A 101,037-nucleotide genomic window follows, 5' to 3' on the forward strand; every position below is an offset into this window, starting at 1 on the left:
CGCAGCGACGCCACGGTAATTCGAGACGACCTCTCACTATTCGAGCATAGCGGCGCTCGTCCTCACCAACACCCTACTTGGTAGGGCCCTGCTGACTGGGGCATTAAGGTTGTCCGTGTCAATACATGTAGTGTAGAGCCTGCCACGAACAATCAACAAGCGCAGTAACTGAAAGTTGTCATATTCTCGGAATTATCTCCCCCTACCCCTCACTGGTACACCTCGATACCACCGTGTGCTGCGCCGATCTTCTCGCTGCACTACCCCACACGGAGATGCCTACTTCTCTGATGGAGATGGAGTAATGGGAATTCACCTCACAGGTATTACTACTTCGGCGGTTGCCGCTGACCGAGTAGCATGATTTGACTCGAAGTCGTTGCAACCGTGTGGTTTTGAGGGTACGAGAGTGGTGGGATTCAGTAAGGCGTGCGAAGATACGCTTGGGAACACTTCGGCTTTAACCACTCCGAAACTGCCCGAAAGCCAGTCCTGTGGCTGATACGGCACTAGTCGTTATCCAGCTCAAAACGCCAGCCACGCCCAACCGCCGAAGTAGTAGTATTCAACCACGATCAATTTTCTTGGAGTGCTAGTGATCCCTGTGAGTTTTCGTGCTCCGTAAATCAGCATATTCATGTATCGTAACCTATCATTGCCATCATGCAGAGACGATATGTTTTGCTTGGACTCGTAACAGGGAGCTTCCTCTTTTCGGGGTGTAACAGTGGCGATAATGGAGAGGAAGCAAATACTACCACACAATCACTCAACGGTGCTGGAACACCTCTCACGCCAGGTGACTCTCCAACCTCATCGCTGGCCACGTCGATGGCTGAAACTACACGGGAAACAGCCACTCAACCAACTACTGTGTCTTCCCCGCTACCGTCAACAGACGTCCCATCGTCGACTGTCTCTTCGACAGTTTCGACGTCGACATCTCCATCTACACCCACGGTAGGGTTGGGTACAACCACTGGATCGATAGATATCAACCTCTCGCAACTTGAGACCTACACCAACGATGCCTACTCGTATACCATCAGATATCCCAAAGAGTGGGAAATTGACGACGCTGATCCGAGAGAAATTCAATTTACGCCTCCCTCTCCATCGTCGTCTGTATCGCGTTTGTCTTCTTCCTTGGGAGTCTACATCGAAGATGAAAACGTCCCATCGTCCACCTCACTTGACCGGCTCACCACGAATGGACTACGTGACATTCGACAGTATAATCGTGACCAAAACATACGTACGGAAGTCCTGAAACGGGGGCGTGTGATGCTACCCAATGAGCATCCCGGCGTACTGTTCGAGATCCGAACCACCCCATCCGGCGCTAAGAGAAGCAGTCGTACGAGAGCCGTCACAACTCTCGTATCCAGTACGTTCCTCGGAGTGAGATTTTCCATTCCAGAAGCGACCTACACGAGCACTCTCGACCAACAGATGAACGATATATTAACATCATTGACCGTCAATGACGACATTACACCCGCCGATAAATGATCCAACACAGGTAACTAGATATACTAGTTGCCCATATTGCGGCGCATGACACCAACACACCGAACGACCGCCACGGATACCACGAACGCCAGACGGTTCGAGCACGGGCAGGAAAGCAGTACGATCCCCCGAGGGAGAGACGCCTCGTGAATCGACGACGCGTGCTCCATGGACTTGCCGCTGGCTTCCCGCTCTTTGCGGGGTGTAGCGCACTGAGCGGGCAGAATAACACGACTCAATCCAACAATACGACCACGGCGACGACAGCTACTACGACAGCAGGGACGACCGCAACCAAACAGTCCTCGGTTGAAACGGACACAACCGAACAGTCTTCGACTGAGACTGAAACGGACACAACAGAGACGGACACAACCGAGACAGACGCGACCGAAACCAACCAGGGTGGGTCCACTCCCTCGACGGATATTCCCTACGCAGCGATGATTCCCGTCCCCTCAAACCCGTCGGGTTTTCAATTTGATTTCTATCAGATCGACGCGATCCGTGAGCGCAAGCGCGCATCCGCCGACTTCCTCCCCGAATCGTCTATAAAAACCGCGACCTATTCGGGCGGGGGCGGTTTCGAGATTCCGTATTCGGAGATTGATACGCTGCTGTTGGCCGACTGGGACGTCGTAGTTGGCCCATTCGACAATGAGTCGATCATCACGACGCTCACACAGGAAAGCGCCGCCGAGCTCAGAGAGACATACAAGGGGTACGATATTTATGTCGAATCCGACGACGCTGGCGCGAACGCCTTCTCGGGCGATACGCTCATTAGCGGGCTCTTCCCCGACCCATCGCTCTCGGGAATCAAAGCCACCATCGATGTGATAAGTGGTGATGGCGAACGGTTCTACGACGCCAACGACGACTTCCGGACGCTCGCCGACGCGCTCGGTGCTGGAGTAGTGGTCGGCGGACGGCTCACGCCCGACGCCAACAGCGAAAACCTGCGTAATGACGTTGGCATCGGAACTGTCATCGACACCGAGGACGGCACGCCCGTCTTCTCGATTACGGTCGTGTTCGAGAACGCCGCCGCAGCTGATACCGATGCGGTACGCCAGCTGTTTGTCGATGACCCCGAGTTCCGAGCGTACTTCGACCCCGAAACCGTCACCGTCGAGCAAACCGGGCGAGTCGTCACGCTCACAGGTGAGTTCCCCGCCGAACAAACACCGGCGACACCAGCCACCATGACAACGCCAGCCCCCGCAACGACACAGACGACGCCAGGAGCCACGACACCGCCAGCGACCACGGCAACGACCGCGACGTCCGGAGACGAACTCGTGATGTCCCCGCTCGTGACGTACGAGAACCCCGTATACGGATATCAGATCGACCATCCCGAGGGGTGGACCGTCAACGACAACATGCCCCAGCAGATCGAAATCGGCAATTCCGACAGAGATGGCCTCCGAATCACCGTCATCGAAGGACAGTACGCCTCGTTCACACTCGAAGAGGTCGTCGACGAATCGCTCGCCAACACGCGACAGGCGGCGACCACGCTCGAAGTCGCAGACCGACGGAAGACGACGCTCGACAGCGGTCAATCCGCGGTCATCCTCGACATGACGTACGACCTGCCGACCGACACGGCAAGAAGCATCCGAAGCTACCTCCTGCTTGCGAAACAGGACGACACGTACTATCAAGTCGAGTTCGTCGCCGACGCTCCTGACTGGACATCCGCCGTCGAACGCGACGCTCAGGAACTCATCGAATCATTCGGCATCATGGCCAGCTCGTCCACAGCCGCTAGAATGCTCGCGGTCGGCGGCAGACGATAGTCACTGCACGGCGCGAGTCGTGGATGTTGTCCCAGACTCGAACAGACAATCCGAGACGAGTATATTCCAGACGATATAACAGTGGACTTTATTGAAGGATGATCGTCTAAATCATCAAATCCCTACGCAGTCGTCCATTTTCAATAGAAAAGGGTTTATTTCACCAGAAGTCCAAAGACATCACATGTCTGACGAAGAGGACGACCAAATAGATTCGAATAAGATGGCTCTAGGGATTGCGTTCGGCCCTCTAATGGGAGTCGTTCTTGGGATTGTACTGAATGATATCGGGATAGGTATTGCGATTGGGATGGGTCTCGGTACCATTTTCGGTGTAGTGTGGGGCCTAACGTAGTGTGCTGCCACGCGCGAACGTGAACAGCTGAGCTGTATTCGGAGGTATATGAGTCGGCTGATTCAAGCAGAACGAGTTGCAATCAACGCTCTGAAAGCTATTCTATGACACACTCACCTAGTGGATGAATAAATTCGTCACGTCGTAAGTGTTTGTTCGGCTTTTCCGTGGAGCTCGCTGACCGAGACGGTAGATGGAGCGTAGGTCTGGACGGTTTCAACGAGGCGTTCGATATCGAGTGGCTGCCCGTCAAGTCCTGTCCGAAGTCCGCTGGGAATGTCGGCTGAAGTCGACGGATCAGTCACGAGTGATGAGAGACCATCCGGTAGCGGAGCATCTGGGGTGAGGCGAAGTCCGACTTCAGGTCCGTCAATTTCGTACGCGGATGGTTCCGGTTGGATAACAACCACCTGTTCGATGGAAGACCAAGGCACGTTCACCGATCTAACCGCTACTCCCTCAGATCGAATAGCGATCAGCGTGTCGGGACGTACTCTTCGGAACAGTCCGTAGACCATCCCTCCCACCACGAGGAGGACAAACGGATCAGCGATAACTCCACCAATATTCATTTCGAACCCAAAGAGAGCGTTCTCACTCCCAATGAACCCAAAGGTGAATATCAAAAGGAGAAAACCCGCAGAGGGAACGATTGTGACCACGGATTTTCGGACCACGTCGGTCAGCTGAAGCACCTCGGTGACGACATATGGTTTCGGATTCATGAGAGAAGTGCTTTCGTGCTATTGTCCTCCAACCAGTATGAATTCCTTCGACAATAGTGTGACATTTCCAAGCTGTGGCCAATATCACAGACAACTCGATAATGGTTGGCAGGGGTGCCTCAGAAGAGACTGAGTGCATACTGCACCACGAGTCCGACAACGGTGAAAATCGCTCCCAGCACGATGAACAACCCATAGAGAAACAACCCGGTCGAACTACCTGCGATTTCGGCCGAAGTCGGATCGGCGGGATCGTACTGAACGGTCACCCGCTCGCCTTCATCAGCAGGGGCTGGAGAGCGACCTGAGCGAGCTTCAGTTTTCACTTGACGATCATCTTGGGTGGTGAACTCCAAGACAGGATAGTACACGACGTTGGGGTCACCGCCAGTTCGGGAGCCGCTCGACCGTGCGCGTAGATCGGTGACGACGCCCTCCGTCTGTTTCGCCCGTCGTCGGAACGACAGCGTCCCCCGGAGTCCTTGTCCACCGACCAGTAGAAAGATTATGCCGATCACCGCGAAGAACACCCCGAAATACTCGGAAAATACCTCAACTTGCAACATGTTCATGGGCACTACTCGTAATACTACAATAGTTCTTTCTGTGCCAGACTATACCCTCTCCCGATCCCTGATCCAGATTGCGGTGATCACTGGCCAGAACCAGCGGCTCGGGGTCCACTCCGAAACATCACGGACGTACATCAGGTCAAAGTACGTCACAACCGGCAACAACATCCACGCGAGGAGAGCAATCCCTCCAACGTCGACGGCTTCAGGCAGGAGCCAGATGACCATCCAAAGACCAATTCCAGCAGCGATCCCCCAGACCCACCGTGAAGAGCGAGCGTTCTGTGTCGAGACAGTCGGAGTCTGGTTAGCGAGGACGTATCGGCTATCAATGGCTTCAAGCGGCACCTCATTACCGTAGAGATCAGCGAAGCGAGACGGATGAACGTCAAGGCTTGCGAGCAACTGGACGAGTGGTGCCTCGTCAGTAAACCTGTCTGGCCACTCAATGTACGCCGTCGTTTGATGGTCACCACCAAGTGACACGGTGAGCTCGAGTGCCTCGCGCGCTTCGATCTCAACTGGGTATGATGAAGGGACTGATGGTCGAGAAATCCGCTCAGCGTCAATTACTACCCCAGTCGTTGTTGCGTCGCTGAGGACCGTCTCCACACCGTCGATGGTTAAGAGCGCTGCCTCCAAGTTGAGAAACTCCTCGGCTTGGCGATCGTACCGCTCGGGTGAGACCTCCGAGAGGTCTGCGTCGACCTCCTCAGTAGATTCACCAGGCCGATCACCACTCATGGTCTGTCTCTTCAACGAACTGTATTAGCTCTGTCGTCACTCTCTTCCGCTGGTGAGGAGAGAACTGTGCATGACGAATCTACCTACCCAAGTTTAACTCTGAAGGGCACCACGGTTGGTCCGTTTCGGTCTCGAGTGACGCTTCACTCTCACCCGTGTTTTCGTCGACGGGTTCGTCCGCGGTGTCGAGACTTTCCAGTGCCGCAATCGTGCCCTCACGATAGGCACTGATCGCTCCACCAACGGGACCGACAACAGTATCAGGGATGGAGATCGGCATTCAATTTGCTGTGGGGGTGTGAGTAGTGGCTGATGATGACGGGACGAGAACGACCAAGCCCCACCAACGCTGACAAACTGGTCTGCGGCCTTCACCGACGACGTTATCGATTACTCCCGGTTCATCACGTTCGTGCTCTCGCAGTCGGGGCATTGTGTCATCGTTCCCAGCGGTGGCGAGTCAACTGAGTTCCACTCATCACTGCCGGGAGCAGCTTCGAATCCACAATTCAGGCAGCGTGATGGCAGCGTTACCGAACTACTCCGTCCCACAGTAGACCCCCAGTTTCGGCAGTGTCCCCAATGCTTCAGTCTCCGATTCCGGATCGTTATCGATCTGAATAGTGATACGTGCCATAGTAGCAAGCATCACACCTGTCCTCGTAAAGCTTCCCCCGACAGGTTATCTCGGATAGGTGGCCATCAGTGGCCCGATTAATATTGAAGAACATCCGTCTTTAGCTAACTCCAGCGGTTGGTTGAGCGGCGGTAGCGAACCGTTCCTGTAGGACTGGACGCTGTTGATGGATCTTCTGGGCGTCGGCTGCCATCCGTTCCAACAGCGGTGGTGGCGAATAGCCGAGGTAGTCGCTGAGCCGTTTGAGGATCCGCTGGGCGTGCGACCGGAAGGTCGCCGCCCAGCGTTCCGGTGGGAACACTGCCTCCTCATCGGCCTGTTCGATCACCAGTTCCAGCAATTCCCGGCTCACCAACAGCGTCAGCATCGCCGCATACAGCAGAATCTCCACTACCGCAGGGTTGGTCGTGTCGAACTCATCGAGTTCGTACAGCGTCTTCAGTTCCCGAAACAGCAACTCCACCGCCCATCTGCAGCGGTACAGCGTCGCTATATCCGCCGGCAGCAACCACTTTCTCGGGAGGTTCGTGATGTAGAAGTGGTAGTCGTCGGCGTCCTCGTTGCGGACGCCGACGACGCGGAAGCGCTTCGTATCCCACGACCGCGTGCCCGCGTATGGCCCGCGTCTGAACTCCACTTCGACCTCGACGTCGACGTACTTTCGCTGGAGGTTCTCCGCGATATCGAAGACCTCCTCGCCTTCCAGCGGAATGGCGCGTCCGCGCCATTCGCGCAGTTCTTCGACGATCTCTGGCTTGGTGTTCCGCTTGAGACGACTCACGAAGTAGCCACCGTTTTCGTCGATCCGGGCGAAGCGACGGAACTTGAAGTACGCCAGATCGAGGATTAGCAACCGTCCCTCTAGCCACGAACCGGTCTCGAACTCGGTGCTGTCGTGGGGACGTTCGCCAGTGATGGAGAGTTTCTCGATAGTTCGGTCGGTGACGTTGTGGAGCAGGTGGAGCTTCGCTCCAGCCTGCTCCTCGCGTCGTCCCTGGTACTGTTCTCTCAGGAACCGATGCAACCGCAGAACGGTTGCGTCGGCGATCATTACGTCTCTGAATTGGTCAAACTCGTCACAGACAGTGTGAGGGACAGCGACCTCGTCGAGCGCGAACTCGACGAGGTCGCGGAGGTACGCGGCGAATAGCGGTGTCAATCGCTGATAGAACCCGCCGGGAGAGAGCGTCTTATCGGCAGTAGCGTTGTAAGCGCGGCGAAACGCAGCGAGTGTTCGGCTCTCGCCTGCGGCGAAGCCGAACACGAGCGCCCAGACCATCGCAGGTATCTGGAACTTGCTGTCGCGTTCGACCACGCCGACTGCCTCGGCGTGGTCTTCGAGAGCTATCGATGGAAAGAGCGTAGTGAGTCGCTGTTCAATCCGACGTGAGGAGGGTTCCGAAGGCATGGACACCTGACCCTCCTCATTCCACTCACGAACCAACTTCGATAGCAGCCGCAGTCATGCGATTCTTCGCTTAGCTAAAGACGGATGTATTGAAGAAATGTACTGATGAAACCGCTGAGAGACAGCGCCAATATGATACTGTCACGACTCGGCACTGGGTTCAGTGACAATCTTGTCGCAATACTCTTCGGATCCTTGAATACCCGTTCCACCGAACACAATGAGCATGGAGGTTTCGAGCATTGGAATCGATAGGTCCGTCTCGGCCGTCTTTCCGCCCGAACAGTTGCGAGACGCCCTCACGGACGCCGTTGAGGTGGCAGTCATCGACGCTGGCAACGACCCTCTCGAACCGTACGACGCCGTCGTTACGATGGCCTATCACGAGAGCTACCTTGAGGGAGTCCACTGGATTCACTCAATTCAGGCGGGTGTGGATCGCTTCCCCGTTGACGAGTTACGCAAGCACGGGGTGACCCTTACAAACAGCAGTGGCATCCATGGTCCGGCGGTCGGCGAGACCGTCATAGGATACATGCTTTCGTTCGCACGTCGATTGCTGCCAGCTGTGAAATCGCAAACCCATCGGGAGTGGTCGCCACCCGCATGGGACGACGCATATACGCTGGCAAACGAACGTTGTTGCATCGTCGGGTTAGGGACGCTTGGGAGAGGAATCGTCGAGCGAACTTCCGCGCTTGGACTCAACGTCGTCGGCGTCCGTCGCTCCGGTGAACCTCTTGATGAGGTCCGAACAGTCTATCCCCCAGACGACCTCCATACAGCGATCCGGGACTCGAAGTTTGTCGTGCTCGCGGTTCCGCTCGTCGACGAAACTCACCATTTGATGTCCACCAAAGAGTTCGCCGCGATGCGAGACGACGCGATTTTGATTAACGTCGCTCGTGGACCTGTGGTTGACCAAGAAGCACTCGGTGACGCTCTCGAAGCGGAGGCGCTCGGTGGGGCTGCCCTCGACGTTTTCGAGGCGGAACCGCTACCTGAGGAATCCCCACTCTGGGAGTTCGAGGAAGTTCTCATCACCCCACACTGCGCGGGGTTCACCGAGGACTACTATCGAAACGTCGCTGGCCTCGTCCGAGAGAATCTCGTCAACATCGACACTGGTGAGGAATTCGTCAATCGGATCGTTTAGTCGTGTAGCTTTTGATTCCGCAAATCGAGCGACTTGAGCAGAGGTACACGACAGATCTCGACTACAGCTGTTCAGCGATGTGTTTGTTGAAGAACATTCGGTGACATCGTTTCTGATCGATGTTTTCGAACCAGACAAAGACGAGGTGTATATCGTCACGAAGCCGGCCTGTGAGTTCAGCGACTGCCTCTTGGACATCCGTGACCTTGGCGAGATGTGATTGATACTGATCTTCGAATCCAACCTCGTCCTAGACAGCAGTATGTGCTCTAGCAGAGGACTGGAGTGACCGAACACGGACAAAAGGCTTACGCTTGTGCAGCCACCACGCACAAGCGGGAGATCCGTGATAGTTGGGAATGCTCACCCCACTCGACTCTCCCTGACGGACCACGATAGCGAGCGTGCCGGCGTCGCCGGCGGGTACTAGCCTCGAATGGCCACCGAGGTATACCCCTGTGGAGTAGACTAACCCGCCACCGAAACGCATCATTCCGACACGCTCGCCCTGACAGTCCGCCAATCTACCCAACCAGACGTCGGCTGATGGGTTTGAAAATAAAAACGGGAATTTCCCCTGTCCTGTGCGAGTCCTCCTCTCCCATCAATTTCGAACCTACTGGACGCTCTCGTCTGTATTTTCGAGCCGCATGCCGTCAAGCTGCTCGCTGATACCGCTGGTTTTGGTGTCGAGTTCCTCAACGAATCCGCTTGTTTGGTCGGTTGTCGTCGCTCCTTGACTGGTGGGTTCGATCAGACTCTCTTCTTCGAGCACCCGCAACGAATAGCGCACCTTGTGATGCTCGTAGCCGGTTTCATTCGATATCTTCACGATCCCGATCGGTTCGNCTTCTTCGAGCACCCGCAACGAATAGCGCACCTTGTGATGCTCGTAGCCGGTTTCATTCGATATCTTCACGATCCCGATCGGTTCGCTTGTGATGACTATTCGTAGTATCCGAAGATGGCGGACCAGCATGTCTACCTCTTTTTCCATCCGATCAATCATAATGTGTGCTACCATACAACGATGCAAGTTAAGTGTTATTGCCGAACTGACCCCCTATCCACTCACCGGGATCTGTCCCAGTGGAGTTCGAGACTCACTGAACTGTCGGCCGTAGACGCCGTGTCTTCATCGGAAGCAACGACACGGTGTGGTGAAGGTAACAGGACATCGTTCCCGTTCGATATCAGTCTCATCTCATCACCTTCAGAAAGAGTTCTCTCGACACTATGGACTGCCTCGACAATACCCTGGGAATCTGCTGTGTTACTCCTGCTGCTTTCACTGTTGTTCTGTGCTGGTCGGGTCACTGGCTCAATATCGACATCCGCGCTCCGATTCGAGAGAACGGCGTTGACAGCGACACCAACCAGGATGATCAAGCCACTGAAATAGAGCCATGTCAACAGTACAAGAACACCAGCGATCGCACTACTCCCCGGTGATTTGAACTGCGTATACAGCCGGAATACCGACTCGAACGCGGTCAGTCCCACAGCAGTCACGAACACACCAGGCAGGATTTCTCCCAGTGTCACGTCGGTATCCGGGAAAATGTAGTACATCGGTACGAACGTGATCGCTAACCCGATAATGAGGACTACCGGCCGGATGATCGTCGCAATCACTCCCGGATCGNGTACATCGGTACGAACGTGATCGCTAACCCGATAATGAGGACTACCGGCCGGATGATCGTCGCAATCACTCCCGGATCGACGCTCGACAGAATCGAATTGATCGCCCACCCTGCCACCAACGCCAGTCCGAACGTCAGAAACACCACCACCCCATCGGTAAGCTGATCGGTGAAGGTATTCGCCGATCCCGTCTCGTAAATATCCGAAAACGCGGTATCGAGCCCGCGGAAGATTCGGAGTGTTCCCCAGAGCAGCACTCCCAGTCCAAGGATCGACAGTCCCGTGGATGTCCCGGCAGATTCGAGTTGGCCAATGAGAACCCCACCAGTACTCGGTGTGAGAACGCGTTCGGCAAACGAGACGAACGCCGCTTCGAGACTCCGATCGCCGACAGTCGAGATGATCGTCAGCACCAACACCAACAACGGAAGCATCGACACAAACGCGTGATACGCGATACTGCCCGCCATGAACGTCACCTTCTCTGTGCGGAGTTCATGAACGATCGCTCGAACGATGCTGATGGGACGGTCGAATCGATTCTCATCGATCCGTTCAGTGAGGGGCTTCATGAGTGGTGGATCTGGCTTGAGGAGCAGCCACGATAGGATGGTTAATTACGAAACTGTGTTCATTGCGTCCGATATTCTTCACGTTGTCTGATCGGATCCGAGCTATCCTCGAAAGGGTTCCGGAGAACCCTTTGCCGAAGGTGGTGATGTCAGTCGTCGGTCGATCCTGGCGACTCGAAGCCGTCGTCCGGCCCAGAGTTCGATTCGGTGTCCTCGTTGAGATCGGATGCGCTACTGCGCGCACTCCCAACCCAGTCGTCGATATTCTCGGCGACGTAGTCCTGCCCACCAAGTGCGAGCATCCCACCGACACCGATAGCGAGCGCCAGTCCGAGTGCGCCGAAGAACGCCGTGATGACCGTGTTGAACAGGCTCGTCAGTACGGACGTGTCGAACCCAGCTGTGTCGAGTGCGAACACGATCACGATGTAGTAGACGAACAGCTGGACAGCCAGACCGGCAATGTCGGCTGCTCGGCTCGTGTCAGCGTTCGCAACTATGTCGCCGAGCAGGTCGGCCACGTAGATCCCGACAATAAGGACGGCGAGAGCGCCGAGGATCAGTGGGATCTGGCCGATGAATTCGGTCAATGGTTCCGACAACGCCGGGAAATCAAGCGCATCGACCGCCGCGACCAACGCGAAGTAGTAAATAAGGAACTCGACGAGTTTCCCGGCGGCGTTACCGATACCACCGACCGCATCCGTGGCGTCAGCGAGCGGCGTGTCTCGGACGTAGGTGTCGAGCCCGAACCCCGAAACCACGCTAGCGATGAGGTCACCCACGAACCGACCGATAGCGAACCCGACGACGAGGATGACGCCGGCGACGATGATCTGCACCGCACCGTTGGCGATGTTCGTCAGGAACCCACCTGGAATCGCGATTCCAGCGTAGTCGAGCGCCATGAGTAGCGCAAAGAAGTAAATGAGGTACTCGACGATCTTCCCAACAGCGGTGCCGATGCCGCCGACTGAATCAGTGACGTCAGCGAGTGGGGTGTCACGGACGTAACTATCGAGGCCCAATCCGGCGACAATGTTCCCAACGAGACCCCCGACGAATCGGCCAATGGCGACTCCGACAATGAGGATCGCAATAGCAACGATGACCTGGACCAGCCCGCCACCGACGCCAGTCAGGAACCCACCGGGAACCGCGATTCCGAGGTAACTGACCGTGGCGAGGACTGCGAGCAGGTAGATGACGTACTTGACGAATTTTCCGAGCGCCTGTGCGATGCTCCGATCCGCATCACCCTCGCGTTCGAGGGGTGTCCCCTCGGTGTACTGGGCGGGACCAATCCCTTGGACGAGGCGCTTAACGATCCCACCGAAGATTCGGCCGACGATCCACCCGAGCAGCAGGATGACGATCGCGCCAACCACCAACGGGACCGCTTCGAGGAACCCGTTGACCAATGGCTGGAGCGAGTCCGGGACTGTCTGGAGAACGACACCATCGCCGAGTATGTGTGGACTTGTCATTNAACCCGTTGACCAATGGCTGGAGCGAGTCCGGGACTGTCTGGAGAACGACACCATCGCCGAGTATGTGTGGACTTGTCATTGCTATCACTAATGTCACGCACTCGCTGCCGCCCAGTTCATGCGAGACGGCAGCGATTCACAGAGTCGGCCCATAAATGTTTTTCATGGTAGAATACATTGGTTCAATACTATTCAGTGGCTAAGTGTTTGCATATTCTGCCACGTACCCGTTGTATTCTCTCGACGTGGGCCGTTATCGCTGACAAAACAGGGTAGGTAAAGTCCTGTGAGTGATAGAGGTACTCATCAAACTCTTTCCCATCGAGATGTAGGTTGTCCATCGGTGGACGTTCGTTGAGGAACGCTTGGCGTTGATTGGCAAGCATATCGCAGTCGTGTTCTAGCGTGTAGAGTCGGTCACGAGCGGCTCTGAGTTCCCTAGCGGACCACCCTTCAAGAGGTGAATTAGCAAGTTCGGAGACAGCAGCGTCGATCTCGCACAGTTGTTCGGCAGTTTCCGCGAGCGAGGTGGCTTCTCGATCGAGCCACATCGAGAACGCTTTGCGNCAGCGTCGATCTCGCACAGTTGTTCGGCAGTTTCCGCGAGCGAGGTGGCTTCTCGATCGAGCCACATCGAGAACGCTTTGCGCTCGCGAGACGCCTGCTTTGCAGCATCAAGGATCGTCGTCTGGAGGTCCGAGGAAATGTAGGTGTTCTGCCTGAGGACGTGGGCAATGGCTGGCCCGAACTCTGCCGCCATGGTTTCGTAGATCGAGGCGTCGTTGTACTCGTCGTCGTAGTGAGTAGTATCCAGTAGCGTCTCCTGAAAGGCGTTCTCGATCCGCTCGACCATCGCTCCGCCGGGTTCCGTATTGAGATGTACAGAGATTGAGTTCTGTGGTTGCCCCCAGGCCTCGTTCTGGGAGCGACTGCATTCGATATTGGCAACGTGGGTATGAAACCGCTGGAATGCGCGCTCTTCGACCTGTGTTCGGGCCTGTTCTTGCTCAACACGCTCACGTGCGGCGCTGATGGGCTCGGTCGCTTGTGAAGTCATGATGTATCTGTGTGCAGAACGTGTAAATTATAGGAACATGCTCGTCCGACAGTATCCGATCTCTGAATGGCGTCACCCGATTTCCAAGCGGTGTTACGGTAGACACTGCTGGGGGATCGGTCGTCAGTGTCGCGGTGATCGCGCATCACGAACGTCAGCCCCCTCGCGGACTTTTCCTGGACAGTTCGGACAGACGCGTACTGATTCCATTCCAGTAGGTGCGAACACCCGGACATACTGGTCGGTGACGAACGCCTCGCAGTTCTGGCATTCAGGCATGTGATGATTGGTCGTCGTGGAGTGTAACTTGCACAAACTGGTCGTTGCCACAATTTTGGCACTGGGTCGCACTCATCGGAGCCAGGCTTCCATCGCTGGTGGTTCTGGCAGGATACAAGCTGTTGCACTGTTCACAACAGAGAAGCCTGCTATCGCTNTCGGAGCCAGGCTTCCATCGCTGGTGGTTCTGGCAGGATACAAGCTGTTGCACTGTTCACAACAGAGAAGCCTGCTATCGCTTCTTTTCGCTTTTCTATCTGATTCATCATCCATTCCGTCGTCCGTACGATAGTACTCCTCACCATTGGTCTTTTCGGCCAGTTGGTTCCGTCTTTGAGGAGTTCGCTTTCGGCAAGTGGTTCAAAGATTTCGTACATCGACCTCCTCAATCTCTATTCTTCCGAGATATTGTATAGAAATCGCAACGTTGATTATTTCCTCGTCAATCTACTCGGGCGGATCCTATGATACCACTCCAGCAGGGGTTTTCACTCGACCCACAGTCGTTGCTGAATCAGTACGGACCGGCACTCATCAACGCCGCCGTGACGATCGTGCTGTTCCTCGTTTCGTTCGTCATCATCTACTACGTCGGCAAGGCCATCGTGGTCCGGATGTTGAACGCCGCGCTCAATAGCCGCGATGTCGACGAGACGATTGCAGGACTCGTTGTGAGTACTGTGGTCGCGATCACGGCTGTGCTTGCGATCGTGATCGCAGCCACCATCGCGGGTGCTGGCGTCGTGCTCGCGGCGTTCGCGACGCTCGCCGGTGCGCTCGCGCTCGCGGTCGGCTTCGCTGCACAGGACCTCATCTCGAACTTCGTCGCGGGAATATTCATTATCCAAGACGAGCCATTCAAGGTCGGCGACTGGATCGAATGGGACGGCAACGTTGGTGTCGTCCGGGAGATTCAACTCCGGGTCACGAAACTCGATACCTTCGACAACGAAGAGGTCACCGTCCCGAATAGCGATCTCGCCAGTGCCGTTGTGACTAATCCGACGGGCAACGATCAGCTCAGAGTCGGCGTGGACTTCGGCATCGAGTACGACGACGATATCGAGGCGGCTCGCACGGCAATTCTCGACGAGGCACGGAAGCTCGATGGTGCGCTTTCCGAACCCGAACCAGCCGCGCCGGTCACGAGTCTCGGCGATTCCGCGGTCGTGCTCTCGGGACGTGTCTGGATCAACCCCAACGAAACCGGCTACGCACCCACCGCCGCGGCGTTCACCGAGGCAGTCAAGAAACGCTTCGACGCCGAGGGCATCGGTATGCCGTACCCCTATACTGAGATTACCGGGAGCGTCGATGTCGAGAATCCCGGCGAGGCCGGATACACGTCAACGGACGACTAACCACAGTAGTTCCATCGATTCGGATTCGAATTCTCGCATTTTTGCGGGCGATCATACTGATTCGAGTTGTTCAGGCGCTCGGATGAAGCAGTGAGAACCGATACTTCGAGTGTCACACCGGAATCGGCACCAGCGAGATCACCTACGACTCTCGTTCATCGTGTCAGAAGCGTCTGTCTCTGGGATCGAATGGAATGATGAAATTGCTTCGAGCGGTAACTCTTGGATGAACTGCTCGGATTCGTCGATCTGTTCGAGCGTATCGAGGAATGTGAGATATTCCATTGTGACGAACGCACCGAGAGTAGTGATGCGATACCCCTCGCTGGTTCGTTCGGCCCAGCGTCTTTCGAGAAACTCGTCTAATGTTGGTCGAAGTACAGCCTGCGAGAGTGAAAGTGCTTCGGCGATATCGTCGAGTGTGGATGGTTCGTCGCGCAGGTGTTCAAGCAACCAGAGTGGTTCGGGATCTTCCGCAAGGAACTGGATCACGTCGCGTCGGTCTGCCTTCGTTGACATGGAACGAGCCCCCATTGTGGATCGTGTTGTCAACGTCACTAAAGGGTTTCTGGGGGTGTGGATTGGTCGATGTAGGGTGTGATATCGATGCCAACTGTTTGGAGGTTAGATCGGTTTGTAATGCATATCTCCCTTATGAAATCTACGCTGCAGACATAGATTCAGAACACGCTGTGCATGAGCAAACTACCTGCCTGTCTTCAGATGGAGTGGTCTAGGAAGTCGCGATGAGCGCGAAATCGTCCTCATGGTACAGGTTTCGCGCTCAGTAACACCATTTTTGAGAGAGATATAGTCGTATCGGCCGAATTCTTCGTTGGCGAGCTCCCACCACACAGTGCTGATGACCGTTGTGATTGAGTTGTATCCGACCAGAAGCACGAGCAGAATTCCGACGTCAGTCTACCGACAGTGGTCCTACGCTGAAGCTTCAGCGGTCGGCGTAGCGGTAGTTTCGTTGCCGCCCGACGGAGTTTCAGACGTACCGCGAACTAGCTGGATATATTCGGTCGCAGAGATTTCTTCGTTATTATACTGCTCTGCCCACGAGCTTTCGACATGGAACGTGCTGATGGGTTCGCCAGCAGACGAAACGACCGTCACGTTCATGCCCTCAGTGTTCCATCCTCCGGACATAAGTCCGGCATATCCACCAGAAATCATCCCCATCTCTTGAAGAGCAGCGGATTCATCCGTTGCATTAGTGACGTATTCAAGAGTAACAGTATCACCTTCCATTCCGATCGAGTTCACAGTGTAATTTGACTGGGTGACAAGTAGCTCCAGCCGGTCAAGGAAAAATTGGTCGTCGTTCGGCCCTGACGGAGTAGCATTTAGGTCGAGGTCACCCGGAGCGGTTTCGTTCGGACTGGCATTCCCGGTCGTCGTTGCGTTCGTACTGGTATTCCCGACAACAGTCTCGGTTACTGTAGCAGTCGGTGTCGGGGTTGCGGTGGGAGTTTCAGTCGCGGTGGGAGTTGCGGTTGCAGTGGCGGTTTCGGTCATGCCACTCTCAGTTGTTGTCTCTTCTCCGCTCTCTGCAGCCGTCGTTTCTGCGTCGGCTGCGGCAGTCGTCTCGTTTTCGCCTGCGACTGTCCCATTGGTTCCATTATCGCCACTGCCGCCACCGCCGCCGCAGCCCGCGAACAAGAGCATCACGACGACGAGGCCGACCATGGCCACACGTTTCGGTGAGTGATTTCCTCTGTCGAATAGTTTCGGTATCATGGAATCTCGACCGCCAAGACGCTTCAGGGTGTTATTAAACCCAACCATCCACCTCGAATTATCTCCGAAAAATGGGAAATCCACCGCATCGTTCAACATTCGGAAGAAGAGTTCGTTACAGAACGAATTGAACAACAAATGATCCTCTCATGCTCTCGTGCTCCAACGCTAATCCGGGGCCGCTGAAAGGTTACAGAGGTGGAATGGCTGAAGACACGAAGCGCTACGCTTGATTCTCAGGCGGTGTTGAGGTCGACAAGCTCCGATTCCCACTCACGACGGGTTTCGAGTTCACGACGACCGCGCTGGGAGAGCTCATAGGAGTTGGTGCGTTTGTCGATCGTCCCCTTCTCGATCAACCCCATCTCACGGAGGGAATCCAGATTCGGGTAGAGTCGCCCGTGATTGATCTCGCCGGAGTAGCCTTTCTCGATTTCGTCTTTGATCGCAAGGCCGTGGGGCGGTGACTCCTCATCAAAGCTACCGATCACGTAGAGCAAATCACGCTGGAACCCGGTCAAGTCATCCATCATAACGTGGTGATACATCATGAAGCATGAATAATAAAGCTACTGGCTATTGAGTCGGTGGGTTCACTGTCGGCGTGGATATTCGAAAATCCAGCGATGTTACAGGTCGCGGGCCTGAACGGTCTTGCGGTCGTTCTCCTCAGCTCGGCGGCTCGCGTCTTCGAGTAGATCTTCGACCTCTGCATCGAGTGCGTCGTAGAAGTCCGCTGCGACGTTCGAGTCATCGAGCGCTTCCTTCACTGCTGCTTTGACGATCAGATCTGCCATCACTGGGAGAAGTCCAGTCGATCACTTATAACTACCGGCTTCAGGAGCCGTCTTCGAAGGGATTTCGGCTTCAAGAGCGATCGAGGAACGGTGGTAGTTCCTTCCCAATTCACTTCATCTGGACGGCCGCAGTTGTCGCCCTGTTGGCGCTCAGCCACAGTCTCGATTCTCGTCGCCGCGACACGACGATTCGCAGGCGTCGCACAGCAGCATTTGCTGATCATCCTGTCGGGCGGCCTGCTCGCGGTCTTTCAGCCGATTGTGGCCCCACTCGCCGTAGCTCTTCTCCGGACCGTCGTCGGTAGCTGTGTGCGCGCCCACCATTGCCTCGAGACAGAGGATTCGGCGATAGACCCGTGGGTAGAACAGGCGAATCATCCGCAGCTCGCCCCGAGTGGCGAAGGCCCCGCATAGACACTCTCCGGAGATTTCCAGCCGCTCTTTGACCGGATTCATCGGAAGATCAAGCGCGGTTCGGTAGCGTCGAACATCGAGACCGGTGAAATCCACGAGCGGCGAGACCGTAGTGTAGCCAAGATACTCCGAGATGCCTTCCTCGTCGACGTGCTCCATCCGCCGGTCGGATTCGCCACGCCGAACGCCCGAGACGAGCGTGATCGGCTCGGAGCGTTCGTTGAGGAATCGTCGCAGTGGTTTCTCTTTTAAATTCCAGTACATGTATTTGTGCGCCCCAGGACCCGGCAATCCGTACTTGCGGATGAGTGCCGGGTACTCTTCGTGCGGCCGGCGGTACTCGTGTACCTGGCCGGGCTCATCACACGGGACACCAACCTCGTAGTAGTCGAGACCGAGTGTCTCCGCGCGCTCCTTGATGAACGCGCGTGTCTGGGGAACCCCGATGCCGGTGTTGACGTGGACGATCCCGGAGAGATCGACTCGCGACGACCGGTGGGCGACCGCCATCGCTGAGAGCGAGTCGTGACCGCCAGAGACCAGTGCCAGTACCTCGCCGTCGGTCGGCGTTCGAGCGAGGACACGCCGGGCGCTGCGTGAAGCTGTCGTATCGACGGCGTCGGGAATGGCTGTGCTCATTTCACTACTCTGGTGTGGGAGAAACCAGCCGACGCTTCCGTTGGCTGGTACTGCCTTATGTAACACTCGCTGATCGTTAAAAGACAGTGTGTTACATAAGGCGATCATAGACCGCACCACATCCACTAATCGCTCAAACACCATTCTCAGTCGGATCGGTACTGGATGGGGAACAGCAGCCGAACCTACCGGAGCGCGTGACTGCCGGCATACCCCTGTCGCACCGCCTCGTGGCGCGTCGACGCCAGCTTCTCTTCCAGATACGGTTTGAGCGGTGTGAGTTCGCGGAGTCGCTTGTCGGACCACTTCTCGCGCAGCTGAGCGAGCGCGTGGTCGATGCCCTCCTGGCCGTACATGTTGCGCTCACTGGCCCCTTGAACCGGGATGTGCTCGTCGACGAACCGCCGTGCTGCTTCCCAGTCGTCGAGATCCAGCACGCGGACGGGAAGGTCGTCAAGGCCCGCCCGGCGGGCGGCTTCCATGCGCTTGTGGCCGCCAACAGTTTCGTACTCACCGTCCGATAGCGGTCGTACCGCGGGGAAGGTAAGCAAGTGTCCTCGCTCGCGAGTCTGCTTGACGAAGGTTTTGTGATCGGGGTCGTCGTACTCGCGGGCGTTATACGGCGACGGTCGGATGGCGTCGACGCGGATCTCGCGGATCGGTCCGCCCGCTTCGATGCGTTCGATGGTCTCGGGTTCGCTGATCGTGACCGGGCCGACCTCTTCGGCGTCGTCGCGCTCGACATCGTACAGTAGGACCGCGTGCTGATCGTAGTGAAACATCCGACACCAGCCCTCGTAGGTGAAATCGGCGGTATGTACACGAACGCGGGTGCCGCGGTAGTCCTGGTCGAGCTGGTAGTAGAAGGGATCCTTCGCCATCGGTATCGTCTCCAACGATCTGTCCGAAGTATCTTGCTACTCAGAGCCACTCGTCGAGCGTCTGGTCGTTCTCCGGATCGACCAGCTCCATCGCCCGAACGATCTCGTCGTAGCCCTCGTCGTTCGAATGGCGTTCGAGGATTGCTGCAACCGCTGCAAGAAGCTCGTGCTCCTCGAACGGCTGGTACACTTCCAAGACCGTCTCACTGCCGATCGCCAGCTTTCGGTCGGGTGGATCGGCGACCGGATGGCGCTCGATTCCGCTGTCGGTTTCGACGTACTCGTACTTCAGAGCGGGCATGAGAATGGCTTTCTCGTCAGGCGTGCCGGCGTCTTTGCTGAACCCGTGTGCCTCGACCACGTCGTGATCGTCGGTGTGGTCGTGGCCGATGTCTTCGTAGCGTCTCCACGAAAGGGACAGTCCGCCCTGCGTGAAGTCGCTGAACACCCAATCCGCGGGAGCGGGATACGTTCTCCCGTAGGCCGTCTCGGTCGGATAATGCTCTTCCCAGTCCCCTCGGTGCGGAATCCCGTCTGTCGAGGTCATGCTTCCTGGTCCTCCTCAAACCACTGCCTAAGCTCGTCTCGCGTCCGAAAGACGAACTCCTTGAACTCCGCTGTCGGACTCGGCGCGTCGGGCCACTCGTCGCGACGGGCCGTAACGCAGATGTGGGGTTCCGAGAGCGGGATTGCCTCGCCGGTCGCCGGACAGATCTGCGTCTCGCCCTCGCGTCCCGGCTGGGTCCGGCGGTGGACGGTGCTGAACTCCCAGTCTGACTCAGAGTGAAAGGCGGGAAGCGTTGGCCACGGTTCGCCGGGCGGTGCGTACTCGCGGACGATTGCTTCAACCGATCCGGGCTTTGGCGGTGACGGTCCGTTCTGCGAGGGCATTGTTCAGTTCTCTCCCTTTGGTGGGTGGGACTGACGAGCTGCCAACGTCAACTCGGTGATCTCGTGGATAGTGTTCATGCTTGTCTGTTCCTCCACAACGAAATAAAGGACACGCCGAGAGAGGCTAAGGATGGAATTTGTGCGGTAGCGGTGGCGCGTGCGTGACTGCGCCGAGACGCAGTCCGCGCGCGAGGGACGGCCAAGTCGGCGCACGGAGGTGCGCCGCGCCGGCCGTCGGCTGGGGAGGACGCGCCGAAGGCGCGGGTGGTCGAAGACCAAAAAAAGAGAGTAGTGGAAGAGCCTGACCGTCACTTGGTCACCGCGACCACGCCGTTCAGCTGCTCGATTTCGGTTTCCGAAGTGAGCTTCACCGAGTACCGTCCTTCATACTCGTCAGTCACGACGTTTTCGAGCCTGTACGTTTCACCCTCTTCGAGCTCGGGCAGATCTGAAGTGACCCAGGAGACGAATTTGATCGACCCCGACCGGCTTGAGAGCAGCCCGGCTTGGGCGATGCTGTCGGTGGAGGGCTCCCACAGCTGGTCGACTTCGGCCTTGACGTCGATCCAGTTGTCGGCCGAATCGATCGTCCCCAGCGCCACGGCAGTATCGCCGTCAGCAGCGAGGTGATCGCGCTCGGCAGCCGGGCCGGAGATCTCCGTGATCTCGGTTTCCGAATTGAGTTTGACCGTGTAGTTGCCGTCGAACTCACCAGTGACGACGCTTTCCAGCGCGTACGACTGGCCCTCTTTGAGCTCATCGAGGTCCGACGACGCCCACGTGACGAATCGGATGTAGCCCGACGAATCGCCAAGCAGACCGCCCTGGCCGATTGCGTCCACCGAACTGTAGTCCCACAGTTCGAGGACTTCGACTTCCATATCGAGCCACCGGCCAGTGCTGTTGATCGCCGCACACCCAGTCGGGTAGTCGACACCGCTACCGCCGCTACCGCTGCTACCGCCGATTTCCGCGTTGTTCTGAGTCTGTGCCTCGCCGGCCATCTGCTTGGATTCCGTGGACATTGTTCGAGTCTCCGATTGGGCCGATGATCGTTTCTCTCGACCCTGCACCCCTTCTGAGGGAAATAAAATGCTGAGGCGGTCGCGATTCTTGGTTCGGAGGTTGCAGTTCGTGGCTTGTGGCTTGCAGTTCGGTGCCGCTTGTCCGTGCTGTGTGGTCGGTCACGTTCGGGACAGATGCAAACGCCGCAGTTAGGGCCTTATGTAACGGATGGGGACCCACCTTCCCCTGTCTCGTTACATAAGGTAACACGATACCGCCGAACCGCCCCCGATGCTCTGCCACACCGCCGCTTCCGCAGGTTCCGCCACCAACCGCACCGTTGCTTCTCGCACCGCGCTCTGCTACCGCGACCACCGTACCGAGACAGCCTCAATCTCGACTTCGAGGTAGCTGCACTGCGGTTCGAGACGGCTCCGGTGGACTTCAGTCTCGATCTCGATATCAGTGAGTCGGCCGTGCTCTTCCCAGAGCGCGTTCAGTCCACGCTCGATCCCGGTTCGTAGCCGTGCTTGGGTTTCTTCCTCGCTTAGGTAGCTCGGGATGTTTTCGGCGAAGCGATCGTTCCACTCAACCTGTTCACCGGTTTCAGATCGAGTGGGCAAGTCACAGTCGCTTTCAGACATTGGCAGTCCTCCTGGTAGTTTCTGGTTGGCTCGCGTTGGTCGCGTCACCGAACTGATCGGGACCCGCGGCCGCAATCCGGCCGACGTCGTCGACACGACTCGGGGCGTGGCGCTCGGCGAGTCGTTCGGCGTGGCCACAGTGGCGCTCGAAACCTTCGAAATTGCCGTTGGCAGCGTGTTCGCGCGCTTGCTCGAGATTCGCAGTGATGGTTCGATGAACGAGCGTTGCGTGGACCTGCTTGAGCGTCCGGAACGGGTGCCGGAGGCAATTTACCTGCATCTCACCCCCTCTGGGGGCAGACAAACTGCTGGCGGTCACACGCAGAATCTGCCTTCATCAAACGCTGAAAAGGCTGATAAGCGCCTTTTTGACGAAGCGTTCGCCCTTCTCAGTGAGTTCACCACTCGCTTTGCCCGTCTGGATTGCTCCCGGTGGGATCGTGTAGAGTGCCCATGGCATCAAATACGTTGTATTGGTGAACGAAACACCCGAGAGGTAGTCGTCTTCGAGTTCAGGGGAATAGTGATCGTAGTTCTTCGCACCAGTACCCAGACACATGACGGTACACTCGACGGAGCTGAACGGGCGCTTTTCGTGCGAGAGGATGATGACTGGGCGTTCGTCGTGCGCGTCAGTCGGATCGATCGCCCACGCGACCGTCCCTGCAGAGAACTTGGTCATTCCTCAAGCTCGTCTTCCAGTTCTGTGAGTTCACGCTCAATCTCCGCGTCGTCTATCCGTTCCGGAGGAGCACCCTCTGTGTCAGAAGCTGGTGGCTGACCCTTGTCAGTCGGTTGAGTGAACATCCGATCTAACTGGTCAAGACTAGCGACGTAGCGCCGGAGCCTCTCTCGCTGTTCAAGCGCGTGGTAATAGCTATCTTCGGTTTTCCCGATATAACCCGCTTCATGAAGCCGCTTGAGAGTGGTCGTCGCGGTCCCGTGAGGGACATCAAGGTGTTCCCTGAGTTCAGAGGGTTTGTACCCGTACTCGGGGTTGTTGTAGAGAAACGCCACGATGTCTGATTTCGTGGTTCCCGGCGTCAGGTCGATCTTGGGATCNTACTCGGGGTTGTTGTAGAGAAACGCCACGATGTCTGATTTCGTGGTTCCCGGCGTCAGGTCGATCTTGGGATCGTGCGTGTCGAGGTGAACGGGCATGGCTTGTGACTGATTGTAGTTGATTGTAGCTATAAGTAGTTTCGGCTCGTTGCGATTAGACGGACCACTTCCAACAACTGTACCGATTGCTTGCTAGATCACGGCCATCGGCCAGAACGGGCCTCCAGCAGCCGTTCGACATCCTCCAATCGATGGGGAGCGTGCCAGCGAGCGAGCTGCCCCGCGTACTCGCAATGGCGCTCGAACCTTTCTCGATCGCCATTCGCAACGTCTTCGCGTGCTTGCTCGAGATGGGCGGTGATCACCGCATCCGTCGCCGTTTCACGGATGATCCGAAGCGACTGAAGCGGCTGTCGCAAGCACCTCGTGTTTGCCTTGGTGAGCTGTGCCGAGACGATGTCGGCCGCTGCAACAGCGCGTTGTACCCAGTTCATCGGTCTTCTCACCCCTCCAGAGCAAACAAACTGCGGGTGGATATCACAGACACGAACTCAGAAACCGAACTCAGGATCCGTTCGCGAACGTATCGATTTTCTCATCGAGTGATTCCACCTGGAAGTCGAAGTGCGAATATTGCTGCGGACGTGGCTGGAAGCACCAATATTTCGCCTTCGATTGAAGCTCGAAAAGCGTGTTGCTCATGATGTGCTCTTTTTCCGTCCAGGTGTGCTCGAAGCCGACAACGACCCCGCGCCGTGTCCCGTCTTCCAGTGCATGTCTGGCAGTCTCGCTATGGTTGTCTCGAAAGAGACGGTGTACGGCATATATCATGTTCATGTTGTTCCGATTTGCACAGAGACTGCGGACGGATTCGTTTCGTGAACATCAACACCGGACAATATTCGTACACCCTCCGACGCTACACCAGCTCTCGCTATCCGACCCTACCAAGTCTGGTGTTGTTGAGAGGGAAGACAAGGCCGTTACAGCTAGTTAGCTGATACGTGTTGCGGCCGGGAACGATACTANCGACCCTACCAAGTCTGGTGTTGTTGAGAGGGAAGACAAGGCCGTTACAGCTAGTTAGCTGATACGTGTTGCGGCCGGGAACGATACTATTGACCGATCCAATAGATGAGTAAAGTGGTTTGTATTCATTTCTATTATTTTCGTGGGGGTATATTCACGTCACGATAGCGCAGCCGCTCCGCATGGAGCGGCTCGCGTACCTCTTCCTATCGATTAGCCTGCCTCAAGATCACGGCTCCACAGATACCGCTTCTTTGTCTCGGTGAGGAGCGGGATCACTGCCTCCATCTCGATGTCTGGAAAGAGCTCGCGCATTCGCGCGAGCGATGCCTCCCGCGAGATGTAGCCGTGTTTGACAGTCCGCACGGTCATTTGGGTCTTGAGGAACGACTGGACGCCCTCATGCGTCCGAAATCGACGCTTTACCTGCGTCGATTTCGTGTGGCTGAAGTAGCGCTCGGCGTTGTTCGATGTGCTCGGGACCCACTCATCCCGGAGATGGACCACGAACTTCTCGACGTTCTCCATCACCTCCTCGACGTACGTCCGGACCGCTGGCGGCAGGTGCTCGATTTTATCGAGCACTGCCTCAAGCCGCTGGAGAGCCGCTGTATACGACGAAGCAGCGAACACGCTCTTGAACTCGCTCCAGACAATCGCGGCGTGAAGCTTCTCCGCGTTGGAGTACCGAACGCTCTGGAACACCTTCTCTCGGAGCTTCTTCTCGCCGTTCTTCAGGAAATGGTAGTGACACCGGTGGTGGAACGCGCCGAGATCGTCTTCCACGATCTCGGCATAATCCGAGCGTCCATCCGTGGTCACGACGAAGATGGGTTTGTCTTCGAGAGCAGTGGTGAGGAATTCACGAACGGTGGCCTTTGCGCACCCGTCGACGACTTGCTCGGCGACGGGTGCTCCCATGAGGTCATCGTAGAGCAACAACCGGTATGCGCGCTTCCCATCGATGCGGAGATACTGCTCGTCATACGTGTAGATGCCCGAATACGTGGGGAGATCGTTGCGGACGATCTCCCCCGTATCTTCGGTGATCCAGTTACGAATTTGCTCGTCGGATGGTCGAACACCGAAATGAACGGTACAGATGTCCTGAAGCCGTTCCAGAGACGCGTTGGTGAACGCGTTCACAACGCGTACCAGCCGTCTGACCTCGTCGGGGTACTGGTGTTCGTCCTCGATGTAGGCCAAACTTGGCGAGAACGTCCCTCCACAGATACGACATCGATACCGTTGCACTCGCACGGGCACGTGCCCGTGCGGGTGCCTGCCGTAGGTTCCGTGCTTGTTCGCACGCTCTGACCCGCACTCACAGACCAGCGTCGGGTCCTCGACGAGTGAAGGTTCATAACCCGTGGTCTCGAACGATCCAGTTGGTGTGGTGGGACTGAGTGACACTACAGTCACTACCGCACCAACCTTCTAAGGGCATGACGTGTTGCGTCGCTGCGGCGCAGCGACGCCACGGTAATTCGAGACGACCTCTCACTATTCGAGCATAGCGGCGCTCGTCCTCACCAACACCCTACTTGGTAGGGCCCNGGCGCAGCGACGCCACGGTAATTCGAGACGACCTCTCACTATTCGAGCATAGCGGCGCTCGTCCTCACCAACACCCTACTTGGTAGGGCCCGCTATCCCAGTTACTCATATAGCTCTCGCCGTGGAGATCGTGGTGTCGACATCCATCTCGAGTCCCTCTCCACTCGCGAAAAGCAACGTTTCCCCAATCCCATCGTATCCGAGGAGACACACACCTCGCACCGAGTGAGTTCTTGTTTTCACTCCTCTTACCGGAACCCGTATATAATAGATAGAACGCTGATCGTAAATAGACGCCTAAATCCAATCAGAACCCGTTCTACAGTGCAAGTATTTCCTGATCAGAAATCCTTATAAATACAATTTTGAACTCATTCATCCCACTCAAATCCACTAGCTCACTCGTTGTGAGGTGTGTGTGTAGGTGAGTAAATAGTATATAAATAGTAAAGAAGACGGCTCTTAGAATCTCTCGCCGAGACATATTGGGACTCACTCGGTTCGGGGTCGGTATGCTTAAGTTATTGGTCGCGTCGCAAGACCGTTTAGACTTCACCTCCAGTGACTGTGACCGAAACAGTACAGCGTATCTTCTTGTGAGTTGATCGTTGGAGGAGATCATCGAAGAACTGGCGGTAGTAACCTGGATTCGCGTACTTCACGAGGCGCAGCTGAAGCAGCGCCTCTAACCCGTCTTCCGTCCACCGCATCCAGTCACGTTTGCACCGTTTGGCGACTTCACCCATTGCCCGTTCGACAGGGTTCGAGGTCCACGGCACCTCGAACCCGTCGAGTGCATCCTCGGCGAACGTCACCATCGATGGCAACCCACTCCGGAGATAATCTGCTGCTTTCGGCGAGGATAGCTGCTCTAACTGCCATGCCGTCTTTTCTATTCGCTCTTCCGTTCGGCCGATCCGCTCGCGGATCGCCGAACGTTCCTCTTCTGGACGATGCTTCTCGACGGAGTTCTTGAGATGGAACAGCTCACCTGCAACTTCCGAAGTGACCTCCCTGCGGTCATCCAATGAGAGTGCGCCGTCGTCCCAGAGCTTGTAGCTGAGTGTTCGTGGAACGTGAGACAGATCGAGTTGGTGTTTGCGTGTTCCGTCGGTAAAGGCTGTGACGAGACGATTTTCAGCATCACTGACGACTCTCGCGTCGTCAGTGATCGCATCCATTGCCTCCAATGAGGCTGCTGTCTCATCCCACACAGCGTTGACCGAGACATCCAGCAACGACCGCGAGTTCTCGGCGGTGTCTTCTGCGAGGGTAACCTGCACGTCGTGGTAGTCGCGGTCGTCGTCCTGACTGTAGCACTTCGTGCCGTCAGGGACGACAGTGTCGGCTTCTGTGCCGGGAAGACGGTCGGCAACGAACTCAGAGAGTTCGTCGCCGTATTCTTCGACGCGGCGCTGGATGGTGTCCGGCGACGGCATCTTGTCGAAGCCGTCGCCGTGAGAAGCAGCGTCGCGGTAGGAGAGCGTGGTGGCGAGATCGACGCTGTGAGCGGAGATATCCTGTTGATAGCGTTTCTTTCCATCGAAGTCGACGAGGTCTTCGATAGGGCGGAAGTGGGAGGGGTTCTCGTCGTCAGTAGCGGTGTCTTCGACGTAGTCGAGAGTGAATTGGTGCTCGCCGGCGGTGGTAACCGCCGAGCGAGTGGAGGTAGCGGAGCGTTGGAATCGCTTGGTACCGTTGCCGTATGCGTGTTTATCGCCGCAGTACGCCTCAACGAGATGCTCGTTGAGGCTTTGGATGAGTGTCTCAAGGAGGGCGGATTCGATACTCTGCTGGGTGAGTATTTCGGCAACAGCAGCGAGTGGATACTGTTCGGTCAGATCAATGGACAGTACCAAGTGAACGGTGAGTGTGATTTGGATCGGGGACTCTCTCATCTCAACACCAGAGTAGTCCCCTTCCTTTCAGGTATCAGCTACGGCTTCTTGCCGACGGGTATCGTCCCGATTCTAAAGGATTCTGCGACGCGACCCATCGATTTCACGCACGTTCCCTACCACGTCTGGCCGTGGGTGGACAAGGACGAAAAGATCCCGAAGCCGGACTATCCGCCGATGGTCAGCGGGTATTACGATGATGGTGAGGTGAAATACGGCTACACGTTCGCGACGATCACGATCGTCGGGAACGATGTCCCGATCATCTTGGGGATCGAGCCGGTCAAGGAACATTCGGAGTGGGAACCAGCCGACGCACCGTCCGATTCGAAAGCCGAGGTGGTCGCTCGACTGCTGGGCAGCGCCCAGCAGTACGTCGCTCTCGACGAGGTACTGCTGGATCGAGGGTTCTACAGCAGCGACGTCTACGCCGAGGTCCATGACCGAGACCTGATCTATACGACGCCAGTACCAAAGTACGAGGACGACTATGACGTGATCAAGGAAATCCAGAGCAAGGAAGGCGTTGATGCAGCCGTCAAGCACGATGTTCCGCTAGCGATCGACGGCGATGTCCACCACACCGCCGAGCTATTGTACGTTCCCGCGACCGATGAGGACGCCGACGGCAACTATGCGGTCTTCGTGACCAACCGTGATCACGTCGATCCCGACGAGATCACTCACGTCACGAATAGTTACAGCCGACGATGGGACATAGAAAATCAGTACAAATCGCTGAAAGCGTTCCTGCCGAAGACTTCCTCGAAGGACTACCGCACGCGGCTGTTCAGTTTCACGTTCGCGGCGCTACTGTATAATCTCTGGCGTCTCACCGACTACCTGGTGAAGGTTGGGATGGATCGAGCGATCCGATCGCCGCCAGTCGTGACCGCCAGGACATTCGTCCGGGCGGTCGGTCATTCTCTCCGTCAAGGCGGCTGAGGGCACGATCACCCGGTCCGGTTCGCCTGCGACAAGCCGCGGGACTCGGATTCTGGGCCGAATTCCTCGTAGTATCTTCAGAGAGCTAGGTAATTCTCGACGAGCGAGAAGTAGCTGCACCAATCTCGCTCCAGAACCTCTCGGGTTTCATCTAATTCCTACGAAATTCGTTTGTAACGGTGCTATATCCCAGAAACGTGGTATGTTGCTCATTTTCGCTAAGCCGGGGAGCTACAACCGAGAACTCGAAGCTATAATCTAATTACGACACTCTTTACCATGAAATCAATACAGCGGCCGAATCGTCGTCGGGATATTTATATAGACTGACTATTTTCGGCGCGTCGGAGAGAAAATACGGGGACGAAAATCAGTGCTGCCGCTCTTCAGGTACGCGAACTCGAACGACCTCAAGCGGTGTTAGTCGACGGTTCGGAGGAACTCACCCAGCGCCCGCACGAACGTCTTGGCCGTTATCTCCGGCGGCGAGCGAATCTCAACGCCCTTCCCCCGCTTAATCAGATAGTCGGTCAGCCGCCATAACACGTAGAACAGTGTCGCCAGCACGAAGTTGCATAGCCGGACGCGGTAGTCCGTCGAGGACGTCCGCGGCAAGAACTTCTTGATCGACTTGTACTGGTTTTCGATGTCCCAGCGCCGACTGTAGCGGTTGCAGACCGCCTCGATCTCGTCAGGTTCGACATGATCACGATTCGTGACGAACACCGCGTACTTCCCGTCGGCATCATCGCTTGAGCTGGGCACGTAGAGGAACTCGGCGGTGTGGTGGACCTCGCCGTCGCGGCCGAAGGGAACGTCGTGCTTGACTCCTGCATCCGCCTCGGGATGAGATTCGATGTCCTTGATCACCTCGTAATCGTCTTCGTACTTGGGCACTGGCGAGAGGTACGTCAGGCCACGGTCGGCGACCGCCGCGTACACGCCGTTGCTGTAGAAGCCCCGATCGAACATCACCTCGTCAATATCCACGAACTGGAGCGCTTTGTCCAGCAGGCGTTCGACCAGCTCAGCTTTCGAATACGAGGGCGCGTCGTCCTCTTCCCAGTTCGAGTTCTCCTTGACTGGTTCGATCGCCAGCGGAATCGGAACGAGATCGCCGACAAGCGTGATCGTTGCGTACTTGTACCCGCGCTTGTATTCGCCGCTCTTCTTGTAGCCGCTGACCATCCGCGGGTAGTTCGGCTTCGGGATGCCAGCGGCCTTGTCCTTCCAGGGAAAGACGGTGAACTTCTCGGGAGTGGTGTCGATGGCCGCCGTGACCTTGCGGTCGTCGAAAGGATCGTCGCCCCGAATCGTGTTGATGACGTTCTCGACGGAGCTGTCGAATGCCGTCATGAGTTCGTCGCGGATCCGCTCGATGTCTGGCATCCGATCATCGTCGCGGATTTCGTCGATCGTGAGCTGGGCGTCCTCGCCGTCGGGTGTGCCGAACAGCTTGAGTACGCGGAGGATGGTCGAGCCGTGGGCGGTCTGGTCGTCATCGGTGATGTAGGCATGTTCGCCCTCCTCGTGGGCGCTCGCCTCATGCGCGCAGATCCGCGCGACCATATCGAGGATCTGCTCGTCGTCGTACTCTCGGTTGAGCGTCCGCCCGCTCTCGAACTCGGGGAAGGCATGTTTCCGCGCGAGTTTGAACGTCTTCTTCGCCTTCCGACGGGTGTACTCCTTTTCGTCCTCGTCTTCCTCATCGTCCTCGTCTTCGGGCGGTTCGGTCGGGACGAGTGCTTCGGCGATGACGTCGTTCTCGACGGCGGTGTGGCGGAGTCCGATGCCCGCTGCCTCGATGATCTCGCGGGTGTCTTCCCCGAATTTGCCCCAGACGTCCGAAAGCGCCTGCTGTGTCGGAGCGCATTCGAGACCGAAACGATGCACCAAAATCGGACGGGCCTCCATGCGATTGGCGAGTTGGTTCTGTGAGAGTCCATGAACGTGCTGGTAGAGAAACGCCCGCGTGATCGGCTCGGTTTCGTGCGTGACCTTGTGCCGTTCTCGGGTATCGACTAAGTAGTCGGTCGGAATCGAGAGATGCTTCATGAGATCCCAGAGGTGCTCGACGTGCTCGCAGAGCTTCTCACCGTGGACGACGAGCGCTTGGGCCGCAGCCGGGTTCTCGGTCATCTGTGGATCTCGTATGTTGTTCGTAAGATGCAGAATACCGTTCCAGTAGTACGTTCGATTCGAACAAGAGTTCGTATTCCTTCGTCACACATAAACCTTCGCAAACAGATGTTCGATTCAAACAATGGCCGAGAACGAACCCACTCACGAAATCAGCGCCGAGGTTGCTGATCTCCTACAACGGAAGGGGACTCTCGAAATCATCGTCCGGATCGGCGAAGAAGACTTCTTGCGCCACACAGACCTCCGTAGGGAACTGCTGATGAGTTCCAGCACGATTCAAAAGCGACTCAAAGCCGGTCGGGAACACGGTCTCTGGGACCAGCGACTCGAAGAATGGGGCGACGTTACCGCCAAGGTCTACGCGCTCACTTCGTTGGGTGATTCGCTCTACGCACGCGCAAAAGAGCGTGAACTCGTCGAGTTGTATCAGTCCCGGCGGGAAATAGTCCGGACGATTCAAAATCGGGAACGCAGAGTCGTGCTGGAGTCATCACCGGCTGATGCGGACTGGATATCGGACATTACGATGGAAGAGCACGATATCCAGCACGTCCAGAAATTCCTTGAGCAATTCACAGATAGCGAGTCGACATAAAATATAGGAAACCACTAGGATGTGGCGAAGACAAGAATAATTGCTCAGATGTGGATGGCAATAACCCAAACTCCCCGATTCTATCCAAGATCATACTGATTATTGATAACAGCAATTGTTTGTCATGGAGGTTCCAGCCAACGGCAAGTTAAGTCCACGGAGCACCTCTTGGCTGGTATGTCCAGAGCCAGCCGGAAAATCGACCGCAATCCTGAGAAACCCCCACGGGGAGCGGGTGGTGCAGGGGCTCCGGATGGGTTTACCGTCCCCGAGCGTTTCGTCGCCCGCGTTGCGAATATCGATTTAGACTCAGCTGAGAGCAACGATCGTTCGAGGCGCGGCTCCTCTGTCCCGCGGGATCCAGAGAAACCAGCCCCCGAAGAAAGCGGTGTATGGAACAAACGCGGGTTCAGGATTGTTGATCGGATCGTCAACTGGATCGTCACCGGCGATCCAGATATGCCGTAGCGTCCGTTTCTGAGTCCGTCATCACAGAGCGGTGAATCACCTCGGCGCGTCGTTCTCGGAGTACGCTCAGTAGCCCTGTCGCTACGGGTCGCTGCTGCTCCAGAATCGGCTTCTACGACGTGATCTCCTCGATGAGTTCAAAGCCGTCAACGACCTCGATCTGGCCGTCGAATCCGGCATCTTCGACAGCAGCAACGCTTCCCTCTCCGGCGTGGGTGTCGGTCGTGACGAGGTAGATATACGCCGCCTCATCGGCGTCGAGAAGCTGGACGGCAACACCGGCGAGCGCTGTATCGGCTTTTTCGATGGTATCCTCGTTACGGTTCGAGGCCCGCGCGATGTAGCCGCGAACGTCGTCCATGACCGTCGCGACTGTGGGATTCGCGTAGTCGAGGGGATCAGCGACCCGGACCCAGCCAGCATCGATGGCAGTGTTGATCGGTGTTTCGTCGGGTGTACTTCGCTCGGGAGCCCCACCCAGCTCATCGTAGACGCGGTGGGGGATAACGAACGTCCTGTCGTGCCGTTGTGCGAAGCGGGCCAGTGCGGTGTACTTATCGTTCTGCTGGCGTCCACACGCGATGAACAGGCCGGTATCGGCGATCCACGCCGGATTCCCGGCGTTGGCCGTGTCGAGTTCCGTCATCCGAGGATGAGTTCTCGTTTACCCGTCCTCGCGGGGTGGGTTGTCTCGCGCGTTCCGGATCCGATCGAAGTATGGATCGTGCTCTTGCATGTCGAGGACGACCTCTCGGAGAGCGTGCAGGACAGCGATCCCGAACGCCGGCTGGAGACCGAGTTCGCGAGCAGCAACCCGTTCGGACATTGTGCCCTCTGTATATGGAATCGCGTAGGTGAGTGCGGCGGCGAGCTTGCCGATGCCATGCTTTTCGACGAGGAGGCTGAGATCCGGGTCTCGGGGGGCCCGGCCGATCGCGTCGATGAGTGTCGGGGTGATAGTGTACTCATCCTCGTCAAGAATCGTCGTGAGCACGACAGACAGCGCGGTGTAGGTATGGGTTTTCTGTGTCTCATCGCGGGTGAGCACGCCCAGTTCAACGAGCGACGCGGCGTCGGAGTAGGCCGTCGTTCGCGGAATGCCGAGGTCCGCGACGATCTCATCGATAGTCACGTCGTCGCTCCGAAGAACGTGGGTATAGAGACGGGCGAGGCGCGGCTCGTCGAGAAGATCTGCGACCGCGATGAACCCGTCGACGGCGCGTTCGGGATCGCCTTTGGCTGTCGACATACAATACATGATTCGTGTATTGAGTAATAACCCTTGGGGTGAGAGCTTCGGAGCACACCAGAAGGACCTCAGGGAGGTGTCGAATCCTTAGTAGTCACCGAAGTGCCGCCGATTCCCGGCGTCTATGTCGATTCCATGGACGACTTCCCGGCAGGTCCGCTGATGAACAAAGCCCTGACGGTGAATACGGGTCAAACACACGTTCAGCGCTACCTCGACCCGCTGTTGGAGCGTATCGAGGCTGGCGATATCGACCCGTCATTCGTCGTCACCCACGAGGAGCCACTGCAGAAGGGACCCGAGATGTACGAGACCTTCCGCGACAAGGACGACGACTGCATCAAGGTTGTGCTGACACCTTGATGAAGGGAAAACGACGATTCGATACACGAAAACCCGGTCAGTCAAGCGGCGTAGCGAACCACCGATTCGGCGCTCCTCAAAGAACGAATTCCGGCGTTGCAAAATCAGGCGTTCGTTTTATTGAGAACGTATGCGTCGGTAGGGATGAGGACAAATAATGGCAGACTCACTCGAAGGCAAGAGCGTCGCGATCTTTCTCGCACCGATGGGCACAGAAGAGGTCGAATTCACCGACCCAAAAGAAGCCGTCGAGGACGCCGGGGCGAGCGTCGATGTGGTCGGAGCCGAGACCGGCGACGTCGAAACCGTCAACGGCGACATTAATCCCGGTGGCTCATACGAGGTCGAGAGGACGTTTTCCGAGGTCTCCGTCGAGGACTACGACGGTCTCGTGGTTCCGGGCGGTTGTGTGGGCGCGGACCAGCTCCGGGCCGACGACGACGCGGTGGGGTTCGTCCACGACTTTTTCGAGACCGAGAAACCGTTGTGTGTCATCTGTCACGGTCCGTGGACGTTGGTCGAGGCCGACGTGGTGGATGGCCGGACGCTGACCTCCTTTCACAGCCTCGAAACCGACATCCGCAACGCGGGCGGCGAGTGGGTCGATGAGGAAGTCGTCGTGGACGAGGGGCTGGTGACCAGCCGCAACCCCGACGACCTCGATGCCTTCTGTGACAAAGTGGTCGAGGAAATCGAAGAAGGCCCACACGAGGACCGCGAGACCGAAGACGTCTGAATCGGCGCGAAGTGCGCCGACCGACGAATTCTTCGGCACGTTCGGCTGGGTCTGGAACGCTTGCCTAAGTTAACACTGCTGCTCAGTGTGGCAGTAATCGCAGGTTGCAGCTTGCTGGCTGATTCTAAAGGTCAAAGGCAGTCCCGGTGAGTACACCGTCCGCATTTGGTGATGATCGGGTTTCTGTGCGCTATCACGCATCGGTGCGAGTACGAAGCTATCGACCCGCCGACGCAGACCGGAGGTTCAATACTATCCCGACCCCACGGCGAATATGGGAGCACCCGACCGCGAACCGGAGGTGAGCGACGAGGCGATCCTGACGGTGTTCGTTCGGCGCGACGAATCCGACCTACACGCCCGTGAGGTGGCCGAGGACCTGCCGATGGAGCGCGACGACCTGAACGACCGCCTCGACGACCTCTACGAGCGCAGCCTCCTCGACAGCGAGGACGTGCCGGGCGGGACGGTGTGGTCCATCGCGCCCGGCGTCGAAGACGACCTCTCGCCCTCTGACGAAGCAACCGAAACGAGTGTCGAGGCGCAGGCCGCAAGCGACACCGACCTCGAAACGTCGTCGCGCCGGACGGATGCCCGGTCCACTGGTGTGGGGATGGGAGAGGACGAATCGGTCGGGGACAGCGAGGAATCGCCCACGGACCTGATCGCAGCAATCGACTTGCCGGGCACGCCCGACCAACAGGAAGACCGGCGCGAGGCACTCCGGGCGGCGTATCGCTACCTTCGAGAGGGTGCCACCGCCCAGAAGGAGGACATCACGACGGAGGTGTTTCCCGACCACCCCGCTGGCTACGAAACCCCGGACGACGGCTGGTGGCAACAGGTCGTCCATCCGGGCTTGGTTGCGCTGCCGGACGTAGAACAACAGGACGACGAATGGCGATTCGTCGGCGACGAGGAAGACGAAGAGCGCATCTGATAACAAGTCGTGATTCCTGAAACGAAAATCCCAGCAGAATCGCTGACGGAGAGGATCGTGGATCGGGTACCTCGACCGTTTTTACCCGCTGCCACCGAACCCACCACGTATGCGAGCCGTTCGGTATCACGAGCACGGCGGGCCGGATGTACTGCAAGTGGACGAAATCGACCGTCCGACCCCCGAGGAAAGCGAGGTTCTCGTGGAGGTTCGGGCCGCGAGCGTCAACGCGGTCGATGCGAGGTTTCGGTCGGGAAGCTACGGCGACGTGTCGCTCCCGGCGATTCCCGGCGGCGACGCGGCGGGGATCGTCGCGGCGGTGGGCGAAGGGGTCGAGGAGTTCGCAACCGGCGACCGGGTCTTCGCCGGCGGAATGGGACACGATGAAGGTGGGACGTTCGCCGAGTACGCCACGATTCCGGCGGTGAAGGTGGCCCACCTCCCCGAGAGCGTCTCGTTCGAGGTCGGCGGCGCGATTCCGAACGTGGGTGTGACCGCGTGGATGGCGTTCGTGGAATACGCCGGTCTCGAACCCACCGAATACTGTCTCGTCCACGGCGGGAACGGCGGCGTCGGGCACGCCGCTGTCCAATTAGGGACGGCGATGGGTGGCGACGTGCTCGCAACCGCTGGCTCCGAGGAACTCCGCGAGCGAGTTCGTGACCTCGGCGCGGTTGCGGCCTTTGATTACGACAGCGAGATGCTCGAGGATGACATCCTTGAAGAAACCGACAACGAGGGCGTTGACGTGATTTTGGACCACCGCCTCGATGACTACCTCGGTCTCGATTTGACTGTGGCTGCCCAGAACGGACGCATCGTCACCATCACGGGCGGCATTCCGGCGGTCGAGGACGCGCCGCTCCAATCGAAGCAACCGACCATCAAAGGGATGGCCATCGCCAACACGCCTGATCGCCAGCCCGTCCTCCGCCGCATCGCGCGCCTCGTGGAACGCGGCGACCTGAACCCTGAAATCGCCGAGACCTACGATTTCGAGGAGGCCGGCGAGGCCCACCGCGCCGTCACCGAGGGCGGCTACGTCGGCAAAATCGTCGTCCGTCCGTAATTCAGGGATTTCGTGGTTGGTGAACGATGTCTCCCGTTGTTCGACCGGACTGCTTTCCTTTTCCCAATTGAGAACACGATCTGAAGTTCGATGGTGTGTATGAAGGAAGCATCCCCTGCAAGTTCAGGCCCTATCTTTAGGTGAGACCTACATGTTCTTTGATAACGAGGGCCATGCAATGGGGGACACACGCACGAAACGAAGACGGCAGGGAGTGGAGACTCCGAGGAACGAGAGAAACGGGGGAAGCCAATGAAAGCGCTGACCTGGCACGGCGAAGAGGACGTTCGCGTCGATGACGTTCCCGAACCCGAGATCGAGAACCCGACCGATGCGGTGATCGATATCACGGCGACCGCCATCTGTGGCTCCGACCTCCACCTCTACGACGGCTACATGCCGTCGATGCAAGAGGGCGACGTTCTGGGTCACGAGCCGATGGGCGAGGTGATCGAGGTCGGCGACGAGGTCGAAACCCTCGAAGAGGGCGACCGCGTGGTCGTGCCGTTTACGATTAGTTGTGGTTCGTGTTGGTTCTGTGAGCATGACCTCTACTCGCTGTGCGACAATTCGAACCCGAACGCGGACGTGGCTCGCGAGGCAATGGGCCATTCGCCGGCCGGTCTGTTCGGGTATTCGCACATGCTGGGCGGGTACGCCGGCGGGCAGGCCGAACAGTTGCGGGTGCCCTATGCTGATGTCGGTCCGATCAAAGTCGATTCGGACTTGCCAGACGAGCAGGTGCTCTTTCTCTCCGATATTTTCCCAACGGGCTACATGGGTGCCGAAAACGCTGACATCGAGGAGGGCGACACGGTCGCGGTCTGGGGCTGTGGACCGGTCGGGCAGTTCGCCATCCAGAGTGCGCGGATGCTCGGCGCTGACAGGGTAGTGGCCATCGACCGCGTACCGGAACGGCTGGAGATGGCCGAAGACCACGGCGAGGCCGAAACCATCGATTACGAGGCCGAAGACGTCTACGACCGCCTGATGGAGATGACAGGGGATCGCGGGCCGGACGGGTGTATTGACGCGGTCGGGTCGGAGGCACACGGTCTCAACGGCGTCTCCGAGGGTGCCGACCGGCCCTATGTGCTTCAGGAGGCGATCAAGTGCTGTCGCAAGGGCGGCACGCTCTCGATGCCGGGCGTCTATATCGACACGATGGACGACGTTCCGGTCGGCCCGCTGATGAACAAAGGTCTGACGGTGAAGACGGGCCAAACCCACGTCCAACGCTACCTCGACCCGCTGTTGGAACGCATCGAGGCCGGCGACATCGACCCGTCGTTCGTCGTCACTCACGAGGAGCCACTGGAGAACGGTCCCGACCTCTACGAGACCTTCCGCGACAAGGACGACGACTGCATCAAGGTGGTGTTGACGCCCTGATGGCGCGTCTGGTGTAGCCGGTGGTCAATACCATGCGCGACACGGGAGCGAACGCGCCCATCGACGCCGAATGTGGCGATGGACGAGACGGATACCGTCATATCGATAGACCACCACTGTCACACGATGGTCGCACTCTACCCCATCCTATCGCTCCTCATCGTGTTCGCGCTCTCGGCGCTGATCGTCCGGATCGGGTCGATCGCGTTCAGGATGACCGGGATGTCGTCGGACGTCGCCTCGTTTCAAGCCGCGTCGGCGTACTCGGGCGCGGGATTCACGACCGACGAGGCGGAAGTCATCACGGAATCACTCGGACGCCGGAAGATCGCTCAACGGCTCATCCGCCTCGGAAGCGTCGGCATCATCAGCGGTATCGCCTCGCTCACGCTCTCGTTTACCGGTAGCGGGAACAACAACATCGGGACGATTGCACTCATCGTCGGTGGCGCTGTCGTGGTCTACCTGTTCGCGCGCAGTCGATGGGTCGAGCGAGTCACCACACCCCTCATCGAGCGGACGCTCGCCCGCACGACAGACCTGCGTCTGCGTGATTATACGCAGGTACTCGGGCTACGGAACGGTTATCGCATCGCCGAGATCGACGTCGATGCGGAGGACTGGCTCACCGCGGGGTCGATAGCCGAGTTGGACCTCCCCGCCGAAGGCGTGCTCCCGCTGGCCGTCGAGCGCGCCGACGGCACGTATATCGGCGCGCCGGGACCCGATGTGGAAAAAGAGCCTGGCGATACGCTCGTATTGTTCGGACAGGAAGACCGATTACAGGAACTCTCGGACCGTCACGAGACCGACACCCAAGCGCGAGAGGACGCGGTCGAAGACCACCAAGACCGCCTCGAAGCGCGCGTGATCAATCTGCATGACCGAGGTTCCAGAATCGTCTTGTCCAACGCAAACGAGACTCGTCCCTACCGCTTCCGTCCGTCCGCCACAGGTTGGGGGGAACTGTGTGACTAAGAGGAGTAATCCCCGAACGATGAACAGGTGCGGGCGTGACCTACTACCGGACTGTGAAGACGCCTCCTCAAGCGAGACCTACCGCGAACAGGGGGACTCGGGACTCGATTTTTCACGATCACGAAAACAGTCTATCTCAACTACTGATGCTCTTACTCAATCTGGAGTCGTTCCTAACTATCCTCCAACAGTAGTCATCATGGCGATTCACGAAGCATTTTATCCCCTGAACGATATTGATGTCACCCACGAGACAGGATGGTCATGTAATCGTCACTTAATCGTAGCCTTTCCGGAAACTGCGAAACTCGCTCCGATGGGATTCCTCGTCGCTGAGGATATCAATGGCGAGGTCTTCGGTGACCGGGTCGTCCGCCTCTCTGGCAGCTTCCATGAGCGACCGATACGTATCGATTGCGTCTTCTTCGTACTCGATCACCCCGTCGATGACCGAGAGCACGTCAGCCGTGTCTTCCGGTGGTTGGAGTGCCTCTTGTTCCGGCTCAAATTCGAATGAAGCCGGGGGCTGGGCATCGAGTTCCTTCAGTCGGTTCCCGATTCGCTCAGCGTGAATGAGTTCTTCCTGCTTCGCGTCGGCTCGGAGGCTCTCTTTGACCTCTTCTGCGCTGACCCCGTCGAGGATGGTCGCGTTCGTCAGGTAATTCATCACTGTCTCGATCTCGTCGTTGTAGGCGCTTCGGAGCAGCTCTATCACCTGTTCGTTTGTCATACGCTGTCGCTACTCAATGCAGAATCTTATAGATATGGGGTCCGTGGCCCATCTAAGTCGAGTGTTGATCTGCGGGTGAGCCAATCGTCTTTGAGAAGTGGAAAATCACAGTAATTCGAGCAGCGAGTAGAATTCACTCACAGTGGTCCGTGATCAGTGAGACTCGTCAGGGACCGTTGGCTTCGGTGACCGCCTCGTCTGGGATTCGACCGTGCTTGCCATCAGTCCGGGTGTGACGGGCGCACGCCGGCTTTAAATAGTCGAAACGGGACAGGATACACCATTCACTCCTTGTGCGCTTCTCGTTCGAGTTCGGCCAGCGTTTTCATCCCGCGTTCCCGTGCGGCACGTATCTGCTCTCGGCGGCGGCGACGCACCTTGGCCATCTCGCGGGGTTCTCGTGGTAGTACGTCAGCGCGCGATACACGTCCGCGATGTCGAGGTCATAGCGGTCGGCGACGGTCTTCGCCGACAGGTCGCCCTTCTCGACCCAGCCTGCGACCTGTCGGACGCTGATGCGACGGCCCTCGATGCGCGGTTCGCCGCCCATCACGTCCTCGCCTTTCACGATGCGGGCGGTCTGCTGTGCCATCCCGTCGGTCGTTACGGTCCCGCCGGGATTAAAAACTTCGCGCGGGGAAAGGATCGTCCGAATCGACCGGGGAACTCGACAGCGGGAGGTTCGAGTTCCGGTCCCTCGAATCAGGGAAGCTTCGCTTCCAGAACCTCGACTTCCTCTATCTGGGGCGGTTCCGCGAGGAGTTCGTCCGCGTTTTCCTCCAGCGCACCGGCGATCTCGCCCGAGAGGTGGGCTTCCCGGCCGGATTCGTCCGGGAACGTATCGAAGATGCCGAACGTCGATTCGCCCATCCGGAGCGCGAACCACGTGGTGGTGTCGGGTTCGTCCTCGGCCAGCGGGAGCGCCGAGCGAAGGAACTCCTCGACATCCGACTCTTTTCCGGACTGTGCCTCCATTCGAATGAGCAGCGCCACGTTCGCATCGGTCATGGTGTCGATTTACCTGTGGCGTTCTGAGTTGATAAAGCCACGGGGAGCGAGACCTCTGTGAGGGGTACTGAACCGAGGTGTGTAGACGGCGCAAGCTCAGCCTGCTGTGAGCAAATGGAAGCAGAATGGAGAGATACGTCGTTTCAGGTCCAACAAGCGAAGAAAACCACGGTTTTGGCGACAGCCGTCGCTAGCTGCCGACGGCTGTCGCTGGTGTCATCCAGAGGATATAGTCGAGATAATGATATTTCAGAGGAATTAGTCACCACTCAGTTAGCCCTAACCCGCATGCACGTGATAACGGAACGCTATACGTCCGAGCGCCGGAAGCCGTCCCCCGCCCGCCGCACATAAACTTCATACTGCCACGTATTGTCACCCATATTCGGGGAGAGACATTATGGTACCACCATTTCATCTCGGTCCGGAATCCCGGACTATTCACGTCCGACGAGCGGACCCGACTCCGAATACAGTCGAACCGCGGCAGTTGCTGTCTGGAGTGCGTTCATGAGCGACGAACCCGAGGACTCGCCACCAGTCGTCCGGGACCGGGCTGCGTCCGGCGTCCCGGCAGCGGGCTGGGCACTCGGTGATCGCTTCTCGTGGGACGAAATCCATCAACGGATGCTCGCGTCCGCCGACGAGGAGATCGACAACACGCTCTCGGAACTGTTATTCAGCGGCTTCACAGCCGGCTTCGCGATCGTCTTGACGTTCATCGGCTACACGGTCGGGACCGCGACGTTCCCGAACAATAGATTCCTCGCCGCGGTGCTGTATCCGATCGGGTTCATGTATATTATTCTCGGACGGTACGAACTGTACACCGAGACCACTCTCCCACCGGTCAAGCTAGTGCTAACCCGGTTGGCCAGTCTCCCCTTGCTGTTACGCATGTGGAGCGTCGTCCTGCTGGCGAATGTCATCGGTGCCGCGTTCGGCGCGTTCATCCTCGCAAACACGCACGTACTTACGCCGGCAGAGATGGAGGTCGGAGCCGAATTCCTCCAGCACGGCCTCGAACTGGGCTGGTGGGACCTGTTCTTCAAGGCCCTGTTCGCGGGGTGGCTTGTTGCTGGCGTGGTGTGGCTCCATACGGCTACGCGAGACACAATCTCGCGTGTCGTAATCACTTATCTCGTCTTCTTCACGATTCCCGTTCTTAACCTGTACCACGTCGTGAGTTCGGGCGCTGAAGCACTCTTCGTCGTGTTCCTCAAGACGCCGAGTCCGGGGGTACTCACCCTGATTTATGAGTTCTGGCTTCCGATCTTGCTTGGCAACACGACTGGTGGCGTCGTATTGGTCGCGCTCGCGAGCTACGCGCAAGCCGAGAAACGCCGGTATCCGGAGATTCGGGTTCTGTCGACCCGGGAGATGCTATTTAGTTTGAAAGGCGGTCGCCCGTTCGAAACGCCGAGGCCGGGCATCCAGTTACCGGAAAACGGTGGTGGACCCGAGGAGGAATCCGACACAACTAGGTGACCGTTGTAGTGTGAACAACCTGCAAATCCCCATTAAGTGGGGTGGCGCTGAATATGCGCGCTGTATTCACCTATGGAAACGCTGCTGGCTGACCAATCCACCGCTGACGACAAAATAATTACGCCCCCGGTGCAGTCCCGCGGTCCCGGCCGACCGGCGGGGCGGCACGACTCTGTGGGGCGATCGCTGTCGGGCGATAGCAGTCGCTTCACGACGGCCTCGACCGGCCACTGTGGGCCGCCCGCTCGGCGGCCCGCAGCTCCCTCGTCGCCGCGGTTACACCGCGATCGTCGCTGTCGAGTTGCTCGCTCCGGTGACTCGGGACGCCAGTGCGTGAAGCAGAGATGCACCTATACGGGCTTTCCCGGATGCCGCGCGGAGTGGTCTGCGGAAGTTTTGAACACTTGAGTGAAGAGGAGGATCACCACCGCTTCATTCCAGCGCAGTCTAACGATTCTTATGAGGTTCGTCGGTGTCCTAGGAGGGGTTCAAATGTTTCGCTGATCACTCCGCCCGTGCGGGTGCAGCGCTATCTGTGTCCGATCTGCAGTGGAACTTTCTCACCGAGCCTCTTGTACGTCGAAGACGGCCACAAGTATCCGTCCGAGGTCAAGCGATTAGGACGCGTCGTGAATGCGTTCACCGACGCGTCTCTCGAAAACCTCCAGGACATCTGTACCGTTCACTTTGGTGTCCGTCCGTCCGATCAGCAGCTGTGTAACTGGATCACGGAAAATACGAGGGAGATCGTCGAGAACGATCTCCCGCAGTATTCGGGTGTGTACACCTACGATGAGCAGTATCTCCGCATTGACGGTGAGCGTGCCTATCGATTCGTTCTCTACGACGATCTGATGGATGCGCCGGTCGGCGAATGCGTCGCCGACCGGCTTACCAAGGACGCCGTTCGTGACTTTCTCACGGAACTCCTCGACGACAAGCCCGCCTACGTAATCACCACCGACGGCCGTGCCGAGTACGCCGAGATCGTCGAAGACGACATCGGCGCGTTCCACCATCGGTGTCACTTTCATTTCCTGCGAAATGGTGAGAAGAAGCTCCGGAACGCCGTGTTCCGGAGCATCCGCCGTTCGGACGCGGAGAAACTTCACGCTGCAATCGTCTGGAGCGAATTCAAGAGTGTATTCGCTGCTCCCTCGTATACAGCGGCTCTGCGGCGGTTCGAGGCAGTGCTCGACAAGGTCGAGCATCTGCCGTCAGCGATACGGACATACGTCGAGGAGGTGATGGAGAACTTCGACAAGTTCCTGGTGCATCTCCGGGATGAGTGGGTCCCGAGCACAACCAACAACTGTGAACGCTACTTCGGGCACACGAAACCGACGCTTCATCCGCGTCGGTTTCGTTCGATCGAGGGCGCTCGCTCCTTCCTGAAGACGCAGATGACCGTGCGGACGGTCAAACACGGGTTGGTTTCCAGAGAGACATCGCTCGCGCTGGCGCGCGAGCTCTTTCCCGCCCTTGATTTGGACGAGGTAACGGACCTGTTCACGGAGACGAAGCAGCGCTATCTCTGGAGCCGCGATCTCGAAGCTGGCTGAACACGATTCGGCCGCGCTGGTCGCTCCATTCGGAGCGGCAGCGCTCGCATACATCGAATATCACAGGCCAATCTGGTTGGATCTAAATACCTCCAAGTGATTTATGCTAACTAAGTAGGTAATTACGTCTCAGCCACGCCGACAATATCTCAGATAATTGTTTGAAAGAATCCGGTTTCGGCGTCAATCAACACCAGGTTTGGGAGGGTCGGGTCCGTGAGTTCCTTTCGATTGAGGTCTGGAGCGGGAGCCGCTCCAGCGAAACGGCCGAAATCGACGAGTATGACCCATCTGTAGGCCGATTTCGGTCGCAACTTAGCCGAGAGTTTAAATACCTTCGGTTCCTACATACTGATGTAGCAACTCGTTGTATCGCCGTCGCAACCGACCCATTGAGCATCCGCTCACTCATACGTCATCTTGGAAGGCAACACAACCCGCATCCGTACGCACGAATCGAACGAACAAACCACTGAAGACACGCGCGAAGAAACAGCCGACGAAACCGAACGCGTCTGTCCCGAGTGCGGTGGCCGACTTGTGAACGATACCGAACACGGCGAGACCACCTGCGCTGAGTGTGGTCTCGTTGTCAAGGAGGACGAGATCGACCACGGCCCCGAATGGCGCGCCTTCGACAGCGCCGAGCGTGACAGGAAGAAACGCACTGGCGCACCCACGACGAAGCTGATGCACGACAAGGGGCTGTCGAGCCAGATCGGCTGGCAGGACAAGGACGCCTACGGCAATGCCCTGAGTTCGCGCAAGCGTCAGCAGATGAGTCGCCTCCGCACGTGGGACGAACGCTTTCGGACCCGCAACTCGAAGGAACGCAACCTCAAGCAGGCGCTCGCCGAAATCGAACGCATGGGAAGCGCGCTCGGCGTCCCGAAGGACGTCCGCGAGACCGCGAGCGTCATCTACCGCCGCGCACTTTCGGAGGACCTCTTGCCGGGGCGCTCTATCGAGGGCGTCTCGACCGCCGCGCTTTACGCCGCGATTCGCCAGATGGGGCTTCCCCGGAGTGTCGAGGAAGTCAGCGCGGTGTCGCGCGTCGATGAAATGGAGTTCAAGCGTGCCTACCGTTATATCAATCAAGAGCTCAGCCTCGAAATCGGCCCGCCGGCTCCCGATCAGTACCTGCCGCGGTTTGCGTCTGATCTCGGTGTGAGCGACGAGACCGAAGGCCGTGCTCGTGAACTCATTCAAACGGTGATGGAGGAAGGAGCACACTCCGGTAAGAGTCCCGTCGGTCTCGCTGGTGCTGCGCTGTACGCTGCTGGTATCCTGACGAACAACCGACTGACGCAGGACGAAGTCAGCGAGGTGGTCGGCGTCAGCACCGTCACGATCCGGAATCGATATCAAGAGCTACTCGAAGTCGAAGGGAAGCGTCAGCAGGCCGAGCAGCGAGAATACACCGAGACGGAGGCAGCAGCCTAATGACGGATCGACGCATTGCCTGTCGGGAGTGTCACAGCCTCTACGAGGCGAGCGTGCAAGCCTGTCCCGTCTGTGGCTCGTCGCGCCTCACCGACGACTGGGCGGGCTGTATCATCGTTGCCCACCCGAACCAAAGCGATGTTGCAGGGGCGATGGACGTCACCCAGCCAGGGACGTACGCGCTGAAGGTTCGATAACAGTACCAAAATCGGTGTCTTATGACGCCATGCTTGCCGGATTTGCCATCCCTTCTTTCACACCCCATTTGATGAGGAGGACGTTGACTGGGTAGGCTGCGATCAACCCCATCGAAAGCGAAAACACGAGCGCACTCCAGAAGAGAGTATCCCCCATTGTGGCTTCGCCCGCCAACCAGAGATCAGTACTGATTGCAACGACCTCCATCACGGCGATGCTGGCCGTCTCCGAGTAAAAGGCGTCAGCCATCGCCTCTCGGAATCCGACACCCTCCTGGAGCAACGGACCGACGGTCATCGCGTAACCGGCCACGTACGCGAGCGCGAACGTTGACAGTGCGGTGGGAACGTTTCCGAGGGTCAGCAGGCCTACGGCGATGACGACACCAGTTATCTCGCCGGCACCGCATCCGGAATAACAGTGACTCACCGAGCGAAAGCCTCGCCGCCACAGCGAGTCGTGGGTGATCTGTGACCGGCCCGAGTACCAGTACACTCCGATACCGATCGGCCCGGAGTATAGGACTGTGAATCCCCAGACGTACTTCATCAAGCTTCCCAACATGGGGTTGTTCGTTCGAAGGTCCCACACAAGTACGGATAGTGACCCGAGAACCAACACCCCCCATGCGAGGAGAAACGCTGGGTTCGTGAGGATGCGTTCGAGCGCCTGTTCGAGCGTCATAGACTGACTACATCGGCGATTCTTTTGTATGGTCGGACGGGTTTCGCCACCTTGCCGACCATATCAATATCGATTTCACGACAGCTACTCCGACATGGCGTCTTCGAGGGCTGTCCGCAGGATATCGGCATCCCACTGCTGATCGTATCGCTCGCCGTTGATGAAAAACGTCGGTGTCCCATTGACGCCGCTCCGCGCCCCACTGAGGATGTCCTCTTGAACGCGATCGGTGAACGTTCCTTGCTCTAGTTCCTGCGTGAAGTAGTCAACATCAAGTCCTAACTGCTCGGCGTATCCCCGCAAGTCATCGGTTTCGAGCGCATCTCGGTTTTCATACAACTGAGGTCGGCTAGGTAGATTCGTCATGCAGAGACCGCCGTGAAATTTAAATTGCAGAGGTTGGTTTCTCTATCTATCGTGCGTGAGAACCCCATTCGTCCGGGTTCAGGTACCGAGGCAGCATTTCGGGGAAGGAGAATTCCAGATGTGAAACTAGAAGGAGCTTATGCTAGTCGCGTAAGCAAGCGCTCCCGGATCACGAGCAAACACGGGAGCACCGTCATGCACGCGACGAACGCGTAGACGATGNTTATGCTAGTCGCGTAAGCAAGCGCTCCCGGATCACGAGCAAACACGGGAGCACCGTCATGCACGCGACGAACGCGTAGACGATGCTCAGTCCGGTCACGATGCCGAACCGCTGAAGCGGCGGCGAGAGTGCCAGCGCGAGCACCCCGAAACCGGACGCGGTCGTCACCGCACTGCCAAGCAACGCACCGCCGGTTCCGGTGAGTGCTGTCGACAGTGTGTCCGTGAGCGAGTCGTGACGAGCGCGTTCGTCGACAAACCGTTCGCTGACGTGGATGCTGTAATCCACGCCCAGACCGATCGCCAGACTCGTGATNTCGTCGACAAACCGTTCGCTGACGTGGATGCTGTAATCCACGCCCAGACCGATCGCCAGACTCGTGATGACGACGGTTTCGCTGTTGAACGGGATGTCGAGCACTGCCATCGTCCCAAGCAACCATGCAAGCGCGATGACAACGGGAACGAGCGTCACGACACCCAATCCCGGCGTGCGGTTTCGCCACCAATACAGTCCGACGAGGAGTGCGAGAATGACCCCCAACGTGATGGCGAATCCCTCAACGAGCGTCTCGAACAGCCCGCTCTGGACGGCCGCAGTGATGACCGGTCCACCCGTTGCGATGGCCCGCACCGGCGCGTCCCCCTCGATGGCCGAGGCGACGCCCCGAACGTCGCCCGCGACCGACTGGGCCGAGGCGTTCCCCTGCACGCCAACCGTCAGCCTGGCGGATTGGTACGACCCGTTGTCGGCACGATAGAGTACCGATGACGCTTGGTCGGGAGCAGCCTCGAACAACAGGTCATAGACCGCCGCAGTATCNGACCCGTTGTCGGCACGATAGAGTACCGATGACGCTTGGTCGGGAGCAGCCTCGAACAACAGGTCATAGACCGCCGCAGTATCTCGATCCGGGAGTCCGTCACCATCCGTGTCACGCACTTCGATCGCGTCGGCGACCGTCTCGTTTTGGGCAGCGACACTACGGAGGACGGATGCCGGACTCTCGATGGCGGCTCTTCCATCGGAACCGACGACGATAGTCCCACTGCTGTTCGTGTTCTGGGTCACGTCGTCGGCTGCGGTGAGCAGCGTCGGCGCGGTCACGTTCCCGCGTATCAGTACCTGTCCTTCTGCTCCCTGTCCACGTTGTCGGAAGTTGTCGCTCAGATAGTTGAGATTCTCACTCACGTCGTAGTCGCCGGGGGCGAACGGTCCCGGCAGCGACTCCATCCACGCCGGGGCATCCTGTGGCAGGAAGTCGGCCTGGTTGAACTCCGTGTCAATGTCGGTCGCACCGTACGCGCCTGCGGAGGCGAGCACCAGTGCNAGGAAGTCGGCCTGGTTGAACTCCGTGTCAATGTCGGTCGCACCGTACGCGCCTGCGGAGGCGAGCACCAGTGCGATCACGATGACGACGATAGGCGCTCGCCGTGCGAGCGCAGCAGTCCCCGAGAGAAGACGGCTCAACCCTCCGGAACCGACGCCGACGGCAGGGTTGTGCCGGTCGCGGCCACGGCGGGCGAAAAACCGTTCGAGTTCGAGTTTGATCGCCGGCACGAGCGCCGCGAAGACGACGAAGATGGCGACGATGCCGACACCACTCAGGATGGCGAAATCCTGAATCGATTCCAGCGGACTGGCGTAGTTCGAGAGAAAACCGACCGCCGTCGAGAACGCGGCGGTAGCTAACGCGAGGACGACACCAGCAATCCCGACACGCATCGCAGTTGTGGGATCGCGCCGATCCACTGTCTCGTCGTCGGTATCGAGTGTCCCCTCTTGTGCCTCGCGGTAGCGCATGACGACATGGAGCGAGTAATCGATACTCAGGCCGATGAGCAAGAACGGCACAGCGATCAGGGTCGAATTCGACGGAATCCCGAGCCAGCCCTGTATGCCAGCGTACCAGACCATCACGACGCCGACACCGAAGACGCTCACGAGAACGTCCACGAGGTCGCGGTAGGCAATCGCGAGGACGACGAGGAGGAGGATGATTGCGACCGGCGTGATGATGGTGAAACTATCACCAATGGCTTGCGAGGACTCCTCGTCGATGATACCTTGTCCGAACACGAACGCGTCGGCGAAGCGGTTCTCGACCAGCGAGTCGATGGCCACCTGCGCGTCGTTCACTNTGTCCGAACACGAACGCGTCGGCGAAGCGGTTCTCGACCAGCGAGTCGATGGCCACCTGCGCGTCGTTCACTGCTGGGGTAGTCGTCGCCGGACCGTTCGGGTTCTGCTGGAAGACGAGGGTGGTCCTCGCGTCGGCTTGCGTCGTCCCCGGTTCGTACTCCGTTGGGAGGAACTCGGCTGGGTCGCTGCCCGGAACGGACGCATCCGGGGCGAGGATCCGGCTGAGATACGTCTCGACTTGCTCGTCCGAACTGGATTCGAGTGCGGCGATCTGTTGATCGAGTGTCGGTGCTGACGACTGACCTTGCGCCGCCGATGTATTGTTCCCGCCCGTCACACGGGAGCTGGTGTCGGCACCCGACGCGTTGGCGCGTGCGCTCTGCTCGTGAGCGTACGCGACGTTCGCCACCACATTTTCGATGCCGACCATCCCTGTCCCGTCACGAAGCGTTGTATTGATCGATTCATTTCCGCGGATCTCCTGCTGAAGACGGAGGCTTTTGAGTAGCGACTCGCGGGTGAGAACGTCACCGCTCTCGTCCCTGACGACGACCTGTGCAACAACTGCATCGTCCGTCTCGTACGTCGCCTCGATGCGGTCGAGTGCCGCCTGCTCTGGGGAATCGATACCGGCCTGGCCGATTTCCCCTTCTCCAGTGGTGCCGACGACCGCGCCAGCACCAACGACGGCACTGATGACGAGCAACAGAGCGACTATCAGTTTGCTCCGCGAGGCGAGCACTTCCGCGTATCGAGACGTCAGTTCCCGCTTCATCGGTTACCGTCACCACCTGTTACGGGAGTGGCTGCGGAATCGGATCGGGTGATGGGGATTTCGGACCAGTCCATACGTTCTCTCCGATGGCGACTGATAAGGAGCGATGGAAGGTTCCCAAAACGTGGGACAACTAGCTGTGGTTTCGAAAGCCAACCCAGATAGCGGTCTTGGGTGAGAACGAATCGGATTCTACGTCCGGTAGAGGCCAACGATCATGACGACGAATCCGAGACAGATAATCACACTTTCGAGGAGCATTCCGGCGGTGACTGATGCTCCGCCGATGTGGTGGAACACGCCGACCAGAAACGTTCCGAGAGTGATGACCGCTAATCCCACCGCAAAGTACTGGAGACCAGCAATCCGTGTTCGGTTGTAGGCTCTGTACGCCATCAGAGAGACGATTCCCCCAAGGACGAGAGCAGCAATCTTGACGACGACGAGTAATGCGACGAGTAGCTCCATCACGACTCCTCCTTCATTGCCGACCAGAACGTGGCCAGTCGGTCCTCTGGGTCCGTCTCCGGACGGGTCACTGTCATGGAGAACTCGCCGGTGTCGTCGATACCGATGGAAATCTCCGAGAAATCGCGCTCGTAGAGCGTGACGTTCGGCCCGTCGCGCCGGACTTCCGTATACTCCCGGACGAGTGCCGATTCGCGAAGCAGTTCGAGTTTCCGATACACCGTCGAGCTAGAGAGATCACAGTCATCACGCAGGTCGCTTGCCGATTTCGGCTCGTTTAGCCGAGTAAGAATCTCTCGACAGGTACTGTCGTCGAGCGACTGCAACACTGGCGGGAGAGCAGGTCCGTCGGATTCGTCGAGTTCGTCGGACGACCATCGGGCCATTTCGGTAGGTGAGTCAGTCGAGCCAGTATTCGACGGGATCAGTGATAATCGATTCGACCCGCTGTATTGCTCGCTCATCTCAGGTGCTGTATGCTGTGGTTCTGTTTCGAGAGTCGACGGCACTCATGTCGTATTGTACTCGATTCTTTCGGCGGAGAGGGTATAGGAGTCTCGGTCATTCCCAGATAGCTGGAATAGTCCGATTCCAATCCCTCCGTGCGATTTCTGCTCGTCTACGGATGCCACTCCCAAAATCTGGGACGCCCCCATCGATGTTTATCCTCCAGCTTCGAATACGACACCGATGACGCACGAAGCCATCACCCGAGTCGATCCACGAGACACTGAACGTATGATCGAAGTCGGCGCAGCACCTCGACCGAGCAACGCCATTACGATGGACACACCGCTGAGCACGAGGGTTCACCGATGACGAGTGTCCTCGATATAGCGATGACCATCCACACGATCTTCGCTGCGCTTTGGACGGGTGNGGCGCTGTTATCCCGGCAGCACGCAGCGAGTTGCTGAGTACGGAAGGGCTGACTCTCATCGCACGACGGTTCTGGTATCTCACGGTCGGTTCAGTCCTCCTGTTGTTGTTCAGTGGCGGGCACCTCGCAGGGACACTCTATACTGCCGAAACGCTCCAGTCAACCGGCCGAGGGAATCTCGTACTGGCGATGGTCGGCCTCTGGCTCGTCCTCGCAGTCGTGCTTTTCTTCGGCTTCCGCCGGTTGATCAGCGACCAACCGGAGACGTCAGCGGTCGCAGCAGCAACGAAAGCACGACCGTGGTTTCTCGGAGCGAGTGTCATCTCGATATCACTACTCGTCGTCGCTGGATTCCTCTAATCGACTTAGAGGAAAATCATAATACGTTTCGTCACACCGAATGGAACCCGATGATCTCGTCGGATTCGTTTCAGACGTCACTACCATCGCGCAGGCGCGCTGCGAGCACGCCACGGACTACACCGACATCGAGACCCTGATCTGTCGACTCCCGACTGCCCATCTCACGTTCACGGCACACGATTCGTTAGCACCGTATTCGGGGCCATATTCGATGGCGTTACTGATCCGAGCGTGCCTGCTCAAGGAAATCAACGGTTGGGACGAAACCGCGCTCCACGACCATCTACGAGCGTATCCCTCGCTCCGACAGGCTCTCGGCTTCGAGTCGCTCCCGGATCAATCGACGTTGTGGCGCGCGTGGAACGAACGTTTCAGCGAGGAACTACGCGATGCTGTACAGAAGTGTGCTGATGCGGTTGTGATGGCCGCGCGTGCCTGCGAGGTTCCGCTTCCCAACCGAATCAAGACCGAAGAAACGGATGAGCCAGAGGGTGGCGACACTCCCGAACGTCAACTCGTCGCCGCAAAGACCGATGAGGTGTGGCAGCAGGCCAAGCCGTTCGTGACCGACGCGTTCGCGCTCGACCGCGGGCAGAACTGGGAGATCCACGAGAACGCCTTCTGGGAGCAGCACGCCTACATGGGGATGCGCGAGGACATGTACGCGCGCAGCGGCCCGGCGTCGTTCTCGCTCGATACCACACGCGAACGGATTCCGACGGGATCGACGCATCGTTACCAGATCGGCAAGCTCTCGGTCGCGGAGATCCGCTCGATGCTGCGGAACACCACGCGGATGCTGATCGCCCGCGCTCGCCAGAACGGCGAACTCGATGGGCCGGTCTTTGCGGCCATCGACGTGACCAAGGGGTTCCCGTTCACCGGCGACGTCGAGGACCACGACGACGATATCCTCGGGTACAAGGACGGGAGCGACTATTACCAGTGGGCGGTGCTCAAAATCGTCGGGATGGACGTGCCGCTCGTGCTCGACGCCATCCCGCGCGAACGAGGCCAATCGAAAGACGAGATCGTCGAGAAGCTCCTGTCGCAGGCGACCGAGATGGTTGATATCGATCTCGTGATGATGGACCGCGAGTTCGACAGTGATCCGGTGAAAGACACCTGCGAGGAGTACGGCGTCCACTACCTCAACCCGACACGCATCTTCGACCGCAGCGACGAGGCTGACACCATCGCGTGGATGTACCGCAACGGCAAACGCTTCCACGTTACCGAGGAGGAATCCGATGACGACACCCCGACGCACAAGCAAATCTACCTCCCGAAACGGGCGAGTTCCGATGACGATGAAAACGAAGACGACAGCCTCTCAGAAGTGTGGACGGAGATGTGCGGCGAGTGGGAGTTCGAGGACGTGGACGGTGAACCAAGCGAACGCATGTCGTTTTCGCGGCTGCTCGCGGACATCCAGCGCGAAGAAGACATCGAAGAGCGCAAGCAGAAAGCGCAGGACGGAGAGGTGGACACCGCCGAAACCGTCGTCTTCGAGACCAACCACCCCTACGTGACAGCGCGTGATGCCGACGAAGATCAGATGGACGGGAAGGAATTCATCCACATGATCGAGCGCCTGATCCGGTGGTACCGCCACCGTTGGGGCATCGAGAACGGGTTCAAGAAACAGAAGCACTTCATGGTGCGGACCACCTCGACCGAGCGCGACTATCGATTCTTCAACTTCGCGTTCGCGTGCGTCCTCTACAACGTCTGGCGGTTGGTGGACCTGCTCGTGAAGATTGCGATCAACGACGAGAATCGCACGTACACGCCACGAGTGGATGCGAACCAATTCCTGACCGTGGCGAAGCAATATTACGGACTCGATCCACCTGACTGAGACCCGACCATCCCTGTGAGCGCCGGGTCGTGAGCGTCGGCTCTATCGGACGCCCGTTTGTTTCACGCTTTGCGTCCCTGATTCTGAAATTGCGATCTGATTTCGCCCACGATTCATTTGCTACGTCGAGAAACCGGCTGCAACGAATGTCGATTCCGTGCATTCAGCGGCTACCTAGCCGACATCAGGAGCTATCTGAGGTCGGCTAGGTAGATTCGTTATGCATGAGTATCTGCGAAATTTAGATGGTAGCTACCAGTTCTAAGGCAGTCATACATGACCGCTCCGCTTGTTTGATTCTCAAGCTGGTAGAAGTCATCCAGGCAGCCCACTTTACAGAGAGCCTCTCAAAAGCTAATCTGCTGAGTTGTATCCACTACCTATCATGCATGGACGGCTCCCTCTCTAGTTTCTGGTCGTGTTGACCGCTTTGTCCCAGCAAAATCGCCTCAACTTTATGGAGGTGTTCGTGCAGAGTAGATGTGGAAATATTCAATTCATCCGCTAAATCTCCAGCTGATGCTTTTTTCGGGTAGTCGTAGTACCTCTTCTTACGGGCAAGCTGAAACACTTCTAGCTGGCGTTTCGTGAGCTGGTCCACCGGAAGAGCATTCGTAGTGGGTTGGCGACCCTGGTGTTCTATGCTCCGAATGTTGATCTCTGCATCCATCTCCTCGCGGACTTCTTCGAGCTTCTTCTGAATTGTCTCTCGATCGTGATTTGTCGCTAAAGACCAGTGCTCTCGGCCATTTCGGATATCGATCGGTCCTGTACAGACGAATCCCCGAGAAGTGAGAGGCTGACTGATTTGTTTTCTTCCGTCGTGATTAACAAGGAGTTCTCGCGCCGCGTTTCCTGGTTTTCGAATGGCAGTTTGCCGGAAGCCTGGGGCAATCTCTGATACTGAATTAACGTGTTTTGCTGCACTCACCGCTTCAATCCCCTCTGTGATCAGCTCTCGGTTGTCCGCATATATCGTGAAGAGTGTTGCAACATCATTCCCAGTCATATATATCCCGTATCCGAGAAGTCCTACGTCAAACTGGTTCGTGATTTCGATTTCCCAGCAATCGGGATATCGAAGAACAATTGACAAATAGAGTGCGTCGTCGTGTTGTTCAGAGCTGGTCATCGTACTTGCGTGTGGTAGCCAATAGCTACTGTTACCGGATAACTGGTGACATTTTTCTCGCTATCATGTACTATCGCCGCAAGTCTTGTGTGCGCTCTTAGAGGCAACATAACGAACGCAATCGTCTTGCAGAAAGCCAATACAGTCGAGATCCAGATCAGCTGCCAGCGATGAACTGAGCCACGCCATCTCGGAAAGACCAGTCTTCCTCACCATTCTCCGTAATGACTATCAGTACATTTTCCGGCGGTATCCCCGGGTCCTGTTCTAATAATTCAGTTGCGCGGGCGTAGAACGCCTGTTTGTCTTCACGAGCTTGGCCAGCACGCATTGTCAGCTCAATTACAGCTCGGTCACCCTCTCGATCCTGCAACTCAAGATCTTGTGAAGGGAGTTCTCGAACGAGTTGATAACGGTCATCCGGAGGGAAGTCAAGCGTATCGAGAACAGCCTTGTTGACCATATCAGCGACGGCTTTGCGGTACTCGTCGGATTTCCCTGCTACGATTGAAATTGTAACTAATGGCATCTACTACTCACTCTCCGTACCGCTCAATTACCGCTTTTGCGAGCGTGTCTTTGTGGCCCTCGTTCGGTCCTCCAGCTATCGTCAGGAGTTTTGCGTCCCGAAGGTAGCGCTCGACATGGTGTTCAGTCGTGTATCCGAGACCACCGTGGAGTTGAACCGCTTTGTTCGCATTGTCAACTGCAGCCTGCGTCGCGTTGATTTTCGCCATGGCAAACTCACGGGTCACGTCGTGTCCCTGATCAGCGCGGTCAGCTGCTCGAAGTGTGAGTAATCGAGCGGTGTCGACACGTTCCGCCATCTCGCCAATCTCCCATTGGACGCCTTGGAAGTCGCTGATGTGCTGGTCGTACTGTTCTCTAGAACTCGTGTAGGCGGCTGTGTCTTCGAGCGCTGCACGCGCGATGCCGACACCGCGGGCAGGGACGTTCACACCGGTATGAATTTCTCCGCGTGCAACGTAGCCCTCGCCTTCCTCGCCAATGAGCCGATCAGCAGGAACGCGGATATCGTTGAGAGTGATACGCGGAGATTTGACACTGTTCGCTCCCAGAGTCTCCCAGATTTCATCGACCTCGAATTCCTCGGCCGGGACGAGGAACGCGCTGATGTTGTGCGGCGCGTCCTCGTCGGGACCGGTTTTGGCGTACGTAAGGACGTAGTCGGCGTTGAGGAAACCCGACACCCACTGTTTGTGGCCGTTGAGAACCCATTCGTCGTCGTGTTGTGCAGCCGTGGTTTCCATTTCCAGCTTGTTGCTGCCCGCATTCGCTTCACTCTGGCCGAGTACGCCGACTGTTTCGAACGTCGCCATATCGGGGAGGAACGCTTCGCGTTGCTCATCGGTCCCAAATCGTTCGATGACCGTTGCGACACCGAGATGGAGCCCAATGGTACTTGCTACGGGCATGAGTGCGGCTGAGAGTTCCTCGATAGCTAAAGTGAGTTCGACGAGACCTTCTCCTCGTCCTCCGTATTCTTCCGGGAGCGTCAGTCCTGGAAGACGACGGTCGCCGAGTTTATCGAAAATCTCAGCGGGGTATTCCTCCTGCTGGTCCAGTTCTATCGCTTTTGGTTTGATTTCGCTTTTTGCAAACTCCCGAACATCGTCCCGGAGTGAGCGTTGGTCTTCCGTTAGCCCGAATCTCATACGTAACTGTGGTGGTGATACAGGATTAAGTCTGCAACCTGCTATAGCAGGTTTTCTCGATGTTCGTTTTGTGCAACATTTATTGGACGGTATTAATCGCTGAGAGGCTCACACCATTGGGCAAGATACATTCACAACAGACAAATTTCTCATACTGAGAGCGTACAATACGGAACAGACCGTTTCGATATAACCCACCCATGACACAACGCGATAACCAGTCACATGAGAAACGATTCAGAACGCTCGCTGTCGGGTCGACGAAAGATACCTCATCCTCCGAGAAATCTGAACCAAGCGACGTTGTTGCACCGTTGCACCTCTCAAGCACCTTTGAGTGGGCCAGCGAGAACGATGCCAACAAACACGATTACTCACGCGAGAGCAACCCGACACGGGCAGCTCTCGAAGAGCAGTTAGCCCGTCTTGAAGGCGGCGAGCACGGGCTAGCGTTCGCCTCAGGGATGGCTGCTATCTCGACGACGATGCTCTCGCTGGTCCCACCAGGGGGCCACCTCGTCTCGTCAGACTCTCTCTATAGCGGGACCGAGAAACTGCTCACGGAGTTCGTCGCTGGTCACCTCGGCGTCGACGTTGAGTTTGTCGACGCCCGCGAGCCCGAAAATGTCGCCACGGCAGTCGATTCAAACACCGACTTAATCTGGGCAGAGACACCGACGAACCCACTGATGCGTCTATGCGACGTTCGCTCGATAGCTGATATCACCCACGATTATGGCGTCCCGGTCGGGGTCGATAGCACCTTCGCAAGCCCATACTTCCAATCCCCACTCGAACTGGGTGCCGACATTGCCGTCCACAGCACCACCAAGTACCTTAACGGCCACTCCGACTCAATCGGCGGTGCTGTCGTCACCGACGACGACGAGATCTTCGAGAACCTGGCGTTTGCCCAGCGGATCGGGCTCGGAAACATGCTTTCGCCGTTCGACTGCTACCTCGTCGCGAGAGGCATCAAGACGCTGCCGGCACGGATGGAGCACCATCAGGAGAACGCGATGGCGATTGCTCATCTCCTCGAGGCCCACGATCGGGTCGCCAGCGTCTACTATCCAGGCCTGGAGAGTCACCCACAACACAATCTCGCGGCCGAACAGATGTCGGGATACAGCGGGATGCTTTCCTTCGAATTCGACGGCACGCTTGTTGAACTCGAGGCGTTCATCGATGGTCTCGAGCTGTTTACCCCAGGGGCTAGTCTCGGTGGCGTCGAGAGCCTCGTCGAGGTGCCGTCGCTGATGATCCCCGACGAGGTCAGCCACGGGTCGGCCACCGCGGAGATTCCCGAAACTCTGGTCCGGATATCGGTCGGCATCGAAGATGTCGACGACCTATGCGAAGACCTCCGGACGGCGCTGCCGTAGGCGCGCGTTCCCTTTTTCTCCCGACCGTCCCAATCGGCAAGCAAGTCAACTGTCCACCGGTCGCAGCAGCCGCAAGCGAGAATACGAACTATTTCCAATCGAAAGAATCGGGTTATTCGAGGGGTTCGACGGCATCTCCGGGGCGAATCATTCCATCTTCGAGAATGTCTGCTCGGAGACCTCCTCGATGAGTGAGTGCCTGCAATACGCCATCGTGAGTGATGCGTTGAAGGTGGCTACATGGTTCACACAGCCGATCTCCTCGGCAGATGGCGTCACCGACCTGGAATCGTTGTCCAACGAGATGGTTGAGTGCGACATCACGAGTTTCGATGTTCCGTCGGTGTTCGCCCGGTGCGAGTTCGATTTCCGCTTCACGTTCGATTGCTGTAACAGCCTCCTGTTCGATCAACGTGAGATCGTACCCATCGTGGCGTTGCTCGTCCGACTCCCACTTGACGAAGGTCCCGGTTTCGATTTCGCGGAAATATCTGTCACCTCGAAGACCACTTTTAGCGACGGCCTCAACGTCACTGCGTTCGGTCATTTCGACTTCGGGTTCAGGAGCCGTGAAGATTCGTTCGACAGTTCCAATACCATTCATACTCACAGGGTGTTAGTCATCTACCAAATGGCTTGCGCATGTGTGAGGCAGCGTCTCAGTCAGGCAGCTTGTTGGGCAGTATTTCAACTGTACTGACCAGTCAGACGGATTCTTGAGCGTGTCGTGGTCAGCATCTCGTGTGACTACGGCTCGTGAGGTTCGACAGACTGTCTATCGACGAATCGCACGTCGGTCGCACGCCGAAGGGACAGACAACAATCTCAGTGAATTGGTCGCGGCTGTCACCACCATCGCGCAATCGCAGTGCGAACGCGCTACGGATTACGCAGATATCGAGATGTTGGTCTCTCGGCTCCCGATTGAGCATCTCACGTTCGCCGCGCACGATTCGTCCGTGCCGTACTCGGGACCGTACCCGATGGCGCTACTGGTGCGGGCGTTCATCATTGAGGAGATCAACGGCTTGGACGAAACCGCCCTCCACGACCACCTACGAGCAAATCCGTCACTTCGTCGTGGACTCGGGTTCGAGACGCTCCCAAACCAATCGACGTTCTGGCGGGCATGGAATCACCGCTTCAGCGAGGCTCTACGCGACGCCGTACAGGAGTGTGCTGAGGCGATTGTGAAAGCCACATGCGCCTGCGATATCTCCTTACCCGAGCGAGTCAGCACCAGCGAGGCGAGCGAACCAGACTCCGCTGACTGTCCAAAACGCCAACTGCTCGCACAGAAGACCGACGAGGTGTGGCAACAGGCCAAACCGTTCGTCACCGATGCGTTCGCGCTTAGTCGTGGCCAGAACTGGCAGATTCACGAGAACGCCTTCTGGGAGCAACACGCCTACATGGGAATGCGTGAGGACATGTATGCCCGTAGCGGTCCAGCCTCGTTCTCACTCGATACCACGCGCGAGCGCATCCCGACGGGTTCGACCCACCGGTATCAGATCGGCAAGCTCTCGGTTGCGGATATCCGTTCGATGCTTCGCACTACGACGCGAATGCTCATCGCTCGTGCCTGCCAGCACGATGAACTCACCGGAAAACTCTGGGCAGCCATCGACGTGACCAAGGGCTTCCCGTTCACCGGCGACGCAGACGAACACGAGGACGATATTCTGGGGTACAAGAATGGAGGCCAGTATTACCAGTGGGCAGTGCTCAAAATCGTCGGGAAAGACGTTCCGTTGGTGCTCGACGCCATCCCGCGCGTACGCGGGCAGTCGAAAGATGAGATCGTCGAGAAACTCCTGACGCAAGCGACCGATATGGTGAATCTCGATCTCGTGATGATGGACCGCGAGTTCGACAGCGAGTCGGTCAAAGACACTTGCGAGGAGTACGGCGTCCACTACCTCAACCCGACGCGCATCTTCACCACCAGCGACGAGGCCGACACCATCAAGTGGATGTACCGCAACGGTGAACGGTTTCACGTCACCGAAGAGAAAGCCAACGGCACACCGACACGCAAGCAGGTCTACCTCCCGAAACAGTCGCGCTCGGACGATGAGGACGAAGACAACGATCTCTCGGAGATATGGCAAGAGATGTGCGGCGAGTGGGAGTTCGACGACGTGGAGGGTGAACCAAGCGAAGGAATGTCGTTCTCACGGTTGCTCGCGGACATCCAACGCGAAGAGGAAGTCGAAGAGCGTAAGCAGAAAGCAGAGAACGGCGACGTTGACACTGCCGGTACCGTCGTCTTCGAGACGAACCACCCCTACGTGACCGCCGGTGACGCCGACGATCAGCAGATGGACGCGAGAGCGTTCGTCCACATGATTGAGCGGCTGATCCGGTGGTATCGCCATCGTTGGGGCATCGAGAACGGGTTCAAGAAGCAGAAACACTTCATGGTGCGAACCACCTCGACCGAACGCGACTACCGCTTTTTCAATTTCGTGTTCGCGTGCGTGCTCTACAACGTCTGGCGGCTGGTCGATCTACTGGTGAAACTCGCCATTGACGGTGAGAACCGCACGTACGCACCGCGAGTGGACGCGAATCAGTTCCTGACCGTCGCCAAGCAGTGCTATGGGCTCGACCCGCCTGACTGAGGCTCGGTCATCCCCTGTGACGCTCGTTCGTGAGCGACAGCTCTATTGGGCGGTTATTTGTTTCGTGCTTTGATGCGATGATTCTGAAATTGCGATCCGACTCCATCCACAGCTCATTTCACACACCAAGAAAACAGCTGGAACGAACGCCCAGTCTGTGCATTCAGCGGCCACCTAGCCGACTTCAGATAGTACCTGAGGTCGGCTAGGTAGCCGCTCAATGCACAGTATGGCTGTTCGTTACAGCCATGATCTGGACGTATCGAAGAACTCACCGGCGGTGTTGAGTCGTCATCTCGGAATCAGACTTGCGGAGTGGGAAATAAACAAATCCCCGACAGCGCTGCCGCTCACGACCCGGCGGCCACGCACGGATGTTCGGGTCTCAGTCAGGCGGATCAAGCCCGTAGCACTGCTTGGCCACGGTCAGGAATTGGTTCGCATCGACGCGCGGTGAGTACGACCGGTTCTCGCCGTCGATGGCGAGTTTCACCAGTAGGTCCACCAGCCGCCAGACGTTATACAGCACGCATGCAAACACGAAGTTGAAGAATCGATAGTCGCGTTCGGTCGAGGTGGTTCGCACCATGAAGTGCTTCTGCTTCTTAAAGCCGTTCTCAATACCCCAACGGCGGCGATACCATCGAATGAGTCGCTCGATCATGTGGATGAACGCCCTCCCGTCCATCTGCTGTTCGTCGGCGTTACTGGCGGTTACGTAGGGGTGATTCGTCTCGAATACCACGGTTTCGCCGGTGTCCACCTCTCCCTCCTGTGCTTTCTGCTTCCGCTCTTCGACTTCCTCTTCGCGCTGGATGTCCGCGAGCAACCGCGAGAACGACATCCCCTCGCTCGGTTCGCCCTCCACGTCGTCGAACTCCCACTCACCGCACATCTCCGTCCATACTGCTGAGAGGTCGTCGCCTTCATCCTCGTCGTCCGAGTTCGATTGCTTCGGGAGGTAGACCTGTTTGCGCGTGGGCGTCCCATCGTCGGCTTTCTCCTCCGTGACATGGAACCGTTCGCCGTTACGGTACATCCACGCGATGGTGTCTGCTTCGTCGCTATTGGCGAAGATGCGCGTGGGATTCAGATAGTGAACGTCGTACTCCTCGCAAGTGTCCTTGACCGGATCGCTATCGAACTCCCGATCCATCATCACGAGGTCGACATCGACCATCTCGGTCGCCTCTGACAGGAGCTTCTCAACGATCTCGTCCTTCGACTGTCCGCGCACGCGCGGGATGGCATCGAGAACCAGCGGAACATCCATCCCGACGATCTTGAGTACGGCCCACTGGTAATACTCGTTGCCGTCCTTGTAGCCGAGGATATCGTCCTCGTGGTCCTCCACTTCGCCGGTGAACGGGAACCCCTTGGTTACGTCGATGGCCGCAAAGACCGGCCCATCGAGTTCACCGTTCTGGCGGGCGCGAGCGATCAACATTCGTGTGGTGTCTCGCAGCATCTCCCGAATCTCCGTGACGGAGAGCTTCCCGATCTGGTAGCGGTGGGTCGAGCCTGTCGGGATGCGCTCCCGTGTCGTATCAAGCGAGAATGAGGCGGGGCCGCTTCGAGCGTACATGTCCTCGCGCATCCCCATGTAGGCGTGTTGCTCGAAGAAGGCGTTCTCGTGGATCTGCCAGTTCGGCCCGCGATCAAGCGCGAAGGCGTCGGTCACGAACGGTTTGGCTTGCTGCCACACCTCGTCGGTCTTCTGGGCTACGAGCTGGTGTTTCGAAGGCTTGTTGGTCTTGGTTTCGGCCGTTTCGCTGGTGTTGACTCGTTCGGGGAAGGAAACTTCGTTGGCACGCGCGGCCGTGACGATGCTGTCGGCGCACTTCTGTACGGCGTCACGCAGGTCCTCGCTGAAACGCTCGTTCCACGCGCGCCAGAACGTCGATTGATTTGGGAGGCTCTCGAACCCGAGATCTCGGCACAGCGAGGGATTCGCTCGTAGATGGTCGTGGAGCGCAGTCTCATCCCAGCCGTTGATCTTCTCGATGATGAACGCCCGCACCAGTAACGCCATCGGATACGGTCCCGAATACGGTGCGTGGTCGTCGTGTGACGCAAACGTCAGGCGATCAATCGGGAGCCGACAGACCAACGTCTCGATGTCGGCATAACCCTCGCAATGCTCGCACTGTGACTGGGCGATGGTCGTGACATCCGCAACGAATCCGTCGAGGGCTTCGCCTCCCCTGTCGAGTTTGCTCTGGAAAAAGTGTGCTTGTTCGTGACGATCGGTGGCATCGGCGACGAGAGCCGCTGCAACCATCTCCGTAGTATCGTTCAGCGGTTTTGCGGCGGGTGGTTTCGCGTCGATACGTGCGTCCGTGTCGGGTACGTCCGCGTCCGACTCTGATTTTGGTGACATACCTATGGCATGTTTCTCACCGGCACCACGGGTTACCCGACAAATGGACGCTGGGCAGTGTCGCCCAGTCGATTACGTCCTGTGGTTCGGTGAGTGCTGTGCCATAGGTTGTGTCGGGTATCCGATCGTACCGTAAGCGAGACTATAACCGGTCCGGTTCGTTCCGCGTACTGAGCGAGGGGAGTTCCTTCTCGCCGGCGTCGACCTTTGCGCGTTCGAGCCGCCACTGCCCATTGTCGAATGGTACGTCGTAGTTCGCCTCAGCTCGTGCGAGGATGCTTCGAATCTTCGAGTCGGGTATCTCGAAGAACGCGGCAGTGGCCTTCTTCTCGCGGCCCTTGCGAACCTCGCGGATGAAGTTCTGGACACGAACGTACTCGGCGGGCACTTGTTGGAGGAAACCGTCCTCGACGGTGTAGCCGAACGGAGGCCGACCGACACGCTTGCCGTCCGCGATGGCGGCGTCGATTCCCTCCTGGACGCGCGAGCGAATCATCTTGCGCTCGGCGTCGGCGAACACCATCATCATGTTGAGCATCATCTCGGCCATCCAGTCGTCCTCGCCGACCGTACCGATGGGCTGGTTCACGAGGTCGATGTCGACGTCTTTCTCACGGAGATCATCGACGAATCCGGCGAGATCTGCGAATGATCGCCCGAGTCGATCGAGTTCGTGGGCGACCACCACGTCGTACTCGGCGACGTGCTCGCGGAGACGTTGGTACTCTTGCCGTGAGACAGAGGCTCCGCTCTCTCCAAGATCGCAAAACCACTCGATTTGGTTGCCCTCCTCGCTGTACTTCTGGCGGATCGCACGCATCTGGCGATTCTCGTTCTGGTCGTCAGTCGAGACGCGGACGTAGGCGGCGATTTGCATGGTGAATTCGGACACCCTAACGACACCGCCGAACAGTATATAAAGAACGGGGGTTTTCTGGTCGACCTCGAAAACTGGTGTTTTTCTGGGCACTCAAGATCGTTTTCCAGTTCTCCCTCAGATTTATCGACAAATGATTCCACGACCACTCCCAGATACCGACACATCTGAGGCCACGAGAGTGATGAGTGAAGATGGGCCAGATTCGCCGCGGTGGGTACCGTGGTGTACTTCAATAGGCCCTAAATATCGGCACAAAAGTATCAGAGTATAACCAAAGAGTATTTTATGCTAACAAGTGGAGGGGTTGATGATGTCTGATAGCGATAAACTGAAGCGGTCAGAGGTCGTAAAGTTCCCCCAGAAACGACGAGGTGCACTTCGCAGTATCGCTATTGGAGTTGCTTCCACATTAGGAATCAGCGGAACTGCATCTGCGACAGATACGCAGAAGGTGAACCCAGAAGATACTGTACAGGAGTCCCTTAGCGTGGATGTAGAATCCGCACGAAATGCCTTGAGTGAAGCCAGTACTTCTAGGTTATTCGAACAACTAGCCGAAGACGGATTGATCTCAGAGCAATCAATTGAGGCAATACCATTTGATGAAATGGTAGACGATTCGCAGCTGGGAGAGATTGAGCATTTATTGGTTAATGGAAAATTCGAGCAGTATAATTATCATATCTCAGTAGATGGCGCTCGACTCGAGATCATGCTTCCACTGTCCGATATGGTTCCTGCTGCATTTTTTCATCAGAAAGATGCGCCCGAGATTGTCTACTCCCCCAGCAATGACTATCGAGGAGGCGAACTACAAGCCGAATCTTCCACAGCATCTATAGATTCCGAAGTTTCCACGGAGGCCAATCCTTGTGATCCCCCGCTTTTCCGAGGCTGTACAGGTTGCGTCGCTTGCTGCGGCCTCACCAATTGGTCCAGGGGTGAGGCTAAGCAACCTTGTCCAAATTGTTGGTTGACGAAATGCCACTGGGTTAAATCGTACTGCTGCTAAACAATTCGCATGGCTTCTACTGAGGCAAGCGTTGTTAACAAGCTTCGTCAGCCAGAATACACTGGAGAAAATAGATGTTATCCATGCACATATCTTAATGTATTCATATCTGTGATCCTATCCTCATTTATAGGTCTATTTGTTTCCCCACCCACTGGAGGTATTGCTCTTGTTCTTTCACTCGTTGTGATTTATCTGAGAGGTTATATCATTCCAGGTACACCAACAATCACGCAGCAATATTTTCCCGATCGGGTGTTACAATGGTTCGGAAAGGCACAATCTGCAGACAAGGATGTTGCGAAAGTGTCTAACGAAGTCATAGATAGCGATCTCATAGAATATAGTGAGAAATTAGAGGATCTCAAGCTTGTGGATGAAGTCAAGAACCGTTGGCATACCGAAATTCGCAAGGCAGATCAGGAAGTGGTTGAGCACCGGTTAAAATCTCTGACAAAATCTGATGAAGTGGAACTAAGAGAGGCTGATGGAGTCGCCTATGTAATGGCAGACAACGAAATGGTTCTTCAACGTCGCTCACGACCTGCGATTGTTGCAGATATCGCAATCCTGCCGATATTATCTGTGAAACTTCCTTCATGGGAAAGGTATTCCCTAAACGAAAAGTCTGATGCTATGAGGGTTGTACGTATGTTCATGGACGATTGTCCTGCCTGTGGTTCTGATCTTACACTCGATCAGACGGCAGTTGAAAGTTGCTGTACAAGCAAAGAGGTGTATACGCTCTCTTGTCCAGAATGCAAGACACAAATGTCAGAGATGCCAGTTGCAGATTGATTTATGCATCTAACAAATTGTAACACAGTCTTTGACAGAATAAAAATGGCGGGGAAAAGCTAGAAAACATGTACGAAGCAACAAACGTTCATCTTGGCGACTACACCGACGAGAGCAATAATAAGAAAATCACTTGCACCGACGAAGAAATTCGCCATATTGACGCCGAACGTAAGGAGCCAACCATTGAAACCATCCCTGTTGATGAGATTGCAGAAATCAGGCGAGATACCGACAAGTCTCAGGCAGGTTTCAAACGCATTGGCTATGCGTTCGCAGGGTTTGGACTCATATTCACGTTCATGTCTGTTCCGTTCCTGCTAGCAGGCGTATTCAACCCTATTGCTGGCGGATCGTACCTTTCAGCCGTCCTCTGCTGGTTCGGGTTTTGGATGTTCTACAGAATGGAGCGAGGGATTCTTGATGTCCTCGAAATCCGAGTCGAAAACGATTGGTATCATTTCTTCACAAAGAAAGAAGGCACAACTTTCGACGAGATTCTGTCTCGTCTCCCCCACGATGTCGTGAATAGATCCACTGGTCCTGATTAACCCCCCTAGAGTCGGGGCAGGTGAATTTCTCAGACCCAGAGTATTCGAAATCAACCTCACTGTCTCAAATATCCCAGATGGCTATGCCTGATTTCAGACTGGAATCAGGCAGGTAGATTTCTCATATATGCCGAATCCAAAATCAACCCCACAAACTAAATTTCGGACGTGATTATGCATGAGAGATGTACCTAGCCGACTTCAGATAGTACTGATGTCGGCTAGGTAGCCGATCAATGCACGGATCGGGCGTTCGTTTCGTCTATTTTCTCAGCGTGATAAACAGTCGCTGATCAATCTCGGGTCGACATCTCGGAATCACCCGATCAGGCTGTGAAATGAACGCCCCCTGAACAGTGCCGCTGCTCACGAGTCGGGCGAACACGGAAGAGTATCGGCGTCAGTCAGGCGGATCGAGACCGTAGAACTGCTTGGCGACGGTCAGGAACTGGTTCGCATCAACCTGCGGTGCATACGACCGGTTTTCGCCGTCGATGGCGAGTTTTACCAACAGATCGACGAGCCGCCAGACGTTGTAGAGGACGCACGCGAACACGAAGTTGAAGAACCGATAGTCGCGCTTGGTCGAGGTGGTCCGCACCATGAAATGCTTCTGCTTCTTGAAGCCATTCTCGATACCCCAACGACGGCGATACCACCGAATCAGCCGCTCGATCATGTGGATGAACGCTCTTCCGTCCATCTGCTGATCACCGGCGTCACGCGCTGTCACGTAGGGATGGTTCGTCTCGAACACCACTGTCTCGGATGTATCCACGTCTCCATCCTGCGCTTTCTGCTTGCGGTCTTCGATATCTTCCTCACGCTGAATGTCCGCGAGCAACCGTGAGAACGACATACACTCGCTCGGTTCACCCTCCACGTCCTCGAACTCCCACTCACCGCACATCTCCCTCCACACCTCTGAGAGGCTGTCATCCTCATCATCGTCGTCCGAATTCGACCGCTGCGGAAGGTAAATCTGCTTGCGTGTGGGCGTCCCGTCGTCGGAATCTTCCTCGGTAACGTGGAAACGGTTGCCGTTGCGGTACATCCACGCGATGGTCTCGGCCTCGTCGCTGCGGTCGAAGATGCGCGTCGGGTTCAGGTAGTGAACGTCGTGCTCCTCACAGGTCTTCTTGACGGGCTTGCTGTCGAACTCGCGGTCCATCATCACGAGGTCGATGTCAACCATCTCGGTCGCCTGTGACAGGAGTTTCTCAACGATCTCGTCTTTCGACTGACCGCGCACGCGCGGAATGGCGTCGAGCACGAGCGGCACGTCCATGCCGACGATTTTCAGCACCGCCCACTGGTAGTAGTCGCTACCGTCCCTGTACCCGAGGATGTCGTCCTCGTGGTCCGCTATGTCGCCGGTGAACGGGAAGCCCTTGGTTACATCGACGGCCGCGAAGACCGATCCGTCGAGCTCACCGTTCTGGCGGGCACGGGCGATCAGCATCCGGGTAGTGTTGCGTAGCATCTCCCGAATCTCCGCGACCGAGAGCTTGCCAATCTGGTAGCGGTGGGTCGAACCCGTCGGGATACGCTCGCGGGTGGTATCGAGCGAGAACGACGCCGGGCCGCTCCGGGCATACATATCCTCGCGCATCCCCATGTAGGCGTGCTGCTCCCAGAAAGCGTTCTCGTGGATCTGCCAGTTCGACCCGCGATCGAGCGCGAACGCGTCGGTCACGAACGGCTTGGCCTGCTGCCACACCTCGTCGGTCTTCTCGGCGACGAGCTGGTGTTCGGAAGGTTCGTCGGCGTCTGGTTCATCCGCTTCGCCACTACCGATCCGGTCCGGAAGCGGGACTTCGCAGGCACAGGCAGCCCTCACAATCGCGTCAGCACACTCCTGTACGGCATCGTGCAGGTCCGCGCCGAAGCGTTCGTTCCATCCCCGCCAGAGCGTCGATTGGTCCGGAAGCGTCTCGAATCCCAGATCTTGGCGAAGCGCGGGATTCGCCCGCAGGTGGTCGTGGAGAGCGGTCTCGTCCCAGCCGTTGATCTCCTCGATCATGAACGCCCGCACCAGGACCGCCATCGGGTACGGTCCCGAGTACGGCGCTAACGAATCGTGCGCGGCGAACGTGAGGTGGTCGAGCGGCAGGTCACAGACCAGCGTCTCGATGTCGGCGTAGTCCGTGGCGTGCTCGCAGCGTGCCTGCGCGATGGTAGTGACGTCCGCGACGAACTCGCCGAGATCGTCGCCTGCCCCGTCTGATTCGCTGTCGAAAACCCGCGACTGTTCGGGGTGGCCGTTGGTGGTGTTGGCGAGAATCGGTGGGTCCGTCCTCGTGGCCTCGTTCGGTCGGTCTTCGGCCAGTGACTGCGTGTCGATGCGTGCGTCCATGTCGGGTGAATCCGCGTCCGACGCTGAGTTCGTACCCATGGCATGTTCGTCACCGTCACCACGAGTCACCCGACAGGCGGACGCTGGGCGGTCCCTCTCCTTACGCGCGTCCACTGTGGTGCGGTGAGTGTTGTGCCATAGGTTTCTGTCGGGTACTCTGACCGTCCCGCCATCAGATTATAATCGATTCGGTTCCTCTCCGGCAGCGGACTGGTTCCGAGCGCTCCCCTCCTCCGCTGGCGATCACTCCTCAGGAGGACTCGTCGGTGTGGTCGGACGTGTGCTTTTGCTGTTGAGCGGCGGGAGGGCCTTTTCACCGGCGTCGACCTTCGCAAGTTCGAGCCGCCACTGATCGTTGTCGAACGGGACGTTGTAGTTCCTCTCGGCCCGCGCGAGGATACTCTGGCTCGCGGAATGGGAGATCTTGAAGAACGCGGCAGTGGCGTGTTTCTCGCGGCCCTTGCGCACCGTGCGGATGTAGATCTGGGTGCGGATGTACTCCGAAGCAATCTGCTGGAGCAATTCATCCTCTCCCCATCATATTAACCATTATCTGTCGTTCCTGACATTTTATCGCACAGGTCCCTAAGTGATATGAGCAATCAGTTGTCGGCTGTCCGCTATTAGCTAAATGATACCCTAGTTATAACAACCCCGATTACGTAGGTAAATAGAGATCATGTCACGCGAGCATATCCAATTCCTCTCTGGCTCAGCGAAGCGTATTCAACTCCTTAGCAGTACCTCCGAATTGAGGATATAATTGCACGGGCGAAGTTAATTATTGCCAATCATTTCAACACACATCGGTAGCACCACCCAATTCAGTTTAATCATATCATCTGTCAGAAAATGGGATTGCTGCTCCGGGTATTACTGGTCGTTCACGAAGGTGCGTTTTGGACCGTCCACGACAGTATAGTATTGGCGGTTACATCGGCGACAGAAACACCAACCGGGGAGTTCTCCGACAAGGCATTCTCCGAGTCGGCTCTTACAGTGCCATCAAAAAATCACCCCGTCGTGTGATGGTCACTAAGTGCTAACTCCCTGGATCCACTCGTTCAAGTCATCGATGACGTTCTCAGCGACGTTGCCGCCGAAGTAAAGGCTGAGTGGGGTTGTCGGCGGCGTGACTGACTGGAAGTAGTGATCCACGTTCATGTAGCATTCAGCGCGGCTTCCCTCGGGGAGATCAGCATCCCGCCAGGTCTCGTAGCGGTTCCGGGAGAACGCGGCGAGTTCGGGCTGGGTCTCTTCGTCGGCACTAAACGTCATCAAAGCGAGCATAGGCACATTGAGGCTGCTGGCAGTAGACACAGGGTCGTACTCCCCCAGGCTCCGATGCCAGACACCGGGACGACCCATGATCGTCTCGTCATCGTCGAACTCGCCCTCGGCGATGCGCCGGAGCGTCTCACGGTCCTCCTCCAATTGGGCTGCCTGCTCCTCGTCAAGGTCGCCGTCAATCTCGAATTCGTACCGGATGATATCGGCGTGCTCTGGGTTCAGGTTTGGATTGGGAGAGCCATCCAGATTCACGACACCTGCGACACCACCGTGGCGGTCGGCGATGCGTGGGGCGCACATCCCACCTTGGCTGTGACCGGCGATGAACAGCGCATCTTCGTGAACGTCATCAACGGTGGCAAGTCGATCTACTGCCGCGACCGCGTCATCAGTCACTACTGCGTCCAAGGTGAGCGCATTGTCGGGGACCTCGTTGTTGGCGAGGCGTTTTTCGTAGCGGAGTGAAGCGATACCCTTAGTGGCGAGTCTCCACGCGATATCCTTCAGGATCTTCGAGTTATCCACTGTGCCATCTGGATCATGGACGCCGGCTCCATGAACGAGCACGACACCTGGAACTGGGTTCCTGTCTTCAGGGGCCGTGAGTAGTCCGTTGAGGGTCACATCTTCAGCGTCAATGGTTACCTCGTGCTCGATAAACGCGTCTTCGTCGGCATAGGATGGTGGTTCGTATGCAAGTGTAAATGAGAACTCGGAGATACTGTCACCTTTGAGGCCCAGCGTCGCGGTTTGGGTACCGTTCTCGAAAGCGAACATAACAGTGACCTCGGTGTCGTCGTGAACGGTTAGCTCGTCTACGGCCTTGGCCTCACCGTACTGCCCGTGTAGACCCCACCAATACTGTTCAAGAACGTTCTCTGGGTCCATCCCTTCCTCGGTGAGGAAATCGGGGAACGAATCGATGATGGCCTCATGCCCGTCATCGGCCAGCATGCTGGTTGCGTCGGTAAACCTTCTATCGATGAACCGTGTTGCGAACTCCCGTGCATTCCTCTTTTCCTCACTCAGGTCATCCATCTCCAAATTGGAAATACTGGCAAGAGGATTAAGTGCCTTATGTTCCACCATATGATGTTGACACTATTCACCGGCTGCTGTGGCTTCAATTTGCTTCGAAACTCCCGTTGAAGAGACTTCCTCTCGAATTCGGCCTCATTTGTAAGTACAGCAACTTAACGGATGGCGCACATGATTAATTATTGAAACAAGTTATATGACGCCCTCCTGAGATGGATAAACACGGTCTTTTTCAAATCCGCACCGAATGGTAGCAGATATTGATGAACAGCGACGATAGCGATTTACCCCTCTCCGACGCCGAGCTTGACGTTCTTGGAGAGACCTACGATGATATTCTTGGAGACGATAGTGATCCCCCTACCCTTGACGACTGGAAGGCTATGGACGTGGAAAACTCCTCAGTAGCATGGATGAACCAGTTCCTGAACGGCGGCCCGCTGAAAGACTTCGACCGTTTTGTTCTCACTACCGCCCTCGGGCCTGACGACGAGGAAGACGCATACGCCGACGACCACCACAGCATTAACTTCTCACCAGTTGTCTGGTCGCTTCTCCTCAAGGAGGCGCGAAACCTCCCCAGCGACGAGCAACTGGAGTTCTACTTGAAAAGACAGAAGAATGTCGCCCAGATGGCCGGCTTCGATAGCGTAGACGATGTCCCACGCAACACGACCTTCTGGCGGGCCTACGCCAACACCGACTCCAACGACCCACGTCTCGACGAGGACGCGATGAAAGCCCTCCGGACCGAAGCCCGGAAGTTGGTAAACCATGCCAAGTGGGCTGGCTTCGAACTCCCTGATGGTTCCGAAGAACATCTCTTCGAGTTCGGGAAACAGGACTTCATAGAGTTGGCCGAGGAGATTGCCCACGACCTGCTCGCTAAGACCCTCCCACACATCGCGTTCGGGCGAGACCCATCACGAACCACGTACTCGCTTCCGTCCATCGTGGGTTTTCTCGCACACCTCGCGCTGGAGGGCGCGTACCCCGAGAACGGGTCGGACACATTCAACCATATGGACCTCTACGAAAACGGCGGGACAGGTGCGGACAACTTCTATCACTACGTCCGGAACCGGAACGCTGAGGAGTGGTTCGACCGGTTCCTCCGTGCGAACGCCGAACTCCTCGAAGAGGCGCGTTCGATGGGGCACTTCGAGAACGCCAGCGAGGTCGCCCTCGACACAACCGGCATCCCGTGGTTCGGGGATACATCGAACAACTTCGTGGACGGCACGAAGCCCTCACGCAATTACGCACACTCATTTCACTTCACGACCATCGGCGTCGTCGGCGACGAAGCCAGCCTGAGTCTCGCCGCCCACCACCTGAAGAACCGCACCGACCAGGACCGCATCCTCCGGGCGATTCTCCAGCGCGTGAAGGGCCTTCACTACTTCTCTGACGACCAGCTGGACGTGGACATCGAGCGCGCGTATCTCGACAAGGGCTTCTACGGCGGGATGCACGTCACCGCGCTCCGGGAGACGGACACCGAGTTCCTCATCAAATCTCGGAAAGTCGAGCCCGTGAAGGACGTGATCGACGGTCTCGAAGAGTGGGACGGGGATTGGGGCATCATGCAGGACTATGAGGTCGGCGACCTCAAGCAGGGAACAAACATCTTCATCCAGCCCTCGGAGAAGCGCGCACCGCGCTACGACGAGAACACCGATGAAGAGGACAAGAAGTACGGTCGCTGGGTGGCGTTCGTCACGGACATCGACCCGGTGTCAGCGGACCGGGAGAAGTTGGCGCGGCAGTTCCGGAATCGCTGGGGTGTGGAGACGCAGTACCGGCAGTTCAAGCACAAGTTCTACCCGCCGACGAAGTCCTCAAAGGGGCGCGTCCGAGCGTTCCACTTCAACATGGCCCAACTGTTCTACAACATTTGGGTGGTCGTGAACCTCGAACTCCGCGACCGTTACGGCGTGCTGGAGCGCCGCCCGGTCACCAGTGACGATGTCCTCCACGCGATCCGTGACGAGGCCATCGAACTGGACGACGTACCAGAATAGTTATACAGGCTAATGTAGATCCTCGACGAAAGTCTGGAAACCGCAGGGATGGGGTTCATTTCACAGAGCCTCATGCAATTATCGAGCCCAATTCGGAGGTACTGTTAGAGCCCTTCGTAAGCAACCGGCCCGTCAGTGTGAGTTGATGGAGCGGTGCTCGGTGTCGCGGCCAGCAGTCTGGCGAAGTCTTGCTGGATTCTCCGACCGCAATTGGGTAAAGGAGGATAGTGGACTGTACCGAATCACAATTATCGGGGAGTTTGTTTTGTCTCACTATGAGACACTCGCCGAGGTGATCGACTGTGCAGGCGAGCGAGCAAGGTTCTTCGATCATCTCGGCGACATCGGCTCGACATTCCCGGCTGAAGCTCTTGCAGAGACGACGGTCGTGACGGCAACGCCAGAGAAGCCCTCCGTGGCGCTCAACCGCTTCAGAGATGCGCTCACTACCTCAACCACCGAGCAGTTTCGCGCGCTCGTGCCCGGAGTACGCCGGGTCGTCGAAGAGGTAAGCTGGCATTTATCCACAATGGACGCCGCTTTCGAGTTGATCGTCGGAGAGACTGCACTCGAACTACAAACAGTACCTGACGCGCTTGTCGAGGCACGCTCGCACGAATGGTTTCGTTTCTATATGTGTCCAAAACCGCTTGAATTTGGAATGCTTCTCTCCGACGACTATGTACTTGTAAGTGCATACGACGAGTGGGGTAATCTTCGGTCATGCCTCGAAGGTATGAACGAACCACTACTCGAATGGGCGGTAGATATCTACAAGGAGCACCGTCAGGATGCAACACCCGCTGACGCTATCTCCGGACTTCCGCAGATATAACTGACTCTCTCCAGGAATACGACCGAATGGCCGTCTATTACAGATAAATGAGTTAACGCCCCCATAACATCGTTACGCACTACAAAATACGTTAACACAAATGAAGATATACGCCCTGCCATTCGTTCGGAAAGTGTATGGAAGACAAACACACCAAAACTGGTGTCGGTCGGCGGACATTCTTGGCCGGTACCAGCTCGCTTGCGGCGTTACCGTTCATCCCAGTTGGTGTATCGAGCGCCAAGCCAACTGGAAATCTGACCGTGCTCGGTGACTTCGAGTCAGGGCTCGATGGCTGGAAGACAAACGGCGGTAACGAGCTTGCTCGGTTCAGTACGGAAGAGTTCCCCGCAGCGGTGATTCATGAAACGCACGCGCTGAGAGTCGGCATCGACGGCGATCCGTTCCCGATGATCGAGAACAAAAAACGGGTCAAGCAAGCGGATTTCGCGGATTCGCCGTATCTCTCCGCAGCGGTTTCACCGACCATCACCGACAGTGATTCCGACGTGGTGTGCAAGTTCAGATATCATCACAATGATGCACCACCGGATAGCGACAAAACCGCTAATGCTGGAAAGGGCCGACAAAAGAAGCCCGTTCTCGTCGAAGAATCGCCAGAAATTACTGTTCCACAGATGGTTCCGACGCGATTATACTGGGACATGAGCGGACTACCGGAAGACGAGCTTTCGAGCCCGAAACGGCTCGAGCTCGTCTGGTATCCAGCCGATCATCCACCGGCAGGAGGTCCACGCGGACGTGGACCGAGTGGCCCGTTCAAATACGAGGGAAGCATGCTGATCGATGATATCCGACTTAGTGACAGTGCAGCAGACCTTGCGGCGGACGCAATACCGACGAAAATGCAGACATACCAACTCGAACACGGTGTACTGACCGAAACGGTTGCGAACGAGTACGAAGATGGACTAGAAGAGGGCGATCTCACGTTCCTTGATGGAACGAATATTCCGTACACGTTCGAGATAACGGACGACGAAAAACGGTTCACGATTGATGACGAAACCTTCGTAGTGGGAGGTGGTGTCTAATGGTGGTCGCAGAACCCGTCGAAGGTGGTGGTGGCGACGAACCGATCACGAACCCGAACCGCGATGTGGCTGCTTCGAGTTCGGTACTGAGCTTCCTCCCTGGTGGAAACGAGAACTCCAACCAAGGTGGTAACGCTCTCAACGGATCGCTATTCCACCTGATAGAGCCTGGCACGGAGATCGACATCGACCTACCAACGGTGTTCGGCTACGGCGGCGACGATATCGTTACCGTACCACTTGGCCCAGTCATAGACAACTGGCTCACCACCGATATGGTAGATAGTTTACCCGAGACCCTGTCTGAGGCGAGGATAAGGGAAGATAATAAGTACGACGAGGTAAGCGGCGCGTACCCGAATTATCGAACCGAGAATCAAGTCGGCGTGTCGTTCGATACGAGGGCTGATAATACCATCATCGAGGACTCGATTGATGTCCGATTCACTGGAACGAGCACGGACAGCGTGCTTGAAGGCGAAGACGTCAACAGTCTGTCAGAGTTTGTTGAAGGACCGAGCAAACCGGGCGGGTATCGCCCACGGTACTGGAACCGTGAGATGATACAGGTCGACGGTGTCGACGCGGTTCGAGTCTCGACCGTTTTCGGTGGCTTCCTTCAATACGGTCGTGATGTCGCCGAATTGATCGCCGAGAGAGGGAGCTTCAATTTCGCTGGTGACATCTACGACTGGGATCTGTCAATACCGAAGGAAGCATATCAGGTTAGCAACGTCACAGCACTAATCAGGGCGATCGAATTGTTCGCTGTCTCACCGAACATCTTCAATTTCCTTGAGTTGACTGTGCTCGCCGATGGACGCCGTTTCGTTCGCTTGCTTGATGCAAGCCCAACGCCTCAACACGTCCTGTACGTTGATGGAGTACAGGAAGGCACATCGGCCTTCTCATACAGCGAACAGGAACTATTCAATTTCCGTGTTGCTGCGTTCTTCGTAGAAGCTAATTCCCGGCTAGTAACGCCATACTACGCACCGAAAAGTCAGTATCTGGAATCAGTCCGGGATGGCGGTATACTAGGTCAGGTGAAGGAACAATTCGCTAAAACTGTCGGTAACCTCCTCATTACCGGGGACAATTTCATTCCTTACGAGGATATAGCGCTTCCGTCACCGCTCATTGGTAAAGGCTTCGAAGGGCCGAATGGCGCGGAGATCCCGACCGATAGCCTCCCGGCGGAGGTACCCGATCCGTTCGTCTACAAACAATCCGAGGAATAATACGCACAAAGGTCCACATCTATAGAAGTGGCGCGGGCCGTTGGCCCTCATCTACCACGTGTACCCGAAATCCCCACGGTTGGGATCATTACCAGAGTCCGAAAACAGCCCCTTCATTATCGGTGACATAGACGGCTCCATCGATGATTGCCGCAGACGAGTATATGCCGTTTCCCGTCTCGACGTACCACTGGTCCTCGCCGGTCGCTGTGTCGAGTGCGAGGAGACCACTCTGATCGCCGATGTAGATGGTCCCACCGGCGATACACGGTCCGGATTCCGGAATTCCGATAGGGGCTTTCCACTCGACGCGACCGGTCGCCGCATTGAGTGCATATAGCGAAAGCGATTCCAATGAGTCGCCTGTCGGTACGTATACACTACCGTTGGCAAGTGCGGGCGATGCCTCTATACCCGTTCCACGATCAAATGTCCACCGAACAGTTCCATCCACGGACGAAAGCGCATACAATTTCGCGTTGCTTCCACTCGCATATACGATTTCAGTCCCGACGGTTGGTGCTCTATCCAGACGGTCGTCTCCACTAAACTGCCAGCGTTTCTCACCGGTCGCCCCATCCAGCGCATACAAGTGACGGTCATCGCTTCCGGCGAACACAGTATTATCGGCGACAGCGACCGCTCCACGAAATCGACTTGCGTATGGATCATCAGCGGATCGGTGCGGGTTTCGAGCAACGCCAGCGAACTGCCAGCGTTTCTCACCGGTCGCTGCGTCCAATGCGTATACTATTCCATCAGTGCTGCCAAAATAGAGCGTTCCGCTATCGAATCGTGGAGCAGCAGCGATTCGTGCAGCTGGCGGTGAAGGAGTGTCTGGTTCAAAATGCCAGCGTTCTTGACGCGAACGTAAGTCCACAGCTTGCATGACATTTCCACTGGCGATATATATCGTGTTGTCAATGATTGTCGGCGGGGAGACGTTCCCTCTTCGAACGGTGTGCCACCACTGCTCTTCTCCTGCACGTGCATCTATCGCACGCAATACCGATAATTCGCCGGAGTCCTGGCTCCCACACACATAGACAGTTCCGTCGATGACACTTACAGATGCTGGCATATTATAACTGTATTCGTCTCGCTGAATCCTTTGTGGGGTTTGGCGAACGTTCTCGGCAAAGTCGTACGTCCACTGCACTTCGATACATCCTTCGGGCGGACTCGCATTCGGCGAGTACCCCGTGTTGTGGATGTCATACTGGAAGGTCGGCCACGCACTACCAGATGGCCCATCCGAATTGTCCTCAGAGGGAGATGTTGACATTTCACACGAAACCGTTGGCTCCTCGTCGCCGGATCCACTCGATAGACAACCACTGACTGTTGCTGCCATTCCACAGAGAGTGAGATACGCTCGCCGGTTCATGATATTGACTCGACCTCTGATAGAATAACAGTTTGGTGTTTGCAAACGAATATAGACAATCGATATTGGAAACTTGGATGCTTTGACGGGTCTCAAGTTGCTCCAAGATCAATCATATGCCATTCCCTCGGTACCCACGTCCAGCGGTGCAATAACAGGTTAGGAGATCTATCGGCTCCAAACTGCGAACGAGAATGCTACAGGCCCTCGTTTCTAGCGATGAAATAGCTACTATCCATTCGCGTTGGGTACCGCCAGCCGCCACCCGACCGTCCCGAGGAGCGCGAACCCGTAGGCGTTCAGCACACCGTGGAGCGTTATCATTCTCGAAATACTCAACCCTAGTAGATTAGCTTCGGTGAACGTCCCAATGCCGTAACCGAGCGCCAGCAGCATCGAAACCGGGAGTACCAGCGATGACACCGCGACGAGCACCCCTTGCAATCGCGGGCGTCCGGGCACGATCCGGATCGTAATGTAGCCACCGAGAACCGCGATCGCAACGGTAAACCCGCCGACTGCGAGCACTTCTACAACCGGGGAGAAGGAAATACCGATGGCGATGAATGCCGGCCCGAACAGGATCACACCGACCAGCACGCGAAACTCCGTCCCTGCTCGGTCGCCCAGCACACGGCCAGCGAGACCCGTTAGCACCGGAAGGACAAACCCCGCGAAGTGGAAATGCACCGCCGTCAACAGGATGATTATCGGCTCGAACCAGAAGGTAATATCGAGCTGATAGAGTACGAGTGCCACGGCCCCAACGATGGAATACGCGAAGCCTGCATCAATAACAGTCTCCGACAGCGGCCACGGTCCACGATCATGCGTCCGTGCGAGTGCCGCGAGACCCAAGAGTCCGGTTACTACCACCCAGGGCACGGCCGCCACTGCTGCTCCCGGCCCGTCCGACGGAAGCACGAGCGAAACGAGGAAGAAGAACGCTCCCACGGGCTGGCCGAGGACCGCTGCCCTGTAGGGACGGCGCGATACTTCCCCGAAGGGGGGCGTCGCTGCCATCCCCATCCCCAATGGGACCAACACGAGCGCCGCGAGCGCGAGTGCCTGCTCCACGGTGGTTGCGAGTTCGCCGACGAAGACGGCTCCCATCCAGAGGATCGCGCCGGCAAGCGAACTCACGTCCGTGACGGCAATCCCGCCGGCCGAGAGGTACCCTGATATAGATGCCGACTCGTCGATACTCATGTCCCTCATCCGGGTGGGAGCGTCTCAACCCCACGCGTCGGTCGCATGTTATCCGGGACGGTCTCGTCCCTTTCCATTTCCTGTGTGAACGCCCCGCGGTAGCTGAGAACGTGGCCTGCGAGCGTGTTTTCGATGGTTGCGGTCACGTGATACTGCTCGTCGGCATCGTCGTAGCGGTCACGCACTCCGACATCCACCGCAAGCGGTCCACTCATCGGGACGTATCGATCCCCGAGTCGGAGCCACTGTTTGCCTGCCTTGACGACGAGTGCGCCCGCTTCGACGTGGGGGTGGAGTTCCGACACGAGAAGTCCGTCTGTCCCAAGGAAATCCAACAGGCGCTCGTTGGCCGCGTCCCAGACAGTGAGCGAATCGAACCGTCGGCGCTTGCGCCCGAACCTGAACTCGCGGATGGTCGCAAGCACTTCGCGCCCGGTCTCGTCCCGGAATCCAGCGGTCCGCACGCTGAAGGGAACGTCGTGGCCCGCTTCAGGGAACAGTAGGTTCTGGCCGGCCATCGCATACAGGGCCGGCAGAACGTGTGTTCCGCGGCTGATGTCCATCTTCCCGCGTCCAACACAGATGGCGTCGTCATCCGGGTCGGTGCTATACCGTTCGCGGACTTTCTGGTGGAGTTCGTCCGCCTCTGCTCCGAGAGCGTGTTCGTAGACTCCAGTCATCGACACTCGGATGCTCGGTGCGTTTGATTGGATGAGAATTTAGCGAGTTCGTAGAGATTGAACCATCCCAGCGGCTTGTGACACATGTGATCGAACGTTTCGACGGAGGATTAAAAAAGATAGGTGCATCTTGTGAACTCCGAAATCAGCTAAAGAGATCTGTCCACTCCAGTCGCCTGCGAAAGTCAAACTGGCGTGGAAAATTTCCATCCTCACTGTGCATGAAAAATCTACCTGCCTGACTCGATGGGGAAAATCTGCTACCTTAGCCGGGTCAAGGCAAAGCATGGGGCACAAGAGACCGAGTGAAGTCCGGCGGCTTCGACCGCGCGTGCCTGACTGGTCCGTGTGCGAAGGAAGCCGAGAATGGGGCGTCCCAGCCCGGCTGCCGCCGCAGGCGACAGCCGGGAAAGCCCGAATACGTGAGTCTCATCCAACGCACTGGTGCCCCGGAGTGAGAACACATGTTCTTAGGAATCGATATCCACAAGCGGGAGGCCCAAGTGGCCGTCCGTAACGACGACGGAGACGTGATCGAGCAGGTCCGTGTCAAGAACACGGACCTCGAAGAGGTTGCCCACCAATACGCTGGTGGCGAAGCCTTGCTGGAAGCCACGACGAATTACTTCTACATCTATGATATGCTGTCTGAGCATCTGGACGTGGTTGTCGGGCATCCGCCGAAGTTGAAAGCAATCGCTCAGACCGACAAGAAAACCGACCGAGTCGACGCCAAGGAACTGTCTCGGCTGCTCTGGTTGGGTTCCGTTCCGGAAAGCTACGTCCCAACCGACGAGATCAGGGAGTGCCGCGCACTCGTGCGCGGCCGGATCAGCTTGTTGGAGAAACGGACGAGTTTCGCGAACAAAATCCACGCGTTGCTGCTGGACAACGGCATCACCCGGAGGGTGAAGCCGTTGGGTGTGAAAGGACGTGCGTTTCTTGAGGAGTTGTCGTTGCCTGCACCATGGAACGGGCTGTTGTCGTCGTATCTCTCAGTGATCGATACGCTGACCGAGGAGATCGAACACCTAGACGAGCGGATCGAGGAGCGAGCAGAAGGGTGCAGAGAGACGCAACTCCTCATGACGATTCCGGGTATCAGCCACTACTCAGCGTTGGTGATTTACGCGGAGATCGGCGAAATTGACCGATTTGATCGAGCCAAGGAAGTGGTGCGGTACGTGGGATTGAACCCGGTGATCCGCGAGTCTGGCGACTCGCGGTTCGTAGGGGGTATCTCAAAGAACGGTTCGGGAAAGGTGCGGTGGGTGCTGGTCCAGGCGGTTCATTCAGCCGTTCATACGGTCGGTGACGAGTATCTGAGTCGGTTCTATAACCGCATCAAGCGGCGGAAGAACAAGCAGAAGGCGGCGGTGGCGACCGCCCGGAAACTAGTGGTATCGATCTACCATATGCTAGATCGCGGTGAAGTGTACGATCCACCCGGCGTGACAGCCTAAGCAGCTGATTGCGCGGTTGGTGGCGGTATGAGCGACAGCTACCGCAATAGGATGTCTTCCGCTTGTCGGTGGTGAGGGAGAAATTGGTTCGCCGTCAGTTGGTTTTGTGGCGGGAGAAGCTACTCGGTTAACTGGGCGAAAGGATCAAGCTTCCTGGTTGGCTTGGTTCAGGTAGCAGATTTTCCCATACGTGACTTCAGAACCATAGTAACGTGAAACTCGGCTACCACGATTCGAGCGTGTCCGGATCGAGCGGAACTGCCTCGCGCTTGTATCGCTCATGGGTTGCTTTCGCCCAATTTAGCACCGTCTCTTCATCGCTTTCGATCATCGGCCCAGGACCGCCCTGGTCGTCAGTCGCACCCATTACGATCGTTCCATCGATGATACTGAGAATGAACGGGATCTCGTCCTCATAGACGTATATTTCGTTGCCTGTCCCGAGGATTTCCGCTATGTGTGATCGTGCGTCCGAGCGCGAGAGGGCTGACTCGATCGCTTCTTGGGTATAAACGCTTGTATACGGAATACCTTCATCGACTACTTTTCGCCGGACGATATCGAGCGTTCGGTACTCGAAAAACCCGCCGACGGTCTGGAGCTGGTTGGTCGCCCCTTCGTAGAGAGTCCCAACACGATTGATCATTGCGATGATGTCACCCCTGTCGCCGGGCCGAACGATCTGTGCGGATTCGAGCCATCTGAGGTCGATATCAGTGGCATCGTACAGAGCGTGAGAGACTACATCTCGGAGGTTCTGTGCGGTCGCGGCCGTGTCGATCAATTGACGCACATCAGTAGCCAACAATTTTCCGAGCGGTGTCGCCTCGTACTCCCATCCTTCGTGAGTCACCCACTCGCGCTGTTCCATCTCTTCGAGAATCCGCCCGACCGTCACTCGTGAGGCATCAGTCAGTGACTGAAGCTTCGAACGGCTATGGTGGTCATCGGCAAGCGCTTCGAGCACCGCGATTCGGTTCTCCGAGCGAACGAGATACTCGACGTCGTCGTACGGCGTAGTCATAGCTCCATGTCCCATCTATCTTTAGCCTACTTTTGTACTTAAAGCACGCCATGAACATCGTTCAGAGTTATGTAGATGTCATCGTGGCACCTCTGCTCATTCGTGCCGACACAACGTGATTGGCGGCAGGGATTCGGCTCGACAGTCACTCACTCGGCACAACACGGACAACCACCAATGAGTAGCGAACCATACGACGTCGAAATTTCGGACGAAACGCTCGATGACCTCCGCGACCGCCTCTCACGGACGCGCTGGCCGGACCAAGTCACCGATGCAGGCTGGGAATACGGTGCGAACCTCGAATACATGAGAGAACTAGTCGAGTACTGGCGCGACGACTTCGATTGGCGCGAACAGGAGGCGACGATCAACGAATTCGATCACTACCGCGCTGAGGTCGGAGACACCGGCATTCACTACATCCACGAACGCGGTGCGGGCGACAACTCGACGCCACTCGTGCTCCTTCACGGATGGCCAGGAAGCTTCGTGCAGATGCTCGATATTATTCCGTTGCTGACCGACCCCAAGAGTCACGGTGGCGATCCGGCCGAGTCGTTCGACGTGATCGTTCCCTCGTTGCCGGGGTACGGCTTTTCCGACCGCCCAAGCGAACCGGGGATGAGTCTCTCACGGATTGCCGACCTTTTCGACAAACTATTGATTGAAGAGATCGGCTACGAGCGCTACGCTGTCCGTGGAAGCGACCTCGGTTCTGGGATCATTCAGCAACTCGCTGTGAAGTATCCCGACTCGCTGATCGGCACCCATCAATCCGGAACAAACCCCTTCATCGACGAAGAACAGATCCCCGAGGATCCGACCGAGGCCGAACAAGAGTTCCTCGATAATGCCCAGAACTGGAACCAACAGGAGATGGCCTATGCGATGGAACACTCGACCAAGCCCCAGACGCTCTCGTACGGCCTGAACGAGTCACCGTCTGGGTTGGCCGCGTGGATCATCGAAAAATTCCGCACGCTGAGTCACAACGACGGCGATATTGAGGATTCGTTCACGAAAGATGAGTTGCTGACGAACCTCACGGTCTACTGGGCGACCGAGACGATCGGGTCGTCTATCCGGTTGTACTACGAGATGACTCAGGATCCGGGTGAATGGGGCGAGATGAACACTCCAACGGCGATGTTGATGAGCTCACACGATATGTTCGAGACACCCCGCGAATGGGTCGAACGAACCCAGCGTGTTGATCGCTGGACCGAAGTCTCGCGTGGCGGCCACTTCCTCGAATGGGAGGAACCCGAACTCGTTGCCGAGGACATCTGTGAGTTCTTCGCCACGCTGGATGACCCGGAGACTGAGTAGGTAGTGGGCTATCTTCTCCCGGAGTAATCTTTGATGTAGCCCGAAAACTCGATCAAATTCTTCGTTTCCCGTCTTCGTCGTACGGCAGTAGATCTTCTGCTGCCAGTCCGACGATCTTCTCGATCCGTGCGTCTCTCGTTTCGGAGGTTTTTGCATCCTCAACCGACGTAATGTAGGTGTACTGGTTTGTATTGGAAAAGTCTTGGAAGTTCGTCCACGCGGCTTCGTTTTGCTGTAAGGCGTCTTTAAGCGCAGATGGTATGTCGTGATCTTCTCCAACCCGATAGGCATTTTCCCATTCGCCGGATTCTTTCGCTGCTTTGATGAGCTCCATTCCAGCGGGAGTCATCTTTCGATTTTCAATCATTGCTTGGACACGTTCTTTATTAATCTTTGACCACTTGCTATCCGGCTTTCGCGGAGTGAACCGTCGCTTGTATGTCTCGTCATCGATTCCGTTAACGAGGCCGTCGATCCATCCGAAACAGATCGCTTCTTCAACGGACTCGTTATAGCTGATACCGGTTTGCTCTGCGTCTTTTTTGTAGTATCCGAGCCATAGCTCATCGGTTGCGTCGTAGTTTGTTTCGAGCCAAGTGCGGAACTCGCTTCGAGACATGAAGAATGTCGGTTTCGAACTCACAGTACTACATAGACTCGACAGCACTTATACCGTAGTTTTGTAATCACATCGGATATTCATTGTATATCCTTGGTCAGTGTGAATCAATGTAGAAAACAGTAGTTTTCTATACCGATACGAAACCCCCCGGTCTTTATACATCGAATCACAGTACGATTAGGGTGTCCGAGCACACCATACAAATCGCCACTTAACTCCGGGTTTCGATTGGCAACTAGAACGAACAGCGACAGATGTACGCAATCCGTAAGAAGTACGATGGATCAGAGCAGGATAGCCAGATCGACTGGTACTGGAACCTCAACGACGCCGAGGCGTTGACCTCGCGGTGGAAGTACCAGCGCCTCCGCAAGTACAACTTCAGTTCGGAGGGAGCAGGCACCAATTCTCTCATCCAGATTTTGCGGAAAGGATATGACCCTCCCCTTGCAAACTCGTCGTAGTAGTGGCACAACGGGAAGACCACATCACCGAGCAGATCGCTGCCGAGGGATTCACATCACCCGTCGAAGAGCCGATAGACCGCGATTACGTCTACATCGCCGAGAAGATCGCTGATCGTCGCGTCCGGTTTCACCCCGCCGAAGACAGATACGAACACCGTGGCGAGGAAGACGTCATCGCGATGGCCCGCCTCCACGTCTATTGGCACGTCGTAGAAGAGCTTGACTCGTGGCCACAGATCGCCCGGCACCTCCGTAACACCGACGGCGTGGTCGATGCTCTCGGACTCGACTCCCCGCGCAGTCGCGAGACGATCCGGCTGTCGTGGAAAAACCAGTTCGCCCACGCACACGAGCGCCTCCGCAGGATGGCCGAACACGTCCGCGATAAGATCGGCTGGGGCAGGGACGGTGTCCTCATGGCGATGGGTGTCGATGACGGGTCTCAATCCTTTCCCGAGTTCACCGAGGAAGGTGTCCGTGAGGCGGCGAAGGACCGCGCCTACGACCGCATCCGCCCGATTCTGACGGACGTCGTGGACTTCGATCGCGCCGACAACGTCTCCGTTCCGAGTGAAGACCTCACCGACTACGCCGGGTGGCTTGCACGGCGGCGAGAGATGTACCCCGAGTCGGTGGACTCCTATGTCGCCGAGATGGACGCCCTCGAAGACGAGCCGTTCGATCCCGAGACGTACCGCCGCGCCGTCCGGAACAAGGAACGTGAGCGTGTCGTCGTCGATGGCGAGGTCCACTGGGTGAAACCACGTGCCTCCGTTAACGATACGGCTCCGAACCCGGACGTCTACGACAGTTGGGACGCTCTCGCCGCCGACGGCGTCGACTGGAGCATCGATCTCCTCGATGACCCAGGTGGGACTGACAACTGGCACTCCACCGCCGAGGAAGGCATCGAGCGTTTCGTCACTGAACTCACCGAAGACGGTGTCATCGACGGCCCGGTGCCGGTCTGTATCGACGGGTCGATTCGGAGCTGGCACAAACACCCTCGGGGGAGCGACGACCGCCCGGACGGTGTCTATCGGGAATCCTACTTCGACACCAACTACGGCTGGAAGGACCTCTCCGCCAACGCCATCATCGATGGGCGGAGCGTCGTACTGGCGAACGTATCGTCAGTTCCAGGCGACAAGTTCTTCCAGGCTGTGAAGTACCTCATCGACCGCGCCACTGACCTCGTGGACGTCGAGTGTTTCTTCGCCGATGCCGAATTCTCCAACGTGGATATCTGTCGCTATATCCACCACATCGGCGAGGACTACATCATGCGGAAATCTCACCGTGAACCCGTAAAACGGTTGTTCGAAACGTTCTCCGGAACGGCTGACTGGGAAGAGAACTACGAGATGAACTCGAAGAGGAAAGGAATGACCCACAAGACGACCCTCTTCGCGGTGGAAAAACGCGGCCAGACCGATGTTAAGAAGGGCGAGAAACGCCACGATGACCACGAACAGGCTGGATTTGATGACTTCGACTTCGATCAGGCCGAGGGACAACTCACGTGGAGCGATCTCGCGCCCGACGATGACGTCGAGTACGTCGCGTTCATCACGAACAAGGACATCGACAGCGCCGGTATCCACCCAGAGCTAACCCCGGAAGATCGCAGAGATGAGACGACTGTCTGGAGCCTCGCCGAACAATACAGACGGCGCTGGTCAATCGAAACGACGTTCCGACAGATCAAGCATCAGTTCCTCCCGCGGACGAGGTCGCGTGACCTCGGCACCCGGCGATTCGTCTGGATGCTCGCCATCCTCCTGTACAACGCGTGGGCGACGATCAACCTGTTCGTGCAGTCGTGGGCGGCCCAGACCTTCGACGAGGACGACACTGACCCACCGGTTCGTGGGAAGGTGATGCTCGAAGAGATAGCGAAGACGGACTACGGCTAACCCTCCGTTTTCTCTCCGAGATCGCCGACGCGGTAGCCGCGCGGCTACCGATTGCTGCTTCTTTTCGCACCGATAGTCCTAGAATCAGAGAAACACTCTCACGCCACCCTTGACCACCGGGTACCATCACTTCCACCGATCTTAATTGCTGTCACCATCGTCGGGTATAGAACACAAACTTTGGGGTACTAATATTTGTGAGGTTTAGTACGCCGCTGAAAGGACCATAGTTTTTCTGCGGGGAGAGGCGTGACCGCCAATGACAGTTTCATCATCAGTCGCCACACAATCAGACAGCGCTACCGCTGCAAGCGATGCTCTCGCACCACCGGCTGAGACAGTTCGTTCGTGCGCAGACCGTGAACGCCGGCTTACTGAATACATTCGTGCCCATACGGGCGAGGATATCGCCGTCCGGCTTTCCTCAGACGTGCCGACCGCCTTCGTTGTGCCGACCAGTGAAGAGGCACTGATCGAGTCCGATAATGCCGACTTCGCCGATGATGAGGCTCGTCAACTCGTTGAGTCGGTCGACGCTAACTATCTCGTTCTCATATCTACTCGCCCAGCGACCATCGACAATCTCCCGATCGACGACCAGCTGACGGCCGATCGCGCCCAACAGTTCGGCTCCGCACTCCACGAGTTGGGCCACATCCGTTATACGGCCATCGCGAACGCCGCAGCACTCCTCGAAGAGCGCGTCGACGAAGCCCATCAGGAGTTCGTTCATGGGCTGTGGAACGCCTGTGAAGACGCCGCCATCGAAAACCAACTCAGACTCGATCAGAGCCAGATCGCCGCCGACCGGATCGAGCTCGTCAGACGCAGCATCAGCACTCAGGCTGAGGAGTATCAGACCGGAGAATCCTGTGCGTTCACCTTTCGGGATGCAATCGAGACAGCGCTGTACGATGAAGGCATCTACGACACGGGTGTTCGTGATGCGCTGTGCGATCCCGACGACGATCGGATCGTGTTCGCTGGTGACGCCGACCGGCAGGCATACGAGCAGGTCGCCGACAGCATCTCGGAACTCATCACGACGGTTCTCAGTACGCCCAACTCGGTTGAGCGAATCGAACACATCCTCGACTGGTGGGAGAGCGTCGTCAAACCGCTACTTGACCCGTCCCAACAGAACCAACAGGAGTCTGGCCAGCCAGATCCTGATGGAGCCACCGGCGAGTCCAGTACCGACGCCAGTAGCAGTGACAGGAGTAGTGGGTCATCAGCTGACGGTGAAGGTGAGAAATCCACCGACGAGAGTGCAGACGCAGACCGATCGTCGGCGGAGAGCGAAGCTGGTCAGACCGGCGAAAGCACTCCGGAAAGCAATAGTTCGGGCGACGATCCTGACAGCAGTAGCCGTGAAGAGAGTAGCACGTCAGATGGGATGGGTGAGTCGGATGAAAGCGAGGGGTCGGGTAGTTCGCAAGCGGAAAATCAGCCGAATCCAGATGCGATCAACACCGATCAACGCCAGTCGCATCCAGGAGCGGATGTACTCGACTATCCAGACATTGGAGGCGACGAAGATGCTGACGCACTTCGCCAGCCCGGACACGATGAGGGAGACAAGGACGAAGCTGGATCAAACGGAGACAGTGAAGTCGAAAGAGAGTCGGCTGACGACCATCAGGCCACAGGAGGAGATCGTGAAAACGAGAGTGCCGCCGATACAGCAGGCGATGCTGGTAGCGAGGACGATGGCCGTGAAAACGCCAATGGGGTTAGGGATTCGGACACCGACACCAGCCCAGACGAGGGAGGTGATACTGACGCTACGCCGGATAGCGGCACTGACGCAGGCAACAGCGAGGAGATGCCCGGAAGCAACGATGGACAGTCTTCCCAGAACGATAGTTCTGGCGCGAACCACAGTGAGACCACCGACGTAGCTGGTGAGAGTGACGAACAGGACAGTGAGGGTGAATCCGAAAGGGAAACATCAGAGTCCCAGTCCCGGTCTCAGTCCTCCGGAAACCCGTGGGGACCCAGCAACGACACGAATCAGACCTCGCTCGGGAGCTTCTCCACATCGGAATCTCAGACTGAGAGTGGAGCATCCGCTTCGGATAGCGGTGGCAGCGACGAATCACCTGCCAACGAATCCGATGCGGAACGTGACGGCTCTCCCACGGATGCCGGTGACGCTAATGAATCAGAATCGGAATCGGAGTCAGAGTCGAATGAAAGCAACACCGTAGGCGATTCTGGAAACGACACTACCGACGGCAGTGACGAGGGTAGTACTGATAAAGGACCGAACACCGATAGTGCGCACAACAGTGAGAGCGTCGGCGACGAGGGACCTGCCGAAAGTAGCAGCATTGAGGACGAGGATGGGGTCACTACTTCAGAAAGCGACACGCCGGCTTCCGATGGCGACACCGAGCGTGAGGATACGTCAACCGAGACCACTCCCGACGCAAACGAGCAGTCACCGGCATCGACCCCCGATCACGCAGACGGGGACGGCGGTCTCGATCGTGAGGGTGCGCTCGAAACTGACCGGGATGCAGCACACGACGAAGCCGAGCGTGCAACACCCGACGAGAGAGGGCTTGAACGCGATCTTGAGGATGTCGCTGACGCGCTCGATGCACTTGAGGAACAGGATGGGGGTGGAGCCGCACCAGGATCGCTGTCGGAACTCGACATCATGCCAGTCATGGAGGAGTCAAGCTCAAAAACGACGGCGGAGCGGTGGGGAGACGCCGCTGCCGATGCGGAGTTCGTTGGTGGGTCCCTTCGAAAGGCACTGAAAGAGAGTCACCGGGATGCACACCGCTCTGGCGTCACCAGTGGCACGTTCGATCGACGGCGTACGGCCGCTCTCGCCCGTGGCGATGTCGACGTGTTCCAGGTGCGCCAGCCCGGCGATGATAAGCAGTACGACCTCGTGATCATTCTCGATCGGAGTAACTCAATGCGGAAGCATATCAAAACCGCCGAGGACGCGCTCGTGCGGTTCGCACTCGCGTGCGAAGAGATCGGTATCAACGTCGGCGTGATCGACTTCATCAACACAGAAGCCCGGCTAATCAAGCCGTTCAGCGTTGGGAGTGCGCACGTTCGTGAGAGCCTCCTCTCCGAACGGTACGGTGGCAAGACACCGCTCGCGGATGCACTCGGGCTCAGTCGAGAGCTGCTCGAACAGCGGCGGAACAGCCCGCTTGTGCTTGTCGTCACCGATGGTAAGCCAGGCAGTGCAGATGCCTATCAAGACGAACTCACCCAGTCGTACGCGCCCGTCTGTGGGGTCACGCTGGTTCTCGATCAGCCCGCGGGGAGCGTGCCCGAAAGAGTCAGTCGCAACGAGCGGTTCTACGATCGTCACGTGTACGTCCACGACCCGAGCCAGCTCGCCAACCGACTCGATCAGTTCGCTGTGATGTTCAGTGGGTTGTGACCCTGTAGCCGGGCTACGATTTTTCTTTCCGAGAGAGGTGAGGCGATCTTCATGTCCGACACACTGTCTTTCGACGATGGAACAGAACTCGTCTTCGAAACACCTCCGTGGGCGTCCTGGAACCTCAATATCCACCGGAACGGTCCCGGACGCGATGCCGCTCACGCAATCGATCCCGAAACCCGTCGCAATATCGCGATCCACGAACGAGACTGTCTCTACCGACGACGCGAAGTTGCTTCGCGGCCTGGAGAGCGGTTGGCAGAATATCGCCGTCTCAAACTTCGTGAAATCGACGTCGATGGGCACGGGAACGTGTGGCTCGAATTCGATGCCGGTGAGCGATATAGCGCGAAAGGCGTTCTCACGACGCTTGAATCATCAGATCGGACTTGGCGACGCCAGACACCACGAGGAATCGATGGATCAGGCTCAACCTGGCGGCGGTGGGAAGACGTGCGCGACCGATCAGCCGTTCCCACGCCGCCATCGTGTGCAGCGCTCACTGTCGGCCAAGTCTCAGGAGCTGGCTCACGTGCCCGGATGAACGATTTCCTAGAAGGTGGTCCAGATGGACTCGTGGACCATACGCTTGGCAGCGTCCACGTCTGGAAGGCTGCATTCGAAGCCACCTACCAAGGCGAAACAATCGCTGTGTTGATCCTTTCAACACCCGCTTCACCACACGCTGATCCGAACTCGGAGATCGTGATCTCCCGGCTGGCCTGCCACCCAGTACGGCCTCAAAACACCTCGTCATGGTTCATCGCCCGAGCCAGAGACTGGGCTCGCGATCACGGCTACGAGCGGCTTGTCGCCTACGCGGGTGTCGGAGGCAACGATGGCACCTGCTACGAGGCCGCTGGATTCGAACTCGAAGAATCAGTCTGGGCAGACGGGAGTGGCTGGACCAATCGCGATGGACGCAGAAAAGTCGCCAATGGTGATCGGTGGCGACGCTCAAAGTGGGTATACATTCTTGATTAACATCCTCCAATCGAAGAACCCGCTTACCCGGTTTTTCCAGTCCAGAGAAACGAGACAGCAACCAACAACTGCTCGCCTTCATCCGTATCCATGTCTTCACAACAGATCCAACCGACAGACGAAAGCCTGCCATCGCTTGATCTCCCGTCCGGTGCGCTCCCCGTATCGCATCCCAACTACGTTCACGATGTCGAAGCTGATCCGCCCGAGATCGAACCAGTCGAGCACCGGTTGCGCGTCGATTTCATCGACGGTGGCCCTCTGACGCCACATCCACTCCACGGGTCGCACCAGCCGCGTCCGCGCCGGTACGCCGATCGGACGCTCACCGAGATCTCCCAGGCTGAACAGCGCTATTACCCGACGCTGCCAGATGGGGAGGAATTTGCAGATGCGCCTGCATTCCTGCGCGACGAACTCGCACCGTACTTCGCCGAGCTGCGTGAGATCCAACACCGACGATTCGAATGGTATACTGAGCATATCCCAAGAAACCTCGACCAGATTCTCGGTACTGTCGAGAGTCTGTATCCGAGCGCCGCCGGAGAGGCATTCGATGATGCGAATCAGTGGATCGGAGCCGTGATCATCCCCACAGAAACACCAACTGACGAGTTCGCAAACAAACGGGGCATCGACGAACAGTACGTCGTTCACGAAACGGATCTTGACGATCAGACAGCACCCTCTGAGTACGGTATCTCGCTTCCAGCACCAATCCTCACTGGGAAATACAACAGCCAGAGCCGGTATTCGCTCATCCCGTGGTCAGATGGGTTGGTCTGTGCTTGCCCGTACAAACAGAAGCGGCCGTCGCGAGTGATGTGTAAGCACGAGCTCGCGGCGACGATACGCCTCGCAAACGAGGATCAGTACGTGCTGCCAGTCGATGACGGTGTTGAGGTCCCCCAGCGGGCGCGACGATTCGTTAGTCCCACCATCGCTGCTCAGCACACGCCACGCCCTCCTCGCGAGGAGTAAGAGCAACCGTTGGGTTTTTGTCAAAGGTAAAAGTGAGCTAAACTGATGCAACGAAACTATGCCGTGATTGGCATAGCGTTTGTTTTGGTCACATCAATTATCGGAGGTGGAGTTTTCCTCGGAGACTCCTCCTCGAGTGATGCCACAAACGCTGTCCAAGCCGAAACAGCCGAAATGAGCGTTGAAAATGTAGAGGTCGTCAACCGCTCGAACGGGATCATCACCGCCGAGGTCACGATCTCCGGCGAGATGAATCAGAGTCAGCTCAAACAGTCTCTTTCGGAAATGTACGATGATCGGAAGGTGGCTGTCAGATCCATTCGTATCGAGAATGTCAGCGACGATGTCGCAACAGTGTCGCTCGTGACGCGAGGGGACTCGAACTCAGAGACCGTCGAGACCCAAATCGAAGACCAACTCACGAACCGAACCACGGAGAACCAGACAACGACGAATCAGTCAACCACAGCGGCCAACAACTCATCCGACAGCGACGAGACGATCGATAGAGATCCGAACGCAACCCACTATCAGATCGACTTCGTCAAGGGTGAGCCGATCGAGAACCTTCGCGGTCCCAACGGCACCTATACGAACGACCAACTGATTCGGTTCGCGCACGGCAGCAACGAAACGCCGCTCTATCGGTCGTCTGACGGCGAATTTACCACGAACGAGACGCTCGCACGATGTGTCGAAAGTACGCCAATCTCCGTTGATGCTGAAAACAATACTGCCACGGTGGCCGTCAGTGTTGCTGAAGGGTGCGGGCCGGTCGAACTCTCGCTGGTGAGCTACACGAAACCCGAACCGGTCTGGAGTCCTGAAACCGAGCACCTCCAGGTGTTCGTCGACGCCGATACTCAGACAATCGGACCAAACGAATCCCAGAATCTGACTATTGATCTACCGAACAATACGTCTTCGATGGCAACGACAGATCCGACCACAACCGAAGAGAGCGAGACCACCACTGAAACAGCAGAGACAGAGACAGTAACTCCGACCACTACAGAAACCGAATCGAGCACCGAGACAGCCACGGAGTCACCGACAACCACTGAGGCGTCTGAAGAAGAGACAGCTACATCAACGGAAACCTCAACCCCAACTGAGACCGACACTGCGACCACTACTGCAACGGCGGCGGAGACTCCACAGTCAACAACCACCGCCTCGACTCAAACACCGACCGAAACCGAAACTGAGGCCGAGGCCGAGGCATCAACTCCTGAATCAACCGACACGTCAACACCCACTGAAACATCCGAACCAACTGAGACAGCCACAGAAACCGACACACCAACCGAANACTCCTGAATCAACCGACACGTCAACACCCACTGAAACATCCGAACCAACTGAGACAGCCACAGAAACCGACACACCAACCGAAACGCCTGAATCAACCGAGACACCGACTGAAACGTCCACTCCAACGGAAACACTCACCGAAACGTCCGAGTCGACAGAGACACCGGAGCCGACAGAGACACCAACTGAAACACCAGAACCGCCCGAAACCAACACACCAACCGAAACGCCTGAGCCTACTGACACCCCACCAGAACCACCAACAGTTACCCCGGAACCGACAGAGACACCGACGACAACTGAAACGCCGACAGAAACTGAAACACCTACTGAAACGCCGCCTGAGCCACCGACAGAGACACCGGAGCCGACAGAGACACCAACTGAAACACCAGAACCGCCCGAAACCAACACACCAACCGAAACGCCAGAGCCTACCGAAACACCGCCTGCACCGCCAACCGAGACACCAACGGAAACACCCACTCCCACAGAAACACCTACCGAGACAGTCACTGAAACGCCCGAACCAACCGAAACGGCCACTGAAACGCCACCTGCACCACCAATCGATGACTCGACAGACAGCGGAAACGAAGACTCAGCGCCAAACGAAGCGACGAGCGCAGATGATACTGAGATGACTGCTTCCGCATCAGCAGCCAGCACTTCGGGGATGAGCGGGTCGTCGAGCGGAGGTGAAGAGACCACCGATAACACGAACGGGGCACAAGAGGGAAGCAACGAATCCGCAGATGCCAATCTGATCGCTGCCCCTCACAAGTCGGAGTTCCGGTAAGCAGCTAAATTACTTTTACCGGCAGGAAGTTTTGGATTGTAGTTTGCATTGGGCGGTAGAGCGCGGAGAGCAGTGCCACCGGATCTTGTTTGTCTCTTCCAGAGGGGCGGGAACGACTCATGCCCTACCTCGACGACAACTACACCAAACCGGTTCTCGACTCGCTCAACGACGTTCACCAGCAGACTGGCCACGGATGGCCACGCATATTCCGCGACTGGATCGATATCGTCTTCGCGAGCCTGCAACGCGACGACGACAGCCACGGCGGGATGGTCGATCGATACGAGAGCGATTTCGGTGAAGAGACGACACAGACTGCTTTCAGAGCATATTCGGAAGGCTTCGCAAACTTGCTCGCAGCGATGGAAAAGACCGATGCCGACGTGCTCGGATGTTTGTACCAGGAGTATGGCGCTCCGTCCGAAGAAAACGGACAGCACTTCACGCCCCCGCCCGCTGCACGATTGCTCGGTGGGATGTCAATTCCTTCCTCTGAGGAGATTGAGAACACAACGCCAGACGACCCATTGACAATCCACGATCCCACCTGTGGAAGTGGTGGTCTCCTTGTCGGTGCAGGACAGCAGCTCGAAGAAATCGCTGAATCGCCATACGCTGCCCTGTTCTTCGGACAGGATATCGACAGCAGATGCGCCAAGATGACCGCGATCAATTTCGCCATCCGAGGACTTCCTGGGTTTGCGATTCACGGTGATTCGCTCAAAGCCGATCCGATGGCCGCGTGGAAAGTCATGCCCTCGAAAGGGCTAATGGATGCGCCGATCCAAGAGTGTGAGCCTCCACAATTCCTGTCCACCTCGGGGGATGAGGCCCCTGGCGGTTCGTCACCGCCCACAGCAGCAGATGGCGCGGACGAGGCTGGAGAACGGAACGTCCAGGTCGACGTGGACGTGGACCTGGATACGCAGCAGGCCCAGTTCGCTGCATTTACTGACGGTCAAGGCGGCGCTGACCAGTGAGCTCGACTTTGCACGTATATAAGTACCTCCGAATTCTGACGTCTCAGGCTCTACAGAGCAGTATCTATCCGATGATCTGTGACTTGACGGGCCAGCTGTGGAGGCGAGTACGGGCCAGATCGGGTCAAATTTGATGATCACCGGCTGGTTGATCACCTATCTACGAGCACTCACGGAGTGAAATAGACACCCTCGCGGTTTCTACTCTGCGTTCAGAAAACCTCTTATAAACGTGCAAAGCTGAGCAGTGAGGACAGCTCGGTTTTTCACTCGGTGTGGGGAGTGTCCGAATTCGGATTCGGGTTTCCACCCATGTCCAGATCTCATCCACCAGCACCAGCAACTGGCACCACATCAGAGCAAACAGATTCGCGGGCAGTTGGGAACGGTGACGACATTGCTGCCGCCCGTCAAGCGGACTACATCGCGTTTCTCCACCGCCATCCGTTCGCCACCGACGCCTACGACCTTGGCTTTCTCCCCGGCATCCGCGAGGACTACTCGTTCCAGATCAACGACTTCGCAAACGTCGAAACGCCCGTCCTGATGGTCGATAACTACTTTCATGACCCCGATGCCAACCGATACGTTGCACGCATCCGAGAGCTCCCCGAGCAGCCGTGGGTTTGTGTTCTCGGCGATGTCACGACGCCCGAGCAGGCTCGCGACTACACACAGCTTGCCCGATCGCTCGTCAACGAGTTTCCCACTACCGAGTTCGTGATTGTTCCGAAGTGTCCCGAGGCGTTCGAGATTATCGACGAACAGTTCGTTCTGGGCTACCCGATGGGATATTCGGATATCCAGGCGACGGACATCAGTACCCTGAGCGATTGGCGGGGGCGGCGGGTCCACCTGCTCGGCGCGAGCCCGCCCAAACAGTTCGAAGCGATACAGCGGCTGACCCAGCCAACGATCACCGGCGACCCACCCGCGGATATCGTCGGTCTCGACTGGAACGGCCCCCAACGAGTCGCGTATCTCGGCGAATATTGGAGTCGTGACGGCTGGCAGGCTGCCGATCAGCTCTCGATCCGTGAAACCGTCAGAAAGAGCCTCCGCGAGATGCGAAAGTTTTGGGAAAGGCGCGGGGTCTGGCCAACCGAAACACCGATTGAAAGTGGCAAGTCCTCTGTACGCGAACCAGATGACCCAGTTTTCACAGCCAGCGGCGAGACCATTCGCGAACGCGAAGCACTCGAAGATGCGATTGTCGTTGACTACGAGGACGGACAGACGCTTGCCTACCGCAGCGATACTGAGCGTGCGCACGTCGAATACCACGACGGGCTTGTCCGTAGTGGCTCCTAAGAATCGTCGCGAACAAATTTCAATGAAGGAACAACATCCCTGCGACGAATTCAGCCTGTCTCGTCCCTATCTTCGTTCTCGTCCTCGTCCTTGTCTTCGTTCTCGGCCGAGGTCTCTTGTAGATCCTCGACCGAGAGTTCATTCCGAAGGTATGCACGGCCTTTCTCGACGATTCGGTAGGCAGCAACATCCGCGTGTCGTTCGACGAGACCATGCTCTGCAAGCGTCGCGCAATGGCTTGCAACGGCCTGTCGTCCATACGGCAAATTGAGTGACATGCTCGACGGCTTGATCCAGTAGCCGTCGAGATCCGCCAAGAACTGCAAGATTGGGTAATCCGCAGCTGTAAGCCAGCTCACTCTACGATGCATCGGGTACTGGCCCGATTCGGGAATGAGCAGGATTAGAACCTCCGGTCGGGGGGTTTTGTATCCGATATCGTGTTCAAGAATAACGATTTCGGTGTTGTATCCGTCTGCCGGGAGGGTTGTAGGGCAAGCTATATATGGGACAGGGGTATGATTGCACACGCAAAGCTAGGCACACAACCGCGCGCAGAAGGGGTAAGTCTGAACAGCTCCCCTGTGGCGTTTCGACTATTTAAAACCGGCGTGAGCCGGTAGTGACGGCCTGATGTCTGTAGTTTCCACGTCAACAGATAGGCCGTCACCAGATGCAACGGACGCCAACAACATCAATTCTGTCGAAACTGTCGCTGATGAGTTGTACTCGCTGCTCGCCGCAGGCGACAGCGAGTCCATTGCCGAGGAGTTCGATATCGGCATCCACAACGAGACACACGACTTCGACAACCACCTCAAAGTCGCTATTCGGGAAGGACTTGATCCATCCAGTTCCCTCTCCGAACTCGCCGATAAGACCGCCGTTGATGACTCTCTTGAGAAAATGCCCGAGTCACGGTTCTCCGAACTCACGAACGACCGCGACTACCGCGCGGTCGTTCGACTCCTCTTCGCGTTACTCCATACACCACAGCTGTATCATCAGCGTGCTGTTCAGCGAAAACGTCTGGAATGGCTTACACGAGGGGTAATTGCTGTCGACGCGACGAATCTCGAACTCACCCGCTCAGTTGTCGTCTCCGACGAATTTGTCGGAGACGACNCTGTCGACGCGACGAATCTCGAACTCACCCGCTCAGTTGTCGTCTCCGACGAATTTGTCGGAGACGACGAGCACGTCTATGAAATCGACGTAGACGACGGTGGACTCGAACTGCATTGCGCCGCGCGTGTAGACGGTGAACACAAGCATCCGCTTGGGACAACCGTCACAGAAGGTGAAACCCACGAAAGTCCGCAGTTCGACCACCTCAAAGACGACGTCGAGGTCTTCGCAGACCTCGACTCGGTCATCTGGGTCTTTGACCGCGGATACACGCGCTATCGCCGGTTTTGTGAAATCAAGCACAGCGACGATGACTTTGTCACATTACTCCAGTCAAACGCCCGTCTCGACGTTCTGGAGCGCGTCCAGAACGTCGAGGTCACTAACGAGGACGGAACGAGACAGATTCGTGATGAACGAATCGAACTGGCTGAGACCGGTGAACAGTTTCGTCGTATCGTTTTGGAAACGCCGGATGGAGAAGAGATTCAGTACCTGACGACGCTGGCGTCGTCAGCGTACGATCCCATTGACGTGATCAGTATCTACACCCTCCGGACAATGATCGAGATTCTGTTTCGTGAATTCAAACAATATCTGAACGTTGAGGATTTTCACTCGAAATCGCTTAACGGAGTGTTGTTTGAGTTGTTCTGTGCGTTGATTGGATACGTGCTTGTGGAGTGGCTGCGCCAACGCCACCCGATCAAGGGTGGCGTGGCGCGTGCAATCCAGAAAGTCCGGACGCACTGGAATGAGACGCTGACTTCGTTCGGCTGATCTCATCACACGGTACCAGCGACAGCCGTCGGCGGCCAGCGACGGCTGTCGCCAGAGCCGTAGTTTTCTTCGCTCTTTGGGCCTGAAACGACGTATCTCTCTGTTTTCCATCTATTTGCTCACATTCGGCTGAGCTTGCGCAGTCTACGCACCTGTTCCAGTGCCCCTCACAGCGGCCTCGCTCGCCGTGGCTTTATCAACTTAGAACGCAACAGCAGCTCCCTCTTCTGCCTCCGAGATAATATAGCTTGCCCTCTCGCCGAGCGACAGCTATCTCTCGGGGGCGACGTTCCCGGCGTCGGCGTTCACACGGGACAAAGAGCCACACGTATGCACGAATCTAGCGGAACGGCAGCCGCACAGCCTAACGAGCAGCTTTTCGAGAGGGTTATCGAGCTCGAAGCGCGCGTTTCCGAGCTCGAAGCCGATCGCGAGCGTCACCGAGAGGAACTCCACGCGGTCGCGCGCGAGAACCACGAGCTTCGCTCGTCACAAGAACAACTCGAAGAGCGCGTCGACGAAGCCGAGACCGAACGCAACGAACTACGGGACGAACTCGAACGCGCTGAGGCCAGCCGTGGGCATATCATCGACGACGTCGTCGACATCGAACAGCAGCTTGACGAGAACCAGGGCGAAGGCATGACTCCTATCGAGCGCGTCTCGAAGATGGAGACCGAGGACACCGCCGTCGAGATGACTCCCTCTATCGAGCGTGCGGTCGCGATCTTCGACCATTGGGAAGAGTGGGCTGAGAAGACCCCGAAGGGCCGCGTTCTGAAGGACGGGCTGAAGAGTCTCTTGCGGACAGCGACCGGCGAGGGGCTTGCATGGCGACAGGTCTACCGCGCCGCCGAGGCGCTCGAAGAGCTCTCGAAAGGTCAGATCAGATTTGTCGATCACAGTGACCACGGAAAAATGCTCATTCAGCCAAACCCAGCGCGGAGCAGTGACTGTCAGTCGTCGTCAGCGGCCACATCGTGACCCCCGTCAGAGAACCGACTGCCAAACGATAGCTCGATAACAGAAATAATCGTTCCATGGATGGGCGCGGTGTATGCATCGGTCGATTACTGACGGGTAAATCGCCTCACTCAGCCTCACAGCTAGGTGAGAGTACAAAGAGACTAGTTTGACCACTGACGACAGGTGTCAGTAGAGGAGCGTTTCAGCTTCAGCCCAAACAAAATATGTTTAATATAAGGGAAGTGGGTGTGGACGACACTGTTCCCTACCTCACCGAGTGGGTCGCTTCCAAGATACAACCATCCATCGACAGAGGAGTTCATGGGCGGATGACAGATGGGTGTTGAATTGGACTACTTCAACTATCTTCTTCGATTAAGTGGCGCTTTTCTGCCGATTTGTTATACCAGGTTATCCAGCTGCTGATTGCCATCGTGGTAATGGCTACGATCAGTGTGAGTGCGAACATCGGTGGCAACATCCGATTCACAACGGGTGGAAGGAATTCAAGAAGCGGCCAACCAAAGACATTTTCCGCCAATTGCCAAAGAAATGGCCATCTGCTACCAGTGAATGTGTAGAGTGCAATACCAAGAAGACCCGCAAGATAGAGCCCGTTCTGAATGAAATCGATAGCGGCATACCCATATTCCTCAGTCCACGTGATTTGGACCTGTTCTTGTCCTTGTTCAGCCATCGTTGAGATTCTCCATTGTTGTCTTGATTAGGGTCACTCAAATTTGTTATGGTGATTGTTTATTCCCCTTAGAGAGGTGGAGGAACTTTACACATGCCATCCACGACTTCCGCCAGTAACGCTGGGACCGAGACCACAAGCAGTCCGCAGATTGGTATTCGTGATCACGTACTCGCAGCACTGGCCGGCACTGACGGTGATGGTGAGTCCGTGAAAACGACCGTGCTTCACGAACTCTATCGCCAGCAGCCTGCCGTATCGCTCGAAGATGTCCTCGAACTCAACGTGCTGGTTACCGCTCCGGAGCAAGGACCGCTCGAAGAACGTGTTGCTGCAGTCCTCACGGAGGCGATCGCACAGCACGACAGTTGGACGGACATCCCGCAAGCACCACCGGCCAGCGAGGATACTTCTGTTCCAGCTACAGAGGGGCACTAATGGGCGCACAAGCGAGAATCGGAACCGATGGCGGAACTGACGAGGACAGCGAGGGTGCGGCCAGCGGGGAGCGCATTCTTGACGCTCTCCCACCAGAGAAATTGCTGGACACGAACGACGTGAGCCGAATTCGCGCCGGCATCCACTGTATGCGCTCGATAGAGACGGTCAAACAGTACGTCGCCTACGAAAACAGCAACGAACAACGCGACCACATTCTTCGATTGCTCCAACAGCGCGCAACGGAACTCCGAAAATCGAGCGACTGAGTCGACAGCGACCGTATTTTTCACTCCGGACGAGGGGTGGAGGAGATCAGACAATGTCTCAGAAGTCACAAAATTCGCTTGTCAAACAGGATCCCCCGGCCGAAACCGTTGCCAACCTCTCGAAGGATACCTACCACCAACGAGTCACTGCCTTAGCCGAACGGATCCATCCCCGCCTCGCAGACGAAACCGGGACACTGGAGACGGTCGACTACGACAAGGTTCTCGGCCATCTCAGAGTCATCGAACGAATCAGTCACGACAACCCCTTCTCAATCTTGGAGCACACGACCTACTCGCTGAGCGAATACGATCAACACAGAGTTCAGGGAAAGCGACCGATCAACGGACTTGTCGAACAGACCCGGAGGCTCCTTGCAGGAGACGTTCAAAAGCGACTCCTCGAACTGAGCAAGGGTGGGAAGACAGATATTCACAACGAAGATCGTCAGCGAGGGAGACGGCGATGAATAGCAACGGTGAGCGCCAACAAACGAAATACGAAATCCCCGAGGATCACGTCTGGGCGGACGAGAAAGCCCACGAATCTGAGGACCGCCCGCCCGTAGCGGAGGTCGAAAGCCACTCAATCGAGATCCTGCATCGCGGGCGCGACCGTACGAGTGGAGAGCGGGACATACGGTATCGGTACGTGGTCGAAAATGGCGAGGCCATCGGCATCCTCCGGTCGCATCGCCTCGCCGAGAGCAACCAGTTCGACCCGATGGGAGCAGCGACGCCGCAGGAAGTCCCCACTGTCGTGAAGGACATGCTCGCTCACGAGATGCGAGCCGACCACTGGACTGAGGTCGTCGACGTCGAACGAGCAAAGCGATTCACGGAGGCAGGCGATCAATGACCGACCGACGCCGTCGCGACGATACCGTTCGTGCAGTCGATCTGTTCTGTGGCGCTGGTGGTCTCTCGTGGGGGCTCGCACAAGCCTGCGAACACCTCGATCGCGACGTGGAACTCGCGGCAGTCAACCACTGGGAGCGCGCTATCGAAACCCACGAGCGCAACCACAGCTGGGCCGACCACTACCACGCGAAAGTCGAGGAACTCGACCCACGCTCCGTATTCGATACCGAGCGCGTTGATGTCCTGGTTGGTGGTCCCCAGTGTACCCACCACAGCAACGCCAGAGGTGGGCGGCCAGTTAGCGAACAGAAACGGGCGTCACCGTGGCATGTCCTCGATTGGCTGCAGAAGCTCTATGTCGACCATTTCATCATCGAGAACGTTCAGGAGTTCGAAAATTGGTCGCCGGTCGGGGCTGACGGCACACCGATGAAATCGAAGAAGGGCGAAACCTTCGACGCGTGGATCAATGCCCTCCACTCGCTCGGCTATAACGTCGNGGTCGCCGGTCGGGGCTGACGGCACACCGATGAAATCGAAGAAGGGCGAAACCTTCGACGCGTGGATCAATGCCCTCCACTCGCTCGGCTATAACGTCGATTGGCAGGTGTTGAACGCCGCTGACTACGGTGATGCGACGAGTCGGAAGCGACTGTTCGTCGTCGGTTCTCGACAAGGCAGCCCGAAGTGGCCCGACCCGACCCACAGCGAGAACGGGGAGACACCCGGAACAGAACCGTGGCGGCCAGCAGCGGAGATCATCGACTGGTCCGAGCG

At 57.1% G+C, this 101,037-nt stretch carries 92 protein-coding genes and 6 pseudogenes; 43 read left to right on the top strand and 55 right to left on the bottom strand.

All coding sequences use genetic code 11. From position 1 onward, the window contains the following. Nucleotides 1-1,658 precede the first annotated feature (1,658 nt). Together C450_RS05300 and C450_RS22330 are read left to right on the top strand one after the other, a co-directional pair. Nucleotides 1,659-3,317, top strand: coding sequence for a hypothetical protein (locus tag C450_RS05300; protein WP_193790502.1), 1,659 nt, complete (start codon nucleotides 1,659-1,661; stop codon nucleotides 3,315-3,317). 184 nt (nucleotides 3,318-3,501) lie between these two features. Continuing rightward, nucleotides 3,502-3,672 (top strand): hypothetical protein, encoded by a 171-nt coding sequence (locus C450_RS22330; protein WP_005041029.1) that lies wholly within the window; start codon nucleotides 3,502-3,504, stop codon nucleotides 3,670-3,672. Between the two features lie 137 nt (nucleotides 3,673-3,809). Here C450_RS22330 and C450_RS05305 read toward each other — a convergent pair whose 3' ends face one another. From C450_RS05305 to C450_RS05320, 4 genes are all read right to left on the bottom strand, one after another. Continuing rightward, nucleotides 3,810-4,397 (bottom strand): hypothetical protein, encoded by a 588-nt coding sequence (locus C450_RS05305; protein WP_005041031.1) that lies wholly within the window; start codon nucleotides 4,395-4,397, stop codon nucleotides 3,810-3,812. A gap of 119 nt (nucleotides 4,398-4,516) precedes the next feature. Beyond that, on the bottom strand, nucleotides 4,517-4,969 hold the full coding sequence (locus tag C450_RS05310) for a DUF3592 domain-containing protein (RefSeq protein ID WP_005041035.1): 453 nt from the start codon (nucleotides 4,967-4,969) through the stop codon (nucleotides 4,517-4,519). 42 nt (nucleotides 4,970-5,011) lie between these two features. Then, nucleotides 5,012-5,713, bottom strand: a complete 702-nt coding sequence (locus C450_RS05315; protein WP_005041038.1) for a hypothetical protein — start codon at nucleotides 5,711-5,713, stop codon at nucleotides 5,012-5,014. 737 nt (nucleotides 5,714-6,450) lie between these two features. Beyond that, nucleotides 6,451-7,758 (bottom strand): IS4 family transposase, encoded by a 1,308-nt coding sequence (locus C450_RS05320; protein WP_005041045.1) that lies wholly within the window; start codon nucleotides 7,756-7,758, stop codon nucleotides 6,451-6,453. 220 nt (nucleotides 7,759-7,978) lie between these two features. Between C450_RS05320 and ddh the strand changes: the two genes are divergently transcribed. Next, the gene (gene ddh, locus C450_RS05325) at nucleotides 7,979-8,914 is read left to right on the top strand and encodes a D-2-hydroxyacid dehydrogenase (RefSeq protein ID WP_049909870.1); all 936 of its coding nucleotides are present in this window, start codon (nucleotides 7,979-7,981) and stop codon (nucleotides 8,912-8,914) included. 616 nt (nucleotides 8,915-9,530) lie between these two features. Here ddh and C450_RS05330 read toward each other — a convergent pair. From C450_RS05330 to C450_RS23675, 7 genes are all read right to left on the bottom strand, one after another. Next, on the bottom strand, nucleotides 9,531-9,923 hold the full coding sequence (locus C450_RS05330; RefSeq protein WP_005041049.1) for a hypothetical protein: 393 nt from the start codon (nucleotides 9,921-9,923) through the stop codon (nucleotides 9,531-9,533). 62 nt (nucleotides 9,924-9,985) lie between these two features. Next, nucleotides 9,986-10,486: a YihY/virulence factor BrkB family protein gene (locus C450_RS21260; RefSeq protein WP_394324903.1), complete on the bottom strand. Its 501-nt coding sequence runs from the start codon at nucleotides 10,484-10,486 to the stop codon at nucleotides 9,986-9,988. 59 nt (nucleotides 10,487-10,545) lie between these two features. Beyond that, nucleotides 10,546-11,133 (bottom strand): YihY/virulence factor BrkB family protein, encoded by a 588-nt coding sequence (locus C450_RS21265; RefSeq protein WP_049909872.1) that lies wholly within the window; start codon nucleotides 11,131-11,133, stop codon nucleotides 10,546-10,548. 149 nt (nucleotides 11,134-11,282) lie between these two features. Then, nucleotides 11,283-12,620, bottom strand: a complete 1,338-nt coding sequence (locus tag C450_RS05345; RefSeq protein ID WP_005041051.1) for a mechanosensitive ion channel family protein — start codon at nucleotides 12,618-12,620, stop codon at nucleotides 11,283-11,285. A 191-nt stretch (nucleotides 12,621-12,811) separates the two neighbouring features. Continuing rightward, nucleotides 12,812-13,126: a DUF7260 family protein gene (locus C450_RS23665; protein ID WP_449271549.1), complete on the bottom strand. Its 315-nt coding sequence runs from the start codon at nucleotides 13,124-13,126 to the stop codon at nucleotides 12,812-12,814. Next, a complete protein-coding gene (locus C450_RS23670; protein WP_152424417.1) occupies nucleotides 13,024-13,680 on the bottom strand; it encodes a DUF7260 family protein in 657 nt (218 codons plus the stop codon). The genes C450_RS23665 and C450_RS23670 overlap by 103 nt, the downstream gene beginning before the upstream one ends. A 123-nt stretch (nucleotides 13,681-13,803) precedes the next feature. After that, a complete protein-coding gene (locus C450_RS23675) occupies nucleotides 13,804-13,959 on the bottom strand; it encodes a DUF7563 family protein (protein ID WP_440717332.1) in 156 nt (51 codons plus the stop codon). 464 nt (nucleotides 13,960-14,423) lie between these two features. On the opposite strand from C450_RS23675, the gene C450_RS05355 reads away from it, so the two are divergent. Continuing rightward, nucleotides 14,424-15,320 carry a mechanosensitive ion channel family protein gene (locus C450_RS05355; protein ID WP_005041055.1) on the top strand — a complete coding sequence of 299 codons (897 nt, stop codon included), beginning with the start codon at nucleotides 14,424-14,426 and terminating at the stop codon, nucleotides 15,318-15,320. 138 nt (nucleotides 15,321-15,458) lie between these two features. Here the strand turns inward: C450_RS05355 and C450_RS05360 are convergent, their stop codons facing one another. The 16 genes from C450_RS05360 to C450_RS05440 form a co-directional block, all read right to left on the bottom strand. After that, nucleotides 15,459-15,839, bottom strand: a complete 381-nt coding sequence (locus C450_RS05360; protein WP_005041057.1) for a hypothetical protein — start codon at nucleotides 15,837-15,839, stop codon at nucleotides 15,459-15,461. Between the two features lie 417 nt (nucleotides 15,840-16,256). Further along, nucleotides 16,257-17,165 carry a hypothetical protein gene (locus C450_RS22550; protein WP_005041059.1) on the bottom strand — a complete coding sequence of 303 codons (909 nt, stop codon included), beginning with the start codon at nucleotides 17,163-17,165 and terminating at the stop codon, nucleotides 16,257-16,259. Between the two features lie 137 nt (nucleotides 17,166-17,302). Next, complete coding sequence (locus C450_RS05370) at nucleotides 17,303-17,596, bottom strand: PadR family transcriptional regulator (RefSeq protein ID WP_005041061.1); 294 nt, start codon at nucleotides 17,594-17,596, stop codon at nucleotides 17,303-17,305. Nucleotides 17,597-17,695: 99 nt separating this feature from the next. Beyond that, on the bottom strand, nucleotides 17,696-17,863 hold the full coding sequence (locus C450_RS05375; protein ID WP_005041063.1) for a hypothetical protein: 168 nt from the start codon (nucleotides 17,861-17,863) through the stop codon (nucleotides 17,696-17,698). Between the two features lie 150 nt (nucleotides 17,864-18,013). Continuing rightward, entirely contained in the window at nucleotides 18,014-18,916 is a 903-nt protein-coding gene (locus C450_RS05380; protein WP_005041064.1) for a phosphoadenosine phosphosulfate reductase domain-containing protein, read from the bottom strand. A gap of 185 nt (nucleotides 18,917-19,101) precedes the next feature. Further along, entirely contained in the window at nucleotides 19,102-19,797 is a 696-nt protein-coding gene (locus C450_RS05385) for a ParB/RepB/Spo0J family partition protein (protein ID WP_005041066.1), read from the bottom strand. A 40-nt stretch (nucleotides 19,798-19,837) separates the two neighbouring features. Beyond that, nucleotides 19,838-20,344, bottom strand: coding sequence for a hypothetical protein (locus tag C450_RS05390; protein WP_005041068.1), 507 nt, complete (start codon nucleotides 20,342-20,344; stop codon nucleotides 19,838-19,840). Further along, complete coding sequence (locus tag C450_RS05395) at nucleotides 20,341-20,688, bottom strand: hypothetical protein (RefSeq protein ID WP_005041070.1); 348 nt, start codon at nucleotides 20,686-20,688, stop codon at nucleotides 20,341-20,343. Before C450_RS05395 ends, C450_RS05390 begins: the two co-directional genes overlap by 4 nt. Nucleotides 20,689-20,996: 308 nt before the next feature. After that, nucleotides 20,997-21,713 carry a replication factor A gene (locus C450_RS05400; RefSeq protein ID WP_049909873.1) on the bottom strand — a complete coding sequence of 239 codons (717 nt, stop codon included), beginning with the start codon at nucleotides 21,711-21,713 and terminating at the stop codon, nucleotides 20,997-20,999. A 342-nt stretch (nucleotides 21,714-22,055) separates the two neighbouring features. Then, entirely contained in the window at nucleotides 22,056-22,337 is a 282-nt protein-coding gene (locus C450_RS05405; protein WP_005041074.1) for a hypothetical protein, read from the bottom strand. Next, a complete protein-coding gene (locus C450_RS05410; RefSeq protein ID WP_005041076.1) occupies nucleotides 22,330-22,617 on the bottom strand; it encodes a hypothetical protein in 288 nt (95 codons plus the stop codon). The genes C450_RS05405 and C450_RS05410 overlap by 8 nt, the downstream gene beginning before the upstream one ends. A gap of 57 nt (nucleotides 22,618-22,674) precedes the next feature. Further along, nucleotides 22,675-23,019, bottom strand: coding sequence for a hypothetical protein (locus C450_RS05415; RefSeq protein WP_005041078.1), 345 nt, complete (start codon nucleotides 23,017-23,019; stop codon nucleotides 22,675-22,677). After that, complete coding sequence (locus tag C450_RS05420) at nucleotides 23,016-23,498, bottom strand: MarR family transcriptional regulator (RefSeq protein ID WP_005041080.1); 483 nt, start codon at nucleotides 23,496-23,498, stop codon at nucleotides 23,016-23,018. Before C450_RS05420 ends, C450_RS05415 begins: the two co-directional genes overlap by 4 nt. A 98-nt stretch (nucleotides 23,499-23,596) precedes the next feature. After that, nucleotides 23,597-23,893, bottom strand: a complete 297-nt coding sequence (locus C450_RS05425; protein WP_005041085.1) for a hypothetical protein — start codon at nucleotides 23,891-23,893, stop codon at nucleotides 23,597-23,599. A 748-nt stretch (nucleotides 23,894-24,641) separates the two neighbouring features. Continuing rightward, entirely contained in the window at nucleotides 24,642-25,634 is a 993-nt protein-coding gene (locus tag C450_RS05435; RefSeq protein ID WP_005041087.1) for a transposase, read from the bottom strand. An 896-nt stretch (nucleotides 25,635-26,530) separates the two neighbouring features. Then, nucleotides 26,531-27,883 (bottom strand): ISH6-like element ISHsa1 family transposase, encoded by a 1,353-nt coding sequence (locus C450_RS05440; RefSeq protein ID WP_005041088.1) that lies wholly within the window; start codon nucleotides 27,881-27,883, stop codon nucleotides 26,531-26,533. A 96-nt stretch (nucleotides 27,884-27,979) separates the two neighbouring features. Here C450_RS05440 and C450_RS05445 point away from each other — a divergent pair. Next, nucleotides 27,980-28,828, top strand: a pseudogene (locus tag C450_RS05445) (transposase); the annotation flags it as partial. 420 nt (nucleotides 28,829-29,248) lie between these two features. Here C450_RS05445 and C450_RS05450 read toward each other — a convergent pair. Further along, a complete protein-coding gene (locus C450_RS05450) occupies nucleotides 29,249-30,967 on the bottom strand; it encodes a transposase (protein WP_005041092.1) in 1,719 nt (572 codons plus the stop codon). Between the two features lie 124 nt (nucleotides 30,968-31,091). Between C450_RS05450 and C450_RS05455 the strand changes: the two genes are divergently transcribed. After that, nucleotides 31,092-31,565 (top strand): hypothetical protein, encoded by a 474-nt coding sequence (locus tag C450_RS05455; RefSeq protein WP_005041097.1) that lies wholly within the window; start codon nucleotides 31,092-31,094, stop codon nucleotides 31,563-31,565. Between the two features lie 177 nt (nucleotides 31,566-31,742). After that, nucleotides 31,743-32,033, top strand: a complete 291-nt coding sequence (locus tag C450_RS20655) for a hypothetical protein (protein WP_080510269.1) — start codon at nucleotides 31,743-31,745, stop codon at nucleotides 32,031-32,033. A 112-nt stretch (nucleotides 32,034-32,145) separates the two neighbouring features. On the opposite strand, the gene C450_RS05460 is transcribed toward C450_RS20655, so the two are convergent. Together C450_RS05460 and C450_RS05465 are read right to left on the bottom strand one after the other, a co-directional pair. Further along, on the bottom strand, nucleotides 32,146-32,679 hold the full coding sequence (locus C450_RS05460) for a hypothetical protein (protein WP_005041099.1): 534 nt from the start codon (nucleotides 32,677-32,679) through the stop codon (nucleotides 32,146-32,148). Between the two features lie 18 nt (nucleotides 32,680-32,697). Next, a complete protein-coding gene (locus C450_RS05465) occupies nucleotides 32,698-33,282 on the bottom strand; it encodes a DUF7437 domain-containing protein (RefSeq protein WP_005041100.1) in 585 nt (194 codons plus the stop codon). A 111-nt stretch (nucleotides 33,283-33,393) separates the two neighbouring features. Here C450_RS05465 and C450_RS05470 point away from each other — a divergent pair. The 6 genes and pseudogenes from C450_RS05470 to C450_RS05495 all read left to right on the top strand — a co-directional run. Then, nucleotides 33,394-33,645 (top strand): annotated as a pseudogene (locus tag C450_RS05470) (glutathione-dependent formaldehyde dehydrogenase); the annotation flags it as partial. Between the two features lie 157 nt (nucleotides 33,646-33,802). Continuing rightward, a complete protein-coding gene (locus tag C450_RS05475) occupies nucleotides 33,803-34,381 on the top strand; it encodes a type 1 glutamine amidotransferase domain-containing protein (RefSeq protein WP_005041105.1) in 579 nt (192 codons plus the stop codon). A 274-nt stretch (nucleotides 34,382-34,655) separates the two neighbouring features. After that, a complete protein-coding gene (locus tag C450_RS05480) occupies nucleotides 34,656-35,321 on the top strand; it encodes a hypothetical protein (protein WP_005041108.1) in 666 nt (221 codons plus the stop codon). A 109-nt stretch (nucleotides 35,322-35,430) separates the two neighbouring features. Then, nucleotides 35,431-36,390, top strand: coding sequence for an NADPH:quinone reductase (locus C450_RS05485; protein ID WP_005041110.1), 960 nt, complete (start codon nucleotides 35,431-35,433; stop codon nucleotides 36,388-36,390). 252 nt (nucleotides 36,391-36,642) lie between these two features. Further along, nucleotides 36,643-37,782: a zinc-dependent alcohol dehydrogenase gene (locus tag C450_RS05490; protein ID WP_005041112.1), complete on the top strand. Its 1,140-nt coding sequence runs from the start codon at nucleotides 36,643-36,645 to the stop codon at nucleotides 37,780-37,782. 126 nt (nucleotides 37,783-37,908) lie between these two features. Beyond that, nucleotides 37,909-38,760 (top strand): TrkA C-terminal domain-containing protein, encoded by an 852-nt coding sequence (locus C450_RS05495; protein WP_152424418.1) that lies wholly within the window; start codon nucleotides 37,909-37,911, stop codon nucleotides 38,758-38,760. A 277-nt stretch (nucleotides 38,761-39,037) separates the two neighbouring features. Here C450_RS05495 and C450_RS05500 read toward each other — a convergent pair whose 3' ends face one another. The 3 genes from C450_RS05500 to C450_RS05510 all read right to left on the bottom strand — a co-directional run bounded on the left by C450_RS05500 (nucleotide 39,038) and on the right by C450_RS05510 (nucleotide 40,498). Next, entirely contained in the window at nucleotides 39,038-39,490 is a 453-nt protein-coding gene (locus C450_RS05500) for a ferritin-like domain-containing protein (RefSeq protein WP_005041116.1), read from the bottom strand. Between the two features lie 325 nt (nucleotides 39,491-39,815). After that, nucleotides 39,816-40,082: a DUF433 domain-containing protein gene (locus C450_RS05505; RefSeq protein WP_005041119.1), complete on the bottom strand. Its 267-nt coding sequence runs from the start codon at nucleotides 40,080-40,082 to the stop codon at nucleotides 39,816-39,818. 110 nt (nucleotides 40,083-40,192) lie between these two features. Continuing rightward, on the bottom strand, nucleotides 40,193-40,498 hold the full coding sequence (locus C450_RS05510) for a putative quinol monooxygenase (RefSeq protein WP_005041122.1): 306 nt from the start codon (nucleotides 40,496-40,498) through the stop codon (nucleotides 40,193-40,195). 510 nt (nucleotides 40,499-41,008) lie between these two features. Here C450_RS05510 and C450_RS05515 point away from each other — a divergent pair. The 4 genes from C450_RS05515 (at nucleotide 41,009) to spt4 (ending at nucleotide 45,188) form a co-directional block, all read left to right on the top strand. After that, on the top strand, nucleotides 41,009-41,986 hold the full coding sequence (locus C450_RS05515) for a formate/nitrite transporter family protein (protein WP_049909874.1): 978 nt from the start codon (nucleotides 41,009-41,011) through the stop codon (nucleotides 41,984-41,986). Between the two features lie 572 nt (nucleotides 41,987-42,558). Next, entirely contained in the window at nucleotides 42,559-43,548 is a 990-nt protein-coding gene (locus tag C450_RS05520; protein WP_005041127.1) for a transposase, read from the top strand. Nucleotides 43,549-43,968: 420 nt separating this feature from the next. After that, a complete protein-coding gene (locus C450_RS05525; protein WP_005041129.1) occupies nucleotides 43,969-44,991 on the top strand; it encodes a transcription initiation factor IIB in 1,023 nt (340 codons plus the stop codon). Beyond that, entirely contained in the window at nucleotides 44,991-45,188 is a 198-nt protein-coding gene (gene spt4 / locus C450_RS05530) for a transcription elongation factor subunit Spt4 (protein WP_005041131.1), read from the top strand. Before C450_RS05525 ends, spt4 begins: the two co-directional genes overlap by 1 nt. 19 nt (nucleotides 45,189-45,207) lie before the next feature. On the opposite strand, the gene C450_RS05535 is transcribed toward spt4, so the two are convergent. The 5 genes and pseudogenes from C450_RS05535 to C450_RS23170 all read right to left on the bottom strand — a co-directional run bounded on the left by C450_RS05535 (nucleotide 45,208) and on the right by C450_RS23170 (nucleotide 50,233). Further along, nucleotides 45,208-45,873, bottom strand: coding sequence for a DUF4396 domain-containing protein (locus C450_RS05535; protein ID WP_005041133.1), 666 nt, complete (start codon nucleotides 45,871-45,873; stop codon nucleotides 45,208-45,210). Nucleotides 45,874-45,957: 84 nt separating this feature from the next. Continuing rightward, nucleotides 45,958-46,239, bottom strand: coding sequence for a DsbA family protein (locus C450_RS05540; protein ID WP_080510270.1), 282 nt, complete (start codon nucleotides 46,237-46,239; stop codon nucleotides 45,958-45,960). A 223-nt stretch (nucleotides 46,240-46,462) separates the two neighbouring features. Further along, nucleotides 46,463-49,379 (bottom strand): annotated as a pseudogene (locus C450_RS05545) (efflux RND transporter permease subunit). A 192-nt stretch (nucleotides 49,380-49,571) separates the two neighbouring features. Next, nucleotides 49,572-49,847, bottom strand: coding sequence for a DUF7521 family protein (locus C450_RS05550; protein ID WP_005041136.1), 276 nt, complete (start codon nucleotides 49,845-49,847; stop codon nucleotides 49,572-49,574). After that, nucleotides 49,847-50,233, bottom strand: a complete 387-nt coding sequence (locus C450_RS23170; protein ID WP_005041138.1) for a winged helix-turn-helix domain-containing protein — start codon at nucleotides 50,231-50,233, stop codon at nucleotides 49,847-49,849. The genes C450_RS05550 and C450_RS23170 overlap by 1 nt, the downstream gene beginning before the upstream one ends. Before the next feature lie 429 nt (nucleotides 50,234-50,662). Between C450_RS23170 and C450_RS05560 the strand changes: the two are divergent. Then, nucleotides 50,663-51,087 (top strand): annotated as a pseudogene (locus C450_RS05560) (hypothetical protein). 40 nt (nucleotides 51,088-51,127) lie between these two features. Next, nucleotides 51,128-52,951: a transposase gene (locus C450_RS05565; RefSeq protein WP_005041142.1), complete on the top strand. Its 1,824-nt coding sequence runs from the start codon at nucleotides 51,128-51,130 to the stop codon at nucleotides 52,949-52,951. A 376-nt stretch (nucleotides 52,952-53,327) separates the two neighbouring features. On the opposite strand, the gene C450_RS05570 is transcribed toward C450_RS05565, so the two are convergent. The 3 genes from C450_RS05570 to C450_RS05580 form a co-directional block, all read right to left on the bottom strand. After that, nucleotides 53,328-54,083 (bottom strand): helix-turn-helix domain-containing protein, encoded by a 756-nt coding sequence (locus C450_RS05570; protein ID WP_049909876.1) that lies wholly within the window; start codon nucleotides 54,081-54,083, stop codon nucleotides 53,328-53,330. Between the two features lie 157 nt (nucleotides 54,084-54,240). Then, entirely contained in the window at nucleotides 54,241-54,612 is a 372-nt protein-coding gene (locus C450_RS05575; RefSeq protein WP_005041148.1) for a tautomerase family protein, read from the bottom strand. 7 nt (nucleotides 54,613-54,619) lie between these two features. Continuing rightward, nucleotides 54,620-55,759, bottom strand: a complete 1,140-nt coding sequence (locus tag C450_RS05580; RefSeq protein ID WP_049909877.1) for an acyl-CoA dehydrogenase family protein — start codon at nucleotides 55,757-55,759, stop codon at nucleotides 54,620-54,622. Nucleotides 55,760-55,959: 200 nt separating this feature from the next. Between C450_RS05580 and C450_RS05585 the strand changes: the two genes are divergently transcribed. Continuing rightward, entirely contained in the window at nucleotides 55,960-57,144 is a 1,185-nt protein-coding gene (locus tag C450_RS05585) for a trans-sulfuration enzyme family protein (protein WP_049909878.1), read from the top strand. 112 nt (nucleotides 57,145-57,256) lie between these two features. Here the strand turns inward: C450_RS05585 and C450_RS20660 are convergent, their stop codons facing one another. Continuing rightward, nucleotides 57,257-57,748, bottom strand: coding sequence for an MOSC domain-containing protein (locus tag C450_RS20660; RefSeq protein ID WP_005041157.1), 492 nt, complete (start codon nucleotides 57,746-57,748; stop codon nucleotides 57,257-57,259). A gap of 298 nt (nucleotides 57,749-58,046) precedes the next feature. On the opposite strand from C450_RS20660, the gene C450_RS05595 reads away from it, so the two are divergent. Further along, nucleotides 58,047-59,771, top strand: a complete 1,725-nt coding sequence (locus tag C450_RS05595; protein WP_241430262.1) for a transposase — start codon at nucleotides 58,047-58,049, stop codon at nucleotides 59,769-59,771. Between the two features lie 385 nt (nucleotides 59,772-60,156). On the opposite strand, the gene C450_RS05600 is transcribed toward C450_RS05595, so the two are convergent. After that, nucleotides 60,157-62,052 (bottom strand): transposase, encoded by a 1,896-nt coding sequence (locus tag C450_RS05600; RefSeq protein ID WP_049909888.1) that lies wholly within the window; start codon nucleotides 62,050-62,052, stop codon nucleotides 60,157-60,159. A gap of 241 nt (nucleotides 62,053-62,293) precedes the next feature. After that, entirely contained in the window at nucleotides 62,294-63,028 is a 735-nt protein-coding gene (locus tag C450_RS05605; RefSeq protein WP_005041164.1) for a recombinase family protein, read from the bottom strand. 1,024 nt (nucleotides 63,029-64,052) lie between these two features. Between C450_RS05605 and C450_RS21470 the strand changes: the two genes are divergently transcribed. Both C450_RS21470 and C450_RS05610 read left to right on the top strand, forming a co-directional pair. After that, nucleotides 64,053-64,841: a hypothetical protein gene (locus tag C450_RS21470; RefSeq protein ID WP_152424420.1), complete on the top strand. Its 789-nt coding sequence runs from the start codon at nucleotides 64,053-64,055 to the stop codon at nucleotides 64,839-64,841. A gap of 68 nt (nucleotides 64,842-64,909) precedes the next feature. Continuing rightward, the gene (locus C450_RS05610) at nucleotides 64,910-65,392 is read left to right on the top strand and encodes a hypothetical protein (RefSeq protein ID WP_005041166.1); all 483 of its coding nucleotides are present in this window, start codon (nucleotides 64,910-64,912) and stop codon (nucleotides 65,390-65,392) included. Between the two features lie 400 nt (nucleotides 65,393-65,792). On the opposite strand, the gene C450_RS05615 is transcribed toward C450_RS05610, so the two are convergent. The 3 genes and pseudogenes from C450_RS05615 to C450_RS05625 form a co-directional block, all read right to left on the bottom strand. Next, a complete protein-coding gene (locus C450_RS05615) occupies nucleotides 65,793-67,787 on the bottom strand; it encodes a transposase (protein ID WP_005041167.1) in 1,995 nt (664 codons plus the stop codon). A 204-nt stretch (nucleotides 67,788-67,991) separates the two neighbouring features. Then, a pseudogene (locus C450_RS05620) lies at nucleotides 67,992-68,279 on the bottom strand (recombinase family protein); the annotation flags it as partial. A gap of 504 nt (nucleotides 68,280-68,783) precedes the next feature. Then, entirely contained in the window at nucleotides 68,784-70,076 is a 1,293-nt protein-coding gene (locus C450_RS05625) for an alpha/beta hydrolase family protein (RefSeq protein ID WP_049909890.1), read from the bottom strand. A 263-nt stretch (nucleotides 70,077-70,339) separates the two neighbouring features. Between C450_RS05625 and C450_RS05630 the strand changes: the two genes are divergently transcribed. The 5 genes and pseudogenes from C450_RS05630 (at nucleotide 70,340) to C450_RS05645 (ending at nucleotide 75,231) form a co-directional block, all read left to right on the top strand. Continuing rightward, nucleotides 70,340-72,100, top strand: a complete 1,761-nt coding sequence (locus C450_RS05630; RefSeq protein WP_152424421.1) for a transposase — start codon at nucleotides 70,340-70,342, stop codon at nucleotides 72,098-72,100. Between the two features lie 115 nt (nucleotides 72,101-72,215). Continuing rightward, nucleotides 72,216-72,392, top strand: a pseudogene (locus C450_RS23680) (helix-turn-helix transcriptional regulator); the annotation flags it as partial. After that, a complete protein-coding gene (locus C450_RS05635; protein WP_152424422.1) occupies nucleotides 72,393-72,935 on the top strand; it encodes a transcriptional regulator FilR1 domain-containing protein in 543 nt (180 codons plus the stop codon). A gap of 137 nt (nucleotides 72,936-73,072) precedes the next feature. After that, nucleotides 73,073-73,990, top strand: coding sequence for a hypothetical protein (locus tag C450_RS05640; RefSeq protein WP_005041177.1), 918 nt, complete (start codon nucleotides 73,073-73,075; stop codon nucleotides 73,988-73,990). After that, nucleotides 73,990-75,231 carry a hypothetical protein gene (locus C450_RS05645; protein WP_005041179.1) on the top strand — a complete coding sequence of 414 codons (1,242 nt, stop codon included), beginning with the start codon at nucleotides 73,990-73,992 and terminating at the stop codon, nucleotides 75,229-75,231. Before C450_RS05640 ends, C450_RS05645 begins: the two co-directional genes overlap by 1 nt. 88 nt (nucleotides 75,232-75,319) lie before the next feature. Here C450_RS05645 and C450_RS20665 read toward each other — a convergent pair whose 3' ends face one another. The 3 genes from C450_RS20665 to C450_RS05660 all read right to left on the bottom strand — a co-directional run bounded on the left by C450_RS20665 (nucleotide 75,320) and on the right by C450_RS05660 (nucleotide 78,507). Then, complete coding sequence (locus tag C450_RS20665) at nucleotides 75,320-76,312, bottom strand: outer membrane protein assembly factor BamB family protein (protein WP_161606942.1); 993 nt, start codon at nucleotides 76,310-76,312, stop codon at nucleotides 75,320-75,322. Nucleotides 76,313-76,849: 537 nt separating this feature from the next. Beyond that, nucleotides 76,850-77,827, bottom strand: coding sequence for a YndJ family protein (locus C450_RS05655; RefSeq protein WP_241430263.1), 978 nt, complete (start codon nucleotides 77,825-77,827; stop codon nucleotides 76,850-76,852). Between the two features lie 5 nt (nucleotides 77,828-77,832). Beyond that, nucleotides 77,833-78,507 carry a DUF4166 domain-containing protein gene (locus C450_RS05660; RefSeq protein ID WP_005041186.1) on the bottom strand — a complete coding sequence of 225 codons (675 nt, stop codon included), beginning with the start codon at nucleotides 78,505-78,507 and terminating at the stop codon, nucleotides 77,833-77,835. Nucleotides 78,508-78,971: 464 nt separating this feature from the next. Here C450_RS05660 and C450_RS05665 point away from each other — a divergent pair, with 464 nt between their 5' ends. Beyond that, nucleotides 78,972-79,970, top strand: a complete 999-nt coding sequence (locus C450_RS05665) for an IS110 family transposase (protein WP_005041188.1) — start codon at nucleotides 78,972-78,974, stop codon at nucleotides 79,968-79,970. 223 nt (nucleotides 79,971-80,193) lie between these two features. Here the strand turns inward: C450_RS05665 and C450_RS05670 are convergent, their stop codons facing one another. Continuing rightward, nucleotides 80,194-80,994: a helix-turn-helix transcriptional regulator gene (locus C450_RS05670; RefSeq protein ID WP_005041191.1), complete on the bottom strand. Its 801-nt coding sequence runs from the start codon at nucleotides 80,992-80,994 to the stop codon at nucleotides 80,194-80,196. Between the two features lie 177 nt (nucleotides 80,995-81,171). Between C450_RS05670 and C450_RS05675 the strand changes: the two genes are divergently transcribed. After that, entirely contained in the window at nucleotides 81,172-82,326 is a 1,155-nt protein-coding gene (locus C450_RS05675) for an epoxide hydrolase family protein (RefSeq protein ID WP_005041194.1), read from the top strand. A gap of 52 nt (nucleotides 82,327-82,378) precedes the next feature. Here C450_RS05675 and C450_RS05680 read toward each other — a convergent pair whose 3' ends face one another. Then, a complete protein-coding gene (locus tag C450_RS05680) occupies nucleotides 82,379-82,969 on the bottom strand; it encodes a YdeI/OmpD-associated family protein (protein ID WP_049909882.1) in 591 nt (196 codons plus the stop codon). Between the two features lie 445 nt (nucleotides 82,970-83,414). On the opposite strand from C450_RS05680, the gene C450_RS05690 reads away from it, so the two are divergent. The 3 genes from C450_RS05690 to C450_RS21475 all read left to right on the top strand — a co-directional run bounded on the left by C450_RS05690 (nucleotide 83,415) and on the right by C450_RS21475 (nucleotide 89,733). After that, a complete protein-coding gene (locus C450_RS05690; protein WP_005041201.1) occupies nucleotides 83,415-85,331 on the top strand; it encodes a transposase in 1,917 nt (638 codons plus the stop codon). 448 nt (nucleotides 85,332-85,779) lie between these two features. After that, nucleotides 85,780-88,746, top strand: a complete 2,967-nt coding sequence (locus C450_RS05695) for a VWA domain-containing protein (protein WP_241430264.1) — start codon at nucleotides 85,780-85,782, stop codon at nucleotides 88,744-88,746. A gap of 51 nt (nucleotides 88,747-88,797) precedes the next feature. Continuing rightward, complete coding sequence (locus tag C450_RS21475; RefSeq protein ID WP_152424424.1) at nucleotides 88,798-89,733, top strand: hypothetical protein; 936 nt, start codon at nucleotides 88,798-88,800, stop codon at nucleotides 89,731-89,733. A 96-nt stretch (nucleotides 89,734-89,829) separates the two neighbouring features. Here the strand turns inward: C450_RS21475 and C450_RS21480 are convergent, their stop codons facing one another. Continuing rightward, nucleotides 89,830-90,390 (bottom strand): hypothetical protein, encoded by a 561-nt coding sequence (locus C450_RS21480; protein WP_152424425.1) that lies wholly within the window; start codon nucleotides 90,388-90,390, stop codon nucleotides 89,830-89,832. A 2,556-nt stretch (nucleotides 90,391-92,946) separates the two neighbouring features. Here C450_RS21480 and C450_RS05715 point away from each other — a divergent pair. After that, nucleotides 92,947-93,810, top strand: coding sequence for an N-6 DNA methylase (locus C450_RS05715; RefSeq protein ID WP_005041214.1), 864 nt, complete (start codon nucleotides 92,947-92,949; stop codon nucleotides 93,808-93,810). A 312-nt stretch (nucleotides 93,811-94,122) separates the two neighbouring features. Then, nucleotides 94,123-95,121 (top strand): DUF6610 family protein, encoded by a 999-nt coding sequence (locus C450_RS05720; protein WP_005041216.1) that lies wholly within the window; start codon nucleotides 94,123-94,125, stop codon nucleotides 95,119-95,121. A 50-nt stretch (nucleotides 95,122-95,171) separates the two neighbouring features. Here C450_RS05720 and C450_RS05725 read toward each other — a convergent pair whose 3' ends face one another. After that, entirely contained in the window at nucleotides 95,172-95,447 is a 276-nt protein-coding gene (locus tag C450_RS05725; protein WP_241430265.1) for a phage repressor protein, read from the bottom strand. A 307-nt stretch (nucleotides 95,448-95,754) separates the two neighbouring features. On the opposite strand from C450_RS05725, the gene C450_RS05730 reads away from it, so the two are divergent. Next, nucleotides 95,755-97,029, top strand: coding sequence for an IS4 family transposase (locus C450_RS05730; protein ID WP_049909885.1), 1,275 nt, complete (start codon nucleotides 95,755-95,757; stop codon nucleotides 97,027-97,029). 330 nt (nucleotides 97,030-97,359) lie between these two features. Continuing rightward, entirely contained in the window at nucleotides 97,360-98,013 is a 654-nt protein-coding gene (locus tag C450_RS22335; protein WP_005041221.1) for a hypothetical protein, read from the top strand. Between the two features lie 340 nt (nucleotides 98,014-98,353). On the opposite strand, the gene C450_RS05740 is transcribed toward C450_RS22335, so the two are convergent. Continuing rightward, nucleotides 98,354-98,692 carry a hypothetical protein gene (locus C450_RS05740; protein ID WP_005041224.1) on the bottom strand — a complete coding sequence of 113 codons (339 nt, stop codon included), beginning with the start codon at nucleotides 98,690-98,692 and terminating at the stop codon, nucleotides 98,354-98,356. A 93-nt stretch (nucleotides 98,693-98,785) separates the two neighbouring features. Here C450_RS05740 and C450_RS20670 point away from each other — a divergent pair, with 93 nt between their 5' ends. The 6 genes from C450_RS20670 to C450_RS23175 all read left to right on the top strand — a co-directional run. Then, nucleotides 98,786-99,130, top strand: coding sequence for a hypothetical protein (locus C450_RS20670; RefSeq protein WP_080510272.1), 345 nt, complete (start codon nucleotides 98,786-98,788; stop codon nucleotides 99,128-99,130). Continuing rightward, on the top strand, nucleotides 99,130-99,399 hold the full coding sequence (locus C450_RS05750) for a hypothetical protein (RefSeq protein ID WP_005041229.1): 270 nt from the start codon (nucleotides 99,130-99,132) through the stop codon (nucleotides 99,397-99,399). The genes C450_RS20670 and C450_RS05750 overlap by 1 nt, the downstream gene beginning before the upstream one ends. 53 nt (nucleotides 99,400-99,452) lie before the next feature. After that, nucleotides 99,453-99,869 (top strand): hypothetical protein, encoded by a 417-nt coding sequence (locus C450_RS05755; protein WP_005041232.1) that lies wholly within the window; start codon nucleotides 99,453-99,455, stop codon nucleotides 99,867-99,869. Continuing rightward, nucleotides 99,866-100,258, top strand: a complete 393-nt coding sequence (locus C450_RS05760) for a hypothetical protein (protein ID WP_005041234.1) — start codon at nucleotides 99,866-99,868, stop codon at nucleotides 100,256-100,258. Before C450_RS05755 ends, C450_RS05760 begins: the two co-directional genes overlap by 4 nt. Continuing rightward, nucleotides 100,255-100,779, top strand: coding sequence for a DNA cytosine methyltransferase (locus C450_RS22865; RefSeq protein ID WP_005041236.1), 525 nt, complete (start codon nucleotides 100,255-100,257; stop codon nucleotides 100,777-100,779). The genes C450_RS05760 and C450_RS22865 overlap by 4 nt, the downstream gene beginning before the upstream one ends. Before the next feature lie 10 nt (nucleotides 100,780-100,789). Beyond that, the coding region (locus C450_RS23175; RefSeq protein WP_005041238.1) for a DNA cytosine methyltransferase at nucleotides 100,790-101,037 on the top strand (248 nt) is incomplete at its 3' end.

Origin of the sequence: Halococcus salifodinae DSM 8989, assembly GCF_000336935.1 — an archaeon.
Taxonomy (GTDB): domain Archaea; phylum Halobacteriota; class Halobacteria; order Halobacteriales; family Halococcaceae; genus Halococcus; species Halococcus salifodinae.

Coding starts and splice junctions, on each gene's coding strand:
- C450_RS21260 (WP_394324903.1), bottom strand. CDS start 10,486: ATGTACTACATTTTCCCGGATACCGACGTGACACTGGGAGAAATCCTG.
- C450_RS22335 (WP_005041221.1), top strand. CDS start 97,360: ATGCACGAATCTAGCGGAACGGCAGCCGCACAGCCTAACGAGCAGCTT.
- C450_RS05600 (WP_049909888.1), bottom strand. CDS start 62,052: ATGGTTGCAGCGGCTCTCGTCGCCGATGCCACCGATCGTCACGAACAA.
- C450_RS05605 (WP_005041164.1), bottom strand. CDS start 63,028: ATGCAAATCGCCGCCTACGTCCGCGTCTCGACTGACGACCAGAACGAG.
- C450_RS05740 (WP_005041224.1), bottom strand. CDS start 98,692: ATGGCTGAACAAGGACAAGAACAGGTCCAAATCACGTGGACTGAGGAA.
- C450_RS05505 (WP_005041119.1), bottom strand. CDS start 40,082: ATGGCACAGCAGACCGCCCGCATCGTGAAAGGCGAGGACGTGATGGGC.
- C450_RS05540 (WP_080510270.1), bottom strand. CDS start 46,239: ATGACGAATCTACCTAGCCGACCTCAGTTGTATGAAAACCGAGATGCG.
- C450_RS05320 (WP_005041045.1), bottom strand. CDS start 7,758: ATGCCTTCGGAACCCTCCTCACGTCGGATTGAACAGCGACTCACTACG.
- C450_RS05355 (WP_005041055.1), top strand. CDS start 14,424: ATGATACCACTCCAGCAGGGGTTTTCACTCGACCCACAGTCGTTGCTG.
- C450_RS05565 (WP_005041142.1), top strand. CDS start 51,128: ATGGAACCCGATGATCTCGTCGGATTCGTTTCAGACGTCACTACCATC.
- C450_RS05480 (WP_005041108.1), top strand. CDS start 34,656: ATGGGAGCACCCGACCGCGAACCGGAGGTGAGCGACGAGGCGATCCTG.
- C450_RS05465 (WP_005041100.1), bottom strand. CDS start 33,282: ATGTCGACAGCCAAAGGCGATCCCGAACGCGCCGTCGACGGGTTCATC.
- C450_RS05665 (WP_005041188.1), top strand. CDS start 78,972: ATGTTCTTAGGAATCGATATCCACAAGCGGGAGGCCCAAGTGGCCGTC.
- C450_RS05760 (WP_005041234.1), top strand. CDS start 99,866: ATGAATAGCAACGGTGAGCGCCAACAAACGAAATACGAAATCCCCGAG.
- C450_RS05625 (WP_049909890.1), bottom strand. CDS start 70,076: ATGGATGACCTGAGTGAGGAAAAGAGGAATGCACGGGAGTTCGCAACA.
- C450_RS21470 (WP_152424420.1), top strand. CDS start 64,053: ATGGCTTCTACTGAGGCAAGCGTTGTTAACAAGCTTCGTCAGCCAGAA.
- C450_RS05310 (WP_005041035.1), bottom strand. CDS start 4,969: ATGAACATGTTGCAAGTTGAGGTATTTTCCGAGTATTTCGGGGTGTTC.
- C450_RS05595 (WP_241430262.1), top strand. CDS start 58,047: ATGTTGGTCTCTCGGCTCCCGATTGAGCATCTCACGTTCGCCGCGCAC.
- C450_RS05450 (WP_005041092.1), bottom strand. CDS start 30,967: ATGACCGAGAACCCGGCTGCGGCCCAAGCGCTCGTCGTCCACGGTGAG.
- C450_RS05390 (WP_005041068.1), bottom strand. CDS start 20,344: ATGACCTCGACAGACGGGATTCCGCACCGAGGGGACTGGGAAGAGCAT.
- C450_RS05655 (WP_241430263.1), bottom strand. CDS start 77,827: ATGAGTATCGACGAGTCGGCATCTATATCAGGGTACCTCTCGGCCGGC.
- C450_RS05580 (WP_049909877.1), bottom strand. CDS start 55,759: ATGAGATTCGGGCTAACGGAAGACCAACGCTCACTCCGGGACGATGTT.
- C450_RS05720 (WP_005041216.1), top strand. CDS start 94,123: ATGTCCAGATCTCATCCACCAGCACCAGCAACTGGCACCACATCAGAG.
- C450_RS05440 (WP_005041088.1), bottom strand. CDS start 27,883: ATGAGAGAGTCCCCGATCCAAATCACACTCACCGTTCACTTGGTACTG.
- C450_RS05715 (WP_005041214.1), top strand. CDS start 92,947: ATGCCCTACCTCGACGACAACTACACCAAACCGGTTCTCGACTCGCTC.
- C450_RS05490 (WP_005041112.1), top strand. CDS start 36,643: ATGAAAGCGCTGACCTGGCACGGCGAAGAGGACGTTCGCGTCGATGAC.
- C450_RS05675 (WP_005041194.1), top strand. CDS start 81,172: ATGAGTAGCGAACCATACGACGTCGAAATTTCGGACGAAACGCTCGAT.
- C450_RS05750 (WP_005041229.1), top strand. CDS start 99,130: ATGGGCGCACAAGCGAGAATCGGAACCGATGGCGGAACTGACGAGGAC.
- C450_RS22330 (WP_005041029.1), top strand. CDS start 3,502: ATGTCTGACGAAGAGGACGACCAAATAGATTCGAATAAGATGGCTCTA.
- C450_RS05405 (WP_005041074.1), bottom strand. CDS start 22,337: ATGTCTGAAAGCGACTGTGACTTGCCCACTCGATCTGAAACCGGTGAA.
- C450_RS05460 (WP_005041099.1), bottom strand. CDS start 32,679: ATGACGGAACTCGACACGGCCAACGCCGGGAATCCGGCGTGGATCGCC.
- C450_RS05660 (WP_005041186.1), bottom strand. CDS start 78,507: ATGACTGGAGTCTACGAACACGCTCTCGGAGCAGAGGCGGACGAACTC.
- C450_RS05495 (WP_152424418.1), top strand. CDS start 37,909: ATGGTCGCACTCTACCCCATCCTATCGCTCCTCATCGTGTTCGCGCTC.
- C450_RS05515 (WP_049909874.1), top strand. CDS start 41,009: ATGAGCGACGAACCCGAGGACTCGCCACCAGTCGTCCGGGACCGGGCT.
- C450_RS05575 (WP_005041148.1), bottom strand. CDS start 54,612: ATGCCATTAGTTACAATTTCAATCGTAGCAGGGAAATCCGACGAGTAC.
- spt4 (WP_005041131.1), top strand. CDS start 44,991: ATGACGGATCGACGCATTGCCTGTCGGGAGTGTCACAGCCTCTACGAG.
- C450_RS05360 (WP_005041057.1), bottom strand. CDS start 15,839: ATGTCAACGAAGGCAGACCGACGCGACGTGATCCAGTTCCTTGCGGAA.
- C450_RS05630 (WP_152424421.1), top strand. CDS start 70,340: ATGAACAGCGACGATAGCGATTTACCCCTCTCCGACGCCGAGCTTGAC.
- C450_RS20655 (WP_080510269.1), top strand. CDS start 31,743: ATGTCCAGAGCCAGCCGGAAAATCGACCGCAATCCTGAGAAACCCCCA.
- C450_RS23675 (WP_440717332.1), bottom strand. CDS start 13,959: ATGCCTGAATGCCAGAACTGCGAGGCGTTCGTCACCGACCAGTATGTC.
- C450_RS20670 (WP_080510272.1), top strand. CDS start 98,786: ATGCCATCCACGACTTCCGCCAGTAACGCTGGGACCGAGACCACAAGC.
- C450_RS05670 (WP_005041191.1), bottom strand. CDS start 80,994: ATGACTACGCCGTACGACGACGTCGAGTATCTCGTTCGCTCGGAGAAC.
- C450_RS20660 (WP_005041157.1), bottom strand. CDS start 57,748: ATGAATGGTATTGGAACTGTCGAACGAATCTTCACGGCTCCTGAACCC.
- C450_RS23170 (WP_005041138.1), bottom strand. CDS start 50,233: ATGGCCCGATGGTCGTCCGACGAACTCGACGAATCCGACGGACCTGCT.
- C450_RS22550 (WP_005041059.1), bottom strand. CDS start 17,165: ATGTTGAACGATGCGGTGGATTTCCCATTTTTCGGAGATAATTCGAGG.
- C450_RS05570 (WP_049909876.1), bottom strand. CDS start 54,083: ATGACCAGCTCTGAACAACACGACGACGCACTCTATTTGTCAATTGTT.
- C450_RS05370 (WP_005041061.1), bottom strand. CDS start 17,596: ATGGATGACTTGACCGGGTTCCAGCGTGATTTGCTCTACGTGATCGGT.
- C450_RS05485 (WP_005041110.1), top strand. CDS start 35,431: ATGCGAGCCGTTCGGTATCACGAGCACGGCGGGCCGGATGTACTGCAA.
- C450_RS05455 (WP_005041097.1), top strand. CDS start 31,092: ATGGCCGAGAACGAACCCACTCACGAAATCAGCGCCGAGGTTGCTGAT.
- ddh (WP_049909870.1), top strand. CDS start 7,979: ATGAGCATGGAGGTTTCGAGCATTGGAATCGATAGGTCCGTCTCGGCC.
- C450_RS05400 (WP_049909873.1), bottom strand. CDS start 21,713: ATGTCCACGGAATCCAAGCAGATGGCCGGCGAGGCACAGACTCAGAAC.
- C450_RS05550 (WP_005041136.1), bottom strand. CDS start 49,847: ATGGAGCTACTCGTCGCATTACTCGTCGTCGTCAAGATTGCTGCTCTC.
- C450_RS05410 (WP_005041076.1), bottom strand. CDS start 22,617: ATGCAGGTAAATTGCCTCCGGCACCCGTTCCGGACGCTCAAGCAGGTC.
- C450_RS05585 (WP_049909878.1), top strand. CDS start 55,960: ATGACACAACGCGATAACCAGTCACATGAGAAACGATTCAGAACGCTC.
- C450_RS05315 (WP_005041038.1), bottom strand. CDS start 5,713: ATGAGTGGTGATCGGCCTGGTGAATCTACTGAGGAGGTCGACGCAGAC.
- C450_RS05385 (WP_005041066.1), bottom strand. CDS start 19,797: ATGGCGAAGGATCCCTTCTACTACCAGCTCGACCAGGACTACCGCGGC.
- C450_RS05395 (WP_005041070.1), bottom strand. CDS start 20,688: ATGCCCTCGCAGAACGGACCGTCACCGCCAAAGCCCGGATCGGTTGAA.
- C450_RS05510 (WP_005041122.1), bottom strand. CDS start 40,498: ATGACCGATGCGAACGTGGCGCTGCTCATTCGAATGGAGGCACAGTCC.
- C450_RS05305 (WP_005041031.1), bottom strand. CDS start 4,397: ATGAATCCGAAACCATATGTCGTCACCGAGGTGCTTCAGCTGACCGAC.
- C450_RS05345 (WP_005041051.1), bottom strand. CDS start 12,620: ATGACAAGTCCACACATACTCGGCGATGGTGTCGTTCTCCAGACAGTC.
- C450_RS05615 (WP_005041167.1), bottom strand. CDS start 67,787: ATGGGTACGAACTCAGCGTCGGACGCGGATTCACCCGACATGGACGCA.
- C450_RS05535 (WP_005041133.1), bottom strand. CDS start 45,873: ATGACGCTCGAACAGGCGCTCGAACGCATCCTCACGAACCCAGCGTTT.
- C450_RS20665 (WP_161606942.1), bottom strand. CDS start 76,312: ATGCCAGCATCTGTAAGTGTCATCGACGGAACTGTCTATGTGTGTGGG.
- C450_RS05500 (WP_005041116.1), bottom strand. CDS start 39,490: ATGACAAACGAACAGGTGATAGAGCTGCTCCGAAGCGCCTACAACGAC.
- C450_RS05380 (WP_005041064.1), bottom strand. CDS start 18,916: ATGAGCACAGCCATTCCCGACGCCGTCGATACGACAGCTTCACGCAGC.
- C450_RS21475 (WP_152424424.1), top strand. CDS start 88,798: ATGTCCGACACACTGTCTTTCGACGATGGAACAGAACTCGTCTTCGAA.
- C450_RS05755 (WP_005041232.1), top strand. CDS start 99,453: ATGTCTCAGAAGTCACAAAATTCGCTTGTCAAACAGGATCCCCCGGCC.
- C450_RS05375 (WP_005041063.1), bottom strand. CDS start 17,863: ATGGCAGATCTGATCGTCAAAGCAGCAGTGAAGGAAGCGCTCGATGAC.
- C450_RS05640 (WP_005041177.1), top strand. CDS start 73,073: ATGGAAGACAAACACACCAAAACTGGTGTCGGTCGGCGGACATTCTTG.
- C450_RS05645 (WP_005041179.1), top strand. CDS start 73,990: ATGGTGGTCGCAGAACCCGTCGAAGGTGGTGGTGGCGACGAACCGATC.
- C450_RS05610 (WP_005041166.1), top strand. CDS start 64,910: ATGTACGAAGCAACAAACGTTCATCTTGGCGACTACACCGACGAGAGC.
- C450_RS05475 (WP_005041105.1), top strand. CDS start 33,803: ATGGCAGACTCACTCGAAGGCAAGAGCGTCGCGATCTTTCTCGCACCG.
- C450_RS05415 (WP_005041078.1), bottom strand. CDS start 23,019: ATGACCAAGTTCTCTGCAGGGACGGTCGCGTGGGCGATCGATCCGACT.
- C450_RS05425 (WP_005041085.1), bottom strand. CDS start 23,893: ATGAACTGGGTACAACGCGCTGTTGCAGCGGCCGACATCGTCTCGGCA.